The organism is Arthrobacter sp. PTI12 (genome assembly GCF_056679915.1).
The window spans coordinates 1,245,882-1,357,495 of the sequence record NZ_CM155256.1 but is presented as its reverse complement, the minus strand read 5'-3'; the positions used below and the strand labels follow the sequence as shown (position 1 = coordinate 1,357,495).

The following is a 111,614-nucleotide window of genomic DNA, read 5'->3' as shown; positions in this document are numbered from 1 at the left end:
GCCCCTGCAGTGCATACACCGCACCGTGTGGTGAGTCCGCTGGGTGGAAGTCAGTTGCCAGTGCGTCCACTGTCACAGATCCCGAAACAACAGTTGTTTCTGGGGCTTCTTGAGCAGCCGGCAGCGCTTCGCCAGGCAAACGGATGGGCGCCATAAGCGTTGCTACTTCCTCCTCCGCAGAGACCTGGGGGTCAGCAACCGACGGCTCAGTGGGAGCTTCGGGCAAGACAGGTGGGTCAACGCTCACAGGCTCAGGAAGGGGTGCCACAATCTCGTCAGGCGCAGTAGGACGAACAACCGGCGTCACGACTTCCTGGACCGGCGGCAGCACAGGTGCGGCTGCTGCATCAACGGCTTCCAGGACAGGCTGGGTAACGGCTGTGGTTGTTCCCGGCGGGACGATCACGTTCACCACAGGCAGTTCGGAAACAGCAGCGTCCACCAGGCTGGTGACCGGAGCAACCGTCTCGACCGCGCTGATGTTCGCGATAGCGGGTGGCACATTTTGAATGACGTCCGAGACCGCGGGCAGTGCAGAATTCTCGTTGGACGGGATCGGCGCAACTGCCTCAACAGGAACTGCCTCAACTACACCGCCGAGGGGTCCTGAAATATTCTGGACCACCGATTCCACGGGAGTCGTTACCGACTCAACCACGGAAGTGACGGACCCCAGCAGATTGCGCTCCCCGGCATCGACCGCCTGTGCTGCGCCCGCAGACAACGCCAGCAGACCGAAAGCGCCTCCGACACTGAGGAGGGAAATGCGCACAGAGGAGATGAGCGAACGGCGGTTTCGCCTGCTCATGCCATCACCCCCACGGTCAATGCTGAGCCTCAAGGAGAACATGCTTCTTACCCGGTGTGAACAGTTCATCGACTATTCGTCTTCAGCTTCTGCAAGCAAAAAGCCCCGCACCTGCGAGCGAATCGCGGGTGCGGGGCGTTCTGCATGCGGTCCTAGCCGAGGGTCGAGAGGACTTCAGTAAACTTCTGCGACGGCCGCATCGCGGCCACCACCTTGGTGATGTCCGGGTGGTAGTAGCCGCCGATATCCACCGGTGTTCCCTGGACTGCGAGCAGTTCCGACAGGATGGTGTCTTCGCTGGACGTCAGCTGTTCCGCCACTGCCGAGAATGCCGCTGCGAGCTCGGCGTCCTCGCTCTGGCTTGCGAGCTCTTTGGCCCAGAACTGGGCAAGGTAGAAGTGGCTTCCACGGTTGTCGAGTTCGCCGACCTTGCGGCTCGGTGATTTGTTCTCCAGGAGGAAGGTAGCCGTTGCACGGTCGAGCGTGTCCGCTAGGATCTGGGCACGCGCATTTCCTGCCGTGGTGGCAAGGTGCTCGAAGCTGACCGCAAGCGCAAGGAACTCGCCGAGGCTGTCCCAGCGCAGGTGATTCTCGCGGACGAGTTGCTGGACGTGCTTGGGAGCAGAACCACCCGCACCCGTCTCGAAGAGGCCGCCGCCGTTGATCAGGGGAACGATGGAGAGCATCTTGGCGCTGGTGCCCAGTTCAAGAATGGGGAACAGGTCGGTGAGGTAGTCCCGCAGTACGTTTCCTGTGACGGAAATGGTGTCTTCGCCCTTGCGGATTCGTTCGAGGGTGAATACGGTTGCCTTCACCGGAGAGAGGATCTCCAGCTGGAGACCGTCGGTGTCGTGCTCCTCGAGGTACTCGTTCACCTTGGCGATCAGGTTGGCGTCATGCGCGCGCTCCTCATCAAGCCAGAACACGGCCGGCGTTGCTGATGCACGGGCTCGCGTGACCGCGAGCTTGACCCAGTCGCGGATGGCGACGTCCTTGGTCTGGCACGCACGCCAGATGTCACCCGGCTCGACATCGTGCTCGATCAGGACGTCACCGGAATTATCCACAATCTGGACCTTGCCCGGCGTTTCAATCTCGAAAGTCTTGTTGTGGCTGCCGTATTCCTCGGCGGCCTGGGCCATCAGGCCGACGTTCGGCACGGTGCCCATGGTGGTGGGATCGAAGGCACCGTTGGCGCGGCAGTCGTCAAGCACTACCTGATAGATGCCCGCGTACGAGCTGTCCGGCAGCACTGCGAGAGTGTCTGCTTCTTCTCCATCCGGGCCCCACATGTGACCGGAGGTTCGGATCATCGCGGGCATGGAAGCGTCGACGATGACGTCGCTCGGAACGTGCAGGTTGGTGATCCCCTTGTCCGAATCCACCATCGCCAGCTTCGGTCCGTTCTCGATGCCCTTGCGGACGGCAGCTTCCACCTCTTCGCGGGTGCCGGACGGCAGCTTCTCGAGGCCGCTCAGGATGGAGCCGAGCCCGTTGTTGGGGCTAAGCCCTGCTGCCTGGAGCTGGTCGCCGTAGGCGGCAAAGACCTCAGGCAGGAACGCGCGGACAATGTGGCCGAAGATGATCGGGTCTGACACCTTCATCATGGTGGCCTTGAGGTGTGCGGAGAACAGCACACCGTCATTCTTTGCGCGCTCAACCTGGGCTGCAAGGAACTCGTCCAGGGCCGCCGCACGCATGACGGTTCCGTCGATAACCTCGCCGGCGAGGACCGGGAACGCCTTCTTCAGAACGTTCACCGTGCCGTCCTGTGTAACGTGCTGAATGGTCAGCGAGTCATCGGAGGACATGACAACGGACTTCTCATTCGAACGGAAGTCACCCTCGCTCATGGTCGCGACGTTGGTCTTCGAATCGGCTGACCACGCGCCCATGGTGTGCGGGTTCTTGCGGGCGTAGTTCTTCACCGACTGGGGCGCGCGGCGGTCCGAGTTGCCCTCGCGAAGCACCGGGTTGACGGCCGAGCCCTTGATCTTGTCATACCTCGCGCGGACGTCGGATTCCTCATCACTGGATGGGCTGTCCGGGTAGTCCGGCAGTGCGTAACCCTGGCCCTGAAGCTCCGCGATAGCTGCCTTCAGCTGCGGCACCGACGCGCTGATGTTCGGCAGCTTGATGATGTTCGCTTCGGGCTTGGTGGCCAGTTCTCCCAGCTCGGCGAGCGCGTCACCGATGCGCTGTTCCTCGGTCAGGTAGTCGCCGAACGTCGCAATGATGCGCCCGGCCAGCGAGATGTCGCGGGTCTCCACCTCTACCCCGGCGGTCGACGCGAAAGCCTCGATGATCGGGAGGAACGAATACGTGGCCAGCATCGGCGCTTCGTCGGTGTGGGTATAGATAATTTTAGCCATGGTGAGGCGTCTCCTGAGGGCTCTTTTTGTACTGAGTCTGTTGGTGCTTCAACTGTGTCTAACGTACCGGTTCAGTGGAAGAAGTGGCGTGCTCCGGTGAAGTACATGGTGATGCCCGCCGCATTCGCCGCATCGATGACTTCCTGGTCGCGTACCGACCCGCCAGGCTGAACGACGGCGCGAATACCCGCATCGATCAGGATCTGCAGACCATCGGCAAACGGGAAGAACGCGTCCGACGCCGCCACCGCACCGTGCGCGCGTTCTTTACCCTCACCCGCGAGCGAGTTTGCCCGCTCCACCGCGAGCTTGCAGGAATCCAGCCGGTTTACCTGTCCCATTCCGACGCCGACGGCGGCACCATCGCGGGCGAGCAGGATTGCGTTGGACTTCGCGGCCCGGCAGGCGGTCCAGGCAAATGCGAGGTCCGCCAACGTTGCGGTGTCCGCTGCCTCGCCCGCCGCGAGCGTCCAGTTCCCGGGGTCATCTCCGTCGGCGTTCACGGTGTCCGTGACCTGGATCAGGACGCCGCCGGACACCTGACGGATCTCGGTCGGGTAGCGATCGTAGCCCTCGGGCAGGGCGAGCAGGCGGATGTTCTTCTTTTGGGAAAGTATCTCAACCGCTTCGGCGTCGAAACCGGGGGCGATGACAACCTCGGTGAAAATTTCCTTCACCGTCCTTGCCATGCCGGCCGTCACAGTGCGGTTAGCTGCGATGACGCCGCCGAACGCGGATACGGGATCGCAGGCGTGCGCCTTGGCGTGGGCATCCGCGATGGGATCCGCTACCGTTGATGAGCCAACTGCAACACCACAAGGGTTGGCGTGTTTGATGATGGCCACGGCCGGCTCACGGAAGTCGTAGGCGGCACGCAACGCGGCATCGGCGTCGACGAAGTTGTTGTAGCTCATTGCCTTGCCGTGCAACTGGTCCGCCTGCGCAATTCCCACAGGAGCGGCCTTGTCCACGTAGAGCGCTGCCTGCTGATGCGGGTTCTCGCCGTAGCGCAGTACCTCCGAGCGCTCCAGCGCCAGGCCGGCGTAGGCAGGCCAGTCAATCAGGCCGTCGTCGTCCTCGTCCTGGAACTGCGTTGCCGTCCAGGAGGCGACCGCGTTGTCATAGGCGGCAGTGTGAGCGAAGGCGCGTGCGGCCAGCCGACGGCGGGTCTTCAGGTCAAAGCCGCCCTCGCCGGCGGCGCGGACAACACTGCCGTAGAACGTCGGATCCACCACGATGCTGACGGCGGCATGATTCTTGGCTGCCGAGCGCACCATAGCGGGGCCGCCGATATCGATCTGCTCGACGACGTCGTCCGCTGAGGCGCCGGACTTCACCGTCTCAACGAACGGATAAAGGTTGACCACCACCAGATCGAACGCTTCGATCTCCATCTCGGCGAGTGTGTCCATATGGGCCGGGACACGGCGGTCAGCCAGAATCCCGCCATGCACGCGCGGGTGAAGCGTCTTCACCCGGCCGTCGAGCATTTCCGGTGAACCTGTGACTTCCTCGACCTGCTGCACCGGGATGCCTGCCGCCGCGATGGTCTTGGCAGTAGACCCGGTGGACACAATGCGGACGCCGGCGTTGTGCAGCCCCTGAGCAAGTTCCTCCAGACCGGTCTTGTCATAGACGGAAATCAGCGCTCGGCGGATGGGAACACGATCAAGGTTGGTCAAGGTCACGCAGGTCTCCAAGGGGGAATGAGTGCGGTGGGATCATCTCCAGTCTAAAAGGGCGGGAGTCCGGGCAGGAAATAACGCGCAAATAACGATCAGCGGCGTGAAACCTTAATGTTCGAAACCGTGCTTTCCCAACCGGACCTGCTCGCAGGCCTGCCATGACGCCTGTGTGTCCACCTTCCCCCGTTGCACAGGGTCCGCGGACGGCTGATAACAGACAGGTCTCATCGGTTGGAGTGAAGTACTAAGCACGCTTACGTAGATAGGGAACCGGCGCTTCGGCGCCACAATCCACCGATAGAGGAGGAATACCCAATGACTACGCACAAGCAGATGAGCCGAACCCGCAAGCTTGCCATGGCAGGCATCCTGCCGATCGCCGCACTGAGCCTGGCAGGGTGTAACAGCACCTCGGGCACAGAAGAGGGCGCTGACGTTGAAGATGTGGTCGAGGAAGAAGCTGTCGCTGATGAGGGAGATCCCGTCGAGCCGTACGACGGCGTTTATGACACAGATTTCTACGAAGCCTACGACAGCTACGTCGGTGAGGAAGTAACGCTCTCGGCAGACGTCAACGAGATTGTCTCCGAGAAGTCCTTCACCATTGCCGGCACCGATGACACGACGGTTGAGGCACTCCTCGTCCTTGCCGATGGCCAGATGGAGGAAGTAACGCCCGGCCTGACCGTCTCGGTCACCGGCACAGTGATGGAGTCCTTCGACCTGCCGACCGTTGAGGAAGAGACAGGCCTGGACCTCGACGACGAAGCGTTCGTTGACTTCGACGGCGAGAACTACGTCGTTGCGGAGAGCGTCGACACCTCCGTGGACGCCGACAGCTAACCACACCTCCCGGCCGGTCAACCACATGCGTTGGCCGGCCAGCCCCACGTAGAAGAGTCCCGATCCATAAAAGCCCGATCCATAAAAGGAGGAGTCATGGGAACCATGAGTAAACAGAGTTGGATGAAGAAGGCAGCGATGCTGTCGATTCTCCCTATTACCGCGTTCGGGGTTGCAGGCTGCAACAGCACCTCCGGGCCCGAGACAGGCACCGATGTCGAGGATATTGTCGAAGAAGATGAACTGATCGACGAGGAAGACGTCGCTGAGGAAGCGGATCCCGCCCTTGAACCGTACGACGGCGCCTACGATCAGGACTTCTACGACGATGCTGAGAATTACGTGGGCCAGGAAGTAACCGTCTCAGCGGACGTAACGGCGACGCTCACGGATGATTCCTTCGTGATCGCGGGCGGTCCGGACACCACCGTCGATCCGCTGCTGGTGATTGAGGAGCAGGAAATTCCTCCCCTCGATGTTGGTCAGGCCGTCAAGCTCACCGGAACTGTCGAGCAGGCCTTCGACGTCGCTGCCGTCGAGGAGGAGTTCGGAATTGATCTGGAAGATGAACTGTTCGCCGACTACGTCGGCGATCCCTACCTCGCCGTCACGAGCGCCGAAATCCTCGAAGAGCAATAATGCCGGCACGGCTTCTTCCGTGCACCACGATGCTTTCCCGGTACAGGGTACTGAGTGAAGGAGAACACCATGATCACCCAGAACGATATTTCCCGCATCCTCGATTCCAAGGGCAACGTCCTCGACTTCGACGGCAACAAGGTCGGCTCTGTCGGAGAAATTTACGTCGATGACCGTACCGGCAACCCGAGCTGGGTCACGGTCAACACGGGGCTCTTCGGATCGAAGGAGTCTTTTGCACCGCTTGACGGCGCAACGCTCGAGGGCGACGACGTACGAGTGGGCTACACGAAGGCCACTATTAAGGACGCCCCGCAGGTAGCTCCCGACGCGCACTTGAGCGAGCTGGAGGAAGCCGAGCTATACCGCTATTACGGCATAACGGACGGGGACTACGTTTCGGAGCCCAACTCCGTTGGTCGCGACACCTCGGGGCCGGTGACGGATGACTCAATGACTCGTTCTGAGGAGCAACTCCACGTAGGCACTGAGCGGCAGGAGACCGGACGGGCTCGTCTACGCAAGTTTGTCGTTACGGAGAATGTCACTAAAACAGTCCCGGTTCAGCGTGAAGAGGTGCGCGTCGAGCGAGAGCCGATCACCGAAGCCAACCGCGGTGATGCCCTCAGCGGCCAGGGCGTCAGTGAGGACGAGCATGAGGTGGTCCTCCACGAGGAGCGACCCGTCGTAGATAAGGAAGCTGTGCCGGTGGAGCGCGTCCGTCTGAACAAGGACACGGTCACCGAAGAGCAGACCGTGAATGAGGAAGTCCGCAAGGAACAAATCGACACCGACGACGTCGACCGTAACCGCCGCTGACCCGGCGTGCGGTGACACTGACGCAAATCAATCCATAACCCGTGCATCGGGCCGTCCTGCCAGTGTCGGTTCTTGCACACGAAGGAGGAGCCATGAACAACGCACCTATGAATTCCTGGTGGAGGAAGATTGCAGTGGCGGCGCTGTTGCCACTTGCCGCGGTGGGAGTCGTCGGCTGCGATGATCCGGCCGTTGAGGAAGAGGTAGTCGACGAGGAAGTTGTTGAAGAGGACGATTAGAACCTCTTACGCGAATCCTCGCTGAAAGAGAATCATGAAGCGGAAGCGGCTGGCGGGGAAGGTGCTCCCGCCAGCCGATTTCGCATTTTGTACCCGGATCCAGTACGGAGCTTCGATTGGAAACATTCGTGGGTGAATTCACGGTTGGGTTGATAGCCGACCCGGGTCTGCCTGAAAAGATCATGCACCAGCTCAAGGGCAAACTCGCCAACGAACTGCGGCAGGGGACGGACGACTCAGAACTTTGGAAGGTACATACGAAGCGCGAGAAGCTGCCGCTTAATTCCGAGGGAGAAATTCCATTTTTCTCCCTGACGAAAAGACTGAAGAACGAGAACGGCTGGGACTACCTCTTCTATCTGACTGACTTGCCGAGGGCCGCAGACGGAGAACCGATGCTTGTGGAGATAGACCACGAGATGAACGGCGCACTGATCTCCCTTCCGGTGCTGGGCGCCGTTGGCGTTCAAGCTAAAGCGCGCAGACTCATCCTGGCGCTGGTCCATGCCCTGAGGGCAGAGCCATGGGCGACCGGTTTCCACCAACTCGATGAGGTGGGCCTGGGCAGGATTTCCTACCACCCCGGAGAGGAGCGGGACAAGCCGAGCTACCTCACGACGTCGGGCAGGTCCGGCCGCTTTCGATTACTGGTGGGGATGGTCCGCAACAATCGGCCAGGGCGGCTACTGCCGGCCCTGTCGAGTTGCATCGCAGCGGCAGCAGCTTCGGGAGCCTTCGGCATCTTCTATGCAGCCATCTGGAACATGGCCGACGCACTTTCCCCGCTCCGGTTGTTCATGATCAGCTTCTTGAGCATCGGCGCGCTGAGTGCCTGGCTGATCATGCACAACGGACTGTGGAGCAAGACGAGGCGGCACAGCAAATGGGACATCAACGAGGCCAGACGTGACAACGCATCCACCATCATCACAGTGTTCCTGAGCGTGACGATGATGTACCTGGTGCTATACACCATCCTCCTGGGCGGTTCCATCGCAGTCATCTCCGCGGGCTACCTGCAGTCCCAATTAGGACACTCCGTGAGCTTCCTCGACTACGCCACCTTGTCCTGGTTGGCGGCATCACTCGGCACGATCGCCGGAGCATTGGGGTCGAATTTCGATAAGGACGAGGCGATCCGCGAAGCGACGTACAGCCGGCGGCAGCACGAACGCAGAAAGCTCGCCGAGTCATACGAGGACTGAAACAGCACTGGTCCGTGCAACCGGTGTTGACCCCAACGTAACGCCGAAATAACGATCCCTGTTGCCCTTCCTTAATGTTCTTCGCAGGCATCCGACAGCAATCTTCCGCAGACGCTTGCGATGAAGCGGAACGGGCACCGTGGCTCCCGCCGGAAGAGTCCCGGAAGTCGTGATAACAGAACGGTCACGCTCGTTGAGGGCAAACTACTAAGCATGCTTACGTCGTAGATGAACGGGCGCACCAAGACTTCACAAGAGTCAAGGCGCCATCGTCCATCAACGAAGGAGGAAACCCAAATGACAACGCACAAGCAGATGAGCCGCACCCGCAAGCTTGCCATGGCAGGCATCCTGCCAATCGCTGCCTTGAGCCTGGCAGGGTGTAACAGCACTTCAGGCACAGAAGAGGGCGCTGACGTCGAAGATGTGGTTGAAGAGGAAGCTGTCGCCGAGGAGGAGGAAGCCGTTGACGCCGGCGCAGCCGTGGAACCCTACGAGGGTGCCTACGACACCGGGTTCTATGAGGACTATGAGAGCTACGTCGGTGAGGAAGTAACCCTTTCGGCGGACGTCAACGAGATTGTCTCGGAGAAGTCGTTCACCATCGCCGGCACGGATGACACCACGGTGGAGGCACTCCTGGTGATTGCCGAAGGCGAGATGGAAGAAGTCACACCCGGCCTGACCGTCTCAGTCACCGGCACCGTGATGGAGTCCTTCGACCTGCCGACCGTTGAGGAAGAGACAGGGCTGGACCTCGACGACGAAGCATTCGTTGACTTCGACGGCGAGAACTACGTCGTCGCCGAAACTGTCGACACTTCAGTGGACGCAGACAGCTAGCAACACCTCCCGGCCGGCCGCACTTCTGCTGACCGGCCGGGAACGAATTGTCAGGTGGTCCGGCCTCGGGGGTGGGCCACCTGACCACTGTCCGCAAAAGGTCCAACGATGGGAACACCGATGAAACACGCATATCTACGCCGGTGCGCCGCGCTTGCCATCGCCACCGTGGCCGGTGCCGGACTCGCTGGATGCACCTCGGAGCCGGAACCATTTGACGGGGACTATGACCCGAACTTCTACGATGCGATCAACACGTATGTGGGTGAGGAAGTGAGCCTCTCCGCAGAGGTTCTGGATGTGCTCTCTCCCACCTCATTCACCATCATCAGCGGGGATGACCCCACCGCGGATCCCCTGCTGGTACTGAACGAATCCGATGCAGAAGAAGTCCTGCCCGGCATGCCCATCCAAGTCACCGGAGCCGTCAAGGAAGCATTCGACCCGAGCACCGCCGAAGAAGATCTCAGTATTGATCTCGAGGATGCGCTTTATGAGGACTGGATAGGGGATTTCTATCTCGAAGTCACTGCCATCGACATACCGGCCGAATAGGGCCGGAAAACAACCGATCAGAACGGTCGATGAGCCGGACCCGACCTACAGGTTCCACCAATGGAGGAAATGATGGGCTCGATAACAAGAAAGACATGGGCAAAGAAAGCAGCGACGATTGCCGTACTGCCGGCTGCAGTGCTCGGAGTGGCCGGCTGTGGAGAGCAGAGCGTCTATGAAGCCGGGGTGGATCTTGAGGATCCGGACGCTGGTTTCATTGCCGGCGACGAGGAGTCCGACAACTCCCTCGATTCCGGACCCTACGACGAAGTGTATGACCAGAGTTTCTGGGACGAGCTGACGATCTACTTCGGCGAAGAAGTGACATTATCCGCACAAGTCAAGCAACCACTCGACCCACGGGCGTTCACCATCGCGGGTATGGATGACACGACGGTGAACCCGCTACTGGTTGTTCACGACGGGGAGGTTCCACAGTTGGAGCCCGGGCAATCGCTGATCATCAACGGTACTGTTCACGAGTATCTGGACGTTGAGGCGGTCGAGGAGGAGTTGGGCGTCGACCTGGACGACACAGTCTACGAGCAGTGGGAGGATGACCCTTACCTGTTGGCCACATCGGTCAAGGTCGACGCCGCGTCTGCGCCCTGAGTATGGATTTCCTCTCGTGGTGGGGCTCCCCCGCCGGCCAGACCGTGACGTGGCTCGTCGTCGTGGATTTTCTGATCCGCGTCGCAGCCTTAGGTACTGTTCCCCACAATCGGCGCCCCTCCTCTGCCCTTGCCTGGCTCGCCCTGATCTTCTTTTTCCCAATCGCCGGTCTGCTGATCTTCCTGCTTTTTGGCAGACTCCGGCTGCGTGGCAGCCGTGCAGCCTTCGAGCACCGCCTGGCCGATGAGTTACGGGGGAACGATGATCCTGCCCGGAAGGAGGCGGAACTCGATGTGCGGCTCGCACGGATCCCACCGGCGGTCTCTGCTGCGGTCACGCTCAACCGGAATAACGGAGCGACCCCGCTGACGGCAGGAAACGAGCTGACCCTGCACACCGACTACGACGAAAGCCTTGAGGCAATGACGCGGTGTGTAAAGCAGGCGGTGTCCTTTGTGCATGCGCAGTTCTACATCGTCGCCGCCGATTCCACGACCGACCGCTTCTTTGTTGCCCTCGAAGAAGCACATGCCCGAGGCGTCCAGGTGCGCGTTCTGCTCGATCATCTGGGCAGCAAAGGTTTCCCAGGTTACCGAGCTGCGGTGTCGAGACTGGATGCTGCAGGCATCAGCTGGCGGAAGATGCTACCCGTTGCACCGCCGCGCTTCCAATACCAGCGCCCGGACCTAAGGAATCACCGGAAGATCGTGGTCGTGGACAACCGGGTGGGTTTCACCGGTTCACAGAACATCATCGATGCGAGCTACAACAAGAAGCGAAACCGGCGAAAGAACTTCGAGTGGATCGACCTGATGGTCGAGGTCGAAGGCCCGGCGGTTGCCCAGTTGAATACCGTTTTCGTCGCGGACTGGTCAGCGGAAACGCATGAGATAGAAACGCGTGAAGATATCCAACTTCAGGCGGCAGCCCCATCGACAGGACCCGTCAGGAACGCGCTGGGCTCCCAACCCTTGCCCAGTTACTGCCAACTGGTTCCCAGCGGTCCGGCACTGGGCAATTCAAATAACCTGCGTCTGTTCAATCACCTCATCTACGGGGCAGAGCAGCGCGTGGTCATCTGCAGCCCTTACCTGGTTCCGGACGAGTCGCTGCTGATTGCGTTGACATCGGCTGCTCAGCGCGGAATTGACGTGGATGTGCACCTGGGTGCTACCTCTGATCATGTACTGACCCATCACGCACAGCGTTCCTACTACGAAGAACTCCTGCGGGCGGGGGTCAAAATTCACCTCTATCGACAGCCGTTTGTGCTTCATTCCAAGTTCGTCATCATTGACAGTTACACCTCCGTCATCGCCTCCTCGAACATGGACGTACGTTCCTTCGAGCTCAATCAGGAAATCAGCCTTCTGGTGCTGGACCGGCGCATTGTGGGCGAACTGGAAGAACTAGCGGCGCACTACGCCGCTGAAAGCAGCAGACTGGACTTATCCTCGTGGAGCAAACGACCCTTGCACCAGAGATTTTTCGACAACGCGTGCCGGCTCACGGCGAACCTACAGTAAGCGCACAAGAAAGGCTGATCCAGTGCATACCCACAAGCACAGCAATGACGCCCATCACCGTTGGCGACGAATCGGCGACGTCGTCAGGATCGCCTCGATCATCAGCATTGTGCTCGCCGTGCTCTGGTATGGGATTCCCGAGATCCTCGCTTTTGCGGTAGTCAGCGCCGGATTGATCGGTCTGCGGCTCGCCCGCCTGGCCGGCCCTTTCGATGCGGCATTCGGCGCTACCATTCTCCTGGCTACGTGGAGCGGCGTAGCCGGTCTCTACGAGGCGATCACCTGGTGGGACATCCTGGTGCACTTCATTACGGCCGGCTCATCGGCAGCGGTGCTCTACCTCCTGCTGGCAAGCACCGAAGTCACTCCCGGTAGCCCCGTCGGCAAAGCCCTTCCGTCACGTTCGATTGTGGTCCTGACCTTCGCTTTCGGCATCACCGTGGCAGTGCTCTGGGAATTCGCGGAGTGGGCAGGCAACGCCTTCATCTCCAAGGGAATCCACGTCGGCTATATCGACACTCTGATCGATATAGCCGTGGGCGGAGCCGGCGCGATCATCGCCGGGATATTCCTGTCCATGTGGAAGGACCAAACCTCAACCATTCAGAGCTCGGCACGACAATGAGTGCCCACCAGCCCACTGGGAGAAGGAGCGTCTGGAGCACCGGTCTGGGGCACGCCGCGGTAAAGCTGCACGTGCTCATCTTCGGGGTCTTCGCAGCCGTCATAGCCGTCATGGCGCTGAGCGCTGTGAAGCTGGTTCTCATACCCGTCCTGATTGCCCTCCTGCTGACCGCCGCGATCAGCCCGCTGGTCCACCTCCTGCAGCGTCGCGGGCTACCCAAATCCGCGGCCACCTTCATCTCCCTCTTCGTCTGCCTGGCTGCCCTTCTCGGAACCGGTGCGGCGGTGGCCTATTCCATCTACACCCAGTGGGACAAACTCCGGGCCAATTCTGAAGCCGGGCTCAGCAGGCTTGCAGAGAATATCGCGCGAAGCCCGCTGCCCTTCTCGGAACAGGAATTGCGTCAAGCGCGTGAAAATGCAGTTCAATCCATCACCGAGGGCATGTCGTTGAGCGATGCATTTGCCGCACTCAACACCGTCGCCACGTTCCTGACCGCGCTGCTTCTCATGATTGTGGTTCTGTTCTTCTTCCTCAAGGATGGCCAGGCCATGTGGTCCTTCCTGATCCGCCCCCTTGAAGGTAAACGCCTGGAAAGGACGCGACGCGCGGGAAAGAACGCCGTGGAAACCATGGGAGCCTATGTCCGAGGCATTTCCATCATCGCTCTCATCGACGCAGCAGGGATTGGGCTGGCCATGGTTCTGCTCGGAGTTCCCCTTGCCCTGCCCCTGACAGCCATCGTCTTCCTCGGAGGATTCATCCCGGTCATCGGCGCAACCGTGACCGGACTTCTCGCCGTCCTCGTCGCTTTCGTCACCAATGGCGCCGGCACCGCGCTCGCCCTGGCAGTCGCCGTCGTCCTTGTTCAGCAGTTGGAGGGTAACCTTCTGCAGCCAATCATCATGGGCAAGAGCGTCAAACTTCATCCGTTGGTGGTCCTGCTCGCGCTAGCGGTGGGAGCGATCCTTGCCGGCGTCATCGGAGCGATCCTCGCCGTACCCGTCGCCGCCGTCATCTGGACCGTCGTCAAGACCTGGAACACCGAAAGGGATTCCGTATGGCAGCAGAGTTGAGTGATGGGCTGGGCCGGTTCCTCCTGCACAGCACCGTGGGGATGCTCGCGCTGGTCGGCATCGGCTTGGCCTACGAGGCGCTTGTGCCTCAGTCGCAGCTCAGCGAACCGCCCAGCAACGGTTTCCTGAGCGTGCTCGGCGGCGCCGTCGGCTATGTTGCCGAAATCGTTGCCCAGGCCGGATGGCTGATCCTGCCTGTAGTAGTTGTGTGCTTGCTGATCCGCCGTCTCTACCCGTTGGCGGTTTATCTGGGCGTTGTGACGGCAGGTGCGGCGATTCTGGTCGGCGCAGGAATTCTTCTGACGAACGCGCTCGCCGTGTCCAAGGGCGGAAGTACCTTGTTCTCGGTGGGTTCCGTTCACCTGGTTGTAACGTGCGGGGCGCTGCTACTGGTGTTCCTGCCGGTAATCCCAGGCCGGGGCAGATCCTGGACGATCATCGGAATCGTGGTGGCGGCGGCCGCCGTGGAAGCTATCCGAGCCATCACAGGCGCGGTGTCCCTGTGGGCGGTTCTCGGTGGCTGGCTGATCGGCCTGACCTGGCTGTGCGTGAGCGCATGGGCCTTCCGACGCTGGCGCAGGCCGGACGAGCCCTGGCCAGTTCTTCATTCCGGTTTGCCGGTTGAGGACCGGCGCGCGTTAGTGCCGGTTCCAGTTCGGGAACCGCTCCTGCCTGGCGGGGGTCGCAGCGTCCTCATACTTTGCGGTACATGGCTGCTGCTCGCGTGCGCGGTCATCGGGTTGGGACTGCTCATTACAGGGGCGCTTTCTCCTGTCCGCTCCTTCGACCAGGCGGTGGTGGAGTGGTTCGCCGAGAATCGCACCGACACGTGGAATGCTCTTGCCACCATGGCCGGATCGTTCGGAACGACCGGGGGAATCATTGGAGCGCTGATTGTTACCGGAGCAATTTTCTCCGCAGCCACCCGGCGAGGCGCTCCAACGATCTTCCTGATCACTGCCGTGGTGGGAGAAACCGCCCTGTATCTGATCACCGGGATGATCGTGGGACGAACCAGACCTGACGTTGACCACCTCTCCGAAGGAGTTCCGCCCACCTCCTCATTCCCGTCCGGGCACGTTGCCGCGGCAGTTGTGTTTTACGGCGGATTGGCTCTGTTGCTGCGGGCCTGGACCCGGTCCCGCCTGCGCGACCTCGGGCTGATCCTCGCGCCGCTCATCGTGCTCGGAGTGTTGCTGTCGCGGCTGTACTGGGGCGTGCACTACCCCTCCGACACGATCGTTAGCCTGCTCTTCGCCACCGTCTGGGTTTGGGCTTGCTGGCGCTGCTTCGAACCGGCGCGCGGTGCATCGCGTGAAGAGTCCCAACCTGCACCCGGCACACTGCGGAATCATTCACAGCCAACCAGTCTCCAAAACCAGAAATGAAAGGTGACGCACAAAGCGCCATGCCCACAACTTTCCTCAGTTATGCCCGCCGTTTTCTGGCTACCGCAGTGCTTGCCACCGGAGCAGCCGTGCTCGCCCGCGGTTCATACGCGCGACATCTCCGGCAGGGCACCGTTGCAGGGCCCGGCAGTACCATCACGGTCGACGACGGAATTCAACTCCATACCGACGTTGAAGACCATGCCGACGCCCGGCTTACCATCGTCTTCGTGCATGGCTTCGCTGCCAGTTCCCAGGAATTCCATGAGCAGCGTGCTGCCCTCCGGGGTGCAGCGCGTCTGGTGCTTTTTGATCACCGCGGGCACGGCTCCAGTGGGTGGGGTCGTTACCGAAGGGCCACCATCGATCAGCTCGGTCATGACCTCGGGCAGGTCATCGATGCGCAGCCGGCCACCATCCCGATAGTCCTCGTTTCGCACTCCATGGGCGGCATGGCCACTCTTGCGCTGGCGAAACAACGTCCGGAACTCTTTACCGAGAGAATCGCCGCCGTAGCGCTTCTGTCGACTGCAGCAGGGCGCCTCCCGGCGACCAACATGCCCCGCCAGACGGCGCAGGCGATGGTCAGGACACACCTGGCTACCGTCGCTGCCTGGGCGCTTTGGCTGACCGCACCACTCATCGACGTGATCGCGCCGTTCCGGAGACAGTGGGGGCAGCGCTGGCTGCTCCACAAACTTTTCGGCGAGCAGGGCCCGCCGGAGAAAGCGGCCGGCATGGTGGAGGACATGTGGATCGGCACTCCCATGTCGATGGCTTCCGCGTTCTACCCCGCCTTTGTCAGCTACAACGTTCCCGCAGCACTGGATGTTCTGGATGACATTCCGGTTCTCGTCCTGGCCGGAACAAATGATCGCGTCATTCCGTCTGAACGCAGCGAAAACCTCGCACAGCAGATCGACTCTGCCGAGCTGGTCCTGGTGGAAGGAGCCGGCCACATGGTGAACCTCACCCATCCCGGAAAAGTGAATGAGGCTCTGCGCGAACTGGTGGACCGAGCCCAGCCCTGACGGCAGCGGTATGGTGTTCCAGACAGTCGCAGTGAGCGAGGAGCGCCGGGCGGCGCCGTCAGGACGGAACCGTGAGCACTTCAACCGAGCTTCCCACCGGCGACCAGGTGGTTCAGGACCTGCCATGGCGGTGGCGCGTACAGGGCAAGATCTTCCTCATCGGCGGTCTCGGGTTCATGTTCGACGCCTGGGACGTCACCCTCAACGGCTACCTCATCCCGCTGTTGTCCGACGAATGGGGGCTGACGCCCGGCCAGGCAGCCTGGGTTGGCACGTCCAACCTGATTGGAATGGCGGTCGGGGCGTTTGCCTGGGGGTCGATCGCCGACATCATCGGGCGGAAGAAGGCGTTCACCGCGACCCTGCTGATCTTCTCGCTCTTCACGGTCTTCGGAGCGTTGTCCGGTGACCTGGTCTGGTTCTGCATCTTCCGGTTCCTCGCCGGTTTCGGCCTGGGCGGCTGCATCCCCGTGGATTACGCGCTGGTCGGCGAGTTCACTCCGCGGAAGCACCGCGGCCGGGTGCTCACCGCCATGGACGGGTGGTGGCCTATTGGCGCTGCGCTGTGCGGTGTGGTGTCCGCGATCCTGATTGCCGCATTTGGAGATTGGCGCTACCTCATGCTGGTCATGGTGCTGCCGGCGCTTCTGGTCTTCTGGGTGCGCCGCTCAGTTCCGGAATCGCCGCTCTTCCTCGTGCAGCGTGGGCGCACCGGCGAGGCCAAAGCCGTCATCGACCAGCTGGTCAAGAGCACCGGTGGGGCTGTGCGCGAGTGGCGCCTACCACCGGCTGGAGACGATCCGCGCCTCACGCTCGGCGGCCTGACCGGGCAGTTCACTGCGCTCTGGCGCTTCAATTGGCGCATCACCCTTGCCGCCTGGGGTCTCTTCCTGTCGATCCTTTTGGTCTACTACGGTGCCCTCACCTGGATGCCGCAGATCCTCATCGCCTCCGGGTACCGCCAGTCAGTGGCCTTCCTGACCACGGCGGGCATGACCGGTATCGGGTTCCTCGGTGTGGTTGCGGCCGCACTCCTGGTTGAGCGGGTGGGCAGGAAATGGATCCTCGCGGTATCAGGCCCGCTATCCGCCGTCGTGCTGGTGATTTTCGCGCTCAACCTTGAGCTGCCGGCTGCGGCGACCGCGTGGCTCCTCGCGTTCGGTTTCACCATTCAGGTGGCGATTCCGGTCCTCTACACCTATGTGTCTGAGCTGTACCCAACTGAGCTGCGGGGGTCCGGGTTCGGCTGGGCGTCAACGGTCTCGCGGGTCGGCGCAGGGTTGGTTCCGCTGATCTTCGGATCCCTGCTGTGGCCGTATTTGGGGCTGCCGCTGACCTTTGCGGTGACGGGGCTGCTGGTCCTGCTCGCTGTGCTGTGGATGGCCTTCAATGCTCCGGAAACCAGAGGCACCCGCATTTGATTTGACACCTAAATGTGATCCGAGACACGCTATGAGGGTTCATTCCACTCTCCGGAGGTCTCATGATTGCCCGCAACGCCACTGTTGTCGTGCTTGCATCCCTGCTCGCAGCGACCGGCACCGCCCTACCCGCGCAGGCCAAACCGGCCGGCCCCAACAGCCCAAGTCCCACAACCACTGCCGAAGCGCAGCACTCGCTGCGCGCGCCGGTGACGGATGAGAACTTCTACTTCGTGATGGCTGACCGCTTCGCGAACGGAACTACAGCGAACGACGACGGCGGCCTCGGTTCTGATCCGATGGTGTCCGGTTTCGATCCCACCAGGAAAGGCTTCTATAACGGTGGCGACCTCAAAGGACTGCTAAACAAGCTCGACTACATCGAGGGCCTGGGCACCACGTCCATCTGGCTGACCCCGAGCTTCAAGAACAAGGCTGTGCAGCCGGCAGATAACTCGGCCGGTTACCACGGCTATTGGATCACCGACTTCACGCAGATCGACCCGCACCTCGGATCGAATGATGATCTGAAAGCGCTCATCGACGAGGCGCATTCCCGTGGCATGAAGGTCTACTTCGACATCATCACCAACCACACCGCGGATGTCATCGGGTACAAGGACGCTACCCGGATGCCTTACGTTTCCAAGGATGAGGTGCCGTACCGGACCGCTGACGGCGTGCCGTTCGATGACCGCGATGTGGCGGGCAGCGAGGACTTCCCCGAGCTCGATGCGGAGACCTCCTTCCCATACGCACCGGTGCTCGAGGAGGGCGAGGAAAACCTCAAGGTTCCGGCCTGGCTCAACGATCCGACGCTCTACCACAACCGCGGCGACACGACCTTCGCCGGGGAGGACTCCTACTACGGCGACTTCTTCGGCCTGGACGACCTCTTCACCGAGCACCCCAGGGTGGTTGACGGCATGAAGGAGATCTACCAGACCTGGATTGCCGACTTCGGTGTGGACGGATTCCGCATCGACACCATGAAGCACGTCGATGACGGGTTCTGGCAGGAGTTCGGCCCGGACGTCCTGAAGTTCGCCCATGACCAGGGCAAGGACGAGTTCTTCATGTTCGGCGAGGTCTTCGACACCACGAAGGACTTCACCTCGCAGTACACCACCCGCAACTCCATGCAGGCCGTTTTGGACTTCCCGTTCCAGGAGGCAGCCCGCAGCTTTGCTTCCCGGGGTGCGGACGCACAGCAGCTTGAGCAGTTCTTCATCGGCGACGACTGGTACACCGACGCCGATTCCAACGCATACAGCCTGCCCACCTTCCTGGGCAATCACGACATGGGCCGCATCGGTGGGTTCGTGGCCGCTGACAACCCTGACGCCGGCGAGGGCGAGCTGCTTGCCCGCGACGAACTGGCGCACGAACTGATGTACTTCTCGCGCGGTAACCCTGTCATCTACTACGGCGACGAGCAGGGCTTCACCGGCCCGGGCGGCGATCAGGATGCCCGCCAGACCCTCTTCGCGAGCCAAGTGGCTGACTACCTCGATGATGATCTCCTCGGTACCGATGCGACCCACGCCGAGGACAACTTCAACCCGGAACACCCGCTGTACAAGACCATCGGCTCGCTCGCAGAGGTGACCGAAGAACACCCGGCTCTGCGCAACGGAGCCCACCAGCACCGTTACGCATCCGAGGGAGCCGGGATCTACGCCTTCTCGCGAATCGACACGGAGCGTCAGCGCGAGTACGTCGTGGCACTGAACAACAGCGAGGAAGCGCAGACCGCCGAGGTGCCCACCTACCTGCCGTCCAGGACCTTCAAGTCCATCTACGGCGAGGGGGAAGACCGCGTGAAGTCAGCGCGCAACGGCACCATCACCATCACGGTGCCGCCGCTGTCCGCCGTCGTCTATGAGGCTTCCGGCCGCATTCCGGCTTCCAAAGCCGCTCCGGCCGTTCGTCTCACACAACCGACCCCGGCGGATGGCGACAACGGGCGCATGCTCGTGGAGGCCGACGTCGACGGTTCCTCCTTCTACGAGGTGTCCTTCGAAGCGCGCACGGCCGGCGGCGAGTGGACTCCGATCGGTACGGATGACAACGCGCCCTACCGCGTCTTCCATGATGTTGCCGCGCTCGATCCCGGTACACCGCTGGAGTACCGTGCGGTGGTGCTGGACAACAAGGGTCACACCGCCGGCAGCGGTGTGGTGAACGCGGAGGCGCCTGCGCCGATCGTGACGCTTCAGGCTCCTGCGGAAAACGCCTGGGTACGGGACGCCGTCAAGCTCAGCGCCGTAGCGGATCCGGAGAAGGCAACCAATGTGGTTTCCTTTGAGCGCAGTGTGAACGGCGGCGACTGGGAGCAGATCGGCACCGATAGCTCCTCACCCGCGTACACCCTGACCGACGACATCGCCGCCCTTGATCTGCCTGACAACACGCAGCTGCAGTATCGGGCGGTGCTTGGAGAGTCAGTGAGCAACGTGCGCACGGTGATCATCGGTGACCCGGTGGTAGTCCAGCCGAATGCGGTATCAGTGCCGGGAAGCCTCAACTCGGAAATGGGCTGCCCGGGCGATTGGGACCCGGCGTGTGACCAGGCGCAGATGACGCTTGGCGATGACGGCCTCTGGCGGCTTACGGTGGACCTCCCTGCCGGTGACTACGAGTACAAGGCAGCGATCAACAAGGATTGGCCCGAGAACTACGGAGCCGGTGGGGCACTCAACGGCAACAACATTCCGCTCGCGCACGACGGCGGTGCGGTGACCTTCACGTACGACCACCGGACGCACCTCATCACCGCGGAGTAAACCCCGGGCGGCTCGCCCCACGCCATCGAGTGGGCGCCCTATGACGGCCTTTGTCCGCAAACGCCGTTATTCGCGCCCACTCGATGACGTTAAAGCGAGGTCTCGGAGGGTGTCGATGAGGAGGGCGCGTTCCTGGACCTTGATGCGTTCGTGGAGGGTTTCCTCGGTGTCACCCTCCAGAACCGGCACCGCGGCCTGGGCGAGGATGGGGCCGGTGTCAATCCCGGCGTCGGCAATCATCACCGTGCAGCCGGTGACCTTGACCCCGTACGCGAGTGCATCGCGGACCCCGTGCGCACCCGGGAAACTGGGCAGCAGGGCAGGGTGCGTGTTGAGGTACCGGTTGGGGAACGTATCGAGGAAGCGCTGGTCAACAATACGCATGAATCCGGATGAAATGACATAGTCCGGCTTGTAGGAGGCAGCCTGGGCCGTCAGTTCCGCGTTCCAGTCCGAGCGGTTGCCGTACTGCTTGAAGTCCGCCACAAAGGTGGGGATGCCGGCAGCCGCGGCGCGCTCAACCCCGTATGTGCCGGGCCGGTCTGCGCCGACGGCCGCAATTTCCACCGGCAGTTCACCGGCCTCCACCGCGTCGATCACCGCCTGCAGATTGGAGCCTGTACCGGACACGAGGACAACGATGCGCATGGGTTCAAGCGTAGTAGGTGGCGGCCCGCGCTGATGTGCCACGGTGTGTCCTAGGGTTGAAGCATGAACAAACCCGCGCCCTCCGACCCGGCAGCCAGGCCCGCAAAGCCGTCGGGCCAGCCTTCGCCGCCGCCGGACAAGGACATTGCATCAACCCGCGGCCTCCTGCGCGTCTTCATGCTGCTCCTGCTCGGGACCCTCCTTGGCACCAGCTTCCCACTCCCTTGGAAGGTGCTGGGCCTTGTTTTCGGGCTGGCTGCGGTGACCGTCGGCATCCTCGCGCTGGTTGGCCTGGTCCGCCAGAAAGCCCCGACGCTGCTACGGATTTCGACGACGATAGGTCTGGTCGCGTCGCTCTTCCTCACCCTCGGTGCCGGCGCCGCCATTCTGCTGTGGCCAGTCACCGCGCAGTATGAGGAATGTATGGCAACCGCACTCACATCGAAGGCCCAACGGGAGTGTGACGAGGATCTACGCAACCTCGGCGGACTGCTGGGATCCCGCTGAAGCTACCGCGAGTCCCGCTCCAGCAGCGGGCTGACTGCGTAGCCGATGACGACGCCGACTCCCACCTCCGCTGCGACGAAGAGCGCCGTCCATAAGGGATCGGGGCCGATCTCGACGAACCGGCCAACTCCGACCGATGCACGGGAGAGAAACGCGACAACCGCCGTGCCGGCTCCGGCCAACACGCCGATGAACAACCCGAGCGTGACGGTGGATGCCGTGGCGGTGAACCAGCGGGCCTCCACTTTCAGCTGCAGCCACTCGTCGAAGTGGTTTTCTCCCTCGCGAAAGAACCACCAGCCGGCCAGAATACCCGCAACAACCGGCAGGGCGAGGGCAGCCATCCCGTACTCGAGCTGTCCCGAAGGTACCGCGCCGAGGACGGGCAGCGCCGGCAGCGGCCCAGCCGTGGTTGCCAGCGGACTAATGGAGCTTCCGGTGCCCAGTGCGAACCCGGCGCCCGAGGACCAGGCAAGGGTCCAGACTGCGAGGTTGGGAATGAAGCCGAGCTGGCCGATGGTGACGACGGCGCCGCCCAGTATGCCGGCGTCGAGCCTCTCGTAGATGGTGGCGATGGCCGCCCAGTGAATCGCTAGCGTCACGGCGAGCAGCAGCGCCGACAGTCCGAGCGCGGAAAGGACCGCAAGGAACGCAGCACGCACCGCGGACCACACGTAGGACCCGGCCCAGCGGGAATGTTGGCTGGTGGTGGCAATCCACTCCGCGAGGTCCACACCGATCAGGCGCCCCCACGAGCCGGCCTCGCGGTACGCGCCGATGATCAGGCCCGCACCGGCTGCGATGAGCGGCACACACGCACCGGCCGCAAGCGGTGCCGAGGTAACGCCGTCGTCAGCCAGGTAGGCGGCGCCGAGACCGAAGAGTGCATACACCGCGAGGGCACCGAGCAGCGCCTGCCACAGCTGGTCGGTGTAGGAGGCGCGCGCCAACCGCCGCCCTGCGCGCCAGGCGAGGAGGAACGGGACGAGCGTCAGCGCAAGGGGAACTGCCCACAGCAGGCCGGTGCCGCCGTCGGGCCGTGCAAGTTCAAGGGGCGCACCATGCAGTACCAGCCAGGCCTGCGCGCCGAGGTGGAGTGTTCCGAGCGCATCGCGCCCGGCAAAACCGCCCGTCAACCACACTGCGCCGAGGGGAACCAGGACGATCAAAGCGGAGATCACCGCAGCCTGTCCCAGTTCAAAGGCGCCCTGCAGCCAGAGGGGCATCGGCAGCGCACGGGGCTTGGTGGGGAGTTTCATCCCTTCCATGGTGCCACCGGCGCGTGCATCAGCCCCTGAACGACTCGGCGGTGTAGGTCACGGTGACGCCGGTCGTTGGCTCTGCTGGAGCGTCAGGCGAGCAGGTCGGCAAGGCCCTTGATGAGCGCTGTTGCAGCACCGAGGAAGGCGATAACGATGACGGCGAAGCGCGCCTGGCGGTCGTGGATATATCGCGAGAGCCGCTCCCCCGTGAAGATCCCGAGGATGATCGAGACCGGGATCAGCGCCCACATCCAGGTGTCCAGCGGCGGCACCTGCCCTGGGTCGATGAGGAGCTTGACGATCACGGTGACGCATCCGATAACGGCGAAGAACGGCTGCAGCGTGGCGGCGAACGGTCGCTGCGGCCACCGGGAGAGCAACGCGTAGGCGCTCACCGCCGGCCCGCCGACGCCTGCCATGGAATTAGTCAGTCCCGCCGAAAACCCGGCGACCGCCTTGGACCGGTTTCCCGTGACCATCACCGACGAACGCTGCAGCACCAGCGACGCCGTCAGCCCTGCCAGCACGACGGCGGCAACGGTCACCGCCAGCGGCGCACTGGGCAGGTTCACTGCAGCAAAGGAGCCGCCGACCGAACCGAAAACGGCAGGGAACGTCAGCCACCGGAACATGCTCCAGTCGATGTCCTTCCACACCCGGGGCACGATGAGCGTTGAGGACACCACGCCGCAGATATTGATCAGGAGCACCCCCTCGTGCGGGCCGAGGATCAGCACGAGGAACGGTGAAACGAGCAGCGCGAATCCCAGCCCGGCAATGCGTTGGGCAACTGCGCCTAGCACGATGAGTCCGAGGACGAGGATGAACAGCGCTATTGTCACGCTGAATACAGTACGCGCAGGCAACAGTTAAGCTGGAGTTAGGCTGGCAGTATGACTCTCGCAGCGACGGCACTGAACACAGCGGACTGGCGTCGGGAGGTCTTTGCGCTGTATGCCGAAGTCCGTGATGCGGCAGCCGCCGGCTCCCCCGCGCTGGCACATGCTCACTGGCGTACGGGACGCGACCGGCTGTTTGCCGGGCACCCGGCGTCACCGCTTTCACCGGCGGCCCGCCAGGCCTTCGCCGGCCTGAACATCGCACCATATGACCCTGCCTTCCGTTTCGAAGCTGACATTGACGACGACGGCGCCGGCCAGCTGATGGAGGTTCCCACCGGTACCGACGGGGTGGTCCCTTTCGAACGGCTGGGGACGGTTTCCCTTGACGGCGGAGCCTCCGGCGGCGTTGGCCGGCTCGCACTGTGGCGGCTGAAGTCCTACGGCGGCGGGCTCTTCCTCCCGCTGAGGGACGCCTCGTCCGGTGTGGATGGCGGGAGTTACGGCGGCGGACGGTACGTGTTGGACACCATCAAGGGCGCACACCACGGCGAGCGCGGCGGGCGGCTGATCGTCGACCTGAATTTCGCCTACAACCCCTCCTGCGCCTATGACGAGGAGTGGGCGTGTCCGCTCCCCGGCCCGGACAACCGGCTGGATGTCGCATTGCCGGTCGGCGAGCTGTACACCGCCTATTAAGTTGTACACCGCCTCTCAGTTGTACACCGCCTCCTGAGGCAGAGTTCATTCACGCGCAACCTCCCGCTCGCCGGGTGCACAGAACCCGCTGCCACTATCGGGAGCGTGAGAGTCGCAGTGGTTGCCGAATCGTTCCTTCCACACATGAACGGGGTGACCCACTCCCTGCTGAAGGTGCTGGCCCACCTTCGTAGCCGGGGTGATGACGTGCTGGTGATCGCGCCGTCGTCGTCATGGTTGGACAGGCACTCCCGGGCCGTTTCCGAGGCGCCGGCTTCAGTGGAGGGCTATCCGGTGATCACACTGCCGTCGGTGCCGCTGACCGGGTACACCAACGTGCGGCTGGCGGCCGGTACGGTCTCCAGGGTGCGGCGGATTCTCGCAGCCTTCGCGCCGGACGTGGTCCATGTGGCTTCGCCGTTTGTGCTGGGGTGGCGTGCGGTTCAGGCCGCGGAGCAGCTCGGGCTTCCCACCGTCTCCGTCTATCAGACCGAGATCCCCGCCTATGCGGCCCGGTACGGCGTTCCCTGGGCCGAGAACCTGTTGTGGCAGCGGGTCGAGAGCATTCATCAGGCGTCGACGCTTACGCTCGCGCCGTCGTCGTTCGCGTTGAAGCAGCTCGACTCTCGCGGTATTCCCCGGTTGCGGCTGTGGCGCCGCGGAGTCGATACCGCCCGCTTCAACCCCGTGAAGCGCGACGGCGGCTGGCGGCATTCCGTGGCACCGGCCGGCACAAAGATCATTGGCTACGTTGGACGCCTCGCCGCCGAGAAACAGGTTGAGGACCTCGCGGGGCTTGACGCTATCCCGGGGACCAAACTGGTCATTGTCGGCTCCGGACCGGCGAAGGAATCCCTCCAACACAAGCTGCCCGGCGCACATTTCGCGGGTTTCCAATCCGGCGAGGACCTGGCAAGGATGATGGCGTCGTTCGACCTCTTTGTGCATCCGGGTGAATCGGAGACGTTCTGCCAGACCATCCAGGAGGCTATGGCATCAGGAGTTCCGGTGATTGCAGTAGGCCGCGGCGGTCCGCTGGACCTGGTTGATTCCTCCCGGACCGGCTGGCTCTACCCGCCGGGTGAGCTGGACCAGCTCCACGCGGGTGTGATGGACCTGCTCGGAGACGACACGAAGCGCCGGGCTTTCGGCCGTGCAGCGTATTCCGCGGTGCAGGGCCGCACCTGGCCCGTGTTGTGTGAGCAGCTCACGTCCTACTACATGGAGGCGATCGAGGTACACCGGTCGGCGCCGGTCAATACCCTTTCTTAGACACGCACGTATGTTCAGTTGTCTTGTTCGGAACCCGTCCGGTTCATTACGTTACGAACACTGCTGCTAATTCAGACAAGCGGCTCAACGATCACAAGGGAGTAATCGTGCAAAGGTCTACTGGGGCGTCCATCGTGCTTTCGCTATCTCTGGCCGCAACAACTTTCGGGGCAGTGAGTATGCCTGCCGGCGCGGCCGAAGGCCGAGAGGATCGAGTGGCAAGTCACGCACTTGAGCGGCGAACTCCAATCCCGGATGTGGCGCTTTTGCCGACATCCGAGGAGTCCTATCCGTTCGGCGGTGCGGAGCATCAGCTGGTGCCCGAGGATCTGTCGAAGCAGGGCTATGTGGAAGAGGAATTCCTCGCCAGCGGTAAAGCCAACGTTTACAGCTGGCCGGCTCCGGGACCGGCTGTCGTTCAAACAACCGATGCGCCCTATACAACGCGTGTCCTGGTCAGGAAACCGGCTGACGATTCGCACTTCAGCGGCAACGTCGTTGTGGAGATGCTCAATCCTTCCAATCTCTTCGATCTCAATATCGGCTGGGCGATGACGAGCAGGCAGATTGTCGAGAATGGGGATGCCTGGGTTGGCATCACAGCCAAACCGATCTCCGTTGAAGCCCTCAAGAATTTTGATGCTGAACGGTACGGTTCATTGTCGTTCGCCAATCCGCTTCCGCTGAGCGATCCCCGCAACTGTCAACAGGTAGCCGCCGACAGCTCGAGAACGACCGAAAACGGTTTGGTGTGGGACATCTACAGCCAGGTCGGTGCATGGTTGCGCAGTGATGCCCCTACCAATCCCCTCGCCTATGGCGGGGAGGCCACGCTCGTCGAGAAAGCGTACGGTTTCGGCTATTCACAAACCGGCGGGTATTTGGCCAATTACATCAACGGCGTCCAGCCGCATGTGGTTGCGCAGGATGGTGCACCCATCTACGACGGCTACATCGTGGGCGTGGCCGGCGGTGCCTTTGCCGGCGCCTACCCAATGAACCAGTGTGAGAGTGCGCCGCCGGCAACTGATGAGCGCAGGCAATTCACCGATGTGGGTGTTCCAATTATGCGCATCATGTCGCAGTCGGACTACCTGTTCGGGATTGGTTCACGCAGGCCGGACAGCGATCTTCCCGGCGACAAATACCGCCACTACGAGATGGCCGGCGCTGGCCATGCCACCCCGGACGAGTTGTACTTCTCCGCGGCTCCCGAAGACATCATCGCGGCCGGCCGCACTGTTCCGCCGATGAATTGCAACGAAGGTCCACGCAGCCGTTTCCCGAGCTCCATCTTCTTCAACGCTGCGTTGAAGAACCTTGATCTGTGGGTACGGGAAGATATCGCGCCTCCCAGCGCGGATCCCATTCTCGTCGAGAACGGATCTCCTGTTCTGGACCAGTTCGGCAATGTTCAGGGCGGCCTGCGATCCCCGTTCCTGGACGTCCCAACCAGTACGTGGTTTGGCACAGCGACCGGTGCATCGTTTTGTTTCATAGCCGGCTACGAGCGCCCCTTCGATGAGGACACGATCAACAGCCTCTACCCGACTCACGGATCTTATGTGAAAGCGGTGAAGGAGAATGTGCGGGAGCTGGAATCACAAGGATTCCTGACCAAGGACGATGCGCGGTCCCTTCACCAGGACGCTGCCCAGGCAGAAATTCCATAGGCAGGGAGGACTGCACAGAATCATCGGGTAGGCAGCAGGTGACCGCGTTTAGCGATTGCACGCTCGCTGCCTACCCGGTTCCTTGATAGTCAGCACACTGAGCAAATATGGCACACTGGCCGCATGCAGACGTTCCTGCCCTACCCGGACTTCGCAGCCAGCGCCGCCGTGCTCGACCAGGCTCGGCTCGGCAAGCAGCGGGTTGAGACACTGCAGATCCTGCGCGCGCTGGTTCTGCCCGACTACGGTTGGCGCAGCCACCCGGTCACGAGGATGTGGATGGGCTACGTGCCCGCCCTCACCGTGTATGGCCTGGCGATGGTCCGCGAATGGGTTTCGCGCGGCCACGCGGACAGCACTGCGCCGCTGATCAGCGAGTTCGCCCCTGATTCCGCCGCAGCCTTCGAAGCGGGCACTGGCCCGGAACCTGCCATGCCGCCGTGGCTGGGCAGGCCGGAGATCCACGTCAGCCACCAGTCCAACCTGATCCAGAAGGCACCCGAGTTCTACCGCGAGCGCTTTCCCGGCGCACCGGAGGAACTGCCGTACTCGTGGCCGGAACCGGAGCTGGAACTTCTACCCGTCGAGCCGCTTGGTGAGCGCCTCTGGATCTGGCACGGTCCGATCGACACCGAGGACGGCGATGCGCTCCTGCTCCCCGGCCACCCGCCGGCTGGACGGGCGGTACCCAAATGGTCCCGACAGTACGCCGCGTTTACCGAGCTGGCGCGCGAGGGGGATGCTGCCGCCGTCGTAATGGAGGGTGGTGCCCGGTTGCAGCGGGGCACTCTGGGCCCGTTGACCATTGACCGGGAGGACAACAAAGACAACGACGACGGCGCGCCGGGCACCGCGCGGCGCCCCATCTCCCTGTCGGGTTGGCTTCGACGCAGCGACTTCGAGTATCCGGCGCTGCTGCAGGACCCGCGGCGGTTCTATGCGGTGGAAGCGTCAGCCGCATCAGCCGGTCCCGAATAACGCCGTCTTCGGGAGCGCTGTTATTTCCGCCCGGTCGTTGGTGGATGGACCGACAACCTACAGCCCGTACAGCTCGAACCCGACCGCAGGTGTGCCGCTGTCCCCGGAGTTCCGGCTGGTGGCCCAGCGAACCTGTTCGGTTGCCTGCTCCTCAACGGGCCTGCTGTCCAGCGCCTGCAGATACCTTGAGTGTGCGGCGAGGGAGAGAATGGCCTTCTCGATGCTCTCTTCGCTGACCTGCATGGCGTGCGTGGGGTTCATGCTCAGGATCGCGGTCCGCTCACCTCGTGGCGGGGGCCTTCAAGGTCGGGGAAGATCCACTCGTTGGCGGCATCGGCTACCGCGTTGAGCACTGACCGGCCGAGCGCCCGGTGATCCTCAGAGTTCCACTTGCCCGGGCCCCAGGTATCCCCGTGATTGAGTGTGACGATGCCGTCCGGCCGATGTCTGCGGATTGCTGCAGCCAGGTCGCGGCGAAGGTCGAGGGACTCGGTCAGGCGGCCGTCCGGGTAATCGAGAAATTCCAGCACGTCGACGCCGACCCCGCTGCATGCCGTGCGCTGTTCACCCTCACGCAGCGGGCCGCTTTCCTGCGGCGGGAGACCGGCGATCCCGGCCTCGCCCCGCGTTGCCAGCACATAGCTGACCTCTTTGCCCTGCGTGATCCATTCGGCCACCGCGGCGGAGGTGCCGTACTCGGGGTCATCCGGGTGAGCCATCAGCACCAGCGCGCGCTTCCAGTCGGTCGGGAACGGTTCCAGGGTCACAGTGCTCCTTTGCATGGGGTCCTTCCATTTGCAGTGCATCCCTTCAGGGATTGCCACGGGCAAGCCGGGCTGCTTGTAGGCAGGCTTATCATTGGAGCAGCAGCCGTGCAACCAATCTGCGTACGCACCGGCAACACCGCACTTTGTTGAAACCGTTGGAGGATCCCATTACAGATACCGCCGCCCAGCATGATGTGTACTTTGGCGCCCCCGAAGTCGAGAATGACACCGAGCTGCTTGAGTCTGCCTCCAGCGCCGCCGTTGCCAGGCTGAACGACCGCGATGACATCACCACGGTCAAGCGACGGTTTGCGCTCATCAATACGGATACAACACCGCACCAGGCAATGGTGGAGGACCTGCTGTTCATCCGGGAGGCGCTGGAGCGCGCCGGCATTGAGTATCTGCTGGTGCGCGGCAATGACGAGCGGCCTGTCGTCGCCGTCGACCTCAAGCACCGCGAACGCCTAAGGGCCGCGCTCGTCGAGGCTTGCCGAAACGAGCCCTTCTACTCGCGCACGGTGGACACAAAGCGCCGCACCACCCTGCTGGTGGCGGACGGCGCCTTGTCCCCGAGTGAGAAGGCCCGGATCTTCCGGCTATTCCGCCCCCGCATCGAGCCGATCGGCGGGCTCACGTTCGGGCCCTCGGCCGGTGTGCAGATAGAGCTGTGGTCCCTGGACGGAGACCGCATTGAGCTGCCCATGGAGAACTCACTGACTCGGCGCACCCTGCCGTCGAATGAAGTGGTGCGCGGCTCGGTCACCCGTCACGGCCTGGTCTGGCCGACCATCGACAACATGTTCGCAGACCACGCGACGGACATCGACTTCGAAATCGACCTCGTCTTCACCTGGGTGGACGGCAGTTCGCCGGAGTACCTCGCGGCCCGTGCTGCCCGTATGCAGAACGTTGTAGTAGGTGAGGGTGATGATCATGAGGCCCGCTACCGCCAGATCGACGAGCTGAAGTACGCGCTGCGCTCGGTCTACATGTTCGCTCCGTGGATCCGCCGCATCTTCATTGCCACGGATTCGGCGCGTCCCGAGTGGCTCGCTGACCACCCGTCGGTCACACTGGTTCCCTCCGTGGAGCATTTCAAGGATCCGTCCGTGCTGCCGACCTATAATTCGCAGGCCGTCGAGTGCCAGCTGCACCATATTCCGGATCTGTCCGAGCATTTTCTCTACTCGAATGACGACATGTTTTTTGGCCGCCCGGTGGGGCCGGACATGTTCTTCTCCCCCGGCGGAGTCACGAAGTTCATTCAGGCGGACACGCGCATCGGGCTGGGTGAGAATGATGCTGAACGCAGCGGCTTCGAGAACGCGGCACGCGTGAACCGCCGGCTTCTTCACGAGCGCTTCGGCCGCATCACCACTCGGCACCTGGAGCACACCGCGGCGCCCCTGCGCAAGAGCGTCATGGAGGAGATGGAGAACGAGTTTGCAGAGGAGTTCGCTGCCACGGCGGCGTCGAAGTTCCGCGCGAAAGACAACATCTCGGTCACCAATTCGCTGTACCACTACTACGCACTGCTGACCGGCCGGGCTGTGACGCAGGAATCAGCGAGGGTGAAGTACATCGACACCACCATGCGCTCCGGGCTGCGAAAGCTGCACAAGCTGCTGGACAAGCGCAACATGGACCTGTTCTGCCTCAATGACGGCAGCTTCCCGGAAATCCCGGCGGAAGAACGCGCCCGCGCTGTGACCGACTTCCTCGAGAAGTACTTCCCGGTGAAGGCGCCCTGGGAGAAGTAGGCCGGAGAAATAGGCCTGGGAGAATTAGGCCTGGGGAAGTAGGCCTGTGCGCCTTCAGACGCCGGTCAGCGTCCTGGCAGGTGCTGCATCGGCAATCTGGACTCCGGCTGCCTCCAGGCGCCTGCGGGTCTCCTCGCGCGGAACGGTCTCGCCAACCGCTGTATGGGTGCCGATAGGCACCACTGAGTGCACCACCGTGTCCTCATACACGTGAACCAGATTGTAAGCCTGGGCTCCGTCGCGACCGCGGGTGCCGCCGTCGTCGTAGGTGAGGTCCTGGGTGTAACAGGTGGCGGACGCCACCGAGACCGGGATGCCCGCGAACAGCGCGTTGGTTGAGTAGTGCAGGTGCCCGGCCAGGATTGCGCGGACATCCGTACCGCGAATGACGTCGGCAAGCCGGTTTTGGTCGCGGAGTTCCACGAGGACCGAAAGGTCCTGGATGCACGGAACCGGTGGGTGATGCAGGGCCAGGATGGTGCCGTAGGGAGCCGGCGTGAGGAGTTCATTGGCCAGCCAGACGAGCTGTTCGTGGCTGATCTCGCCGTAGTGATGGCCCGGAACGGTGGAGTCCAGTGTGATGATGCGCAAGCCGTTGATCAGGTAGCTGCGGTCAAGCGGGGTTATGTCCGCGGGCTCGTTGAGCAGTTCGCTGCGGAGGGTGGCGCGGTCATCGTGGTTGCCCATCGCCCAGATGACCTCGGCGCCAAGCTTGTGGGCCGCCGGTTCGACGATGTTGCGGAGCTTCACATAGGCCTCGGCCTCGCCCTTGTCCGCCAAGTCTCCGGTAAAGACAATTGCCTCCGGCCGGGATCCGGACGCCTCCAGATCGGCGAAGATCTGGCGTAGCCGCGCTTCGCTGTCCACCGACCCGTAAAGGGGTTCCGGACCACCCACCAGATGGGTGTCGCTCATGTGCAGGATGAAATGTTGCGGCCGTGGGTGCTCGGCCGTCCGGAAGTTCATGATCGCCTTCTCGATAGAGCTCGACTAGCTTTCACTTCATTTAACCTTCATCAAAGCAGAGGCATTCCTACCTTGGGATGAACGTCACACGGCGAGTCCGTTAATACTTTCCCGTCCTGTGGTGAGAGGAATTCGGATCCGGTGCCTCGACGGATTGCTGCTTCCTCTCGTGATCCTCGCACTACCTTCCCAGCGCCGTCACGTAGCATTCCGCAGGTGGAATTATTGGCGCAGTGGTGGGATCGGATCGTTGCAGGCTTCAGCAGGAGCCAGCCACCCGAACTGACCTTGACCGAACTGCTGATCATTCTGCTGGCCGCCGCAGCCCTCTCCATTCCCAAGGCAACGTGGCGCTACTTCGGGCTGTTCAGCACCGTGGTGCATGAACTGGGACATGCGTTCGCCGCCCTGATGACCGGGAGCCGCGTGACCGGAATCCGGCTCAATTTCGACCATTCCGGACTGACCACGTCGCTCGGCCGTCCTGGCTGGCGCACAGCGTGGGCAACTTTTTGGGGGTACCCGGTTCCCGCCGTCGTCGGCGCAGTTCTGGTGTGGGCTGGATGCGCCGGCTGGGCGCCGGCCGCGCTTTCGGTAGGCGCCCTGGTGCTGCTGCTGTCACTGCTGTTCATCCGCAATGCCGGCGGCGTACTCATCCTGCTCGGAGCAGTGGCGGTGTCCACCGTGCTGGTGGTGGCCGTTCCCGCCGAATTAAGCGGCCACGCGGTCGTTGCCCTCGGAGTGGCGCTGCTGGTCGGCTCGGTCCGTGACCTCGGCAAAGTGGTCTCAGTCCATGCACGACGACGGCGGGACCGCGGACAGTCCGACGCCTACCTTCTATACCGCTCAACCGGAATCCTCAGCGCAGTGTGGCTCGCGCTGTTCGCCGTAGTCATCGCGGGATCACTCGCTTGGGCGTGGTTGGTCGTCAGCGCAACCGGGCGCCTGGCGATTTCGCTCTAACCCTCCCCGAGCGGCCCCTCCGGCTCGGTGATGAAGCCCTGCTCCACCATGAAATCAAAGGCAACGTCAGCGGGTTCTTCACCCTCAACGTCCACGCGCAGATTCATTGTCCGCAGTGCTTCGTCGGTGAGCGTGGGAGCAACCTGCGCGAACACCTCGGCGAGTTCCGGATGCTCCTCGAGCGTTTCCGTGTAGTAAACAGGAGCGGCGTTGTAGGCCGGGAAGAACCCGCGGTCGTCTTCGAGGATGGTCAGGTCGAGGGCATCGATCCGGCCGTCCGTGGAGAACACCTCACCGAAATTGCACGCCCCGTTATCGGTTGCGGCATAGATGGCTCCGGTGTCGTAGATGTCGATGTTGTCCTCCGGCACGCCGGTCGGAGTGCCGCGGGCCATGCCGTAGTGCGCAAGCATCGGGGTGAGCCCGTCAGGACGCGAGTTGAACTCAGCTTCGACGCAGAATGTACGTTCCTCGACCGGGAGCTCGGCAATCTCCGAGATTGTGCTGATGCCGCCCAGTTCCTCGACCGCTTCGGAACGGATAGCCATCGCGTAGGTATTGTTCAGAGGCGCCGGCTCGCCCCAGGTGAGTCCGTTCTCCAGATCCGCCTCGTACACAGCCTGCCACTGCTCCTGCTGGTCAGGAATTCCCCGGTCCTTGCCGAGGTAGGTCAGCCAGGCGGTGCCGGTGTACTCCCACGTGACGTCAGCCTGCCCTGACAACATCAGTTCCCGGACCGGCTGGCTGCCCGGCACGTTGGTCAGATCCGTCACGTCGAAGCCGGCGGCCTGCGCGGCGAGAACGCCGATTTTGCCGAGAATAAGCTGCTCCGTGAAGTTTTTTGATGTCACGGTGAGCGGTGCCCCGTCAACCACTTCGGTAATGCTGCCCGGTCCGGCCGCCGGTACATAGGACGTGGCCGGTTGCAGGCCGCACCCGGTTGCCAGCAGCCCGGCAGAAAGTACGACGGCGGTCGCCGCACTTTTGCGCGCAGCGGCCGGGAGAGAGAATGATTTCAACATCTAGAGTCCCTTCGGACGGGCGACATGTTCCACAACACGCCCGATCCAGTCGACAAGAAGTGCAAGCAGCGCCACCAGGATCGATCCTGCGATCAGCACATTGGTAAGGCTCAGGTTCACGCCGGTGACGATGAGGATGCCCATGCCTCCTCCATTGATGAAGGCGGCCAACGCTGCGCTACCGACCAGCAGTACAAGCGCCGTTCGGATTCCTGCGAGCATCACCGGCACCGCCAACGGGAGCTCCACTTTGAACAGCACAGCTACCGCGCTCATCCCCATCCCTTTGCCTGCTTCCACCAGCCGGGCGTCCACCTGCGTGATGCCCACCATGGTGTTCCGCAGAACGGGAAGGATCGCGTAGAGCACCAGCGCTATCACGGCTGCAGTAAAGCCGAAGCCGACAGCGATTGCCAAGAGCACAACGAGGCCGATGGCCGGCGCTGCCTGGCCAATGTTCGCGACGGCGAGCACCGGCCCCGTGAATTTCTTCAGCGGCGCACGTGTGAGCAGGATGCCGAGCGGGATGGCGATCAGCAGTGTGATGACTGCAGACACGGCGGTCAGCGCCAAGTGGTCGATCGCGTATCCGAAGAGTGCATCCGGCGCCAGCGTAATCAACTCGGTTTCCGAGAGGTTTGCGGTCAGCAGCCAGATGACCACCGCCGCGAACACTGCGGCGATACCTGCGAGCTGCAGGATCAACGGCCGCCATGATGGGCGCTTCACCTCAGAGTGGACGTTGGCGGCGTCCTCGGACAGAGGCTCCTGCGGCGCTTCCGGCTGAACTGTTGAGCTACTCAACGGGACGCTCCCCCGGGTTGGCTGACGCCACGTTGGCTGGCGAGGCACTGGATGACGACGCATCAACCGCCTCCAGCGTCCCCGTGTTGATCCCCACGGGACGTCCGTCCGAATGTGCAGTCATCGCGTGTTTGTGCGCCCGGGTAATCGCGTCCATCACCGTTTCGACATCGATGACACCGAGAAATGTATCCCGCCTCCCGGTCACCAGTGCAGCTCCGGCGCTGGACACCAGCATGGTGTCCAGCGCGTCATTGAGCGTGGCACGGTCACCGACCACGGGAAGCTTGGCGTCGACGTCGTCACTCACGGTTTCCAGCCGCGAAAGCTGGCGGCGCGTGAGCCACTGGATGGGCCGGCGTCGTCCGTCAACAACGACAGCGTGATTGTGGCCGGCTTCATCCAGCCGCGACAGGACATCACTGCCGAGATCACCGACAGTAGCGACGACGGCGTCAGCCAGTTCCACTTCGTTGACGCGGGTCAGCGTGAGCTGCTTCAGACCGGCACCTGAACCGATGAAGTTTTCGACGAAGTCGTTGGCCGGGTCAGCAAGGATCCGCTCTGGGGTGTCGTACTGGACGAGCTGCGCCCCCTCGGTGAAGATGGCAATCCAGTCCCCGAGCTTCACTGCCTCATCGAAGTCGTGGGTGACGCAGACAATGGTCTTCTGCAGTTCTTCCTGAATGTTCAGGAGCTCGTCCTGGAGACGCTGACGGGTGATGGGGTCCACAGCCCCGAACGGCTCGTCCATAAGGAGGACCGGCGGATCGGCGGCGAGCGCGCGTGCTACACCAATGCGTTGCTGCTGCCCACCGGATAGCTCTTTGGGGAAGCGGTCGCGGTAGGTTGCCGGATCGAGGGATACAAGCTCCAGGAGTTCGTCGACGCGGGCAGCGATCTTCTCCTTGCTCCATCCAAGCATCTTCGGCACAATCCCGATGTTGGTGGCGACCGTCATGTGGGGGAAGAGCCCGCCAGCCTGGATGACATAGCCGATCCGCCGTCGAAGTGCGTCGCCATCGATGTCTGTGACGTCGTCGTCGTCCAGGACAATCCGGCCCTCAGTAGGTTCGATGAGCCGGTTGATCATCTTCAGGGTGGTGGTCTTGCCGCAGCCGGATGGGCCCACCAGCATGACGATCTTGCCGGCCGGGATCTCCATGGTGAGTCCGTCAACGGCCGGCTTGGCCTGCCCGGGGTAACGCTTGGTCACCTTGTCGAGCAGAATGCTTGCACCGGTAACTGCATTTCCGTTTGCGGCGGTATTTTTGGGCTTTTCGATGGTGTCAGACACGGATACCTCGCGGGGTTGTGATGCGGCCGAGGCCGACGAGTAGAAGGTCAAGGATGAGGGCCAGAATGATGACGGCTACAACGCCGGTGATGACCGACTCGAGCGAGTTGGCGCCGCCCAGACGGGACAGACCGGAAAAGATGAACCCGCCGAGGCCTGGCCCGAGGGCGTACGCGGTGATGGCGGCGATGCCCATCACCATCTGCGCGGAAACGCGGATTCCGGCAAGGATGACCGGCCAGGCCATGGGCAACTCCACCTGAACCAGTGTGCGGAACCTGCTCATCCCGATTCCGCGGGCGGATTCGATGACGGCTTTATCGATTCCCGTCAGTCCCACGACGGCGTTGCGCAGGATGGGCAGTGCGGCGAAGAAGGTGACCACGATGACGGCCGGCGTGACACCGAAACCGAACGGCGCGATCAACAGGCCGATCAGCGCGAAGGACGGGATAGTGAGCCCGACGGCGGAAACGCTGTTGGCCAGTGACGTGAGCGCACCGCTGCGGTACACAAGCGCCGCGATGACCACCGACAGTATGGTTGCGAGGATGAGGCACTGAACCACAAGGCTCATGTGTTGCCATCCCGAGAACAGGATCTGATTGAACCTGTCACCTAGAAATTCCAACACATCAAGACCTTCTTCACCGTAGTTACGTAGCTTTTATCCGCTGTTCGCAAGGGAACCGTCGACCACCATAAGCACGTGAAGGTCAAGATAACGTCACGCTGAGATCACGGAGCCATCACTATTGGAGGTGAAAACACTGGCGGCCGGTACCGCCCGGACGTAGGCTCAAAGGCAGTCAACCCAGTTCTTCGAAGGAGTTCCGATGAATCTCAGTCACATCCCCCTGCGACTCAGCACGGGAGCGTTTATCCTCAATTCCGGCATCACCAAGAGGGAACTCGATCGGGACACCGCAGCTTACTTGCAGGGCATGGCCGCGAACGCTTTTCCGCAGGTCAAGCAGCTGGAACCGGAGAAGTTCGGCAAGGTGATTTCCGCCGTCGAAATCGGTCTAGGCGCCGCGCTTCTGGTGCCGTTCGTTCCCAGCCGCCTGGTGGGGCTGGGTTTGGCCGCGTTCTCCGGCGGTCTGCTCGCGATGTACTTCCGCACTCCGGGAATGACCCAGGATGATGCCGTTCGTCCCAGCCAGGAGGGGACGCCCGTCGCGAAGGACGTGTGGATGTTCGGAATCGCGCTCTCCCTGATCATCGACGGCGGGCGGAAACGCTAGTCCCGGCGCCGCCGTTGGGCGCCGCTGACGCATCGCCATAGTCTTACAGCTATGGAATCTCCAATTGAAAGCTACCTTGCGCGGATTCACCGGGAGATTGCGGATCTGAAGGACGGCAAGCCGTACAGCACCATTCCGGCGATGGCGAACGTCAATCCGGACAACTTTGGGATCTGCCTCACCACCGTGGACGGGTACATCTACGAGGTCGGCGATACGCGCGAAGAGTTCAGCATCCAGTCGATCTCAAAGCCTTTCACCTATGGTTTGGCGTTGGCGGATCTCGGGCTGGACGCGGTGGACGAGAAGGTTGACGTTGAGCCCTCCGGTGATTCGTTCAACGAGATATCTCTTGCCGAAGGTACCGGTCGCCCGGCAAACGCCATGATCAATGCCGGCGCGCTGACTGCCACCTCGCTGGTCAGGGGAGCCGGCGGCAATACCCGGATCAAGCGGATCGTCAACACGTATTCGGCATTTGCGGGGCGGCAGCTTTCCATTGATGAGGACATTTTCGCATCGGAGCTCGAACATGGTCACCGGAACCGCGCGCTAGCCTATCTGTTGAGGTCCTTCAACATCATCGAGGATGATCCGACGCCGGTAATCGAGGACTACTTCCGCCAGTGTTCGGTGCTGGTGAACTGCCTGGACCTTTCGCTCATGGCGGCGACCCTGGCCAACAGCGGGCGGAATCCCATGACTGGGAATCAGGTGATGGACATTGTGCCGGTGGAGCGCGTGCTGTCCGTCATGACCACCTGCGGAATGTATGACGACGCCGGTTCGTGGATCAGTACCGTCGGGATGCCGGCCAAGAGCGGTGTGGGCGGTGGAACGATCTCTGTACTGCCGGGGCAGGTTGGGCTGGCGGTCTATTCACCGCCGCTCGATGAGCACGGCAGCAGCGTGCGCGGCATGGCGACAAGCCAGCGGCTCTCGCAGGACATGGAGTTGCACTTTGTCCGGGCAGCGCGTGTGGGCAAGTCTGCTATCCGCTCGACCTACGACATCACTGCCGCGCCATCAGGCATCCGACGCGACGATGAGGCAATGGACCTCATCCGCGATCATGGGCATCGTGCACGCCTTGTCGAGCTGAATGGTGACCTGCTGTTTGCCGGTACCGAGTCGATGGTCCGCGAACTGAGCAACCTCCCGGACGAGGTGGAGCTCGTCATTCTGGACCTGCGTCGCGTCGATGAAGTTGCAGATGTTTCCCTCCGGCTCCTGGCTGAGGTCCGGGAGAACCTGGTCGATGAGGGCCGGGAGCTCGTGCTGATAGATGCGGAGGGAACGCTTGCCCACGCTTTCCGCGATGTCGACCGTGAGGTGCCGACTTTTGACACGCGGACCGCAGCGGTTGAGTGGTGCGAGAACCGGCTGATCGCAACATACGGGAGTGATCTCGATCTGCCGAGCAAGGTTGACATTTTCCAGTGTCCGGCTCTTGGTCCGCTCAGCGCTGAAGACGTGCAGAAGCTCGCAGACCGGATGGAAGATCGAAGTTACGACGACGGCGATGTCATCCGTCGTATCGGTCAGTCGTTCGGTGGAGTGTTTTTCATTTTGTCTGGAGCGGTCACGACATCGGTGGTCGGTCCCACCGGCGATCGGGTGAAACTGACCACCCTTAGTGCCGGGATGACCTTTGGGGAACTGGCGCTCGGCAGTGACGATCGGCAGGAAACCACGGTCAAGGCGTCCGGAAACGTTGTCATCAAGCTCCTCACGGCGGACGCCATATCTCGCTTGGAGTCGGAGGATGAGCGGCTCGCTCTTGAGCTGTGGAAAGCCCTGACCCGGGACGCATATACCCGGGTGGATCTCTATCTCAGGGAAACTGCTGTCAGGATCCGCGACTGACCGGGCGCTGCGCCTCCTGGACGCGCGCTTGAGCAACTTGCCGCCTGAACCGCGTTTGAGTAGGTTGCCGCCTCTTCCTTCTAGAAGGGTGGTGGTGGTTCGGGTGGGGTGGTGTAGGTTTTCCCGCCAGGTGAGGTGACGTGGTCGGTGCCGTTGCTGTCTCTGCCGGCAGGCCAGCTGCCTTCGGTTTTGAGCATGTGGTGAAGTTTGCACCGAGGCCCGAGGTTCTCCAGCGACGTTTCACCGCCGTGTGCCCACGGGGTGATGTGGTCGATTTCGCAGGACCACGACGACCGGTTACACCCCGGATGAACGCAGGTCGGGTTAGTGATCCTCACCCAATCCTGCAAGTGTTTCGGTGGCCGGTATCTGTCCCTGCCAACGCTGAGCACCGCCCCCGTTTCGGGGTGAACCAGGATCCTGGTGAAACTCGGTGCATGAGCGGCGAGGTTCCGGGCCGTTTCCGGATCAATCGGACCATACCCATCCAGGAGACCGCTCTCACACCCCTCCAGATCCGGGACAGTTCCGGACTTGTGCTGCGCACTTCCGGTCGGAGCACTCCCCGTGGGAGCAGTACCGGTGGGAGGGTTCTGCCAGTCGCAGCGTTGGTGACCCAGGAGGGTCATCACCGGGACAGTGACAAACACTGTGGCACCGATCCCACGGAAACCAGTACCCCGCTTCGGATCCCCAACACAGGTGTGGGTCAGCACATCAGCGAACACGTCCGCCCGCAACTGCGACAACGTGCGGGCCTCCCCCGGGCCCTGCAACGACCGGGCCGCAGCATCCACCCGGTTGAGAATCCCGTGCGCCTGTTCCGCCGGCAGGTACGCGTTCAACCAGGCCATACCGTCCTGCTCCGACTGAACCAGAACGTCCCGGTCTTTCACCGCCCGCACCTTACGCGCAGTGATCGCTTCAGGGTGCAGTTCCTCCCGCAACCGCCGACACCGCCGTGCCAGCTTCGGACGGGTCAACCCGGCAGCGCTCTCCAGCACAGTCTCCTCGAACCCGGTCACCGCCTCGGCCGGGATGGACCCGGACTCATCCACAATGACCTGCGCCTGCACCGCACTGATCCGGCCAGTATCCAGGGCCTCCCACGTGGCCGGCAGATCCTCCGTCAGCCGTAACGCCTCACCGAGTACCCGCGAGGCCGTCCTGCCAGGAACCCGCAACAACGGCGCGATCTCCTGCACCGCCAACATAAACGAAACCCCAGCATCGACCCGACCCACCACCGCCGCACGAGCACCCGCACCAACACCAGCGGATCCAGGCTCACCGGCCCCGCCGGATCCAGGCTCACCGGCCCCGCCGGTTCCGTTGATTTCAGCGGCTTCGGCCGCAGCAGCGTCCGCGCGGCGTATCTCAGCGGCACGGACCCCGGCACGGTGGATCTCCGAGCGGTGGACCTGATGGAACACCTCAGCAACCAGCGCGGCCTGCCGGGCAGCGACCCACGCCGCCAACCGGTCCGCGACCCGCAACGCATCCAACGCCTCAGCCAGACCCCGACCCTGCCCGTCCAACGCCGCCCTGCGGGCGTTAGGAGACGTCCAATCCTCCAACCGGTACGCCAACCCGACCGCAGACGCCTCCTCTATACGGGCACGAGCATGCTCATCAACACCGGAATCATCCAACTCCGACGCCTCACCAAAGATGGTCTCCTCCAACAGCGAATCAGGCCACGCCGCATCCGCCTGCGCATAACCGTCCTCAAGACTCACCCAAAAGGTGTCCTCCAGCGACTCACCAACCCCGATTCCCATACACAACAGCCAACCATCCGCCTCCGACATTCTTGGATCAGGTCCGGAATCGTCGCCGAACACGTCCGAACCCGTAGGATGGCTGCCATGTCTCGCATCCTCTTGACTGGCATGTCCGGTGCAGGAAAGTCGACATTGCTCGAAGCGCTTGCCATACGTGGTCATCGGACCGTTGATACAGACTACGGTGGCTGGGTACTTCCCGACGGTAAGTGAGACGAACCTCGAATGTCAGCCCTCCTTACAAAAGAGTCAGCGCTGGTGGTGTCCGGGACCGTCGAGAACCAGGGACGCTTCTACGACCAGTTCGAACAAATTGTGTTGCTCAGCGCACCTATTGAAGTTCTAATCGAGCGGGTTCTTTCCCGCGTCAACAACCACTACGGGAAATCTCCTGAAGATCAAGCGGAGCTCCGACGTAACGCCGTGGCAATCGAACCACTGCTTCGTGCGGGAGCAACCTTTGAACTGGACGGCCGCAAACCCGTATGCGAACTGGCGGACCAAGTTGAGCACCTTTTGGCCTCGACATCATCGGCGGAGCCCTCCATCAAGAGAATCTCAAGCCCACTTCCACCCGCGAGCGATGACGATCCCGAGTCTCCAGCCACCGCGGTGCAATTCCGAGCGCGTTAGTCTTCCGTTATGCCCCTCGTGAGTCGTTCGATCGACACCGCTGCTGGACTGGTACTGCACAGTTGGTCCATTGCCGCTCCCCGGGAACGCCTCTGGTGGGGCCTCACAGATCCTGGAGCATTGCCGCACTGGTTGGGTAGATTGGCCTCCGGCAGTTTCGTCGAGGGCAACGTTGTCACCATCGAGCATGCTGCAGACTATCTCTGCACGAGCCACATTCAGGAGTGTGACCCTGGACGGCTATTGAGCATGACCTGGAAGTTCCCGGACGAAGCGAAGTCAAACCTGCGAATCACGCTCAAACCCTCCGACGGCGCAACTTTCTTGGAGCTCACGCACGAAGGTCTCGGGAACGAGACGGTCAATTACCTGCCCGGCTGGCATACACACGTTCTGTACCTCGAGGCCCTGCTGCTTGGCCAGCCGCGTTCCATGGACGAATTCTGGTCCACTTATAACTCCCTTGCCGAGGCATAGGCCCGCCCGGTTCCCGAGTAATCCATCAGTAACATAACCAACTCACGGCCCAGCGGTGACCGGGTCTGAAAGCTCGACGGTCTGGCCCATGGGGTCTTTGACCACATAACTCCAGTAGCCCACCCAAAAGGGTTCCGGACGAAGAGCCACCGTCCGAGCCTCCTGCAGCCTCGTAACAGCGGCCGAGAAGGGTTCCGGCGAAAGCGGAATACTCCACGACGCAGGCGCGCGCCCCAGACTTGTCTCAAGGCCTAACCCGAAGCCCCACCCGGGCTGGAACGACCACTGAGCGTGAACCGCTGCGTCCGGATCGTAAGCGACAGAGAACTGGACGGCGTCTCCGATCAGATAAGCGATGTCGCCAGTCTCATCCCAGATCTGGTGGAGTCCCACAAGGTCGGAGTAGAACCGGCGGGACGCAGCGACGTCGTTGCTGCTGGTATGGAGAAAGAATGCGCGGCTCGACATCCGGAAAGCCTACGCGCGTCAGCGATGCGGGTCCGCAAGACCTCCATCGTGAACGGCACCCAGATCACGCCGAAGCGCCACATGACCAAGCTCAGGGCCGCGGATCAGTCGCCAACATCCCCATCACCACGGCGTCAATCCACTCGCCGTTCCACCGCAGCGCATCCCGCAGCCGCCCCTCGACCCGGAATCCACACTTCTCGTAAGCCCGTTGTGCCCGCGGATTGAACGCGTACACCTCCAGGCTGATGCGGTGCGCCCCGATAACATCGAACGCATGCCCGACGACGGCTCGCGTCGCCTCGGTGCCATAACCCTGACCAAACCTGGAATCAGCATTGAGCGCAATCCGGAACCCGAGCGATGAATTGTCTTCGTCGTAATCATTCAGCACCACTTCACCGATGTGGGACCCATCCGACGTAAGGATGATCGCCCAGTCCGCCCGTCCGTCAGTCGCTGCAAGCCCCGCAAGCCACGACTCGATCTGCGGCCGCGTGAACTGCCCGTGGGTTCCGGTCAGACGCATCGACTCGGGGTTCTGCAGCCCAATCCAGGTTCCTTCCACATGCTCCGGGCCCAGCGGTTCAAGGCGCAACCTTGCTGTGGTCAGGACCGGCGGCGGGGTGAAATGAACCATCAGTCGAGTTTAATGTGCGGCCGAGCCTAATGTGCCAGCGGAGCGGCAGGTGCCTCCTCGCCGTCGTGCATTGACGACGACGGCGGCGGACCGGCCGGCGCTGCCGGCTTACGGACGAACAGCGCTGCGACCACCGCGAACAGGAAGATGACCGCTCCACACAGGAAGGCCATCCGGATGCCGCCTGCCAGAGCGGGCACCTCCGCGGTGCCGGCGGCCATGAGCGCGCCTGTCTGCAGCGTCATGACGGACACGAAAAGCGCGATGCCCGTAGCCCCTGCTAGTTGCTGAACGGTGCCGACAACCGCACTCGCGTGGGAGTACAGCTGCGGCCGCACTGAGCCCAGAGCCGAGGTGAACAGAGGAGTGAACATACCGGCAAGCCCGATGCTCAAAGTCACGTGGCAGGCCAGCACCCACGGGATCGGGGTCGAAGCATCAATCAGGGTCAGCGCCCAGAACGCCGATGCGACAAGCAGCGCACCCGGAACCACCAGAACCCGAGGCCCGTGTTTGTCGAAGACACGCCCGACAACCGGTCCGAGAAGACCCATGGCGAGCCCGCCCGGCAGCAGCATCAAGCCGGCAGCCGCTGGTTCGAGACCGAGTACATCCTGCAGGTAGATGGGCAGCAGGATGACTGTTCCGAACAGCGCCATCATGCTGATGGCCAGCACGAGGATCGACACTGTGAAGGTACGCGATTGGAAGGTCCGCAGGTCAAGTAGGGCACGGTCGCGACGCTGCAGCACCAGTTGGCGTGCGATAAAACAGGCCAGCCCGACGAATCCGACGGCGAGCGGCACCCAACCCGGAATACCCGATCCGGCTGCAGCCTCGCCGAATTGGCTCAGTCCATAAACGATCCCGCCGAACGCGAAGGCGGAGAGGATGACGGAGAGGACGTCGATCGGCGTGCGTCGCGGCGTGGTCACGTTCTGGATGCGGATGCCGCCAAGTATCAGCGAACCGAGGGCGATGGGAAGCACCAGCCAGAACATCCAGCGCCAGTCCAACACACTGAGAATGATCCCGGAAATGGTGGGGCCGATGGCGGGGGCCACCGAAATAACGATCGAGATGTTCCCCATCGTCTTGCCGCGCGACGACGGCGGCACGAGAGTCATGACGGTAGTCATCAGCAGCGGCATCATGATCGCGGTTCCGCTGGCCTGGATCACCCGGCCGACGAGCAGCATCTCGAAACCGGGCGCCATCGCAGAGACCAGGGTGCCCAGGCTGAAGAGGGTCATGGCCGCGAGGAAGACCGGCCGAGTGTTGAAACGCTGGATGAGGAAGCCCGTGATGGGGATGACAACCGCCATGGTGAGCATGAACGCCGTCGTCAGCCATTGTCCGGCCGAGGCGGTGATGCCCAGGTCATCCATGAGGCGCGGCAGCGCCACTCCCATGATGGTCTCGTTAAGGATGACCACGAAGGCCGAGACGAGGAGCAGGGAGATGACCAGCCGGTCGCGAGGAGAGACCTCGCTGACCTCGTCGATCTGGTTCGTGCCGCCGTCGGCCTGAGTGCGTTTGTTGGTCGTTTGCGACACGGAAGGGTCCCCCTGAAGATACTGAACGGCGCGCAGGAGTGTGCGCAGCCAGAAGTAACAAGCACGGCCGGCCGCAGCTTATTCCCCGAGTACCGTCTCCGGCGTACTGTTATTTCTGAGCGCACCGCTGACGGAGAGAAGGTCCTTCTGATGTCCATCCCACCGCCTCATGAGCCGCATCCCGATCCGTCCCAGCCACGGCCGCCGGGGGAACCGGCGCCGGAGCCGCAGCCCGCTCCTACCCCGTACCCCTTTCCTGATCCGGCACCCGACACCCCTGGCGTGCCGCCGGAGCCCGGGCCCGGCCCCTCACCGGACAGGCCTATTCCGGAACCGGGGCCGTCAATACCCCCGCTGCCTTGACCCGCGATTGATCAGCTACCTGATTGTTGCTACGATTCCAACAGCTTGAGCAATGGGCACAGTGACAACTCCTGTGGAGATCCCGTGGAAGACAAGCTTCGCATCCTGGACCTGCCAGCCGAGGAACTCCCATCGGCTCGATTTGATGCATCCTTGCTCAGCACCAGCGAGCTGAAACTCAGATGCAACGAGTACTTTGCCCTGCTTGACCAGCTCAACCCTCCCGAGTGCCTGCTGGCCGACTATGAAGCGGCGTGCGACGAGCTGAGGCAGCGCCTTGCTGCCGCATCCCCCTCGCTGGAGACGGTCTGATCCGCGCACAGCACCGGATGGAAACAAGGTCCGGCGCGTTGAGCTGGCAGGACACGCCGTAAATGGTGAGCCTGAAGGGGTGTGTCCTGCACACTCAACGGTAGAAACACAGCCAACCGTTCGGAGATCGTTCCGCAGTGACTGACCTCGCCGACATCGCGTCCGAGCTCTACTCGCAACCCCTGGACGAGTTCACCGCTGCCCGCAATACCCGCGCGAAGGCCCTCGATGACAAGTCGCTCGCCAAGGAAGTCCGCGCGCTGCGCAAGCCGTCGGCGTCTGCCTGGCTGCTGAACATGATGGCTATCCACCGCGGCGACCAGTTGCGGCAGGCGCTGACACTGGGTGCGGCGATGCGCGAGGCACAGGAACAGCTGGACCGCAGTGAGTTGAAGAAACTCGGAACGCAACGCCAGCAACTTATTGCAGCGCTGGTCAAGGACGGCGTCGCCCTGTCTGAAGAACTTGGTCACCCGGCAAGTTCAGCTGCGGCCCTCGAAGTGGAGCAGACCCTGCGGGCAGCAATGGCCGACACCGGTGCTGCCGCTGCCGTTGCTACCGGCCGCCTGATCCGGCCGCTGGAGGCGACGGGCTGGGAAGCGGTGGATCTCGCCGGAGCAGTGGGCGGGCCCTTCGACGCAGGCGGCGCGGTGAACAGCGGCGACGCGAGCGCTGATGCAGCTGATGCAGCTGATTCCGCTGATTCCGCAGATGCGACGAAGGCCGATGCGGCGAAGAAGGCGGAAGACGACCGCGCTTCCGACGCACGCGCTGACCTTGAGGACGCAGAAGACCACTTTGAGGAAGCCGGGTCTGCGTTGAAGCGTGCACGCGAGCGAGTCGATCAACTCGACCGCGACCGTGACGCGCTAGTGGCTCAGGTAAGGGACCTGAGAAAGCGGATTCGCGCCCTGGAACAGGACATCGACGTCATTGATGATGCTGCCGATGATGCGGTCCGCGAGCGCACGGAGGCTGATCGTGCAGCAAAGGAGTCAGCCCGCGAGGTGGAGCGCGCCCGCAAAGCGCTCGAGAAGCTCACCCGGTAACGTCGGAATAACGATCGCCGCCGCCCACAAGGTGACGCTCTTCACCTCGTAGGCTCCGCCGTCGCTCGCGTTTCCCGAACCCGCGCCGTTCGGGTAGAAGTTCTGTCTGAGCACTAGCGGGTCACGCCTCAGACCGTACGGTCACGAACCGGTCAAGACCGGTTGAATACGTTAGCAAGCGTGCTTAGTGTCATAGATGGCGCTGGCAGCTACGGCTGCCAGGCGCCGCCACCCTCACCAGAAAAAGGAGAACGATATGAACACGCGCAAGCACATGTCACGGACCCGAACTCTGGCTCTTGCAGGAATCCTCCCGCTGGCCGCACTCGGCCTGACGGGTTGCAACGGCACATCCGGTTCGGAAGAAGGTGCCGACGTCGAGGATGTGGTGGAGGAAGACAACGAAACTGCTCCCTACAACGGCGCCCTCGATTCCGAATTCTACGATGCCTACCAGAGCTACATCGGCGAGGAAGTAACTGTCTCCGCCGACGTCAACGAGATCGTGTCCGACACGTCCTTCACGATTGCAGGGACGGATGACACCACCGTCGAGGCGCTGCTGGTGGTTCTGGAGGAAGGCACGGTCGAAGTTGAGCCGGGCGCGGCAGTGTCGGTGACCGGAACCGTCATGGAATCCTTCGACCTGCCCACCGTCGAGGATGACACCGGATTGGACCTCGAAGAGGACGCCTATGCCGACTACGACGGGGAAAATTACATCGTGGCCAGCGAAGTGGATGTCGAGGAGAGCTGACGCTCGGCAGGAGTACCGTAACGGGATCGTGAGGTCAGTCAGCACACTGAAAAGTCAAGAATGGGAGACATGGCAGAGATGAGAGCAGACAAGCGCAGGTATCTGAAAGCAACCGAGCACGACGACGCCCCATCCCGGCGGCGCAGTGCCTGGCTGATCATCGCCGCGGCTGTCATTTCGGTGGTCTCGCTCGCACTGGGCGCGCTGCAGTTGCAGTCTGTGCAGCGCGCCATCGGTATCCCGCTTCCGGAAATGATGGTCGGTGGGTACGACGCCGACTACGTCGAGGCAGTCCGTGACCTCCTGGACGCTGCGGTCATCGAGCGCTACCAGAGCGTGCATTACCTCTGGTTCCTGCTGTTTCCCGTGGCGTTCGCCGCGCTGATCATCCTGCTGGTCCGCCGGTTCAGCCGCTCACCGCTCCGCTGGCTCTTCTACGCCGTCGCCGTGCTCTATGCCGCCGTGCATATCGCCGAGAACCTTGTGCTCGAAGCTGCTCTCGCCTCCGTAGAAATCACATCCTCCGAAGTGGCCTTCGCGAGTTTCCTGACGACGGCGAAGTTCATACTCTTCGCCGCCGCCATCCTTGCCTTTGCGCTGTCGTTCACCCTGAACCGGACGACCAGCCGGCGGCAAACCCGCCGCTAGCCGTTCTCGACGGGCCGCTCGCCGAGGGTGATCTCCACCTCCGAGGTTTCGCCTTCGCGCATCAGCTCCGCTGTCACCGTCTCCCCCGGATTCAAAGAGCGCAGTGCGGCCAGGAGCTGTTCCGAGCTGGCGAGCGGCTCACCGTTGAGGGACACCAGAATGTCTCCCGCTTGAATCCCGGCCTCGCCGGCCGGTCCGCCTTCTTCCACCGCGAGCACCGCAACGCCCTGCTCAACGCTGACGCCGAGCTGCTGGGCAATCTGCGGCGTGATGGTGCGAGGAGCCAGGCCGAGGAACGCGTGTTCAGCCGAACCGTCCTCGAGGAGTTCCTCCACCACTTCGACGGCGGTGCCGGCCGGGATCGCAAACCCCAGCGAGACCGCGCCCGCCTGCGGCGGAATATAGGCCTCGCTGATTCCCACCACCTGGCCCTGACCGTTGACCAGTGCTCCGCCGGAATTGCCCGGACTGATGGCCGCGTCTGTCTGCACCAGATCCACAAGTGACTGGCTGTTGGTTGCCGAGCCCGGAATCTCCCGATGCAACCCGGAAATGATTCCTGCGGTTGCCGTGTTCTCAAAGCCCAACGGGCTGCCAATGACAACGGCCAGCTCTCCCACCTCCGGCAGCTCCGTCTGGAACTCGGCGGGCGGAAGTCCAGTGCGGTCAGCCTGCACAAGTGCGAGGTCGGTGACGGCATCGGTGGCAACCACAGTGCCGGTGACGCGCTGTCCGTCGGCAAAGGCAACCTGCACTTCCTCCGCACCGCGCACCACGTGTTCGTTGGTGAGGATCAGCCCGTCCTCGGTGTAGATCACACCACTGCCCAGCCCTCCGTTGTCCAGGAAAATGGTCACCACGGATGGCTGGACGTCATCGATGATTTCCGGAATGTCCGCCACCGTGGCGGCCGGGGAGTCAGCGGCGTCGCCGCTTCCCCCAGCCGTTTCACCCGATGTTGCACCCGCCGTTTCACCTGCCGTCCCGGATTCCGTCTCCGGTTCATCCGCGGTCGTGCACCCCGCCAGGGCAAGGGAAGCAAAAACAGCGACAGCGGCGAGGCGCTTCATTCCCGGCGGCTGATTCTGTGGATCGTTCACGGCAGACTCCTTGCAGTTGGCGATTGTCTACCCTCATTCCTACCAACTATGGAAACTGACCAAAAGGCACTAACCCTGGAGTCGCCCGGATGACCGGGCCGGAATGGAACGCAGGCGCACCTCGCTGAGGACGCCGTCGTCCGCTTGTGCAGTAAGGAAAGTGCAGTTGGGTTGCCTGCGCCGGTCCGTCGGCGAGCCGGGATTGAGCAGCCGCATACCGTTCGGTGTGGTGGTGTCCCAGGGGATATGACTGTGGCCGAAGACCAGCACCTCAACATCGCTGAACATGGCATCCATGCGCTTCTCCCGGTTAGTTGCCGCTCCGGTTTCGTGGATCACTGCGAACCGGATGCCCTCGATGTCCGCCCGGGCAATTTCGGGTAGCCGCGCGCGAAGATCAGCACCGTCATTGTTCCCGTGAACACCGATGAGGCGCTGCGTGCGGTGCTCCAGTTCGTCGAGTAGCTCCACGTTCACCCAGTCACCGGCATGGACGACGACGTCGGCAGCCTCCGCCTCCTCCCACACCTCTGGTGGGAGCCGGCGGGCGCGCTTGGGCACATGGGTATCGGCGATGATGAGCAACCGGGTAGCCATGTGCCCAGTCTGGCACGTGCGTCCGACGGTCCAGCCCGTGTGGGAAGCTCAGGGGATGACTGTATTGATTGCCGGATGCGGCGACCTGGGTACGCAGGCGGGACTCTATTTTGCGGAAGCAGGGCAACGGGTTGTCGGGTGGCGGCGGTCCGCAGACAAGCTGCCGGCCCGGATTGAGGGTACCTCGGTTGACCTCACAGGCAAGCTGCCGGCCATCCCGGCGGACACCGACGTCGTGGTCATCGCACTGACTGCGGACGGGCGGACCGAAGCTGCCTACCGCGCTACCTACTATGAGGGCACCGCAAACCTGCTCGGGGCACTCGCCCGCGACGGGGTTGAGCCGCGGCGGATCATTTTCGTTTCCTCGACCGCCGTATACGGCAATGACGACGGCGGCTGGATCGGGGAGAGCACGCCGCCTGCGCCGTCCACCGCCACTGGCACGGTCCTGCGTGAAACGGAGGAACTGCTCACCGAACGTGCGCCCCAGTCGGTACTGTTGCGGCTTTCGGGTATCTACGGACCGGGACGCACCCGGTTGATCGATCAGGTGCGGAACGGCACGGCGCACGCGGGCGGCGCTCCGCACTGGACCAACAGGATCCACCGCGACGACGCCGCGGCGGCCATCGTACACCTCGCAGGACTCGAGGCGCCGGCCACGGCGTATCTTGGCACCGACCAGGAACCGGCGCTGCTGGCTGAGGTCCGACAGTTCATCGCGGAGGAGCTGGGATTACCCGTGCCGCCTATTGAAGCCCCCACTGAAGAGCGCGAGGTCACCGGCAAGCGCTGCAGCAACGTGCTGCTCACGTCAACCGGTTTCACCTTTACGTATCCGACCTACCGGGAGGGGTACCGGGCAGTTCTGCAGGGCGTAGGCGTTCGACACCCCTGACGCGAGTGGCCTGGTCCCCAAAGACAATAATAAGTACCCTTTCTATTTTGCCTGAGTGTGCCTACTCTTGGAAACGTGCACACCGGTGGGGCAGCCGTTCCACCGATCTGGAAGCTCCATGAAGCCAAACAGAGAAGGTCCCGATGGAAGAAACATTGAGAAGCGGTCTCGCGACCGTGGTCGAGTTCGTGCCGAAGCTGTTGCTGTTCCTCGTCATCCTGATCGTCGGGCTGCTGATCGCCAAAGCGATTTCCAAGGCGCTGGACAAACTGCTCGAACGTGTGGGATTTGACCGCGTCGTGGAACGCGGCGGCGTCAAGAAGGCGCTCGCGAAGTCATCACTGGATGCCAGCGACATCATCGCCAAGATTGTCTACTACGCGCTGGTGCTGTTTGTACTTCAGTTTGCTTTTGGAGTCTTCGGGCCGAATCCGGTCAGCGATCTGCTTGAAGGCATCATTGCCTTCCTGCCGAAGATCATCGTCGCAATCATCATCGTCATCGTCGCAGCCGCCATTGCCGCGGCGGTCAAGAACCTCATCCAGGGCACCCTGGGAGGGCTTTCCTACGGGAAGGTCCTGGCGAATATCGCAAGCGTCTTCATTCTCGGCATCGGCATCATCGCGGCTCTCAACCAGGTTGAAATTGCCACCACGGTGACCACACCGATCCTGATTGCCGTACTGGCCGCAATTGTCGGCGTCATTGTGGTCGGCGTCGGCGGCGGGCTCATCAAACCCATGTCGCAGCGCTGGGAGCACTACCTCAACCGGGCTGAGGAGGAAGCACCGCGGGTGAAAGCTGAGGCCCAGTCATCGCCGCCGGCCTCCCAGCAGCTCAAGGGCCAGGCACAGAAAGCCAAAGCACAAAGCCAGACCGCGGACACCTCCGGTAGCCACCAGGTGAACCAGACGGATGACCCGAACGCTCCTCGATTCCGTTAGGTTCCGGCTCCTCCGAAGCACTTCCCGTTCCAGAAACCCAGAGAGATAAGGAAAAATAATGAACATCGACAAGCAGCAGATCATTGACCTTCTGAAGAATCAGGGCAACCAGGACAAGGCGCAGCAGGCTGACCAGGAACTGCCCGATCAGGTGGACACCGAGCGTGATTCCGGCCTTCTGGAAAAGCTCGGCATCAACCCACAGGACCTGCTCGGGAAGCTCGGCGGCGGCGGTGGAATCGGCGGCCTGCTCGGCTAGTCACCTGGCAAGGAAGCAGTCCACGAGGGGGAGGGTGCGCAGTGCGTACCCTCCCCCTCCTCTTGTACTGGCTACCATATGAGAGTGTCATGAGAACCGGAGGAAGAACCTTGAGCTCCTCCCAACTCTGCGCTTTCATGGAAGGACGACGACGGCGGACAATGAGGAGGTGCCTGACATGCAGCTCCCACCTCCGCCCGGCAGAACGCCCGCGGCCGCGCCTTCCGCACGGCCGGTGCCACGGAGGCGCATCGGTGACCCGACGGGCGAAGTGCTGGATGGCCGCTACACCGTCGGTGCCCTGCTTGGCAGCGGTGGGATGGCCGAGGTCCACAGAGGCCACGATCGGGTACTGGACCGGGACGTCGCTATCAAGCTCTTCCATGGTCAGCCGGACGCGCAGCTCTCCGACCGTGAGCGTGTAGAGGCGCAGTTGCTGGCCGGGCTGGATCACCCGGGCCTGGTCAAGGTGCATGATGTCGGAAACTCCCCTATAGCCGGTTGGGTGGTCATGGACCTGATCGATGGCCCGGACCTGCACCGGCTCCTGCGCGACGGCCCGCTGGGACCGGAACAAACGTGGGCTATCGGCCACGACGTTGCCCGGGCACTCGCGTATGTGCACGCGAAAGGAATTACCCACCGGGACGTCAAACCTTCCAATGTGCTGACCCGCGACGCCGAACCGTCATCCGGGCGTTTCGGGTATGTTCTGACGGACTTCGGCATAGCCCGCAGGGTGGACAGCGACCGGCTCACCGCGACCGGCGAGACAATCGGCACTGCAGCGTATTTCAGTCCCGAACAGGCCCGCGGTGAAGCGGTTGACAGTTCGACCGACATCTACGCGCTGGGCCTTGTGCTGCTCGAATGCCTCACCGGGGAACCTGCCTTCGAAGGCCGAGGGCTGGAGACTGCGCTTGCCCGCTTGCACCGCGCCCCCGAAATCCCGGCAACGATCAACCCCGCCTGGCGTGAGCTTATTTCACGCATGACGGCGGAGACCGGAAGCGCGCGGCCAACGGCGGCCGAGGTCGCGAATGCCCTGGCCGCTCAGCGGAACGCTTTACTTGCTGACGCGCGCGCCGCCGCTGCGGATACCGCGGTCGAAGATGCCGGGCCTGCAACCAGAGTCCTTCCCGGCGCAACCCACGGTTCGCCTCCGGTGCAGGATCCGCACTCCACGCGCAGGGCCTTTGTCCTTGGACTGAACGAACACTCAACTCAGCGCCGGGAACCCAACGAAAGACCCCGCGCTTCGGGTAACCGGAAGCCCGCCCCACGGAACCGGCGCTGGTGGGTGGCCGGCGCCGTCGTCGTCGTTCTGGTTCTGGTGGTGCTGGGAGCGGCGCTGGCGGGGCTGTTCAATCAGGCGCCCGCCGTGGAACCTTTGCCGTCAGTTCCCGGTGTTCCCGGCGAGAGACTGTCTGAACTCTACGAAAGTGTGCAGCCATGAGGTCGAAGCGATACATGACTGTCCTCGCGTTGGCCTTGCCGGTGCTTGGAGGATGCGGAGGCGCTGAAGCTCTTGACCCGGGTGCAGCGCAGTCGCTTCAGCAGCAGGTGAGGGAACTTGCCGTTGTTACGCAGGAGGGCAACCTTGAACTTGCGGTGGACCGTGCGGAGGCCCTCAAAGCCGCGGTTCAGCAAGCAGAGGATTCCGGCGCCGTGACACCGGGACGGGCGGAGCGGATCCAACAGAACATCGAGGCCTTCATCAACTCGGTGCAACCAGCCGAGGTCCCTGCGCCAACCGCACCGGCCGTACCTTCCACTGAACCGGCCCCCGTTCCCCCGCCCCCAACTTTTACAGCGCCGGCCAAGGGCCTGTTGGAAGACAGCAGGGATCCCGGAGAGACCCAGACGGACCGCGACAGGGAGCGGGCGGAGGAGGTCGCCGAGGAACTCCAGGAACAAGCCGAGAAGCAGGAGAAGGAAAGACAGAAGCAGGAAGAAGAGAACAGCGGGGAAGACTAGCATGCGCACCATCTCAGGAAACTGCTACCAACTGCAGCGTTCGAAAGGAGCCAACGGCTACCTTGTGCGCACGCCAAGCCACACCGCCCTCGTTGATCCTGGAATGGCCAGCGGGTATGACGCCCTGCTCGGTGAGTTGCGCGATGCTGCTCCCATTGTTGGGCAGGTGACCGACATTCTGCTCACCCATTACGATGCCGACCACGCCCAGACCGCCCGGCGCCTTCAGCATGAACTGGACGCAACGGTATGGCTCGGCGCAGCGGATGCCGCCATTCTGCGCCGGGAAATTGCGCCTCCCACCCGCGTGCGCCGGACGCTTTTCCGCCTGGCTCGGGTTGAACTCCCTGCGACGGTGACCGAGCTCGACGGCGACCGCGAACTTTTCGAGGGCCTCACCACCTTCCCCATTCCCGGTCACACTCCCGGTCAGATGGCCTTTCAGCTCGACGACGTACTGTTCACGGGCGACGCGGTCCGGGTTGAGCGCAACGGGACCATCAAACGCTTTTATAGCGCCCTGAACAGTGATAATCCGCTCGCTGCACGCACTACCGCGGACTTGCAGCGCAGAATCAATGCCGGTGGTGTCAGCTGGGTGTGCCCCGGACATAACCCGCCGGCACGGGTGAACGTTTCCTAGTTGGCAGAAGGCCAGTATCGGTCCGGTACATCGAGGACTAAGCTCATCTCACACTGAAAACTCTCAGTGAACTGCAGGGCCGGTAACCGGTCAGCTGAGAAGGGCGGGACCCATGGCAGAGCGAAGCACGTCCGAGCGTTCAGAGGACGCCTCACTGCTGAAGGTTCTGGGTAACTGGGATGCCCTCGCGCTGGGGTTCGGAGCGATGATCGGATTCGGTTGGGTGGTGCTCACCGGCGGCTGGATCGGATCCGCTGGGACCCTCGGTGCGGTCCTGGCCATGGTGGCAGGCGGCGTCATCATGGGCGTCGTGGGGCTCACCTACGCGGAACTGACTGCCGCCATGCCCAAAGCGGGCGGAGAACACAATTTCCTCCTCCGCGGCATGGGTCCCCGCTGGTCATTCATCGGATCCTGGGCAATCACCGGCGGGTACGTCACCATTGTGGCGTTCGAGGCTGTGGCGCTTCCCCGCACCGCTCTCTACCTTTTTCCCGGCCTGAACCAGGTGCCGCTCTGGGAGATCGCGGGAAGCCAGGTGCACCTGACCTGGGCGCTTGTGGGCGCGATTGCCGCCGTCGTCATCACGTTCATCAACATCCGCGGTGTGAAACTTGCCGGTGTAGCCCAAACCTTTGTGGTGCTCTTTCTCCTGATCATCGGTGCGGTCCTTGTGCTCGGGTCCTTCACCGGCGGATCCACAGAAAATATGCAGCCGCTCTTCACCGGCGGATCGGCGGGGTTCTTCGCTGTCCTGGTGGTGGTGCCGTTCCTGTTCGTCGGGTTCGACGTGATTCCGCAATCCGCAGAGGAAGTGAAGATCCCCGCCCGCCAGATCGGCCGGCTGGTTGTCATCGCCGTGATACTCGCAACCATCTGGTATGTCATGACTATCCTGACGACGTCGTCAGCCATGCCTGCTGGAGAAATCGCGCAGGCGGACATCGCCACTGCGGATGCGATGGGCGCCCTCTTCGGGAGCGATTTGATGGCCAAGGTGCTGATCGCCGGTGGAATCGCCGGAATTCTGACCTCCTGGAACTCGCTGCTGCTGGGGGCATCCCGGTTGATGTATTCCATGGCACGCTCAGGAATGCTGCCGGGCTGGTTCGGGAAGCTGCACCCGACCTACCGGACACCGGCGAACGCACTGCTGTTCATCGGTGCCCTGTCCTTCCTCGCGCCCTTCTTCGGAGAGGCGATGCTGGTCTGGCTGGTTGACTCGGGTGCGCCCAGCATCGTGATCGCCTACACCCTGGTCGCCGTAGTTTTCCTGATTCTTCGCCTGAAGGAACCTGCAATGGAACGACCGCTGCGGGTCGGTGGTGTTGGTAACAGCGGCCAGGCGATTGGGATCGCAGCAGTGGTGCTGTGCCTGGCCCTCCTCAGCCTGTACCTTCCCGGAATGCCTGCGGCTCTGACTCCCCCGCCGTGGATACTGTTCGGGCTGTGGTGGGTGCTTGGCCTGTTCTTCCTTCTTCGTATCCCGCGTGGCATCAAACCCGGTGAAGATGCGGAGCACCGGCTGCTGGCGGCCCTGAACAAGCGCTAGCAGCGAGGGCGTCCGTCAAGCCACCGGCAGCCCGCCCCGCTTCGCCCGGCAGGCTCCTGCGGCCACTAGGCTTGAGCCCATGCGCACCTTCCGCCGCCTTCAATTGTTTGCCCTTACCCGTTCGCTGGTTGCGCGGGCGGCCATGGCGTTCGCCGCCGTGCAGGCGCTGGTCATCGCCGCCATCGTGATTATTGATGCAGTGGAAAAGAAGCTGCGCAGCAAGCGTCCGGGCTTTCCGCACCCCGGAACATTTGAATCAGAAGTGGCGGGATCGAAAACCGCCGTCATTACCTACGGGCATGACCTGTACGAGGACATGCTGGCCTCTATCCGGAACGCCCGGCACACCATCATGCTGGAGACCTACATCTGGAAGGGCGACGCCATTGGACGCCAGTTCAAGGACGCGCTGAATGAAGCGGCGGCCCGTGGTGTGAAGGTGTACGTAATCTATGACGGGTTCGCCAACCTCGTTGTTCCGTTCACGTTCTACCGGTTCCACCCGAATGTGCAGGTCTTCCGGTTCCCGGTACTGCGCCCGTCGATCGTCTTCACGAATATCCGGGGTACAGGCTTCGATCACCGCAAAATCATGGTGGTGGATGATTCCATCGGGTACGTCGGAGGCTACAACATCGGGTCGCTATACGCCTCGAAGTGGCGTGACACGCACCTGAAAATCGAAGGAAGGTCCGTCTGGGAGTTGCGCCAGGCGTTTGTCGCTTTCTGGAATTCCGCTCCGACACAGCGCCATCGCGCGTTGGAGGAAACCAGTGCGGAGTTCTGGGAACCGCGTCTGCGCGCGGTCAACAACATTCCGGCCAACCTCGTTTTCCCGATCCGCGGGGTCTATCTGGACGCCATCAATCGCGCCCACAGCCACATCTACATGACCACGGCCTACTTCATCCCTGACCGGCAGATCCTTGAGGCGCTCCTGCGCGCCAGTAAACGCGGGGTGGATGTCCGGGTCATTCTGCCGGAGGACTCCAACCATGTGGTCTCCGACTGGCTGTCCCGCGGGTTCTACTCGGCACTGCTGCGCGACGGCGTGAAGATCCTCCTGTACCAGAACGCGATGATTCACGCGAAGACCGCAACTGCGGACGGCGAATGGTCCACGGTCGGAACCGCCAACATCGACCGGTTGAGCTTGACCGGTAATTACGAAATCAATATCGAACTGTTCGATGAAAAGCTCGCCTCCACCATGGAGCGAATCTTCGAGATTGACAGCAGCAATTGCCGGGAACTCTCACTCGAGGAATGGGAAGGCCGCCATATCGTGGCACGCGTCAGCGAAGCGATCCTCGCTCCTCTGCGGCCATTCCTCTAGCATGCATCACGGAGCAAAGGTGGGCCCGGGAGATAGAGCCGAGTTTTTATCGACGCAGAAGCGGTCCAGGTACCCGACTTTGGACTGATGCACGTGATCGGCCATCAGCTGCTGTGCATCCGCGGAGTTGCCGGAGTCGATCGCCGCAAGAATGCTCCTGTGCTCGCTCCAGGACTCCTTGCCGCGGTGGTCGACGTCCGTTGCGTAGAGCCATTCGGTCTTGCCTGCGATCTGGCGCAGCAGCGCCGTCAGCGAGGCGCTGCCGCTCAATTCCGCCACACCCAGGTGGAACCGGATGTTGAGTTCGGGCAGAAGTTCGAGCCGGTTCTGCGCGACGGCGGCATCCCCCTCATCGAGCACTGCTGCCAGTGCTTTCCGGGCCTGCCACCACTCAACGCTGGGCGCACCTGAATCGAACTGCGCAGCAGCCCGGTGCGCTGCGCGCCGAGCCGTCGCTGACTCTAGCGCTTCGCGGACAAAAAACAGGTCCTCGGCGTCGTCAGCCGGGATCTTCGACACTGTGGAGCCGGCATAGGGCTTGGACTCGACGAAACCCTCGGCCTCCAACGTGCGGAGCGCTTCCCGTACCGGAACCCGCGAGATCCCATACTTGCTGGCGAGCGCTGCCTCAGTCACGCGGGTGCCCGGCGGCAACGCGCCGAAGATGATATCCCTCCGGATTTCGTCCTGAATTCGCTGCTTCGGTGCGGCGTCTTCGCTATCGGCCGGCTGCATAGCCCTGCGCTCCGCGCGGGTTGGCCGCAGCCATCAAAACTCCGGTCGCCGGGTCGCTGACAACAGCGGACAGCCGGCCGAGCGCCCACTCTCCAGCACGGGTGACGACGTGACCGCGTTGTTCCAGGTCGGCGATGACCTCCTCACCCAGCCGGTCTTCGACCACGGCGCCGCCAGGCTCCCAGGTGCGTGGGAAGAATGAGCCGGGTATCGACGTCGTATGCAGGGACGGCGCGTCGATGGCCTGCTGCGGTGAGTAGGCGCCGACAATCGTGCGCAGGATATAGACCAGCTGCCACTGGTCCTGCTGGTCGCCGCCGGGCGAGCCGAGTGCAACAACGGGCTTGCCGTCTTTGAGGATCAAGGTTGGTGTCAGCGTGGTGCGCGGCCGCTTTCCCGGCTCCAACGAGGACGGTGCGCCCTCCTCGAGCCAGGTCATCTGCAGTCGGGATCCCAGGCAGAATCCTAGTTCGGGGATGGTAGGAGATGATTGCAGCCAGCCGCCCGACGGCGTCGCCGAAATCATGTTCCCCCACTGGTCAACCACGTCGATGTGGCAGGTGTCGCCGCGTGTCTCGCCGTCGCGGGAGACTGTGGGCTCCCCTACCCCCGCGAAGCCGTCCTTACCCGTGAGCGCCGGCGGGGTGTATTCCGTCCGCAGCGGCGGTGTGAACGGCGTATGCCCGGGGACAGTCCCGGGGCGGAACTCGGTGGAAGCCTGATCGGTGATAAGCGCCCTGCGCTCGGCTGCATATTCTTCGGATAGCAGGTATTCCATCGGCACGTCGGAATCACCGTAGTATGCCTCGCGGTCTGCGATGGCCAGCTTCTGCGCTTCCAGGATGGTGTGCGCGCCGAGGGCTGTGGACGGGTCCAGGTGATCGTCCCCGAATCCGTTCAGGATGGCGAGGGTCTGCAGCAGGGCCGGACCCTGGCCCCAGGGCCCGGTCTTGGCAATGGTGTAGCCGCGGAAGTCGAGAGTGGTGGGCTCCTCGTAGCCGGCCTGGAAGTTCGCGAAGTCCTCAAGGCTCATCACTCCCGCGTGATCCTGACCCGACGAGTGGCGGTGCGGTGTACTGATGAAGTCGACTGCAGCCCGGGCGACGAAACCTTCGCTCCACTCGCGCCGAGCGGCGTCGATGCGTTCCTCGCGGGAGCCTGCACCGCTCCCTGCAGCAATGAGTCGGTCAAGGACTGAGGCGTAAGCCTCGTTTTTCACGATGTCCCCTTCTGCCGGGATCTTCCCTTCCGGCATCCAGAGCGCTGCGGAAGTGGGCCAGTGTTCGGTGAAAAGCTCCTTGACGGCGTTGATCGTTGCACCGACCCTGCCCAGCACCGGGTGCCCGTGACGGGCGTAGCGGCAGGCGAAAGCCAGGACGTCGGCAAGTTCCCAGCTGCCATGGTCCCGGAGCAGCAGGAACCAGGCGTCGACGGCGGCCGGGACGGCGGCTGCGAGCGCTCCGGCGCCTGGAACCAGCTCGAGTCCTTCGGAGAGGTAGTGCTCCCGGGTTGCACCGGCGGGAGCCGGTCCCTGTCCCATCAGGACCACGGGCTTTGAGGGGTCTTCCGCGGTGGCGAAGACGCCGGTCATGTCGCCGCCGGGACCGTTGAGGTGCGGTTCAACGACATGGAGCACGAAAGCTCCGGCGACAGCAGCATCGAAAGCATTGCCGCCGCGTTCCAGGACGGCCTGCGCAGATGCCGTTGCCAGCCAATGCGTTGAGGCGCTCATGCCGAAGTTGCCTTGGAGCGTGGGGCGGGTGGTGAAGGAATCCGGGGCGACAAAAGCGGGCATCGTTGTCCGTTCGGGGAGGCGTTATTGTGTAGTTTCGTATACAAACTATCGTGTCGACCGACCTTCGTATACCTTTTTGGGGAACCGCGGTTGCTGGCGGGAACAGCCTGCCGGTGCTGAGGCCGCGTCCCGCGGCGAAGAACCGGCTACGGTGTCCTAGGCCTCAAAGTGGGTGGTTGCGCTCGCGTTGTTCACCGACTCGACAACAGCCGCAGCAACCGCATGAAGCTTCACGTTTCGTGCGTTGGAGGCGGCTTTCAAAATATTCACCGCTTCATCCTGGCTGCAGCGGTTCTGGCCCATAATGATGCCCACTGCAAGGTCTATGGTGGTGCGGTTCTCCATTGCGACACTCATGTGCTGACTGTGCTCCATTAAAGTGGCCACCCGGACAGCTATCTGCAGTGAACGGGAAGCCCTGCGCGCGAACTGCTCTGCGGCGTCGATGCTTTCGGCATTGAACGCGAGCGGTTCACGGCAATACAGATCCAGGCCTGCATTGGCGTCGCCCTCAAGGAGGATCGGCACTCCGAGCGCTGAGCGGATGCCATGCCCCGCAACAGCTCCCGTGTACTCGCCAAAACGTTCCTCTTCCTTGAAGTCCTGAACAACGACCGTGGTGTGCTCACGCGCCGCGCGCAAACAGGGGCCGTCATCGAAGGCGTATTGGACCTCGTCCATGTTGCGGGCTTCCGCGCTGCTGCTGGCCACCGTCGCCGCGCGCTTCGGGCGCAGGAGGGTTACGGCCGAGTACATCGTCTTACCGGTGATCTCCCCGAGTTCACGAGCGGCGATCTTCACCATCCCATCAAGAAATTCGTCGATCTGCGCGCTCTCCAGCACGAGGTCCTGCAGCTCGCCGCGGATCGAATTTTCCTCAACTTCACCCGTCACGTTCAAACCCGCCTCTACTCAATGGTGATGCACCTGCACGATAGCAGGACGGCTCGGGGGGGGTTGTGGGGCTGAATGGACACCCGTAGCCTGAATTCAATAAACAGTCTACTTACTATCGGAGGCCGGTTGTGAAGATCAGCGATGTCACCTGGAACGAACAGGCCCGGGAGAAAATTCTTGTCGATGCGGACAAAGCACTACAGGAAGCGGTGAAGGAGGCGGCGGCTGCGCACTCCGGCGGTGACCGGGATCAGGTGTACAAGTTCCTGTTCGAGAAGCTGCAGCCCCAGTTCGTTGACTTCGAGCCGGGGCCGGACCTCAGCGAATACGCGGACGCGATTGCCAACGGCGAGTTCAACGAGGAGTAGCTCATGGCTGCTGAGGTGCAGGTAGAGAATAATTCCGACGCCGGGAAATATGAGGTCACTCTCGACGGCAAACCGGCCGGTTTCGCGGCGTACCGCCTCCAGGACCAGCAGGTCATTTTCACCCACACCGAGGTGGATTCGGCCTTCGAGGGTCACGGACTCGGAAGCGCCCTCGCACGGTTTGCCCTGGACGATGTCCGGGAACGCGGGTTACACGCCGTGCCCCGCTGCCCGTTCATCGCCGCGTACATTGAGCGGCATCCCGAGTATCAGGACCTGGTGGCCAGCTGAGAAGCTAACGACGACGGCGCCACCACGGTGAACGCTTCGCTGCCTTCTGTTGGGCTGCTTCCCGATCAACCCCTCCCTTTTGCGCGGCCGTTTCGTTCTGCTCAACCTGCGTATGGCGTGCTGCTCGACGTTCACGCCAGCGTTCAATTTCCTGCTCAACGTCCCGCATCCTGGTCACCACGGGCGGTCCACCCAGGAGCTGTCTGCGGGCATCAACGACCTGCCGGTTGAAGTCCTCGAGTAGCTCGCGGACCTTGCTCTCCATGTACTGCTGATCCAGCTTTCCGTCGAGTTCAGCGTCCTCTGTGCGCAGGCGAAACGGCGCGGGTGCAAGGCCGGAAAGCTGCTCCCTCTCGATCAATCCTTTGACCCACCAGTCTGGGTCAAGGGTTGTGCCGAGACCCGGAATCGGCTTGCCGGCGTACTTCAGATTGTCGAAATCACCGCGCGCGGTTGCCTGCCGGATCTCGAAATCCGCCTTGGCAGCGAAGTCCGTGATCGGCGCTTGCTCTTCTTCGTCGTCGTCGACCTGCTCGATGGCCTCCGCGCCGCTGCTTCCGGAGCGGCGCGCGGACCGATATTCCGAAACGCGCTGCATGCGTCTGGTGCGTTCATTTCTGTCGTTCATCGTCACCCGCTTCCGCTGCTTCCCTTCAAGTATTCCGGCAGTGCGGAATGCGGGGCAAGCCGCCGGAGCCGCGGCTCCTGCCCTTAGTACGGACTGGGCTGGCGCGGCGCAGGTAACTTCATCCGGCTTCGGCCCCTCAGTCTCGGAGCTTCCTGAGACGGTAGGTCAGTTTGGCGCGTCTGTTGCGGTCATGGCCCAGGGCTTGCGTCTTTTCGATGTGCGCCTGGCCGTAGCGGACAAGCAGCAGGTCATCGGCGGCGCGGACGTGACCAGGAGCGAACTTGTACTGAACTTTGCGGGAAATGGCATCCCAATCGGCGGAGGCGACCAGTTCGGAGGCTTGCTGTACCGTTGTGACGCCGTGAATTTCAAGCAGTTCGCGTAACCACTCGTACTGTTCGACGCGGCTTCGCGGATTGCTTGGCAGCGCCTGTTCGAGAATGCTTTCGAGGGCCTCACCCGTGAGGGCCACCGGAAGGAGCAGGACCGCTTCGCCGGGGTTGGCTTTTTCGGCGGCGACCACACTGCTGATGGTGCTGAACTGGTTATCGGCCAGTTCGATCAGACCGGACGCCAGGGTGAACGCCCGGTTGACCTCAGGAGGCACCGGGCCTGCGCTCTTGTAGCGGATGTCATGCTCAAACTCCGCCCAGGCGTGCTGCAGGATGGTCCGGAACTGCACCTCAAAGCGTTCGCCGATGTGATTGCGGCACCCGTTCGGTGCGGTTGCCTCACTGACTCTGAGCACGAGGTGCTGACCCGAGTAGCCGAACTCCCCCTTTTCCCGCTGTTCGGCGGTCTTGTCGACGTGGGCAATGACGTCGAAGGAGTTGCGAAGCGCAGTCATTGCCCTCTCCACGTCGAGCTGAAGGAAGGTGATGACCCGGATGCCGATGATGTCATCGATGCCGCGCAACCCGTCCGCGTACTTCAGGTTTCCATCCGGATTACAGCGCCTCAGTTTCTGCTCCAGGGACTGGTGATCCTTCACCCGGTATTCGATCGCGTGATAGTTGAGGCCGTCGTCGTCGAGGCGGGCGGCGATGGCATCCTGGATAGCGTTGGCGGCTGCACGCTTCTCGTGCTGGGACGAAGCATATTCCTCGAGCCACTGTTCGATGAGCCGGTCATGGGTGAGATCCGGGTCCATACGCCTCCCTACGCTGCGCCGGGTGAACCCAAGCTACTCCCTTTACCGGCTCACCATCACGTCAGGACGGGCGACCATGTTGCTTTCGCTGAATTTCGATCAGGAATTCCCGGCCGGCATCGGTCACCTTTTTGTCTCCGGATAGAACGTCTTCGAACTTCGCCGGAACGTTCAGGCACTCCAGCGTCCGAATGACATCACGCACCAGAGCCCGCCCTTCCTTTTCGGTGATGGGACCATCGTCGTAAGCGAAGCCGCGGGCTGTCAGGATTTTGGCCATTATTTTTCCGCGCAGGTCATAGGACGCTGCAGAAGCCACTGGACAGGATGGACGACGGCGGCAATCACCTCGGGTGACATCGCCGGGCGCCAGAAGAACCTTGCGAGCTCCGTGAGCTGCTGATTAATCGCCTTCACGTCGACGTGTGCCGCATCAAACGCGGTTGCGGCCTCCCCCGACACTGACTCCAACCAATCGACGGCATCGGCGGAGTCCTGCTGCTGACCCTTCAGCGCCTCGATCAGCTTGTAGTAGCCGTGGATGCCGCCGCAATCCTCTACCGGACCTCTCCTATTGGCCGCAATGCACTCGAGGTGGGCAGGCAGCACCGGATCGTTGCCGACGACGGTGACGAGATGGTCCCAGGCATCACCGAAATCGTACTCGTACGCCAACTTGGCGCCCGTCCATCCTGCAATGGCAGCCAGCTCTGTCCCGGGATGCGTCGTCAGTGCCGAGCTCATCTGCCGATTCCGCCGGGGTGAAGTCTCGTTGGCCCCGGAAGGTGTGGCTCACAGAGAACTGGTAGAGGTGACGATCCTGCCAGCCGAAAGCTGTCTGAATGACCGGGTGCAGGTCGCTCAGGAGGATGCTGGCGGGGACGGACAGGGTTCGTTCGATCGGTGGCGACGATTATCAATCACAATATGCAGGTGCAAGCCGGGTACGCGGTCGGTCATAGCTGTGATCCTCTCATCCGCGCCGGAGGTCTTCCCGCTTCCGGACGACGCGTGGCTCACTCTTCACGAACGAGGACGACGACGGCAATTACGCGTGAGTTGTGCGCGGGGCGGTGACGGGGTGCTTTCAAAAATGTGCATGCGTTGCATGTTTTGCATGCAGTGCATGCACTGCATGCACGTTTTGGGAGACGCCCACCTCTCCGACAGTCGGACGAGCCAAACGGCGCAGTGCCGCTTATTCGCAGCCGACGCCGTCGCCGTTTCGGTCGAGGTGAGCAGCGTACCCCGGCTGCCACGCGTAGACGGGGGCAGCGCCGGCGGCTCGGGCTGCATCACAGTTCTTGTAGTACACGTTCGCCGGCGCAGGGGCGGGTGCCGGCGCCGGGGCTGGCGCGGGCGCGGGTGCTGGGACCGCCTGCTCGACAGCCGGTTCCGGCTCAGGGGTAGGTGTGGGCGAAAGCTCGTTGGTAGGCGCCATGGTGTCTGCGCAATCCGACAGAACCCGCGCCATTGCGTCATGCTCGGCCTGCGTGACCCACAGGTTGTAGGTTGCCTTCACGGAGATTTGACGGGCGACGTATTCGCAGCGGTAGCCGCGGTTCGGCGGAAGCCAGGTTGCGGCGTCGCCCGCGCCCTTCTGTGCGTTGGTCGGGCCGTCCGTGGACTGCAGGTTCAGCGGGTCATTCGCGAAGGCAACCCGCTGTTCGTAGGTAAGTTGCTGGGCACCCTTCTGCCAGGCATCAGCGAGCGCAACCATGTGATCGATCTGCACGTCAATGCTGGTCTCCTGCCCGCGGAGGAAGGGGATAGTGGTTCCGGTATAGGGGTCATCAAGGGTTCCGGAACGGACTTTGCAGGGAACGGAGTTCGCGTGCACGATGTCGCGAAGGTCCCGGTTGAGCATGTCGTTGCGGGTGTCGCAGCCATTGCGGTCGACATCGAGCCAGGCCTGACCAAACTCATCCCGGTCATAACCCGTCTTCGGTGCGCGCCCCTTGATCGGCAGCGTCTCAAGCAGCGCGAGCGCCTTAACGCCATATTGGGGCTGATCGCTGGGAGCATTCGGGTCTCCTTGAGCGTCGACAACGGTGTCCCCGTCTATCGGCGCAACATCGGGACTCGGCGTAGGTGAGGGCTTCGGCGTGGGAGATTTGGTTGGCTCCGGCGTCGCAGTCTGTGACGGTTCAACAGTGGCGGTCTCGGTTTGCTCGGCCAAGGCCGCGGGAACCGTATCCTCCGCGGAGGGCGTGATGGACCCGCCGACCAGGAGCGCAACAACGCTTGCCGCCGCGACGATGAATCCTGCCTTGCGGCCAGCGAGCCGTGCCCAGGAGCTGCGCCCCGTGAGCACCGTGTAGAGCCCGGTGAGGAGCGCAAGTAGACCAGCCATGACGAGAGCTCCCCCAATTCCGCCGATGATCAGACCGATGACCAGAAGAAACAGACCGAATCCCGCAACAATGAGCGTCGATGCCTTTGCCTTGCTCCTCGTCCGCGTCTGCATACGGGCAGGATTTTGAGCAGGAGGTAGCGCAGGAAGATTCAAGAGAGCCCCAAAAGTACGAGTAATGGTTGAACAGTGAGTGACGGTTCAACCATCGTATCGGCGACCGAATATCACACCGGGCTGAATTAGCGCAGTCCTCGGGAAAAAAATGTGGATAACCTTGACGACTCATAAGCTGGCTGTCTAATCTCGTGTGATCCGCGTCTCATCACTCGCGGATCAACATGAGGGGAAACAATGAAGAAATCAACAGCAGGTCTTGCAGTTGCAGCAACGGCCGGGTTTGTCGCCCTGTCAGCGACGCCGGCGTCGGCGGTGACTCTCCCGTTCCAGAATTGCTCCGAGGCGGCGTCCGTCGGGGTCTACAACATACCGATCAACACGCCCGGCTACGCGCCCCGGTTGGACGCGGACAGTGACGGATTCGGCTGTGACGCTGCCGGTACGCCACCCTATGACGCGAGTATCGTTGTGGGCCTGATGGGTCAGCAGGGCACTACCCAGCAGGTTACGCAGATGCCCACAGGCGGCGCAGCCACCGGTGTCGAAGTGACGCAAACCGATAACACCGCGGCTCTTGCGCTGGGCGGCGGACTTGTCCTCGCCTTGGCAGCGGGTGGAACGTACGTGGTCCGTCGTCGCGCGGCATAGGGAGCAAGTCGTCGAAAGCGTCGAGTGATCGGATACTTTCCTACAGATGACTAGCCGATTCCGGGACCGTTGCGGGAGCCTCCTGGCTGCTGCAACGGTCCCACTGCTGCTCCTCACGGGTTGTGCTTCACCGAACCCGTCCGACGCCGTCGGGGCCCAGCCAACTTTCACGGTAGCGGCGCCGTCGTCCCTTCCGGCGGAAGGCCCGACAACCGCGCCCGGGCCTCCTCCCACAAATTCGGAGGCGCTCACTGAACCGGCGCCGGCGAGTCCCGCCGCATCGGGTGTGCCCGCGGAGAATGCATCACCCGCAGCACCCGCGCCTGCACCAGCGCCCGTTGATGCAACTCCACAGGTATTCGGCCGTTCGTTGCCGGTGTCGCTCTCGATGCCCACGCACGGAGTCAAGTCGGGCCTGCTGCACCTGGGGCTTCAACCGAACGGGTCTCTCGAGGTGCCTCCGGGCCATCCTGGGGCGCCCGCATCGTGGTACCGGAACTCTCCCACACCGGGCGAAACCGGGCCGTCAATCTTTCTCGGGCACGTGAACGCCAGCGATGGCGGGCCCGGAGTCTTCGCCTGGATCAAGCAGCTGAATCCGGGCGACACCATTGAGATTGCACGCGAGGACGGCACCGTGGCGACATTCGCCGTCGAACGCGGTGAGCAGTATTCGAAGGACGCTTTCCCAACGCAGGCTGTCTACGGAAATACCGAAGGTCCTGAGCTCCGCCTCATCACGTGTGACGGCTACGATCCCGCTACCGGCACGTTCAATGACAACTACGTCGTGTACGCGAAACTCATTCCCCAGGGTTCCTCCTGAAGGTCCATGGAAGACCGCTAAGGGAATACTCGCCTCACAGATCGGTTGTACTCGCCATGGAAAATAACCTGACAACCATCGGCTTCATCGGTAGCGGCAACATCGGCTCACAACTTGCCCGTCTTGCCATCCAAAACGGATACGGCGTTGTGATGAGCAACTCGCGGGGGCCGGAGACGCTGATCGACCTCATCGACGAGCTGGGCGACCGCGCCCGGGCGGCAACGCCGGAGGAGGCAGCGGAAGCGGGGGACGTCGTCGTCGTGAGCGTTCCTCTCAAGGCGATCGATGCGGTGCCGGCTGCCCAGCTCAAGGGCAAGACGGTAATCGACACCAACAACTACTACCCGGAGCGGGACGGGAACATTCAAGAACTCGACGACGAATCGACCACCACCAGCGAACTCCTCCAGCAGCGCCTACCGGACGCGCATATCGTCAAGGCGTTTAACAATATCTACGCCGCTCACCTCACCAGCAAGGCAACCGCACCGGGCACGCCAGGCCGCCGGGCGCTCCCCATCGCCGGGAATGACGACGACGCGAAGCAGACGGTTGCGTCGCTGATCGACCAGTTCGGGTTCGATGTAGTCGACGCCGGTCCCCTCGCTGAAGGATGGCGGTTCCAGCGGGATACACCGGTGTACGGGCCGGAATTCGACGCCGACCAGGTACGCGAAGGACTTCCCCAGGCGAAGCGCTACGCGGAGATGGACTGACGCCGGGGCGTTCTTCCGTCACCAGTCGTGGATTGTGCCGTCCTTCAGCCGGTTGAACGGCAGGTACGCGGGTTCGTAGGGGTGGGCAGCCGCGGCCTCGAGGTTCAGTTCGACGCCGAGGCCCGGCTTATCCCCCGGGTGCAGGTAGCCGTCCACAAAGGTGAAGGACTGCTCGAATACCTCGTTGGTGAGGTCCCCATGCCGCATGTACTCCTGAATACCGAAGTTGTGAATGGCAAGGTCGAGGTGCAGCGCGGCCGCCATGCCCACCGGTGAGATATCGGTGGGCCCATGGATGCCGGACTTGATCTGGTACTGCGCCGCGTAGTCGAGGATCTTCTTCATGGCGCTGATGCCGCCGGTATGCGTCACTGCGGAACGCACGTAGTCGATCAGCTGTTCGCGGATCAGCGTCTGGTAATCCCACACAGTATTGAACACTTCGCCGATGGCCAGCGGCGTGGTGGTGTGCTGGCGCACCAGACGCAGTGCGTCCTGGTTCTCGGCAGGGGTGCAGTCCTCGAGCCAGAACAGGTCATACGGTTCCAGTGACTTTCCGAGGCGGGCCGCCTGGATCGGCGTCATCCGGTGGTGCCCGTCGTGGAGCAGCGGCAATTCGGGGCCGAACTCGTTGCGGACGGCCTCGAAAACGGTGGGGATGTGGCGCAGGTAGGCCCTCGAATCCCAGTCCTCCTCCGCGGGCAGCGCCGCCCTCTGCGCGGGCTCGTAGTCGTAGCGGACGCCGCCGGCTGTGGGCTGGGCGGCCACACCGTAGACCGCGTTGATGCCCGGCACCGCGGTCTGGATGCGGATGGATTTGTAGCCTAGTTCCAGGTGTTCGCGGACGGAGTCCAGAATCTCGCGGATGTCGCGGCCGCTTGCGTGGCCATAGGCGCGCACGGCTGTGCGGCTTGCACCGCCCAGCAACTGGTAGAGCGGCATACCGGCCGCTTTTGCCTTGATATCCCAGAGCGCGACGTCGACGGCGGCAATAGCGGCCATGGTCACCGGTCCCCGCCGCCAGTAGGCACCGCGGTAGAGGAACTGCCAGGTGTCCTCAATCCGGTGCGCATCCCGTCCGATCAGCAACGGGACCACGTGGTGCTCAAGGTAAGCCGAAACGGCCAGTTCGCGACCATTGAGCGTAGCGTCGCCGAGGCCGGTGATTCCCTCCTCGGTGGTGATCTTCAGCGTGACGAAATTGCGGTCGGGGCTGGAGACGATCACTTCTGCGCTACGGATCTTCACGGATAATTCCTTCTGCTGTGGAGCGGATGGTGGAGTAACTAACGGATGGTGGTTCCGGCGGAACTGATCAGGGAAAGTTCGTTCCGTGCCGGGAGGTTTTCCCAGTCGCCGGTTGCAGCGACGGCGAAGGCACCGAGGGTGACACCGCGGTGCAGTCGCTCTTCCAGCGTTTCCCAGTCGAGCACTGCGGAGAGGTAGCCGGCCGTGAACGCATCGCCTGCGCCGACGGTGTCCACTACCGGGACCTTGATCGCATCGCAGTGGCAGGCGCCGTCCGCTGTGTAGGCCGTGGCTCCCTCAGCTCCGCGCTTGATGATGACGTCCCGAACGCCGCGAGCGTGCAACCCGTCCACCAGCTCGGCCTCAGGCGCATGGGCGGAGGAACTACCCAGGAGATCGATCTCGTCTTCGGAAGCGATGACGATGTCCGCGATCCCGGCCAGCACGCTTAGAGCCTCCGCTGCATCCTCCCGGTCCCACAGCTTGGCACGATAATTCACGTCAAAACTGACGGTGATTCCCCGTTCCCGTGCGGTTTCCGCAGCCTGCAGGGCTGCCTTTGACGCACTCGCGGAGAGCGCCGGGGTGATGCCCGTGAAATGGAAAATCGACGGCTCTGCGTCCAGGGCCGGTGCGAGGTCTTCAAAACTGAGCGCAGAGCCGGCCGAACCTGCGCGGTAATAGGCAGCCCGGGACACATCGGCAATCCGCTTTTCGAGCAGCATCAGTCCGGTGGGCCGGTGCGCATCATGAACGACGGCGTCGGTCAGCACTCCCTCTGCGCACAGGGTGCGCAGGGCGAACTTTCCGACCTCGTCCTTGCCGAGCCTGCCGACCCAGCGCACGCTGTGGCCCAGGCGCGCCAGACCGATGGCGACGTTCGATTCCGCTCCGCCGAGGGACATGGACATCGCTCCCCCGTGCCGCAGCAGGCCTGCGGCGCGGATCGACCCCATGGTCTCGCCGAAGGTGAGGACCTGGGCCTTCGGAAGCGGTTCCCCGCTCATCCGGCTGCTCCGGCTCCGAGCCGCAGGAATTCCTGTGCGCGCCGCCGAAGGGCGTCCAGATCCCCGCCGCCGGCGGCGTCGCCGATCAACGGCGATCCGACTCCCACGGCGACGGCGCCGCGAGCGAGGTATTCCGCCGCCGCTTCAGCACTCACGCCGCCCACTGGAATGAACGGGATATTGGGGAAGGGATCGCGAAGCGCCGAGAGATACGCCGGACCGCCGAAGGAGGCGGGGAACAGCTTGATGGCAGTGGCGCCCCGGTCCATTGCCGAGAACGCTTCCGTTGGAGTCATAGCGCCGGCGAGGACCGGCAACCCGAGGAGCACGCCGGCGTCCACGGCTGCGGTGACAGCAGGCGTGACGAGGAACTGCCCGCCGGCGTCCGCGACGCGGGCCGCGTCCTCCCCCGTCAGCACGGTTCCGGCACCCACCGCCGCACGATCGCCCACTTCGCGACGGACCGCCGCGATGACCTCGATCGCCTCCGGAGTGTTGAGCGAAACCTCCAGGTACGTGATCCCTTCCTCCACGAGTGCGACGGCGGTGCGCACCGAAGCGGTACGCTCGCTCCCCCGAATAATCGCCAGGAGGCGCGCCCGCTTCAGTCCGTCCAGAAGGCTCGTCATGGTCTTCTCCTTATCTCAGTGGAATCCAGCGGCGCAGTCGCGCTCACCACTCGGCGTACGCGCCGTCGTCGTGCCTCCACACCGGCGAGCGCCAGTTGTGGCCGGTCTTGTCCGCTATCCGGACCGCCGACTCATCAATCTCGATACCGAGCCCCGGGGCAGTCAGCCGCTCAACGTACCCGTCAACGAACTTCAGCGGCGTCTTGTCCAGCACGTAATCCAGCACTTCGGCGCCCTGGTTGTAGTGAATGCCGATGCTCTGTTCCTGGATTAGGAAGTTCGGCGTCGCGAAGCCGACCTGCAGGCAGGCCGCGAGCGCGAGCGGCCCAAGCGGACAGTGCGGGGCGAGCTGCACATCGAAGACCTCCGCGAGCGAGGCGATTTTCCGCACCTCTGTGATCCCACCGGCGTGGGAAAGGTCCGGTTGCGCAACAGCGATGCCTGCCTGCAGCACCGGGAGGAACTCCTGCCGGTTGTACAGCCGTTCTCCGGTGGCCACCGGGATGGTGGTCGAGCGGGTGAGCCCGCCAATCAGGTGTGAGTTCTCCGGCACCGTGGGTTCCTCAAGGAAGAACGGGTGCAACGGTTCCAGCAGCGGTGCAATCCGGCGGGTGTCCGCAAGGGTGAACCGGCCATGGAAATCGACGGCGACGTCGCGGTGCGGACCAAGCACGTCACGCGCGGCAGCAACCCGCTCCACCACCTCGTTGATCGCGGCCACGCTTCCGAGCGCTTTCATCCGCCCGCTCGCGTTCATCTTCACCGCGGTGAGGCCGACGGAAAGCTGGGCTTCGACGGCGTCAGCGATTTCCGCGGGCTCATCCCCACCGATCCACCCATACATCCGGATCCGGTCACGGACATGCCCGCCGAGCAGCTGGTGCACCGGAACGCCGAGCGACTTCCCGTGGATATCCCACAGCGCCTGGTCGAGACCGGCAACCGCGCTGGCGAGGATCGCACCTCCCCGGTAGAACGAGCCCTTGGTCATGACCTGCCAGAGGTCCTCGATGCGCAGTGGATCCTGCCCGATCAGCAGCTCGGATAGCTGCTCGACGGCGGTGCGCACCGTCTCGGAGCGGCCCTCCACCACCGGCTCGCCCCACCCCACGATGCCGTCATCGGTTTCCACCCGGACAAAGAGCCAGCGCGGCGGGACGAGGAAGGTTTCGATTCTGCTAATGCGCATGGACGGTGCTTTCGGTAAGGCGGGCGCAGACGCGGTCAACAATTGCGTCCGGTGAAAGGGCGAGGTCGACGGTCAACCCGCGTTCGCCGTCGGACAGGGGTTCGAGGGTGTTGTACTGCGAGTCCAGCAGCGACGGCGGCATGTACTCGTGCTCGCGGGCGGTAAGCCGCGCCGCGACCAGTTCCCGTGCTCCGTAGGGATGCAGGACGAACAGGTGCGGCGCGTGCCCGCGCAGCAGGTCGCGGTAGGACCGCTTCAGTGCTGAACAGGCGACGACGACGCCGGCTTCCGTGCCGCGTGCCAGCTCCTCGCCGACATCGTGGAGCCAGGGCAGCCGGTTCTCGTCAGTCAGTGGAGTTCCCGCAGCCATAAGTTGCTTGTTCTGCTCCGGGTGGAGGTCATCGCCGTCGACAAAGCGCGCGCCGAGCCGCGCTGCGAGGAGGGCCCCGAGCGTACTTTTACCAGAGCCCTGCACCCCCATGACCACAATCGGCGGGGTTGGTTGCTGCGCCATGGCCTAGCCCTTGGTGGCACCGGCGGTGAGGCCGGAGACGATGTACTTTTGAGTGAACAGGGCAATGACCATGATGGGGATGGTGACCACCACGGAGGCCGCCATGAGGCCTCCCCAGTCGATGCTTGCGTAGGCCACGAAGTTGAAGATCGCCACCGGCAGGGTCTTGGTGTCAGCTCCGGAAAGCACCAGGGCGAACATGAAGTTGTTCCAGGAGAAGATGAACGCCAGGATGCTCGCCGTGGCGATTCCCGCCATCGAGAGCGGAAGGGTGACCCGCAGGAACGCACCGATATGGGTCAGTCCGTCCACACGTGCGGCTTCTTCCAGTTCCAGCGGCATGGAGTCGTAGTAGGACATCAGGATGTAGACGATCAGCGGCAGCGCGACGAACATGTGGGAGAGGATGAGGACGCTGTACCCGCCCACCATCGACATGTTGGAGAACACGTAGTACCAGGGCACCAGCAGGCTGACGCCCGGAATGATGCGGGCCATGAGCACCACCAGGGCCGAGCGGCGCATCGCAAACCGGCTCATCGAGTAGGCCGCCGGGACACCGATGATCAAGGACAGCGCGGTGGAGGCGAAGGCCACCCAGAAGCTGTTGAAGACGAAGGACAGGTAGTTGTTCCTGCCCAGCACCGTCTCGTAGTTCGCTGTGGTGGGTTCGAAGATGAGCGTCTTGCTGGCGTCGTAGATGTCGACGTTGGTCTTCAGCGAGGCGAGCAGCATCCATGCCAGCGGGGCGAGGAAGGACACCACGATGACGATCAGCGCGACGACGCGGAAGATCTTATATGCGCGGCTCTTGAATGGCTTCCTCCGGCGTGGCTGCTGCGGCGGGCGGGCAGCCGTTTCAGCGCCGGGGCGGAGCATCTTGGGGGTTACGACGCTGCTCATTTCTGGACGTCCTTCCGGCGGCGGGTCAGAACCCACATGCAACCAATGATGATGAGGAAGAAGATGATGAGGACGGTGGAAGACAACCCGTAGTCGTTGTAGTCGAAGCTGAGCCCGTAGGCGTAGACGTTGAGCGTCTCGACCTCGTGAAAGGACCCGCCGCCGCGTCCCTTGGTGGCGTACAGCAGGTCGAACGTCTTCAGGGCGTCGATGCTGCGCAGGAGGATGGCCACAATGATGGTGGGCATCATGAGCGGAACCGTGATGAATTTGAAGCGCTGCCAGGCGTTGGCACCGTCAATGCGAGCGGCCTCGTCAGGTTCCTCCGAAAGCGAGGTCAGCCCGGCCAGCAGGATGATGACCACCATGGGGGTCCACTGCCAGATGTCGATGAAAATGACGGTGGCCAGCGCGGTGTCCTGTCCCGAGAGCCAGGGTTGGGCTGGAATGCCGAACCAGGCGAGGGCCTGGTTGGCGAAGCCGATGTTCGGGTCGAAGATCAGCCGCCACATCATGCCGACTGCAACAGGGGTGGCTACCAGCGGCAGAAGAATCGCGACGCGCACCCACTTTTCGCCCTTGAACGGACGCCAGAGCAGGAGCGCGATGCACATGCCGAGGACCATCTGAACGAGCAGGGCTGCACCGGTAAAGATGAAGGTCCGGGCTACCGCGGGCCAGAAGCGCTCGGTGTCAGTGAGGACTTCGGCGTAGTTGGCGAAACCGATGAATTCCGATTCGGCGCGCACCGAACCCGATGCGTCGGTAAGGCTGAGGTAGAGGGTCCACGCGAGCGGGAAGATGATGAGGATGGCAACAAAGGCCATGGCCGGTGCTGCGAAAAGCCACTTCCGGTGGTCGTTGGCCCAGTCGGAGTAGGCCTTCCACGCGGATTTTTGCGGCAGGGAGGCGACGGTCATTGTCCACGTCCTTGGGGATGAAAGGAAAAGTCTTCAAAGCGGCGGCCGGGCCGCGCTGTCAGGTGGTGCCGCCGTCGTGCCCGGGGTTTGGACCCGGGCACGACGGCGGGTGATTCAGGAAATCAGTTACTCGCGTTCGTCATCGAGGAACTGCTGGAACGCTTCGTCTGCCGAGTCGGCAGCCGCGTCCACCTCGCCACCGGTGATTCCGACGACGATCGGGTCGCCGACGATCTCGCGGGCTTCACCGACATTGATGACCAGCGGGCGGTCGTGGCCTACGCCGTTCTCGGCGCTGACCTCGATGGCTGCTGCCAGATCCTCAGGGTAGGTCGCGGTACCTTCAGGGTTTGACCAGACCGACTTGCGGGGGCCCGGAACGCCTTCCTTCTGAATCTGCAGGACCATGTCCTTGCTGGTGGCCCACTCGACGAACTTCCAGGCGTTGTCCTGGTTCTTCGATGCTTCATTGATGCCGAGGCCCCACGAAGGAACGTTGTAGGGCTTCGAGCCGGCGGGGCCGGCGGGCATCGGCGCGAAGCCGACCTTGTCCGCAACCTGCGAGTTGGCCGGGTCAGTGGCGTTCTGGTAGAGGCTGTCAGCCTCGGTGTAGAACGCGGCACCACCCTGGGTGAAGATGGCCATTGCCTCGGGCCAGCTCATGTCGGTGCTGACATTCTCCGGTCCGTATTCGTTGATCATGCGGCCGTAGTAGGCGTAGGCCTCTTTGGCTTCGGGGCTGGCGACGGCGGAGTTACCCTCATCATCGATGAAGTCGCCGCCGAAGCCGTACAGGAAGCTGGAGAACTGGGTGACGGCCGGGGACTTGCCGGTACGGGCAACGAAGCCTGCGACGTCGGGGTTCTCTTCGTTGATTTTCTTGGCAGCGGCCTCAAGCTCCTCGAGGGTCTGCGGAACTTCCAGGCCGGCCTGCTCCAGGAGGTCGGTGCGGTAATAGAGCACCTCACGCTCGGTGATGGTGGGGACACCGACAACCTTGTCTTCGAACGTGGTGGAATCCACCGGGCCCTGCTGGAAGTCGGACCACTCCCACTCAGGGTTGGACTGCACGCGGTCAGTCAGGTCCGCGAGGTAGCCGTTCTGGGCGAACAGCTTGCCCTCCTGGAGGGGGCGGTACATCATGACGTCGATTTCGTCAGTACCGGCATTGAGCTGAACGTTGTACTGGGCTGAGAGCTGATCCTCACCCAACTGGGTGACCTCGACCGTCAGTCCGGTCTCTTCCTCGAACTCGGGGATGGCCTCGATGATCTGCTCGGTCCAGACGTGGTTGGCGAGAGTGACCCGCAGGGTGTCCGAACCCGCCTCCGCGTCTCCGCCGCTGCCGCCGCAGGCGGCCAGTGATCCGCCGGCGAACATTGCGATTGCTGCCGTAATACCGGCTTTTCGCAGGATTGTGCGCTGCACTGTGTCTCCACTTCTCTTCATTGAGGGACGTCCGCTGTACGCGGGCTGGAGTAGATGCTGAAACATCTGCTGTATAGCTCGAGTGTAGTGAGAAAGATCATACTTATGCAACCTATCTGAGTGATTGGGATGCTGTTGGTACGCTTCCTCCATGCCACCCGCCGAAACCGAGTCTCCCGATGTCGCAGTATTCTCAGGCCTGCACGCCTCGGTGATCGATCAGATGGGACTGGCTATCGGCGCAGGCGAGTGGCAGAGCGGCAGCATCATGCGGATCGAAGAGCTGGAGGAACGCTACGGCGTCTCCCGCTCGGTGATCCGGGAGGTGCTGCGAGTGCTGGCCTCAATGGGCATGGTGCAATCCCGCCGCCGGGTCGGCGTGCAGGTCCTCCCGGCCACCGAATGGAATCTCTACGATCCCCAGGTGATCCGCTGGCGCCTAGCCTCACCCGGCCGGGTGGCGCAGTTGCGGTCGCTGACCGAGCTGCGTACCGCCGTCGAGCCCCAGGCCGCGCGCCTCGCAGCGATGCGCGCGCCGCTGGCGGATGCCAGCGAGCTGATGGGCCTCGCCGGGAAGCTGTGGGCGGCGGGCCAGGATGGCGACACGGAACTGTTCCTGAAACTCGATATCCAGTTCCACCACCTGGTGCTCTCAAGTTCAGGTAATGAGATGTTCGGCAAGCTCAACTCGCTGGTTGCGGAAGTGCTGACCGGGCGGACGCACTACGGAATGATGCCGGACCATCCGCATGAGGAAGCACTGCAGATGCACGTCGATGTGGCCAGCGCCATTCAGCGCGGCAATGCCGTTGACGCGCACGCAGCCATGCTCGCCATCATGGAGCGCGCCATGACCGAGATGAGCACCCTCTGGGACGAGGCGGCGCACACGTAGAGGCTGTTTGTTGCTCCTGCTTCAGCGGATGTTATTTGCCGCTCAGGCGGAGAGCGGGCGGGCGGTTCGCATCGTCGTTGCTCCGGCAACGATGAGCAGCACCAGCAACCCCGCTGACCACGCAAGTCCGGAGTAGCCGACCATCGACAGCACCAGACCGGACGCCGCTCCCCCGAACGCACCGGCGAGATTCATACTGAGATCGGTGCGGCCCTGGATGCGTGCGCGGGCCGCTCCGGTGACGAGGTCCGCGACCAGTGCCGAGCCGGAGACTGTGGAGGCGCTCCAGCCTAGGCCGAGCAGAATCAGGCCGATGGTCACGAGCACAGGGTCATCTTCGCCGAAGGCCACGGTGACCAGCGCAACCGCGAACAGTGCCTGGCCGATCAGGATGGTACCCACGCGGCCAACCCGGTCGCTCAGCCAGCCGAACACCGGTGAAAGTGCGTACATGCCGGCGATATGGAGACTGATGGTGAGCCCGACAATGGTGAGCGTCACGCCGTGGTTCACCAGGTGGACCGGCGTCATTGACATCACGGAGACCATGACTGCGTGGCTGGCCGCAATCGATCCGATGGCGAAGATCAGGGCTCCCCTGCCGCGCACCATGCCGGGCGCGTCGTCTTTCGGGTCCGACGGCGTTGCCCGGCTGATGAGGTAAGGATCCGGCCGTAGGGCGATCAGATAGACGATCGCTGCTGCAAGCTGCGCACCAACGGCGATGAGGAATGGTCCCGTCAGCTCGGGCATGCCAAGCGTTTCGGCGACCACCTCGCCTGGTCCGATGAGGTTGGGGCCCAGCACTGCTCCGACGGTGGTGAACCAGACCACCAGCGACAGGTCCCGCCCGCGGTGCTCGGGACTTGCCACGTCGGTCGCAGCGAAGCGGGACTGCAGGTTGACTGCGGTGCCGACCCCGAGCAGCGCGAAGGCCAGGAGCAGCAGCGGAAACGATCCGAGGGCGGCCGCACCGATAACGGTGAGTGATCCCGAGGCAGCGATGAACGCTCCGGTGGTCAGGGCTGCACGCCGGCCGAGCCGCTGCGCCAGCCGTGCCAACGGGATGGCGCTGGCTGCCGCGCCGAGGGTGCTCAAGGTCGCAGCCGTGCCGGAGAGCGCCTCTGAGCCGGACAGTTCGGCGGCCATGACGGCGCCGATCGAGAGAACGGAGCCCATGCCAATTCCGCCGAGGATTTGCGCCGCAATAAGGACCCGGACGGTGTGGCGCTGGATGGCAGGAAGATCAGGCGCCGTCGTCGTACTGTTGCCGGCCGGAGTCCTGCTGGAGGTGGGCATGGACTCAGGGTATTCGCGTGTCGGCCGTGAGCATAGTGGAAGGCTGGGATCTGCCCAACCGGGGGTGCTGCTGTATATGGTAAGCAGTATGACTATCTCAGGATCGGATGGGCCGGACAACGATCACCAGCGGCCCGAATCGGCAACAGACAAGACGGTGGAGGCGCTCGGGAAGCTCTCGGAAGCGCTTGAAGTAGTGGAACATGCGCGGGGGCTGCTGTATGGATTCCATCGGTTGACGGGGACGGCGGATCTCGCTTTGGGCGAGGCAGTTGACCTGCTGCGGAAGGCGGGACATGAGAGCCTCGCCGAGGAAGTGAACCGGGATGTCCTGGGGAGGAATGTCATTGAGGGGCGGTGGACGTTCCAGATCGTGGAGGACTATGACGACAACTATTACGCAGAGTTCAAGGCGATCGAAAAGCGTGCGCGCGATGAGCTTGTGGAGGGGAAACGGCACCTGTTTGAGGCGGAAATGAAGGAAGACCGCCGGACGCATGGCCGCGCTCACCATGAGGCGCTGCCCCCGGAAGCCAACCAGTAGAACCAACACTGAAGGAGCACTTATGTCTGACGAAACTTTGGGAAGCCCGACGCCGGAGCCGCAGGACGGTTTTGCACGTGACCCTGAAGAGTGGGTGACCGGAGATGAACCGATGACTGACGCTCAGCGCAGCTACCTGGATACGCTCGCGCGGGAAGCCGGGGAGGAAATCCCCGCGGACATCACCAAGGCGCAGGCGTCGGAGCACATCGACCGGCTGCAGAAATCCAGCGGACGCGTCGGTGGCGGATCTGACGAGGCGCAGACCGGCGGGTAGCGCCGGCCGGATGCCGAACTAGGGCAACCTGCGCGACCCAACTGCGGCATACCTACTGTCACGCTAGGCTTATCGCAACGCAGGGCATCGGGGGAAAGCATGAAGGCTTGGCAATTAGCAGTCGCATCATGGCTGCTCACGGCACTCATCGGATTCTTCGGTCTGCAGGCTTGGTACACCATCTGGTACTACCAGGAACCGGTCATTGACACCGTCTCCCAGCCTGGCAGCTATATCGTTGCGGTGGTCAGCGGACTGGGCTTGTTCGCCCTTAGTTTCCTGTTCAGCTGTGCAATGACCGTCTTCGCAGGGCGGGTGGCTAGCAATGAGAACCGCCATGAAGGTTCCTATAACAAAGGCTCCTGATGCTCGAGTCCGTTCATCCTCAGGGACGTGATTCAGGATCACGAACCGCTGCTTCACCGGACGTTGCAAGACCATGTATTCAGCGGTGCAATGATGGCCCTGTGAGCAACGTCTTCCTGAGCGGCCAACTCGTCTGCAGCAACAAAGACCAGGCGGCGATCGTTGCCCAGTTGCTTCCTTTGCACATCGAGCTAACGCGCGCTGAGCAGGGCTGTCTTTCCTTCGAAGTGAACGTTACTGGGAACCCGTTGGTGTGGCAGGTTGACGAACAATTTCAAGACGCCGCCTCATTCCGCGCCCACCAGCAAAGAGTCAGCGGGAGCGCCTGGGGCAGGGCAACCGCTGATATTGCTCGACGCTACGAGATTGAGGGTTTGTAACCGAGCAAAACTCGGCTCAGATCACTGAACCTCGGCTCCTGTGAACTCCACCCGCAGGAGGATTGCTCAAGAGATGCAGATGAGAACCGTACCGCTGATATCGCCCCGTATTCAGCACAGAGGTTTCTTGTAGTAGTCGGATAGTTCGGTCGCCGTCTTGGTTGAGCCGTCCTCATCAACGTAGTTATACGTACAGGATGTTGACTCTCCGATCGATCGGTATCCCAAGCGGATATACAAGCCGCGCGCCCGGTCGTTGTCTTTGCCTACTCCCAGGTAGATGTGATCGAATCCAACAGTTCTGGCCTTCGCCTCAAGCCAATCGCAGAGGGCTGTTCCTACGCCCTCACCTCTTCGGGTTGGATTCACGAAGAGATTCTTCATTTCGGGCGAATAAGTTGCGTGAAGATCCAAGACCACCGTCCCAAGTGGTACTGGTCCTTGCCACGCTGCGGCAAAAAACACTCGTCCATCACGCTGACGTTGCAGCATCCTGCGGGCAACCCCCGCGCCGGCCGGTTCTTCTTCCGTGAGCGCGAGCAGGTCTTGGTCCGTACATTGACGCACAATGAGTGGAAGATCCATTCCTCTAGCTTGCCGGATTTTCGATCAATGATGAGGCGATGGCTCGTGCTCACCTCGCCGGGCTGCCGGGCGTGCGGGCGGGCCCTGGTTTGCGTGTCTTCCACCAGATGATGCCGGTGATGAGAACGAATGCGGCGCTTGGGATGAGGAGGGTTATCGAGCCTGTGGCATCTGCCCGGCTGTTAAGTTGACCGGCCACATCGACGTGAAGCGTTGTGGCGAGCACGAGTCCGGTGATGTTGTAGAGGCCGTGGAGGACGACAGCGGTCTCGAGTCCTCCGGTGCGCCAGGTTATGACCGCCATCGATCCGAACAGCACCAAGTACGAGGTGAGGATGTAGGGGTCAAGTGAGCCGTGGAAAAGGGAGAAGAAGACGGTCGGGATGATGATGCCGATGACGGTTCCGAGGCGTGCGCTGCGGGACCACCCACCCACGACGCGGAACATAAAGCCACGGAAGCCGTATTCTTCGCCTGCCGCTGCAAGTGGTGTGAGGACCGTACCGATCACGAAGTAAGCGATGAGATCGATCATCGTCCAAGCGACCGGCGGACTGGGCATCATGAGGAATGCCAACGACACAGTGATGACCACCAGGGGGCCGAAGACGAGCAACGCCCGACTGAAGATGCCGAATCGGAAGCGCCCGGTCACGGAGTGCAGCGAGCGGAACGGAATTCCGTAGAGCAGGCGCTGTAGCAGCATGCTATAGGGGATGAGCGCGGCAAGGGAGAGGGCGCCGGCGGCGTGCTGAAGGGGCGAGGAGCCCGTCCGCCCAAGGAGTTCCGTGTCGATGAGGCGTGCCCCCGTCAAGGACAGTTGCGCGAAGCAGACGAGCCCGACGAGTAGCAGGATGATGGCAAAGATGCCGCGGAGAATTCGGCGTTTTTCTCCCGCATAGACGCGGTGATATTCGACGGTGGGCGGAACGCGAGGAATCGTCGCGGGAGCATCCTGCTCGCCAAGCCAATTCAGGGTGGTGTGCTGCACAGTAGGTTCCTTTCGGGGGGTTTCAGCTGGCAAGTTCGTCGATCCAGCTCGATCGCATCCGCAGCGCTCGCTCCGCACTCCCGATGACAGTGGCAAGTCCGATGAACAGGTTGGCTTGGATGGGGAGTTGTATCGGTGAAGTGAAGGTTCCGATGGAGTCGGCGACGAGAGGGATCTGGGAAAGAGATCCGATGATTTGCGGCACTTCGACGCCCAAGCCGACGATGACGAGCGCGGTGGAGATGGCCCCGATGACGCGACTCGTACCGGGGTATCGGTGATGGAACCGGGCGCGACGTCCTTCTGCGGAAGCGGGGTCAGGAGTGAGTTGCTGCTCGGTTCCGTCTGCGCGCACATAGTGGCAGCGTTTGAGTCCGAAACCGTTGATTGCGACCTCGATATGACCGTCCGGCACCCCAAACCGAGTCGGCAGCTTCGCGTATGACCGCAGCGAGCCGTCAACGTAGAGTCGCGCGCGGATCTCGCCGTCGGTCATATCTCCGGCATGGCGAACATCAACGGAGTAGGTCAACCTCGTGCCATCGGACAAGTCCAACGTGATCGAACGCAGGGATCTGCCGAACATCTGCCACCAGCGGTAACGGCGCAGCGGTTCACCGGATCCTGTTCGAACCCGACGGTGTCTGATATCCATTTCTCCACTCCTCGCTCAGGACTAGTACAGCGTAATAGTCAGCCAAGAGATAAGCTAGCACACTGTAATAGAAAACTGTCTCGCTAAGGAGCAGACATGAACGATCAGGCGAAAGAACCAGGCACGCGCGACAAGATCTTGATCGCCGCGGCGACGATGCTCGGCGAGGATCCAACCGCTCGGCTGAGTGTGCGTGCGGTAGCGGCTCGCGCACAGGTGAGCACCGGGTCGCTACGGCACTTTTTTCCGACGCAGCGCGAGCTCATCGATACCGTCGTCGCGGGCATGAACGTCCTCGATATTCCGGACGACCCGATTAACGATCAAGCGCTGACACCGGCTGAGCGCCTTCTCGCGTGCTTACGATTGATGCTCGCGCAAGTGGGCGTCGGCGAGCGCGCCCGACAGCAGTGGGGTGCTCTCTACGACGCATACGTGGTATCACCCCCGTCCGATGACGAAGCGGCCACGTACCGCGCTCTTGAGCGGATGGGTCGCTACCGCATCGAACGGTGGCTAGCCGTTCTGGTCGAGGATGGCGCCATCCCTGCAGGTGGGATTGAGCAGAGAGCAAGGTTCCTTGCTACCGTTCTCACCGGGCTCATGACGGAGCGCGCTCTGCCCGCCGAACCGTTGCGGATCGAGACGGAAACGGAAACTCTCCGCCTAGCCATTCACGCCGCGACGACCGCATGGACCACGGCCTGAACAATCTCCCCTAGAGGGCCGCCGTGCAGGTCGGTTCAGGGTCGAGGCGCCTAGTCCTCAGTGCTTGAGGGTTAGAAACCGGCGCTCTCCGCACCCACGCATCCCGGCAAGCCGGAACCGCCAGCGCCTAAACCCGAGCTCGAAAGGAAGGCAGATCCGCCGGAACCTGCCTCTTCTTCGTGGATCAGTCCACCGGTGGGATGCGCCGCTCGCGGATCAACTGTGCATACCAGCGCGAACTGTCTTTCGGCGTCCGCTCCAAAGTGTCGTAATCGACGTGCACAATCCCGAAGCGTTTGGAGTAGCCGTAGCCCCACTCGAAGTTGTCCATCAGCGACCACACCTGGTAGCCGCGCAGATCCACGCCGCGGGCTATTGCACGGTGAGCGGCAGTGAAGTGGCGGCGTAGGTAATCGATGCGGTCGACGTCGTGGATTCGCCTCGCTCCGTCCGCGTCAACTTCCACCGTGTCGGGGAAAGCCGCACCGTTTTCGGTGATCATCAGCGGCAGGTCCGGGAACTGTTCGTGGAGTGAGACGAGCAAGTCCTCCAGCCCGGACGGTTCGATGTTCCACCCCATGTCGGTGTATGGCCCGGGCTGCTGCAGGAACTCCACGTTCTCCGCACCCGGCCAGGCCGTTCCGGTGGCGGCACCGTGGCCATCGGAGGATTCCTTCTGGCCCTCCCCGTCCCACATCCGCACCCGGTTGGTGGAGTAGTAGTTGACCCCGAGGACGTCCAGTGGCTGTCGGATAAGCTCCAGGTCGCCATCCTGAACGAAGGACCAGTCAGTGATCTCCGCCGTGTCGTCCAGAACGTCCTGGGGGTAGGTGCCGTTCAGCACGGGGTCAAGGAAGAGCCGGTTTGCCAGACCGTCAACGCGGCGAACAGCCTCGGGGCCGGTCTCGCCGTCCGGGCGGAACACGTGCAGGTTGAGGGTAATCGCGAAGTCGGGATTGTTGGTCACCACCTTACGCAGAGCCGACACCGCCAGACCGTGGGCCAAATTGAGGTGGTGCACGGCGGCGAGCGCAGCGGCGGGTTCCGTACGTCCCGGTGCATGCGCGCCGGAGCCGTAACCGAGATAGGCGCTGCACCACGGTTCGTTCAGGGTGGTCCACAAGGCGACCCTGTTCCCCAGCCGCTCACCCACGATGCGGGCGTAGTCGCCGAAGGCGAGGGCCGTTGCGCGGCTGGTCCAACCGCCGTCGTCCTCGAGTGCCTGGGGCAGGTCCCAGTGGTAGAGCGTGACGATGGGCTTGATACTGCGGGCCAGCAAGCCGTCCACCAGGCGTTCATAGAAGGCAAGACCGGCCTCGTTGGCAGGACCGCGGCCGCTGGGCTGAATCCGCGGCCAGGCGATCGAGAAGCGGTAGGACTCGAGGCCGAGGTCCTGCATGAGATCCAGGTCCTCGTCCAGCCGGTTGTAGTGATCGCACGCCACGTCACCGGTGTCACCGTTGAAGACCTTGCCCTCGGTGTGGCTGAAGGTGTCCCAGATGGAGGGCCCGCGGCCGTCGGCGTCGTGTGCGCCCTCGATCTGGTACGAGGCTGTGGCTGAACCGAAGACGAACCCCGCCGGGAATTCGAGGCCGGTGTCGCGGTAGTCGGGATCTCCCATGGTGCGGGTGTCTCTTTCTTCGAGGTGTTGGGTCATGGCGTCAGCGATGCCTTTCCGTTGGTTGGAATGCTAGTCGTGTTGTGTGGATGGAGGTCATTGAGCACTGTGCACTGGCCGAAAGTGAGCGTGACAAGTTCGATGCGGTCCCCCAGCTGGACGAGATACTCCCCTGCGGCCACGGCACGCCGGGGCGTCAAGGCGGCTTCGCGGATCACGCCGTTCTCCCAGTCCAGGTCGACGGCGATTCCCGGCCTGGCGATGAGGCCTCGGACGCTGCCGCTGGGCAGCTCGGCCGGGAGGGCAGGCAGGAGTTCGATGATTCCCGCATGACTTTGCACGAGCACCTCGGCCAGCGCCCCCACGAAGCCGAGGTTCCCGTCGAGCTGGAACGGCGGATGGGCGGCGAACAGATTGGCGTAGAGCCCGCCGGCGTGCGGGCCGTTTGCTTCGGCTGCCGGGCGGAACATCAGGCGGAGGAGGGCTCCCACCTTTTCTGCCTGTTTCAGCCGCGCCCGGAGGCATGCCTTCCAGATGAGCGACCACCCGGTGGAATCATCACCACGGCGATCGAGAGAGAGGGTGAGCGCATCCGCCAGCTCGGGCGTGGGACCGTTTCCGGGATAGGCGAAGAACAGGTGCGAGAGATGCCGGTGGGACGGTTCAGCTTCTTCCTCCTGCGCGCCCCACTCGAGGATTCTGCCGTCCGCACCCACGGCGGGTGGTGCGATGCGCGGTAGTGCTGCCTGTACTTCCGCCACAATCGGGTGGTGCGGCTGGCCAACCGCGTCAGCCAGAGCCAGCACAGTCTCGAAGAGTTCGGTGATCAGCGTCCTGTCCATCGCACTGGAGGTTGCAACCGCGGCCCTGCCCTGGGCGCTGAGGTAGCAGTTTTCGGGTGATGTGGACGGTCGGGTATTCAGGTGGACGCCGCCGTCGTCAATCAACCAGTCGCAGGCGAATTCGGCGGCACCGACCGCCAGGTTCCAGAGCCGCTCGAGTTGCTCCGGGGTGGCGGAGCCGAAACGGCGCATCTCATCGAGCTGGCGGATCAGCCATGCGCCAGCCAGAGGCCACTGGGACCAGCTCGCCTGGCCGGCAGTCGGGGAGCTGAACGCCCACGCATCGGAATTGTGGTGAGCCGTCCAGCCTCGGGCTCCATACAGGGTGGCGGCGGTATCCCGCCCTCGTTCGGCCAAGGCTTCGGTCAGTTCCAGGAGCGGCTCGTGGCACTCGGACAGCCCTGTGACTTCCGCTCCCCAGTAGTTCATCTGCGCGTTGATGTTCAGCGTGTAGTTGGACGACCACGGCGGACGCAGGTCCTCGTTCCAGATCCCCTGCAGGGTGGCCGGGAGGGAGCCCGGCCGGGACGAAGCGATGAGCAGGTACCGCCCGTAGTCGAAGAGCAGGGCAACCAGTGCCGGGTCGGCGGTCAGCACGCCCGCTGGGTGTGCGTTCGCCTGTTCCAGGCGCATATCGGTGGGGACGTGCTCGCGATCCGGCAGTGCGTCCGGGCCGGGCGTGAGCGTGACGGACACCCGGTCGAACAGCTCCCGGTGTGCACGTATGTGGTCGGCGAGCAGTGCGTCCCAGCCCTTCTCGATCGCTGTATACGCACAGCGGTGTGCCGCTTCTGCGCACGTCGCAGCCGAGCCTTCCGGCTCCCGGCCGATGGCCGTGAAGGTGGTCCCGGTGGCAACCACGAGGAGCAACTCGGTGACCGCCGTGAATACTGTTGCTCCGTCGTCGTTCTGGGCAGTTGAGCCATCGTGGCGCGCCGCCAGGCACAGCGTCCCCTCCAGCGGACCGACGCCGTCTATTTCCCATTGCAGTGCCGGCTCGTCGGGTTCGTGGCCGGGCGCCACATCGGCGGGCAGCTTCAGTTCCAGTACGACGCCGTTGCGCCGGTTGGTACGGCCGGTTTCCCGAAGCGGGGTGGAGACGGCGATGGTGACGCTCACAGGGCTGCCGGAGCTCAACCGGTGCACGAGTACTCCATCAACGGCGCTGATGAAGGTGTCCTGTGTGACGCTGCCGCCGGGTCCATCCGCGAGAGTGCGGTGGGTAGCGTCGGCCAGGGACAGTCTGCGCTCCTGCAGCCGTAAGCCGTCGTGCAGCTGGAGGGTGATGTCAGCGAACGGCAGGTATGACTGGGAGTAGCCGGACTGCAGCTGCTCGAGAATCCGCTCGGCGTCAACCGGCCGCCCGTCCACAATGGCGCTCCGGGCGTCGGCGAGCGCGGTGGCGGCCGGCCCGGCGGAGATACGGCCACGCCGGTGCTCGCTGGCCGGGCTGCCTGACCAGGCGGTGCTGTCATTGATCTGCAGGCGGGTAGTCGAATCGCCGGCAAGCACCATCGCGCCGAGCCGGCCGTTGCCCAGGGGCAGGCCGTCGAGCCAGGTGGCTGCCGGACTGGTGTAGAAGAGGTCGGCCACCGTAGTCAGCGCACTTCCCGCACGATCAGCGCAACACCCGGAGGAAGGGCGGTGGGCCCGTCCAGCGGGGTATCGCTGAGGAGGTCGTGACCGTGCACGTCAATCTCCGCCGTCTCCGCTGAATGGTTGAGGAGGAACAGGTAGCTGGAGTCGCCGGCGTAACGGCGGACCGCCTCAAGACCGTAACCGGCGGCCGGATGATCCGGGTGGACGCCGGCGTCGTTCAGGATGCGGTGCAGGTGGTCGCGCAGCGCGTCTTCGCCGAGCCGGGTGGCGATGTAGTGAGCAGTGCCGGAACCCCACGCATGCTGTGTAACCGCGGGGCGGCCAGCGAGCGGGTACTCCGTGAAGTTTGCGATGCTGGCGGCACCGGCGAGCTCCACCGCTTCGGCCCAACAGTCTGCGGAGGATCCGTCACTGAGTTTCAGTGCGGTGGCGGCAAGCTGCGGGAAGTGTTCCTCAACGCGGATGCCGAGGAGCTCCGCAAACGCTCCGGAGAAGCCGCCTGACCGGACGTTGAGGTTCTCATCCGTGCTGCCCGAGAAGTACCAGATGGCGGTGTGTCCGCCGTCGGCGACGTAGCCTCGCAGTGTTTCCGCTTCGGCGTCCGAGGCAGCCAGCTTGCTGGGCACCAGGACAAGGTTGTAGCCGCTGAGGTCCTGATCGAGCCGAACAAAGTCAACGTTGACTCCGAGCAGCCAGAGCGCACGGTGGACAGCCTTCACTGCGGGCAGGAAAGCGACGTCGGTGGACGGCAGAGCGCTGGTGTCCGTCGACCACCACGCAGCGGAGTCCCAGACGATGGCCACCCGGTTCTGGTTCACCCGACGCCCGGCAACCGGGGCCTGTGCAAGTTCGTGCAGGGTAGACAGCGTGGTGCCGAGTTCTACGATTTCGCGGAATGTACGGGAGTTTTCGCCGACGTGCGGAACCATCGGCGAGTGGAAGAACTCCGCGCCCGCGCGCGGCGACCGCCACTGGAAAAACAGGGATCCGGTGGAGCCGCGGGCCAGATATTGAAGCGTGCTGAACAGCAGCGTGCCTGGGTCCCGTGCGAGGATCCGCCCTTGGGCGTAGTTGTAGACCATGGTGGTGGCCTGTTCCATCAGTACCCATGGGCGGCCGGCGTTGAAGGAGCGGGCGAGGTCACTGCCGAAGGCAACCTGGATGTTCCCCTCGATGCCTGGGGTGTCCGGGTAGTGGTCAACGGAGACGTCGTCGATCTCCGCGGCGAAGTCCCACTGGTCGTAGTGGTTCCAGCTGGGGAGCATGAAGTTGGTGGTGACGGGAACGTCAGGGCGGACGCCTCGGACTATGTCCACCTGGTCACGCAAACAGTCCCTCAGGAGGTCAGCCGAGAAGCGCTTGAAGTCCAGCAGCTGGGAAGGGTTGGGTAGGTATTGGGTGGCCTGAGGGGCGAAGATCTCGTTCCATTCGCCGTACCCCTGAGACCAGAACGCGGTGTTCCAGGTGGCGTTCAGCTGCGTCAGGGTTCCATACTTCGCGCGTAGCCATCCCCGGAATGCCGTATCCGTCTCAGGACCGTAGGAAACCGTGCCGTATTCGTTGTGGAGGTGCCACATCCTCAGCGCCGGGTGGGAAGAGTAGCGCTCGGCGAGGGCTGTGGTGACGCGTTTGGCTGCGGCACGGTAGGCAGGAGCCGCCGGGTTGTAGGTGTCCCGGCTTCCATGGATCAGCCGCACACCGTCCGCAGTGACCGGCAGGGCTTCCGGGTGTGCCAGGGAGAACCAGGGCGGCGGCGAGGCGGTCGGTGTGGCAAGGACAACGCCGATGCCGTTTTCCGCCATCAGATCCATGACCTTGTCCAGCCAGCCGAACTCGTAGTGACCTTCCCGCGGTTCGATGGAAGACCACGAGAAGACGCCGACCGTCACTCGGTTAACGCGTGCCTTCCGCATCAGGCGAACGTCTTCCTGCCACACCGATTCAGGCCACTGTTCCGGGTTGTAGTCGCCGCCGAAGACGAGCTCATCGGTTTTCGGGAAGGGCTGATCAGTGGGCATGGAGGCGGTCCTTGAGCGATGTGGATGCGGTATTGTCGAAGCGCTTCGACAACTGTATGGTCCAGTGACGTGACGCGCAACACCCTTGCGTCTGCGTTGCCCCTGGCGCGTCACTTTGCGAAGATGCAACGGTAGGAAATTGAGACATTCGACGACGGATCCAAGGGAATGGACATGCTGCTAACCGCTCCGGTCAGCGCGGCCATTGGAAGCGAGGCGGCCGCTGTGGCCAGCTGTGAGGAACGCGACTAGCCCTTCCCTGCCGAACCTGTGCAGGTGGAGGGCCACTGTGTCATGCCCTCGAACACCCATCTGTAAGGCGATCCATCATGCAAAAAATCGGCGACCGCGACATCCGGTCATCGTTCATCAATGCCACCCGCTCAAAAACCGCCAAACTCAATCTCCCAGCGAACTTCGACTCGCTCGAGTGGGACAAGCTCGACTTCCTCGGTTGGCGTGACGGGAAGATGCCGCTCCGCGGTTATCTCATCGTGCCGAATGAAACCGGGATCACCGGCGTCCTCCTGCGAGCGCCGGAGGGCGGACCTAAGAAAAACCGTTCGGTACTGTGCGAGATCTGCCGCGATGTGTTCTCCAAGGAGGACGTCCTGCTCTGGGTGGCCAAACGTGCCGGCCAGTCAGGCAGGAATGGCAACACGGTCGGCACGCTGATCTGCGCCGACTTCATCTGTTCTGCCAACGTACGCAAGGCGCCGCCGGTCAATGAGATCAACCCGGATCCCGCCGTCGTCGTGAAGCGGCAGGTAGCGGAGCTGAACGTGAGAATCCGGAAGTTTCTGGCGCGAGTGGCCGAATAGTCGGCGGTGCGTGGAGAAGCGAACGACGCCGCCCGCCGGGTCTGGGTGGATTGCCTCGCCAGATTCCTCGAACGGCTCTAGCCCGCCTGCTGCAGCACCTTGGCCAGGAGGGCTGGATCCACTGATCCGCCGGAGACGACGGCGGCCGTTGTGCCGCCGTCGTTCTGGGTGTTTCCGGACGGCACGAGGTCATGCATCCAGGCGGCAGTGGCTACGGCACCGGACGGTTCAACCACGAGTCTGCCGGCGAGGGTGAGGTGGCGCATAGCGGCGAGGATTTGTTCTTCAGTGACGGTGATGACGTCGTCGACGTAGCGCTTGACGTGCTCCCACGGGTGGACACCGAGCGCGGGTGTGCGGAGGCCGTCGGCAACGGTGCGGTACGTGAGTTCCTGCTCCCAGGTGATGCGGCGTCCTTCGCGGAAGCTCTGGGCGGCGTCAGCGGCGAGTTCCGGCTCCACCCCGATCACTCGGGTTCCGGGATTGAGGGCCTTGACCGCCGTCGCAATACCGGAAATGAGTCCGCCGCCGGAAATGGGGACCAGGACGGTGTCGACGTGCGGCAATTGCTGCATAATCTCGAGGCCCACAGTTCCCTGGCCTGCGATGATGCGGGGATCATCATAGGGCGGCACGTGGACGTACCCGTGTTGGGCGACGAGCTCGTGGGCACGGACGTCACGCAGGGCGGAAGGCACTATCTCCACCTCGGCGCCGAGCGCGCGGACTGCCTCGATCTTGGGGAGCGGCGCGGCGTCCGGCATGACGATCACGGCGCGCAGGTTGAGCCGGTGTGCCAGCCAGGCGACGGCGCGGGCGTGGTTGCCGGAGGATTGGGCGACGATGCCGTGTTCGCGGGCATGATCCAGCACCTGAGCAATGGTGTTGTAGGCGCCGCGCAGCTTGAAGGCACTGGTGGGCTGGAGGGACTCGGCCTTGCAGTGGAGTACCTCATCCGGGCGCTGCGGGTGCGGCAGCTGGATGATCGGTGTACGGAGAACCAGGTCACTGATGCGTTCAGCAGCGGCTTCGATGTCGCTGAGGGTGACGAGCGTGGTCTCTGCCGCTTCGCTTGTTGCGGCTTCGCTGATACTCATGGATCGATCCTAGCGACCTACAGCAGTACCGTCAGCGCGATGAGGATCCAGGCCGGTAGCACTACGCCGGAGAGGACGGTCTGGGCGGCGGTGATCTGGGCCATGAGCGCGGCGTCTCCGCCCAGGCGCCGGGCAAAGACGTAGGAACTCGTTGCCGTCGGGAGTGACTGAAAAACCACACAGACGACGGCGGCCGGCCCGGAGAATCCCAGCAGGACACACAGTCCCAGGGTGGCTGCCGGAACCGGAACGAAGCGAAGCAGGAGGGCGGCAGCCACGGGCCGCAGGGATTCGCGGGGAAAAGCACGCCCCCGCAGCCCTGCTCCAACACAGAAGAGGCCGATGGGAAGTGCCGCTCCCCCGAGCAGTCCCAGCACCGCGGCAATGAGCTGTACGACGACGGCCGGCACCGGTGCGCTCAGGAAGTCCCCCATACCCGGTGCGGAACCGATGAGGTTTGCGGCGAGTCCTACGGCGCACGCGAGAATCAGCGGGTTGCCGAATACCGCCAGTATCAATGCGGAGCCGCGGAGCCGGTGGTGTCCGTAGTGTGCGAGCGCGATGGTTGAGGCGAGGTTTCCGAACGGTATGAGGACCGCGTTGGCGAGCGCTGCGATGGCGATGCCGTTGGATCCAAAGAGGGCTGCCGCCGTCGTCACTCCTATATAGGTGTTGAAGCGGACGGTTCCCTGGAACACCGAGGTAAAGGCCGGGCCGTCCCTGCCAGTGGCGGGTCGGCGGGCGGCATAGGCGAGCAGTGCAGAGAAGGTCGCAGATGCTGTCAGGACAAGCACCATGGGACCGGGTTCAATGGATGCGAAGTCGGCTCCGGCAAGGCCGGTCACCAGCAGTGCCGGCAGCAACACGAAGTAGACGAGCTTTTCCAGTCCGGACCAGAACTCCGGGCCGGTGATGAAGGAGTGTCGGAAGATCGAGCCCAGGCCGATGAGAATGACGGCTCCGATGAGCGCGATGACCACGTCTATGTCGATGACGCCACGTCCCATCGCGGTCTTTGCCTCATGCCGTTAGTGGCGTTGGTGCTCACCTGAGGAGCGTAGCAATCGGCGGTCGCGCCATGCACCGGTGGACCACAGCGCCCATAACACCAGCAGCGGCTGGAAGAAGAGGCGGATGAGCCGTGCGCGGTCGGTGTCCAGACCGAAGGCGTCTACACCCTCAACGTACTGGGCGATATTGCCGGGGAAGATGGCAATGAAGAACGCAGCGACGATCCAACCGACGAGAACCCTGTACCGCAGAAGGAGAATCAGTGCAGCGCCGAGGAGAATCTCGACGATGCCTGACCCCACCACAACGACGTCGGTGGGCAGGGGAAACCAGGACGGCACCTGCGCTGCGAATTCGGAGCGGGCGACCGTCAAGTGGGCGGTGCCTGCTGCCAGGAGGATTGCTCCGAGCAGTATGCGGGCGATGCTTCGGGGAAAGGATGTGCGGAGTGGGGTTGGGGTTGCGGCCATTCCGTTCAGCCTAACGGGACCGGCACCGGGTTCTGCTGGGTACGGGTTTTCCTCGATTAGGATGAGCGCAGCGCATTTGCGCGGCTGGTTGGGGGCGGTGGGGAGCCTTCACCATCCCCGGCACCCACGAAGGCCCGACGTTGCTGTATTTTCCTTCCACCAATTCGGCCGCGCATCGTCCTGCCGACCGTGATGTCACCCGACTGCATTCCCTGCTTGACGACGACGTCTGGGCGTTCGCCAACTGCCGGGTGGAGGCGCCGGGGTACCCGGTCGCCGAGATCGACTGGTTCTTCTATAACACCCGCACCGGCTGCCTGATGCTGAGCGAGTGGAAGAGGTTCCCCGCTCCTGTCTCGTTCGCGGCAGATACGGGGAAGGAGTGGCTCCTGGCCAACGGGGCCGATGTGCCGAACCCGATCGAGCAGGTCTCGCGCCAGCTCGACGCCGTCCGGATGGTCATACGCCGGTCCGTCCTACCGCAACACTTCGCGCGTTTCAACGACCAGGAGCTGAGGCTCGCCCAGTGCGTGTATTCGCCGCAGATCGATTCAGCCACCGTGGTGGAGCGGATCCGCTTCGGCAAGGTTTACGGCACCTTGGAAGAACTCGCCTCCGTGGTGCAGACTCTGCCGAACCCTTCCCCCCTGCTACTGAATGACCACGACGACGCACGGCTTTCCCTCGCACGGGCACTATGCGCGCTCTTCCGGTGCAGCATGTCGTCCGGAGTTGAAGCGAAGTTGCGCCCGGCTCCGGCAAAAGCACCGGCTGCTCGCACCGACGTCGCAAAGCGGGTCAGCGAGATCCACCGTGAAATCGCGAAGCTGCACCTGGAGCTCGCGGAGCTGACTCTTACCGCGGAGTCCACGGCGTCGAGCAAGCCGCCTTCGGTACCATCACCCCCTACGACGAAGTCCCTCATCACGACTTCTGCTGCGACTCTCAAAGCCCCCGCCGCGCAAGTCAAAACCGTAATGATCAGTGAGCATGCGCGCATGCAGAAGCACTTGTCCAGCCGCTTGAAGAGCGTGAACGGGAGCAAAGAGATGGCGGCCGAAGCGCTCAGGCAGGCGTGGCGGTCGGTTCTGGCTGATCAGATGTTGCATGGTCCGCACGGGCTCAGCGTTTCCCTGTTCGCCAGCATCGCTACTCCCTACATCAAGGAGCACCACGGCTCAGTGCAGAAGCTCGTGGGCATGCAGCCGCGCAAGTGGTGCATCCTTCAGGCGGAGCAGGCTGGTTTGAAGCCCAGGGACGTTGCGGGAAAACCATCGAACATCAGGGTGCGTTAGCGCCGGCACGTCTCAGCACACGACTGCTCCCCGGGAAGAATTCCCGGGGAGCAGTGCTGTGCACTAGTTAGGCAGAGTTACGCGGTCAGCCAAGAATTGCGTTGGCGATGAACAGGAGCGGGATCGAGCCGGCCCACACGGCCGTCGTAATTCCTGACCAGCCCTTGAGCGCCGCGGTCCCTTCCAGCCCTGAGAAGCGGGTGACCACCCAGAAGTAGGAATCATTGAAGTAGCTGAACACCATGGATCCAGCGGTGCAGGCAAGCGCCGCGATCAGGGGGTCAACGCCAATCGAGGTGACCAGCGGAGCCGTGACCGAAGCCGCGGTAATCATGGCGACAGTGCCGGAGCCCTGCGCGATGCGCACCAAGGTCGCGATCAGGAACGGGACCAGGAAGGCTGGAAGGGCTGTCGCTGCGATGGCTTCAGCGAGGGCATCACCAACTCCTGAGCTACGCAGAACCTGGCCAAGTGCGCCGCCTGCGCCGGTAATGAGCAAAATGAGCCCGGCTGACGCAGCAGCATCAGCGAACCAGCCCTGCACCTTGGAACGCGGAGTCCAACGGGGCAGCAGCACATACACGGCGAGGATGACGCCAATCACGAGGGCAACCACGGGGTTACCGATGAAGGCCAGTGGGACGGCCCACGCGGAGGGCTCGTACTCGCCGGTACCGACAACTCCCTGGTTGCTCTGGTCGATTGCACCGCTCACCGTGTTGAGAATGATGAGGATCAGCGGGACCACCAGCGGCAGGGAAGCAACAAAGGCTCCAACCTTGTGCGGCTTGGCTCCTGCGGGGGGCGTGCCCAGTTCGGAACTGTCGAAGTCGATGGTGGAGCCGTACTCGGAATCCTCGGATGGTCCGGTTGCGCCGATGGCCCGGGCAGCGGTGTCACCTGACGCGTGATCGTCATGGTCTGCGAGCGCGGTGGTTGTCCGGCCATGCTGGTGCGTGGCGGCGCGGCCGTACACGGTCTCACGGATGGTCTCCGACATGCCGGGCTCGATCTTCGGCCCGATCCATTTCGCGTAGAACACGACCACCGGCAACAGGATGATGGTGAACGCAAGCCCGGCAAGGATGAGAGCTCCCAGGTCCGTGCCGAGAATACCGGCAACAGCGAGGGGACCCGGCGTCGGCGGAACCATATGGTGCGTCAGCGTCATACCGCAGCCAAGGGCCAGTGCCAGCGTGATGTAGCCAGCGCGCTTTACCCTGGCGATGGAGCGGGCCAGCGGGTTCATAATCACGTAGCCGGAGTCACAGAACACCGGGATGGAGACGAGCGACCCAACGCTTGCCATTGCCCAGGGTTCGCGCCCCTTGCCGAACAGTTTCAGGAAGGCCAGAGCCAGCGCGTTGGCGGCACCGGATACCTCGAGAATCTTTCCGATTCCCACGCCCAGACCGATCACGATCCCGATGGATGCAAGGGTATTGCCGAACCCGGTGGTGATGGCCGAAACGATCTCGAGCGGTGCCTGCCCGGCTACAAGCCCGGTGACCAGGGCGGCAATAAGCAGTGCCACGAACGCGTCGAGGCGCGTTCTCAGCACAAGGATGATGATGGTCGCTATTCCAAGAACCAGCGCCAAAAGAAGTTGTATGTCCACGTGATTGGTACTCCTCGTCAGCTAAGCAAGCCTCGTTGCCGTCTTAGGGTCTGCACGTGCCCGAAGTACATTGACGAGCGATGTGCTGAGTGTCACACTAGCACCGGACATATGACGTCTGACAAGTGTTTGGGGAGGAAACGTGGTGCGGATCTTCGTAGCAGCGTTGCACTCCGCGAAGCATGCCGGGAGGTGTACTCGTGGCGCGTGCTTCGCTTGCTGAGTCGGTCTTCGAAGAGATCCTTGAGCGCATCATCAGCGGAACCTATCCTCCCGGTGAGTTCCTTCCGTCTGAGGGCGAACTGGCGGCCGCGACGGAGGTGAGCCGGTTGACCGTGCGGGAGGCACTGAAGAAGCTTCAGGCCCAGAATGTGGTTCAGGTTCGGCGCGGACTCGGCACGTACGTGAACCCGAGCGCCCAATGGACGGACCTGCAGGCGATCCTGCGTTCCGCGACCGCGGCGTCCACTTCGCCCGACGTCTCACTCCGGCTCCTGGAAATCCGCCGCATGGTGGAGATCGGGGCTGCTGAACTCGCTGCACTGCATGCCACCGACGAGGACCTTGCCCGCATGGAAGACGCAAACGCGGCGCTGCAGGCTGCGCATCAGGCAGGAGACCTCGACGCTGTGACCACCGCTGACCTTGCCTTCCACGAAGCAGTTTTCCGGGCGTCGGCGAACCCCTTCATTCCGGTCATTCTGGGCCCGCTGGGCAAGCTGCTGTACAGCATGCGGCGGGAGACGTCGTCGTTCCTTGAGGTGCAGAAGCACGCCCTTGAGCACCATGCGTTGGTGCTAGACGCTATCCGGACTGGCGATGCCGAGGTGGCCGGAAAAGCGATGCAGGCCCACATCAACCAGACTTATGACGACTACGAGCACTTCATCCATCACAACGATCAGCATCAGGAGCAAAGGTGACCGAATCAGCAGAATTCCCCTCAAGCCGTACAGCGGTACTTACAGGGGCGGCCTCCGCACGTGGAATCGGTCGGGCGACCGCCAACCGGCTGGCGAGTGAGGGCTGGAACATCGGGATTCTCGACATCGACGGGGCCGCTGCCGAAGAGGCTGCGGCGGACATCGTGCAGCGGCATGGCGTTCAGGCAGTCGGTGTGGCGACCGACGTGTCCGATGAGGCTTCCGTTGATGCAGCGATCAGCCGGATTGAAGCCGAGCTGCCGCCCATTGTGGCACTGGCGAACCTCGCGGGGATCAGCTCCCCCACCGAGTTCATGCAGGAAACCAAGGAAGCCTGGGAGCGGGTTTTCGCAGTCAATATGACGGGCACGTTCCTCGTGACGCAGCGGGTGCTGCACGGGATGATCGAGCGGAAGCTCGGGCGTGTGGTGAGCATTTCGTCGATCTCCGCCCAGCGTGGCGGAGGTACCTATTCCAAGGTGGCCTACAGCGCGTCAAAGGCCGGCATCATCGGATTTACGCGTGCGCTCGCACGGGAAATGGGTGAGCACGGCATTACGGTCAATAGCATTGCGCCGGGTCCGGTTGACACCGACATCATGGGCGGAACCCTCACGGAGGAGCGCAAGCGGGACATGTCGAAGGACATCCTGGTGGGTCGCGTAGGCACCGTGGATGAGATGGCTGCCCTCATCTCGTTCCTGGTGGGTCCTGATGCCGGGTTCATCACTGCCGCTACCTACGACATCAATGGTGGCCTGCAGGTTTCGTGACGAACTTGCCCAAAAACCGCCGTAGCCACCGCTCGGACTGGTTAGCTGACATGCACGCCGATAGCGCTTTAGCCATCGGATAGCCGTTTACCGCCATCCGATGGCTGGAACGCTATCCGAAAGCGGGAATGCTATCAGCGCTGGCCGTTCCGAAGCGCCCCAAAACTACTTCCCCAGCGAAGCGAACATCCGCCCCTCGGGGTCGAGCTTCTTCAACAACTGCGTGGTGATGTCGGACAGCTCCGACACCTGCTCCGGCGTGAGCTGGTCGAACACCATACCGCGCACATGCTCAACGTGACCCGGAGCAGCGCCTACCAACTTGGCCCACCCCGTTTCGGTGAGCGTCACGTTCTTGGCACGCCGGTCTTCGCTGCACTCGCTCCGCTCCACCAGCGCCTTTTTTTCCAGCCCCGTCAGCACCCGGGAAAGCCTCGGAAGTGTGGCGTTGGTCTGCGACGCCAACGCTGTGATGCGCAAGGTACGCCCGGGCACCTCAGACAGAGACGCAAGAACGAAGTATTCGAAGTGCGTCAGATCCTCATCACGCGTCAACTGCCCATCGAGTGCCGCCGGCAGCAGCTCGAGCACCGCCGCCATGCGCTTCCATACTTCCTGTTCATCCTTGCTGAGCCATCGCGTCATGCCTCCATTCTACGTAATGCTTGCATCTACAACTAATCGCTGCTAACTTATTAGTTGTACCCGCAAGCAATTCTTTCTCAAGGAGCTCCACATGACTTCGTTCACCATCTTCGGCAAGGGCAACATGGGCAGCGCCATCGCAAGCGTTGTCGCAGCAGGCAGCTCGTCCGTCGAGCACATCGACTCCTCCAGCACCGGCGCCACCGTCAACGGCGACGTCGTCGTTCTCGCAGTCCCCTACCCCGCCCTCAAGGACATCGTGGCGCAGTACGGCGATCAGCTGGCCGGCAAGGTCGTCGTCGACATCACCAACCCGCTGAACTTCGAAACCTTCGATTCCCTCGTGGTTGCCGCTGACAGCTCCGCCGCCGCTGAGCTGGCGTCGGCACTGCCGTCGTCGAAGGTCGTCAAGGCTTTCAACACCAACTTTGCGGCGACCCTCGGTTCCAAGACCGTCGGCTCCAACCAGACCACCGTTCTCATTGCCGGCGATGACACCGACGCCAAGAACCGCCTCGCCGACGCCGTCAAGGCCGGCGGCGTGGACGCCGTCGACGCCGGCTCCCTCGCCCGCGCCCGCGAGCTCGAAGCTATCGGTTTCCTGCAGCTGACCCTCGCCGCCGGCGAGAAGATCCAGTGGACCAGCGGATTCGCTCTCGTCCGCTAATCAGCCACAATCACCAGCACGACGCCGGTGCTCACCCACTGCGCACCGGCGTCGCTCGTTCTACCCAGCCCCAAACCCCGAAACGGACTTTCATGAACAACGCCACCCTGACCACCACTGCCCGTACCGTGCTTCGCGTCGTCGTCGGCTTCCTTTTCGCCGCACACGGCTGGCAGAAGTTCAACGAGTGGACCATTGCCGGCACCACCGCCGCGTTCGGTGACATGGGCATCCCCATGGCCGAGATCGCCGCCCCCGTGATTGCCACGCTCGAGCTGGTCGGTGGAATCGCCCTGATCCTCGGCCTACTCACCCGCCCCGTCGCGGTGCTGCTGACCCTCGACATGCTGGGCGCACTGGTTCTGGTGCACATCTCCGCCGGAGTCTTCGTCGCCAACAACGGCTACGAACTGGTAGTGCTGCTCGGGGCTGCCGCACTGACCCTCGCCCTGGTCGGACCGGGCCGCGCGTCCGCTGACTACGCGCTGTTCGGCCGCCGCGACTCACGGGTGAGCGTGCTCGCGTGAGCACTTAAACCTGAGAAAGGGGAGGAAGCCTGCACTGGCTTCCTCCCCTTTTGCGTGCCCGGAGTGCTCCCCGCAGCAGCGGGTGGCACTAAGGACCCAAACGAACGTCCGCACCCGTCAGGTTGGCCCGAAAACCGTCGTCCTGAACGGTGACGTCCTGCAGCACAAGCCCCTCGGGTAGACCTTCAATCTCGTGCTCGATGGTCACGAGGCTGCGCACCACGGTGCCGATTGCGTTCGAGAGGAAGTCCGGGCCGCCAATGTCGATCGAGCGGGGTTCGACCACGAGACTGCCACCCTCGACCTCGACAGTGCCGGTGGCCACGACGCGAAGTTCGCGGCCCAGCACCTCCACTGTGCGAACGACGGCGGCCTGGCGCCCCTCCGCTGCACGGACCACGGTTCCCTCCCCCAATTCGTCGGCGACAACCTCGAACGGCACCGTGGCGTCCACGGAGAGCCGGGCCGCGACCAAACCGTCCGGCCCCGTGACCACATCCTGACCGACAGCCTGTACATCGCGAAGCGTCGAGCCGGCGGTCACCACTGTTCCGGCGTCCAGTTCAAGATCGGCGAGCCACGTCTCGTCTTCGCCAAGATCGCCGGGAGCTGCAGGCGGCGGAAGGTCGCCGGGCATATCCGCGGCCGACGACGGCGTTGGCTTCGCGCCGGACCCACCCGCCGGGCTGCTCACCACCCACCAGAGGATGGCAATCGTGATGCCCAGGACAAGAATCATCCCAACGGCACCGATCAGCCAGTCCTTCGCACGCGTCCACTCCATATGAACAGTGTGGTGGTTCCGAGCGCGGGATGGGTGAACCCCGTCGGTCAGGCGGTCTGACTCAGTCGATCGGTCGGAAGGGGAAGCTCGATGACTGCCAGGAGATCGACCGACTTGGCGATCGGTCCATCCATCGCTTGAGCAACCGAAATGGTGTCCCGCCGAACCTCCTGAATCAGCACCTTGACGCGCCGCCCATCAAGGTCCAGCCACCAATCCTCAATGAACATTCGAAGACCGAGTTCGTCTAGGAGGTTCTCCGCCTCCTCGAGCTCCGTCGCTTCGCCGGCTGGACGATGCAGGAGGTCGAAAGGAGCGAACAGGCCATCGTCGGTGAGATGGATGTAGCCAACGTGCTCACCATCGGACGACCGCCTGTGGTCGAAGATGTTCTCGGCCGGGAGCGCGTTAGTCATACGGCCACTATATGAAGCCCATTCGCCGGAGCGCGACACCAAAGTGAGCAGATATTGTTGAACAATCTGTGAATCTCGTGCATGCTGGGTGAACCACAAACGAGACGAGGATCACTATGGCTTTCATCGACCTCAACAGCGACGTCGGCGAGTCCTTCGGCAACTGGACCATGGGCGACGACGCCGCCATCTTCCGCTCCGTCTCCAGCGCCAACGTTGCGTGCGGCTTCCACGCCGGTGACCCGTCGACCATCGCCCAGACCTGCCGCGACGCAGTTGCCGCCGGCGTCACCATCGGCGCCCACGTCGGTTACCGGGACCTGGCCGGCTTCGGACGGCGCTTTCTCGACTGCTCCCCCACAGAACTGGCCGACGACGTCCTGTACCAGATCGGCGCCCTCGACGCGATTACCCGCGCAGCCGGCGGCACCATCCGCTACGTCAAGCCACACGGCGCCCTCTACAACACGATCGTCACCCACGAGGTCCAGGCCAAGGCAGTAGTCGACGCCGTCAAGGCCTTCGGCGGCGACCTCCCGATGCTGCTCCTGCCGGGCTCGGTCGCGCTCAAGACCGCTGAAGCCGCCGGACTCCGCGGAGTCTCCGAAGCCTTCGCCGACCGCGCCTACAACCCGGACGGCACCCTGGTCTCCCGTCGGGAACCCGACGCCGTCCTCCACGATGAAGACACCGTCGCCGCCAACATGGTCCGGCTCGCGACCGAAGGCACCATCATCGCCCGCGACGGCTCCGCTATCCGCACCAGCGCCGAAAGCATCTGCCTCCACGGCGACACCGACGGCGCAGTAGCGATGTCCGCCGCCGTCCGCCGCGAACTGGAGGCTGCCGGCGTCGGTATCCGGAGCTTCGTGTGAGCGCTGGCGCCCCTCACAGCAGCATGCTGACGGAAATTCACTGGGCCGGGCCGCGCGCCCTGCTCATCGAACTCGAATCGCTCGACGCCGTCCTGGCCCTTCATGCGCAACTGGTCGACCATCCACTGCGCGGCCAGGTCGATGTCCTCGCCGCAGCCCGCACGGTTCTCGCGGTCTTCGACTCGAGCGGTAGCGCCCGTGCTGCCCGCACTGCCGTCTCCGCGCTCGATGTCGCCCAGACGAAGGACGCGCTGACCTCCGCCGATCCGGTCCGGATCGAGGTGGTGTACGACGGCGATGACCTCCCCGAGGTAGGCCGCCTCACCGGCCTCGGCGCTGATGGCGTCATCGAAGCCCACACCGGACAAATCTGGACGGCTGCCTTCGGCGGATTCGCCCCGGGATTCGCTTATCTCGTCGGTGAAAACGAATCCCTCAACGTCCCGCGCCGCACCAGCCCCCGGACCGCCGTCCCCGCCGGATCAGTAGCGCTGGCCGGCAACTTCTCCGCCGTCTACCCGCGGCGCTCCCCCGGCGGCTGGCAACTGATCGGCCGCACCTCCACCCGTATGTGGGACCTCGACCGAGAACAGCCCGCACTGCTGCGCCCCGGCACTCCGGTGCAGTATGTCGCGGTACGGGAGGCGATCGAACTTGCGGACACGCAGGACACGAACGACGACGACGCCACCCTCCCTGCCGCTGCCGGCCCCGCCCTCGAGGTACTTAGCCCCGGCCCGCAGTCGCTGATCCAAGACCTCGGCCGGCCAGGACTCGGTGACCTCGGCGTGTCAGCATCCGGCGCTGCCGATACCGCGAGCGCCCGCCAGGCCAACCGACTGGTCGGCAATCAGCCGGGGGACGCCGTCGTCGAAAGTGTCCTCGGCGGACTGGCCGTCCGCGCTCACGGGGAACTGACGCTGGCACTTTCGGGCGCATCGGTGCCCGCGCAGATCGACGGCCCGCAGGGCGAGCGCAACGTCCCGATGTGCTCGCCCTTCGCCCTGCACGACGGCGAACAACTCTCCCTCGACGTCCCAGAGTCGGGATTGCGAACCTACCTCGGCGTCCGCGGCGGCATCGACGTTGCCCCGGTGCTCGGCAGCCGCTCGACTGACCTGATGTCGGGCATCGGCCCGGCGGTCCTCGTAAAGGGGGCGGTGTTGCCTGTGGGAGATGTCGGGAATGGGCGCACTGTCGGCGCCCCCGAAACTTCCCCTCTCCCGCCGGACATTCTCGAGCACCGGAAAACGGTCACCCTGCACATCACCACCGGCCCCCGGCAGGACTGGTTCACCCCTGAGTCGCAAGCGACGCTGACCGAACAGCCCTGGACGGTGACCGCTGAGTCCAATCGAATCGGCGTCCGCCTCGGGGCGACTAACGGCCGGCCCCTGGAACGCGCACGCACCGAGGAGCTCCCCAGCGAAGGTGTGGTGGCAGGCTCACTGCAGGTGCCGCCGTCGGGCCTTCCCGTTCTTTTTCTTGCCGACCATCCGGTCACCGGCGGCTATCCGGTGATCGGCGTCGTCGTGCCGGAGGATTTGCCTATTGCCGCCCAACTGTCGCCGGGCACCACCGTGCGTTTCATCGAAATGGAGCCCCAGCCATGAAGAAGGTCCTGATCGCCAACCGCGGCGAGATTGCTGTCCGGATTGCCCGTGCGTGTGCCGATGCGGAGCTCACATCCGTGGCGGTGTACGCCGATCCCGACGCCGACGCCCTGCACGTCCGCCTCAGTGACGAGGCTTATGCGCTCGGCGGTTCGGCCAGCGCGGACACCTACCTGAACATCCCCAAGCTGTTGGACGTTGCAGCCCGCGCCGGCGCCGACGCCGTTCACCCCGGCTACGGCTTCCTCTCCGAGAACGCCGACTTTGCGCAGGCAGTGCTCGACGCCGGACTGACGTGGATCGGCCCCTCACCGGAGGCTATCCGCAGTTTGGGAAACAAGGTCACCGCCCGCGAAATCGCCGTGAAGGCAGGCGCTCCGCTGGTCCCCGGCTCGGACGGCCCGGTTGCCAACGCCGACGAGGTCCGTGCTTTCGCCGAGGAGCACGGCGTGCCGGTGGCGATCAAGGCGGCCTTCGGCGGAGGCGGCCGCGGGCTCAAAATCGCCCACCGGCTCGAAGACATCGACGACGCCTTCGACTCCGCCGTCCGCGAGGCCACCGTGGCGTTCGGCCGCGGCGAGTGCTTCGTCGAGCGGTTCCTGGAGAAACCCCGCCACGTCGAGGCGCAGGTGCTGGCGGATACGCACGGGAACGTCGTGGTTGTCGGCACCCGCGATTGTTCGCTGCAGCGGCGCAACCAGAAGCTTGTGGAGGAAGCACCCGCGCCGTTCCTCACCGATGACCAGCGCAGCCGCATTCACGAATCCGCCCGCGCCATCTGCCGCGAAGCCGGCTACACCGGTGCAGGAACAGTCGAGTACCTCGTGGCGCCCGACGGCGTGATCTCCTTCCTTGAGGTCAATACCCGCCTGCAGGTGGAGCACCCGGTGACCGAGGAGACATCCGGGATCGACCTCGTGCGTGAGCAGTTCCGCATCGCCGCCGGCCTGCCCGTGTCCATCACCGAGGACCCTGTACCGCACGGCCACGCCATCGAATTCCGGCTCAACGCCGAAGACGCCGGCCGCGGGTTCCTGCCCTCCCCCGGGCCGGTCGAGGTCTTCGAGGCCCCCACCGGCGCCGGGATCCGCGTGGACACCGGGGTCCGCTCCGGCTCCAGCGTCCCCGCGGAATACGACTCCCTGATGGCCAAGCTGATCGTCCACGGCGCGGACCGCGCGCAGGCCCTGCGCCGTGCGCGGACCGCGCTGGATGAACTCCGGATTGAGGGCCTGCCGACGGTGGTCCCGTTTCACCGTGCGGTTGTCCGCGATCCGGACTTCACCCAGACCGACCGCCTCGGCGTCTACACCACGTGGATCGAGTCCGAGTTCACCGGGCGCCTCGCTGCCTCGCTCGACAGCGGGCTCACTGGCCCCGTTGCCCGCCGGGAGACGCTCACGGTGGAGCTCGACGGTAAGGCCGTTCAACTAGGCCTGCCGGCGCAGGTGTTCGCTGCGCTGATGAGCGGCGGAAGCACCGCCGTCGTTCCTCCTTCCGGTGTGGAGGAGAAGACAGCGGAGGACGGCGCCATCACCGCCCCGATGGGCGGCAACCTCGTGAAATGGCTGGCCGACGACGGTGCCCAGGTGAGCGCGGACCAGCCCGTCGTGGTGGTGGAGGCAATGAAGATGGAGACCGTGGTCTCTGCATCGTCCGCCGGCACTTTCCGGCGTGGCGGGCAGGAGCCGGGTGCCGCCGTCGTACGTGGTGAGGTGTTGGGTACGGTTGAGTAGCCATGAATACTGCAACGGATACGACAACCGCAGCTGAGCACGCCCATACGACGGCGTGGATTGCCTCAACACTGCGCGCACGGATTGCGGCGGGGCAGCTGACGCCGGGGTCGAAGTTGTCGGAGCAGTCGTTGTCGGAGTCGCTGGGGGTTTCGCGGAATACGTTGCGGCAGGCGTTCGCAACGCTCGCGGGTGAGTCGATCGTGACGCGCATCCCGAACCGGGGCGTTTTCGTGGCAGCGCCCGGTGCGGAGGAAGTGCGCGAAATCTACCGGGTCCGACGGACTATTGAACCTTCGGCCGTGCTCTGGGGCCGGCCCACTCCTGCACAGCTCGATGCGATGGACGCCATTATCCGGAAGGCCAAAGCTGCACGTGATGCCGGCTCCGTTCGCGACATGGCCAACGCGAACCAGGCGTTCCACGAGGCTGTCGTCAGCCTGACCGGCAGCGAATTGCTGCGGGAACTGATGGACAAGGTCCTGGCGGAGATGCGGCTGGTGTTCCATGCCATGTCCGCCGCGCCCGATTTTCACACGCACTACGTGGACCGCAATGCGGCGCTCGTTGAGCAGTTGCGCGCCGGCGAGAACGAGCGTGCAGCCGCTGACCTGCGGGCCTACCTCGACGCCGCCGAGTCCGAGCTGCTGGGGCACCTCGAGGGCGAGGCCCCTAACCGGTGATCACCATAACGGGGCACTGCGGATCCAGCAGAAGTTTGTGAGTGACGGACCCCAACTGGATTCCGGACCTCGCCCCACGGCCGTGCCGCCCGATGACAAGGAGGGAGGCGCCTGAGGCGCGGTACTTCAGCGCTTCGTCTGGAGCGCGCTCCAGATCGGTCACCCTGGAGATTCGCACCTCCGGATAGCTGGCGCGCATGGCATCGAGCATGTCCGCGAGTTCCTGGGAAGCAGCATCACCGGTTGGACCGTCGTCGGCGGTTTCCGTGCCTTTCGATGAAGTGACGACCGTCAGCGCGTGACCAGAACGGTCTGCTTCAACGACGGCCACGCGAAGCGCTGCATGGGACTCGGGCGAGCCATCGACGCCCACAACTACTCCCCCGCTGCCGCCGTCAAGAGCCTGCGCATCACGGGGAAGGACCACGACGGGACATGCACTTCCCAGCGCAACCTGATGGCCGACCGATCCCAGGTACTCCCCGGTCCGTCGGTCTACCCGGTCAGCCCCTACGACCACCAGTGCCGCGTTCTCCGCGATACCCAGCAATGCGTCGACGATTTCACCGCAGTGAACGGTTGAGGCGAACCGAACATCCGGGTACTCCAGCTCCGCGCGTGCTTCCTCGTCATCCATCAACTGCCGCGCCGCGTCCACCAGGCTGCGGTAGGGTGTCCCTCCCGCAGCCACCGGCAGGACGAGTGACGGGTCAGGAATCGCATGCACCAGGGTGACGGATTGACCGGTGCGCCGGGCGCGCTCGGCTGACCACCGTAGAATAGCCGGCCCCCTTTCCCCGTCCCGGAATGCGACGACGATGCGGCGCGACGGAGAGTGAGCGGATCCCACAGCACCACTCACCGTCCGGGTTCCTGCTGTTCGGGCACGATGACTGCGCGGCCGCGGATAGTGCCGGCCCGCAGCCGTTCATATGCGACGGGCGCATCGGAAAGGCTGAAAGTCTCAATCTCCACGAAGATCTTTCCTGCCCGCGCCAGTTCCACCACTTCCATCAGTTCGGACCGCGATCCCCAGTAGGGAGCCCGTGCAGCGGCATCCCACGGCGTGGAAAAGAATCCGACATCCACCGTTCCGACGCCGACGCCGACAATTGCAATTTCACCGCCGACACTCACCACTTGTGATGCAAAGGCCGTTGTCGCCGGTGCTCCCACAAAGTCGAAGACCGCCGTTGCGCCCCGGCCGCCGGTCAGAGCCCGGATCTGCCTCTCCGCCTCCTCACCCGGCACAAACGCGTGGTCAGCGCCGACTTCGAGGGCGAGATCCAGCTTCGGCTCTGACTGGTCAAGGGCAATGATGGTGCTCGCCGTCAGCGTGCGCAGAATTTGGATGGCTACATGGCCCAGTCCGCCGACACCGATGACCACTGCGGTCGACCCGGGGACCAGGGTCGGCAGGGACTGCTTGATGGCGTGGTACGGGGTCAATCCTGCGTCGGTCAGGGACACACTGGCAACAGGGTCCAGGTCTCCGAGCGGCACAAGATGACGAGGATCGTCAATAAGCAGATACTCCGCCATCGCCCCCGGCGCACCCAGACCGGGAGGCCTGATTTCGAGCTCTGCCGCTACCTCACAGTAATTCTCCTTGCCCTGCGCGCAGGTGTAGCAGCGTCCGCACCCCCACGGCCCGTAGACCAGCATCGGCTCGCCGACGGTAAGGCCTTTCACTCCGTCGCCCCAGGATTCAACGACACCGGCTCCCTCGTGACCCAGCGTAAGAGGCAGCCCATAGATGTACTGATCCTCGGGCAGGTCCATGATGAACTGGTCCGAATGGCACACGCCCGCGGCTGTGACGCGCAGAAGCACCTGCCCAGGCCCGGGCACCGGCGTCTCGACCTCGACAACCTCCGGAGGGGTGCCGACAGCACGGTACTGGAGCGCCCTCACGAGTACTCCTCCACAAGCCGGGGTGGGTCGGGGTCTCCCATGACATACCTCCTGGGTCAGCGCGTCGATTGCAGCGGTTGACCCCAGTGTGCCCTCTTCGGGCGCCCCGCGGTAGAGCCCTGTGCCCGTTCCATAAAATAGGGTGACCAGATGGATCGCTGCACAGCGACGAATGAACCAAGACCGGGCGGTGACCTGTGATGAAGACAATAAAGGCCAGAAAGTGGAGCGACCTGACGCCCGCGCAGCAACGAGCGGTTCTGACCGCTGCGTCGGTGCAGTTGTCGCTCGCGGCTACCGCGTGGGTTGACCTAGCCAGGCGGCCCGAGAGCCAGGTCAACGGACGTAAGAGCCTGTGGGCGGTAGGGATTGGCCTCAATGTCCTGGGACCAATCCTGTACTTCAGCCGGGGAATCCGCCGCTGAAGCGCGCCACCACCCCCTGGAACTTTTGCGCAGGTCCAGTGGCTTCGATGGGGTCGGAAGCCACTAGACCTGCGCAAAAGTTCCCTGAACTCGGGGCTTACGGCACCAGGTAGTCGCTGTCCCTCGCGTCGGTGATCAGCATATGGCCGGGTGCGTGGCCGATCGCGAGCGGCGGCCGCGACTGCATCACCGCCGCCTGCGGAGTGACGCCGCACGCCCAGAACACCGGCAGGTGTCCGTCGGGGATCTGGACAGCCTCACCGAAGTCGGGGGCGCCAAGGTCAGCAATGCCAAGCTCCTCCGGATTGCCCACGTGCACCGGTGCGCCATGGACGGCCGGGTAGCGGGACGTGATCCGGACGGCGTCGGCCACTTGTGCCGCCGGGACAGGGCGCATCGATACCACCAACGGACCGGACATGGCGCCGGCGGGAGCGCACTCACGGTTTGTCCGATACATCGGCACGTTGACGCCCTGGTCGATGTGCGCAATCCGGACGCCGCCGTCCTGCAGCGCAGCTTCGAAAGTGAAGGAACAGCCGATCAGGAACGTAACGAGGTCCTCGCGCCAGTAACGCCCGATGTCGGTTGGCTCGTCGACCTTTTCGCCGTTCCGGTACACCGTGTACTTCGGGACGTCGGTTCGGATGTCTCCGCCTGCCAGCAGCGGTCCCGCGGTCTGCCCCGGCTCGAGCACGCCCAGAATGGGGCAGGACTTCGGGTTGCGCTGGGCAAAGAGGAGCAGGTCGAAGGCCTGCTCACGCGGGATGGCCAGCACGTTGGCCTGCGCGTAACCGCGGGACCAGCCCGACGTCGGTACCACCAGTCCGTTGCGGAAGGCCTCCCGCGCTTCGGCCGGCGTGGCGGCGGCGCGGTCTTCCGGGCTCCAGCTGATCATGCGGACCACAGCTGCGCGAGCCCCATGATCGAGGTCCAGCCGAGGAAGAGCGTGAGCAGCCAGGTCACCACACCGACGATCAGCAGCCACTTCGGATAGTTGTAGCCGTTCATGAGGTCGCGACGGCGCCAGGCTACCCACAGGAGCACACCGAACCCGACCGGCAGGATCAGACCGTTGAACGCTCCGGCGAAGATCAGCAGCTGCTGCGGTGCCTGTCCGAGGAAGAGATAGACCGTGGCGCAGACCACGATGAAGGCGACGGTGATGAGGTTTCGCTTGCGCTCAGGGGTCTTCGAGGAGGTGATGAAGGAGACCGAGGTGAACGATGCACCGATCACGGAGGTGATGGCAGCGGCCCAGAGGACGATGCCGAACACCCGCATTCCGATCTCGCCGGCGGCTGCGCCGAAGGCTTCGGCTGCCATGTTGTTGCTGCTCAGGACGGTGCCGCCGGCAACCACACCAAGGATCGCAAGGAACAGCAGTACCCGCATGACGCCGGTGACAATAATGCCGATCACCGAGCTTCGCGTGATCTGCTGAACGTGTTCAATTCCGGTGGCCCCGGAGTCGAGCATGCGGTGGGCGCCGGCGTAGGTGATGTAGCCGCCAACGGTGCCGCCGACCAGCGTGGTGATGATGAGGAAGTCGATCTCCTCGGGCAGGAACGTATTTTTCAGCGCGTCACCCAGCGGTGGAGCCGCAACGATGGCCACGTAGATCATCAGCAGGATCATGATGGCGCCGAGAAGAACCACAATGCGGTCCAACGCCATACCGGCCCGCTTGCTGACGAAGATCAAAATGGCGATGACGGCGGAAATGGCGCCGCCGATCTTCGGGTCAACGCCGAGCATCGCGTTGGCGCCAAGGCCCGTTCCCGCGATGTTGCCGATGTTGAAGACCACACCGCCGAGGAAGACCAGGCCCGCAAGGAACCAGCCGACGCCGGGAACCACCCGATTGCCGAGCTCCTGCGCCCGCAGCCCGGAAACTCCGATGACCCGCCAGACGTTCATTTGCACTGCAATGTCGATGAGGATGGACGCCAGGATGGCGAAGGCGAACGCCGCGCCGAGCTGTGCGGTGAAGACCGTTGTCTGGGTGATGAAGCCGGGGCCGATGGCGCTGGTCGCCATCAGGAACATCGCGCCCAGCAGTGCTGAGCGCCGAGCTGAGGAGCTCAGATTGAGTGTGGTGCTGCCTTCTGCCATGGGATCCGTCCGTAACGTCGGGGTGACTAGCGTCACAATTATCGTCCCGAGGAACGATACAGGTTGTTGAACAATATTGGCAAGAGATTGTTCAACAACTTCTCATCATTGCTTCCGGTCCAGCCCGGCCGGCCCGCAACTCACCCGTCGAACTGGAGCAAAGAGTCGGCGGTCCGCCCGCTCATCCCCACGAGCATGGTCCGGTTGCGGGCACCGGTCTTGCGGAGAATAGAGCCGACGTGCTTCTCCACTGTCTTCACCGAGATCTGAAGTTCACGCGCGATCTGCTTGTCCGCCATTCCACGGATCACCATCGCGCAGACCTCCCGTTCGCGGGTGGTCAGATTGTCCGTCTCCTTCTCCCCGGACGAGTCCAGCAGACGATCAAACACGTCCCCTTCCAGCAACGCCTGCCCCTGCCCAGCCGCCACAATGGTCCGGGCAATCGATTCGCCGCCGGCACGGCGGTTGATGAATCCGCGCACGCCCACCTGCTTCGCCGAGCGCACCTGATCGACGGTCGGGTTATCGGTCAGCACCACGACGACGGCGTCAGGACCCAGTTCCCTCATCCTGCCGACCAGCGCGGTGTTCGCGTGCACCATGTCCAGGTCCATCAGCACGACATCGGGATGGAGCAGTTCATACGCTTCCAGCAGCTGGTCCGCCGAGTGGACCTCGGCTCCGACCTGGATGGCAGGCTCAGCGATGCCGAGCAGCCTCACCAGCCCGGCGCTCACTACGGGGGCGTCGTGGGCAATGAGGATCCGCCACCGCGGCTCCTGCACTGCCCGACGGCCAGGAGCGGCATGCGGCAGGACCGCCTTGACCGTTGTTCCCCATCCCGGAACGCTGTCGATCTGCAGGGTTCCGCCGAGATGGATGGCCCGCGATGTCATGCCGTGCAGGCCAAGGCAACTGGTGGGCAGCGCCGAGTGGTCACCGTGCGCAGCGGCCGGGTCAAATCCCCGCCCGTTGTCTTCAATCACCACGGCCAGGGAACCGCCGTCGTATATCAGCCCGACGCGCACACTCGCAGCACGCGAGTGGAGGACGACATTATTCAGGGCTTCCTGCACGATCTTGAACGCCTGATGCTCAACCTCTGGGGCAAGCGGCAGCTGGTCCCCGATGATGGTCAACCGGGTGGCTGCACCGGACATCGCTTCCGCCCACACCAGTTCCCCGCGGATGGCCTCCTCCAACGATTTACCAGCCAACGACGCCGGTCCCAGCCCCAGTGCCGTCCGGCGCGTTTCAGCCAGCGCATCGTGGGCGACGGTTTTCGCCGTGCTGATATGGGCGGAGGCTTTCCGGATGTCAGTGCCCGAGCCTTCGCTCACCCCGGCCAGGGCCTTGTCCGCATCATCAAGGCTGAGCAACAGTGCTGCGAGTGATCGGCCGAGGGTTTCATGCACGTCCCGCACCGCGCGTTCACGTTCTGCTGCTACAGCGGCCTCGCGTTCCCGGGTGGCCGCCTGGGCATGGAGATCGTAGTTCCCTAGGGCAATGGCGGCGTGACCCGCGAACAGTTCCGCCAGCCGGGCCTCATCCCGTGTGAAGGTGCGGCTGCTGTCGGGACTGAAAAGGATGAACGCGCCGACGATCTGCTCATCCCACTGCAGCGGGACACCGATCACCGCACAGTTCCACCGTGGATCATTGGCAGCGATGTGGCCGCGCTCAATTTCAGAATACGCTCCCAGCACCACAGTTGAGCGGCTGCCGACCACCCTGCCGGTAAGCCCCTCCGAAAGCGAGAAGGTCTGCCCTTCCTGACAGCCGACGCCGATGTCCACCTTCTTGGTGTACGTACCTTTGGCCTCGTCGACGAGCGCGATGGAGCCGGACTCGCAGTGGAGAAGGGAGGTGGCATGGACGAGGATCCGCTGGAGGAGCGTCTGGATCTCGAACCGTCCGGCGAGGTCCCTGGCGATCCCGATCATGGGATCAAGTTCCTCGGGAAAACCGGTCATTCGGTGCGATCCGCCGTACAGCGTAACGGGGTTCTGCGCGACTAGGTCCATGACGTCCTCTCTGACGCTCGGTTCTCACGTAACGGGTGGCACCCTGCGGGTATTCCCTCATGGCAACGTTCGGGTTAATCCTCATTTTGCCGGAACGGCGCAAGTGGTTGGGTTGAAGGGTGGAGCGGACTCGTTCTGCACCTCATCAAACGCCATCGAGGAGACACACACGATGATGTGAAACGCTCAATGAGCCGCATCGGCATCCTGACCAGTGGCGGAGACTGCCCCGGACTCAACGCGGTGATCCGCGCCTGCGTGCTGCGTGGCAGCCGGGATCACGGACAGGAGTTCGTGGGCATCCTGGACGGGTGGCGGGGATTGGTGGATGCCGATTTCATCGATCTCGACTGGATGAGCGTGCGTGGGCTGGCCAAGCTGGGCGGCACCATCCTCGGGACCTCACGGACGAGCCCGTTCGGCGAGCGCGGTGAGGACGGCGGAGCTGCGCATATCAAGGCGAACCTGCGCTCGGCGGGCGTCGACGCGCTCATTGTGATCGGCGGCGAGGGCACGCTGGCCGCCGCCCAGATCCTTAGCCGGCACGGGGTCCGGATTGTCGGGGTGCCGAAGACCATCGACAATGACCTGTCCGCTACCGACTACTCGTTCGGCTTTCACACGGCGGTCGAGATTGCCACCGAGGCCATCGACCGGCTGAAGACGACGGGGGAATCGCACCACCGCTGCATGATCGCCGAGGTCATGGGCCGGCATGCCGGGTGGATTGCGTTGCATGCGGGTATCGCCACCAGCGCCCACGCAATCCTGATCCCTGAACAGGAAGCCACGCTCGACCAGATCTGTGCCTGGGTGCGTACGCCGTTCGAGCGCGGCCGCACTCCCCTGGTGGTGGTCGCCGAGGGATTCGTCTCCGCGGAGATGACCCAGCCGCATTCGGAGCGTGGGCTGGATGCTTTCAACCGGCCGCGGTTGGGCGGCATCGGCGAACGGCTTGCTCCGATTATCGAGGAACGGACCGGTATCGAAACGCG

At 63.3% G+C, this 111,614-nt stretch carries 116 protein-coding genes (2 of these 116 cut by a window edge); 61 read left to right on the top strand and 55 right to left on the bottom strand.

The features are described from left to right. The 3 genes from AC1MBU_RS06745 to purH form a co-directional block, all read right to left on the bottom strand. On the bottom strand, positions 1–808 hold the 5' portion of the coding sequence (locus AC1MBU_RS06745) for a hypothetical protein (protein ID WP_479789559.1). 236 nt of this gene lie to the left of the window's left edge; 808 of the gene's 1,044 nt are visible here — the first part of the coding sequence; its start codon is at positions 806–808; the stop codon falls past the left edge of the window. A 152-nt stretch (positions 809–960) separates the two neighbouring features. Beyond that, positions 961–3,180, bottom strand: a complete 2,220-nt coding sequence (locus AC1MBU_RS06740; protein WP_479789557.1) for an NADP-dependent isocitrate dehydrogenase — start codon at positions 3,178–3,180, stop codon at positions 961–963. A gap of 71 nt (positions 3,181–3,251) precedes the next feature. Continuing rightward, positions 3,252–4,868 carry a bifunctional phosphoribosylaminoimidazolecarboxamide formyltransferase/IMP cyclohydrolase gene (gene purH, locus AC1MBU_RS06735; RefSeq protein WP_479789555.1) on the bottom strand — a complete coding sequence of 539 codons (1,617 nt, stop codon included), beginning with the start codon at positions 4,866–4,868 and terminating at the stop codon, positions 3,252–3,254. Between the two features lie 312 nt (positions 4,869–5,180). Here purH and AC1MBU_RS06730 point away from each other — a divergent pair, with 312 nt between their 5' ends. From AC1MBU_RS06730 to AC1MBU_RS06660, 15 genes are all read left to right on the top strand, one after another. Continuing rightward, positions 5,181–5,708, top strand: coding sequence for a hypothetical protein (locus tag AC1MBU_RS06730; protein ID WP_479789552.1), 528 nt, complete (start codon positions 5,181–5,183; stop codon positions 5,706–5,708). Positions 5,709–5,813: 105 nt separating this feature from the next. Continuing rightward, a complete protein-coding gene (locus AC1MBU_RS06725) occupies positions 5,814–6,347 on the top strand; it encodes a hypothetical protein (protein ID WP_346028486.1) in 534 nt (177 codons plus the stop codon). A 69-nt stretch (positions 6,348–6,416) separates the two neighbouring features. Next, positions 6,417–7,166, top strand: a complete 750-nt coding sequence (locus AC1MBU_RS06720) for a YsnF/AvaK domain-containing protein (RefSeq protein ID WP_346028487.1) — start codon at positions 6,417–6,419, stop codon at positions 7,164–7,166. A gap of 92 nt (positions 7,167–7,258) precedes the next feature. Then, complete coding sequence (locus AC1MBU_RS06715) at positions 7,259–7,405, top strand: hypothetical protein (RefSeq protein ID WP_471673092.1); 147 nt, start codon at positions 7,259–7,261, stop codon at positions 7,403–7,405. 128 nt (positions 7,406–7,533) lie between these two features. Next, on the top strand, positions 7,534–8,610 hold the full coding sequence (locus AC1MBU_RS06710; RefSeq protein ID WP_479789549.1) for a hypothetical protein: 1,077 nt from the start codon (positions 7,534–7,536) through the stop codon (positions 8,608–8,610). A gap of 297 nt (positions 8,611–8,907) precedes the next feature. Next, entirely contained in the window at positions 8,908–9,453 is a 546-nt protein-coding gene (locus tag AC1MBU_RS06705) for a hypothetical protein (RefSeq protein WP_471673090.1), read from the top strand. 120 nt (positions 9,454–9,573) lie between these two features. Continuing rightward, a complete protein-coding gene (locus AC1MBU_RS06700; protein ID WP_479789547.1) occupies positions 9,574–10,008 on the top strand; it encodes a hypothetical protein in 435 nt (144 codons plus the stop codon). A gap of 72 nt (positions 10,009–10,080) precedes the next feature. Continuing rightward, positions 10,081–10,620 (top strand): hypothetical protein, encoded by a 540-nt coding sequence (locus tag AC1MBU_RS06695; protein WP_479789544.1) that lies wholly within the window; start codon positions 10,081–10,083, stop codon positions 10,618–10,620. Positions 10,621–10,622: 2 nt separating this feature from the next. Continuing rightward, positions 10,623–12,146 carry a cardiolipin synthase gene (cls, locus tag AC1MBU_RS06690; protein ID WP_479789542.1) on the top strand — a complete coding sequence of 508 codons (1,524 nt, stop codon included), beginning with the start codon at positions 10,623–10,625 and terminating at the stop codon, positions 12,144–12,146. A 22-nt stretch (positions 12,147–12,168) separates the two neighbouring features. Beyond that, positions 12,169–12,771, top strand: coding sequence for a DUF2238 domain-containing protein (locus AC1MBU_RS06685; protein WP_277358219.1), 603 nt, complete (start codon positions 12,169–12,171; stop codon positions 12,769–12,771). Beyond that, entirely contained in the window at positions 12,768–13,847 is a 1,080-nt protein-coding gene (locus AC1MBU_RS06680; RefSeq protein WP_346028490.1) for an AI-2E family transporter, read from the top strand. Before AC1MBU_RS06685 ends, AC1MBU_RS06680 begins: the two co-directional genes overlap by 4 nt. Further along, entirely contained in the window at positions 13,832–15,235 is a 1,404-nt protein-coding gene (locus AC1MBU_RS06675) for a phosphatase PAP2 family protein (RefSeq protein ID WP_479789539.1), read from the top strand. The genes AC1MBU_RS06680 and AC1MBU_RS06675 overlap by 16 nt, the downstream gene beginning before the upstream one ends. Before the next feature lie 20 nt (positions 15,236–15,255). Further along, complete coding sequence (locus AC1MBU_RS06670) at positions 15,256–16,266, top strand: alpha/beta fold hydrolase (RefSeq protein WP_479789537.1); 1,011 nt, start codon at positions 15,256–15,258, stop codon at positions 16,264–16,266. Positions 16,267–16,337: 71 nt separating this feature from the next. Then, on the top strand, positions 16,338–17,687 hold the full coding sequence (locus AC1MBU_RS06665; protein WP_277358223.1) for an MFS transporter: 1,350 nt from the start codon (positions 16,338–16,340) through the stop codon (positions 17,685–17,687). A 62-nt stretch (positions 17,688–17,749) separates the two neighbouring features. Next, positions 17,750–20,473 (top strand): alpha-amylase family glycosyl hydrolase, encoded by a 2,724-nt coding sequence (locus AC1MBU_RS06660; protein ID WP_479789531.1) that lies wholly within the window; start codon positions 17,750–17,752, stop codon positions 20,471–20,473. A 66-nt stretch (positions 20,474–20,539) separates the two neighbouring features. Here AC1MBU_RS06660 and purN read toward each other — a convergent pair whose 3' ends face one another. Further along, a complete protein-coding gene (gene purN, locus AC1MBU_RS06655; protein ID WP_479789529.1) occupies positions 20,540–21,121 on the bottom strand; it encodes a phosphoribosylglycinamide formyltransferase in 582 nt (193 codons plus the stop codon). Between the two features lie 63 nt (positions 21,122–21,184). On the opposite strand from purN, the gene AC1MBU_RS06650 reads away from it, so the two are divergent. Then, positions 21,185–21,628, top strand: coding sequence for a hypothetical protein (locus AC1MBU_RS06650; protein ID WP_277358226.1), 444 nt, complete (start codon positions 21,185–21,187; stop codon positions 21,626–21,628). A 2-nt stretch (positions 21,629–21,630) separates the two neighbouring features. Here AC1MBU_RS06650 and AC1MBU_RS06645 read toward each other — a convergent pair whose 3' ends face one another. Then, positions 21,631–22,887, bottom strand: coding sequence for a cell division protein PerM (locus AC1MBU_RS06645; RefSeq protein ID WP_346028495.1), 1,257 nt, complete (start codon positions 22,885–22,887; stop codon positions 21,631–21,633). A 92-nt stretch (positions 22,888–22,979) separates the two neighbouring features. Continuing rightward, positions 22,980–23,732, bottom strand: coding sequence for a TSUP family transporter (locus tag AC1MBU_RS06640; protein WP_479789524.1), 753 nt, complete (start codon positions 23,730–23,732; stop codon positions 22,980–22,982). A gap of 51 nt (positions 23,733–23,783) precedes the next feature. On the opposite strand from AC1MBU_RS06640, the gene AC1MBU_RS06635 reads away from it, so the two are divergent. The 4 genes from AC1MBU_RS06635 (at position 23,784) to AC1MBU_RS06620 (ending at position 28,351) form a co-directional block, all read left to right on the top strand. Then, complete coding sequence (locus tag AC1MBU_RS06635; protein ID WP_479789519.1) at positions 23,784–24,428, top strand: DUF1684 domain-containing protein; 645 nt, start codon at positions 23,784–23,786, stop codon at positions 24,426–24,428. Positions 24,429–24,533: 105 nt separating this feature from the next. Then, entirely contained in the window at positions 24,534–25,700 is a 1,167-nt protein-coding gene (locus AC1MBU_RS06630) for a glycosyltransferase family 4 protein (protein WP_479789517.1), read from the top strand. A gap of 215 nt (positions 25,701–25,915) precedes the next feature. Further along, a complete protein-coding gene (locus AC1MBU_RS06625) occupies positions 25,916–27,373 on the top strand; it encodes an alpha/beta hydrolase domain-containing protein (RefSeq protein WP_479789514.1) in 1,458 nt (485 codons plus the stop codon). A gap of 123 nt (positions 27,374–27,496) precedes the next feature. Next, on the top strand, positions 27,497–28,351 hold the full coding sequence (locus tag AC1MBU_RS06620) for an MSMEG_6728 family protein (protein ID WP_479789512.1): 855 nt from the start codon (positions 27,497–27,499) through the stop codon (positions 28,349–28,351). Between the two features lie 57 nt (positions 28,352–28,408). Here the strand turns inward: AC1MBU_RS06620 and AC1MBU_RS06615 are convergent, their stop codons facing one another. Continuing rightward, positions 28,409–28,612 (bottom strand): hypothetical protein, encoded by a 204-nt coding sequence (locus AC1MBU_RS06615; RefSeq protein ID WP_479789510.1) that lies wholly within the window; start codon positions 28,610–28,612, stop codon positions 28,409–28,411. 2 nt (positions 28,613–28,614) lie between these two features. After that, positions 28,615–29,118 (bottom strand): PIG-L deacetylase family protein, encoded by a 504-nt coding sequence (locus AC1MBU_RS06610; protein WP_479789508.1) that lies wholly within the window; start codon positions 29,116–29,118, stop codon positions 28,615–28,617. 347 nt (positions 29,119–29,465) lie between these two features. Here AC1MBU_RS06610 and AC1MBU_RS06605 point away from each other — a divergent pair, with 347 nt between their 5' ends. Continuing rightward, the gene (locus AC1MBU_RS06605) at positions 29,466–30,881 is read left to right on the top strand and encodes a stealth conserved region 3 domain-containing protein (RefSeq protein WP_479789730.1); all 1,416 of its coding nucleotides are present in this window, start codon (positions 29,466–29,468) and stop codon (positions 30,879–30,881) included. A 54-nt stretch (positions 30,882–30,935) separates the two neighbouring features. Here the strand turns inward: AC1MBU_RS06605 and AC1MBU_RS06600 are convergent, their stop codons facing one another. Beyond that, the gene (locus AC1MBU_RS06600) at positions 30,936–31,847 is read right to left on the bottom strand and encodes a phosphodiesterase (protein WP_479789506.1); all 912 of its coding nucleotides are present in this window, start codon (positions 31,845–31,847) and stop codon (positions 30,936–30,938) included. A 216-nt stretch (positions 31,848–32,063) separates the two neighbouring features. Here AC1MBU_RS06600 and AC1MBU_RS06595 point away from each other — a divergent pair, with 216 nt between their 5' ends. Then, positions 32,064–32,810 carry a M50 family metallopeptidase gene (locus tag AC1MBU_RS06595; protein ID WP_479789504.1) on the top strand — a complete coding sequence of 249 codons (747 nt, stop codon included), beginning with the start codon at positions 32,064–32,066 and terminating at the stop codon, positions 32,808–32,810. Here AC1MBU_RS06595 and AC1MBU_RS06590 read toward each other — a convergent pair. From AC1MBU_RS06590 to AC1MBU_RS06575, 4 genes are read right to left on the bottom strand one after another with little or no spacing between them, the layout of a single operon-like run. After that, positions 32,807–33,832, bottom strand: coding sequence for a glycine betaine ABC transporter substrate-binding protein (locus AC1MBU_RS06590; protein ID WP_479789502.1), 1,026 nt, complete (start codon positions 33,830–33,832; stop codon positions 32,807–32,809). The two genes, AC1MBU_RS06595 and AC1MBU_RS06590, sit on opposite strands and share 4 nt — an antisense overlap. Then, a complete protein-coding gene (locus tag AC1MBU_RS06585) occupies positions 33,833–34,594 on the bottom strand; it encodes an ABC transporter permease (protein ID WP_471673540.1) in 762 nt (253 codons plus the stop codon). A gap of 34 nt (positions 34,595–34,628) precedes the next feature. Continuing rightward, a complete protein-coding gene (locus AC1MBU_RS06580; protein ID WP_277358626.1) occupies positions 34,629–35,933 on the bottom strand; it encodes an ATP-binding cassette domain-containing protein in 1,305 nt (434 codons plus the stop codon). Further along, complete coding sequence (locus AC1MBU_RS06575; RefSeq protein WP_428831039.1) at positions 35,926–36,510, bottom strand: ABC transporter permease; 585 nt, start codon at positions 36,508–36,510, stop codon at positions 35,926–35,928. The genes AC1MBU_RS06580 and AC1MBU_RS06575 overlap by 8 nt, the downstream gene beginning before the upstream one ends. A gap of 259 nt (positions 36,511–36,769) precedes the next feature. Here AC1MBU_RS06575 and AC1MBU_RS06570 point away from each other — a divergent pair, with 259 nt between their 5' ends. Both AC1MBU_RS06570 and glsA read left to right on the top strand, forming a co-directional pair. Next, positions 36,770–37,177, top strand: a complete 408-nt coding sequence (locus AC1MBU_RS06570) for a hypothetical protein (RefSeq protein ID WP_277358628.1) — start codon at positions 36,770–36,772, stop codon at positions 37,175–37,177. A 51-nt stretch (positions 37,178–37,228) separates the two neighbouring features. Further along, entirely contained in the window at positions 37,229–39,043 is a 1,815-nt protein-coding gene (gene glsA / locus AC1MBU_RS06565; RefSeq protein WP_479789499.1) for a glutaminase A, read from the top strand. Positions 39,044–39,123: 80 nt separating this feature from the next. On the opposite strand, the gene AC1MBU_RS06560 is transcribed toward glsA, so the two are convergent. Beyond that, positions 39,124–40,824, bottom strand: coding sequence for an HNH endonuclease signature motif containing protein (locus AC1MBU_RS06560; RefSeq protein WP_479789494.1), 1,701 nt, complete (start codon positions 40,822–40,824; stop codon positions 39,124–39,126). 228 nt (positions 40,825–41,052) lie between these two features. On the opposite strand from AC1MBU_RS06560, the gene AC1MBU_RS06555 reads away from it, so the two are divergent. Together AC1MBU_RS06555 and AC1MBU_RS06550 are read left to right on the top strand one after the other, a co-directional pair. Beyond that, a complete protein-coding gene (locus tag AC1MBU_RS06555; RefSeq protein WP_479789491.1) occupies positions 41,053–41,460 on the top strand; it encodes an AAA family ATPase in 408 nt (135 codons plus the stop codon). Between the two features lie 9 nt (positions 41,461–41,469). Next, positions 41,470–41,937, top strand: a complete 468-nt coding sequence (locus AC1MBU_RS06550) for an SRPBCC domain-containing protein (RefSeq protein ID WP_479789488.1) — start codon at positions 41,470–41,472, stop codon at positions 41,935–41,937. Positions 41,938–41,979: 42 nt separating this feature from the next. Here the strand turns inward: AC1MBU_RS06550 and AC1MBU_RS06545 are convergent, their stop codons facing one another. From AC1MBU_RS06545 to AC1MBU_RS06535, 3 genes are all read right to left on the bottom strand, one after another. Then, positions 41,980–42,405, bottom strand: coding sequence for a VOC family protein (locus tag AC1MBU_RS06545; protein ID WP_479789483.1), 426 nt, complete (start codon positions 42,403–42,405; stop codon positions 41,980–41,982). A 91-nt stretch (positions 42,406–42,496) separates the two neighbouring features. Beyond that, positions 42,497–43,045 carry a GNAT family N-acetyltransferase gene (locus AC1MBU_RS06540; protein ID WP_479789480.1) on the bottom strand — a complete coding sequence of 183 codons (549 nt, stop codon included), beginning with the start codon at positions 43,043–43,045 and terminating at the stop codon, positions 42,497–42,499. Between the two features lie 26 nt (positions 43,046–43,071). Next, on the bottom strand, positions 43,072–44,550 hold the full coding sequence (locus AC1MBU_RS06535; protein ID WP_479789729.1) for an MDR family MFS transporter: 1,479 nt from the start codon (positions 44,548–44,550) through the stop codon (positions 43,072–43,074). Positions 44,551–45,048: 498 nt separating this feature from the next. Here AC1MBU_RS06535 and AC1MBU_RS06530 point away from each other — a divergent pair, with 498 nt between their 5' ends. The 4 genes from AC1MBU_RS06530 to AC1MBU_RS06515 all read left to right on the top strand — a co-directional run bounded on the left by AC1MBU_RS06530 (position 45,049) and on the right by AC1MBU_RS06515 (position 47,730). Further along, complete coding sequence (locus AC1MBU_RS06530; protein ID WP_056549018.1) at positions 45,049–45,276, top strand: hypothetical protein; 228 nt, start codon at positions 45,049–45,051, stop codon at positions 45,274–45,276. A gap of 137 nt (positions 45,277–45,413) precedes the next feature. Then, a complete protein-coding gene (locus tag AC1MBU_RS06525) occupies positions 45,414–46,325 on the top strand; it encodes a transposase (protein ID WP_479789477.1) in 912 nt (303 codons plus the stop codon). Positions 46,326–46,581: 256 nt separating this feature from the next. After that, complete coding sequence (locus AC1MBU_RS06520; protein ID WP_277358632.1) at positions 46,582–47,082, top strand: hypothetical protein; 501 nt, start codon at positions 46,582–46,584, stop codon at positions 47,080–47,082. 69 nt (positions 47,083–47,151) lie between these two features. Next, positions 47,152–47,730 carry a hypothetical protein gene (locus AC1MBU_RS06515; protein WP_157359117.1) on the top strand — a complete coding sequence of 193 codons (579 nt, stop codon included), beginning with the start codon at positions 47,152–47,154 and terminating at the stop codon, positions 47,728–47,730. Here AC1MBU_RS06515 and AC1MBU_RS06510 read toward each other — a convergent pair. Beyond that, entirely contained in the window at positions 47,727–48,830 is a 1,104-nt protein-coding gene (locus tag AC1MBU_RS06510) for a S1C family serine protease (RefSeq protein WP_479789471.1), read from the bottom strand. The two genes, AC1MBU_RS06515 and AC1MBU_RS06510, sit on opposite strands and share 4 nt — an antisense overlap. A 69-nt stretch (positions 48,831–48,899) precedes the next feature. Further along, positions 48,900–49,427 (bottom strand): metallophosphoesterase family protein, encoded by a 528-nt coding sequence (locus AC1MBU_RS06505; RefSeq protein ID WP_479789469.1) that lies wholly within the window; start codon positions 49,425–49,427, stop codon positions 48,900–48,902. Positions 49,428–49,482: 55 nt separating this feature from the next. Here AC1MBU_RS06505 and AC1MBU_RS06500 point away from each other — a divergent pair, with 55 nt between their 5' ends. The 8 genes from AC1MBU_RS06500 (at position 49,483) to AC1MBU_RS06465 (ending at position 57,039) form a co-directional block, all read left to right on the top strand. Then, positions 49,483–50,328: an SDR family oxidoreductase gene (locus AC1MBU_RS06500; protein WP_479789466.1), complete on the top strand. Its 846-nt coding sequence runs from the start codon at positions 49,483–49,485 to the stop codon at positions 50,326–50,328. Between the two features lie 143 nt (positions 50,329–50,471). Then, positions 50,472–51,272 (top strand): mechanosensitive ion channel family protein, encoded by an 801-nt coding sequence (locus AC1MBU_RS06495; protein WP_277358635.1) that lies wholly within the window; start codon positions 50,472–50,474, stop codon positions 51,270–51,272. Positions 51,273–51,330: 58 nt separating this feature from the next. Further along, positions 51,331–51,531 (top strand): hypothetical protein, encoded by a 201-nt coding sequence (locus AC1MBU_RS06490; protein WP_056549029.1) that lies wholly within the window; start codon positions 51,331–51,333, stop codon positions 51,529–51,531. A 178-nt stretch (positions 51,532–51,709) separates the two neighbouring features. Continuing rightward, on the top strand, positions 51,710–52,987 hold the full coding sequence (locus tag AC1MBU_RS06485) for a serine/threonine-protein kinase (protein ID WP_479789463.1): 1,278 nt from the start codon (positions 51,710–51,712) through the stop codon (positions 52,985–52,987). Then, entirely contained in the window at positions 52,984–53,508 is a 525-nt protein-coding gene (locus AC1MBU_RS06480) for a hypothetical protein (protein WP_479789461.1), read from the top strand. Before AC1MBU_RS06485 ends, AC1MBU_RS06480 begins: the two co-directional genes overlap by 4 nt. A gap of 1 nt (position 53,509) precedes the next feature. Next, positions 53,510–54,151: an MBL fold metallo-hydrolase gene (locus AC1MBU_RS06475; RefSeq protein WP_479789459.1), complete on the top strand. Its 642-nt coding sequence runs from the start codon at positions 53,510–53,512 to the stop codon at positions 54,149–54,151. Between the two features lie 112 nt (positions 54,152–54,263). Then, the gene (locus AC1MBU_RS06470; protein WP_479789457.1) at positions 54,264–55,703 is read left to right on the top strand and encodes an APC family permease; all 1,440 of its coding nucleotides are present in this window, start codon (positions 54,264–54,266) and stop codon (positions 55,701–55,703) included. Positions 55,704–55,782: 79 nt separating this feature from the next. Further along, entirely contained in the window at positions 55,783–57,039 is a 1,257-nt protein-coding gene (locus tag AC1MBU_RS06465; RefSeq protein WP_479789455.1) for a phospholipase D-like domain-containing protein, read from the top strand. A gap of 6 nt (positions 57,040–57,045) precedes the next feature. On the opposite strand, the gene AC1MBU_RS06460 is transcribed toward AC1MBU_RS06465, so the two are convergent. The 3 genes from AC1MBU_RS06460 to AC1MBU_RS06450 all read right to left on the bottom strand — a co-directional run bounded on the left by AC1MBU_RS06460 (position 57,046) and on the right by AC1MBU_RS06450 (position 60,463). Further along, a complete protein-coding gene (locus tag AC1MBU_RS06460; protein ID WP_479789453.1) occupies positions 57,046–57,774 on the bottom strand; it encodes a GntR family transcriptional regulator in 729 nt (242 codons plus the stop codon). Beyond that, a complete protein-coding gene (locus AC1MBU_RS06455) occupies positions 57,758–59,506 on the bottom strand; it encodes a gamma-glutamyltransferase family protein (RefSeq protein WP_479789451.1) in 1,749 nt (582 codons plus the stop codon). Before AC1MBU_RS06455 ends, AC1MBU_RS06460 begins: the two co-directional genes overlap by 17 nt. Before the next feature lie 219 nt (positions 59,507–59,725). After that, entirely contained in the window at positions 59,726–60,463 is a 738-nt protein-coding gene (locus AC1MBU_RS06450) for a GAF and ANTAR domain-containing protein (RefSeq protein ID WP_471673061.1), read from the bottom strand. A gap of 131 nt (positions 60,464–60,594) precedes the next feature. Between AC1MBU_RS06450 and AC1MBU_RS06445 the strand changes: the two genes are divergently transcribed. Continuing rightward, positions 60,595–60,834, top strand: a complete 240-nt coding sequence (locus tag AC1MBU_RS06445; RefSeq protein ID WP_277358648.1) for a hypothetical protein — start codon at positions 60,595–60,597, stop codon at positions 60,832–60,834. 3 nt (positions 60,835–60,837) lie between these two features. Beyond that, on the top strand, positions 60,838–61,125 hold the full coding sequence (locus AC1MBU_RS06440) for a GNAT family N-acetyltransferase (RefSeq protein WP_277358649.1): 288 nt from the start codon (positions 60,838–60,840) through the stop codon (positions 61,123–61,125). A 4-nt stretch (positions 61,126–61,129) separates the two neighbouring features. On the opposite strand, the gene AC1MBU_RS06435 is transcribed toward AC1MBU_RS06440, so the two are convergent. From AC1MBU_RS06435 to AC1MBU_RS06410, 6 genes are all read right to left on the bottom strand, one after another. Continuing rightward, entirely contained in the window at positions 61,130–61,753 is a 624-nt protein-coding gene (locus AC1MBU_RS06435) for a DnaJ family domain-containing protein (protein WP_479789448.1), read from the bottom strand. Positions 61,754–61,889: 136 nt separating this feature from the next. Beyond that, positions 61,890–62,903 (bottom strand): GTP pyrophosphokinase, encoded by a 1,014-nt coding sequence (locus AC1MBU_RS06430; protein WP_479789446.1) that lies wholly within the window; start codon positions 62,901–62,903, stop codon positions 61,890–61,892. Between the two features lie 61 nt (positions 62,904–62,964). Continuing rightward, the gene (locus AC1MBU_RS06425; RefSeq protein ID WP_479789444.1) at positions 62,965–63,183 is read right to left on the bottom strand and encodes a hypothetical protein; all 219 of its coding nucleotides are present in this window, start codon (positions 63,181–63,183) and stop codon (positions 62,965–62,967) included. Next, positions 63,183–63,647 (bottom strand): IS1096 element passenger TnpR family protein, encoded by a 465-nt coding sequence (locus tag AC1MBU_RS06420; protein WP_479789442.1) that lies wholly within the window; start codon positions 63,645–63,647, stop codon positions 63,183–63,185. The genes AC1MBU_RS06425 and AC1MBU_RS06420 overlap by 1 nt, the downstream gene beginning before the upstream one ends. Beyond that, on the bottom strand, positions 63,553–63,759 hold the full coding sequence (locus AC1MBU_RS06415) for an IS1096 element passenger TnpR family protein (protein ID WP_479789728.1): 207 nt from the start codon (positions 63,757–63,759) through the stop codon (positions 63,553–63,555). The genes AC1MBU_RS06420 and AC1MBU_RS06415 overlap by 95 nt, the downstream gene beginning before the upstream one ends. 342 nt (positions 63,760–64,101) lie before the next feature. Then, the gene (locus tag AC1MBU_RS06410) at positions 64,102–65,370 is read right to left on the bottom strand and encodes a GmrSD restriction endonuclease domain-containing protein (RefSeq protein WP_479789440.1); all 1,269 of its coding nucleotides are present in this window, start codon (positions 65,368–65,370) and stop codon (positions 64,102–64,104) included. Between the two features lie 240 nt (positions 65,371–65,610). Here AC1MBU_RS06410 and AC1MBU_RS06405 point away from each other — a divergent pair, with 240 nt between their 5' ends. The 3 genes from AC1MBU_RS06405 (at position 65,611) to AC1MBU_RS06395 (ending at position 67,569) form a co-directional block, all read left to right on the top strand. Continuing rightward, positions 65,611–66,024 carry an excalibur calcium-binding domain-containing protein gene (locus tag AC1MBU_RS06405; protein ID WP_479789438.1) on the top strand — a complete coding sequence of 138 codons (414 nt, stop codon included), beginning with the start codon at positions 65,611–65,613 and terminating at the stop codon, positions 66,022–66,024. Positions 66,025–66,070: 46 nt separating this feature from the next. Further along, positions 66,071–66,850 carry a class F sortase gene (locus tag AC1MBU_RS06400; RefSeq protein WP_277359748.1) on the top strand — a complete coding sequence of 260 codons (780 nt, stop codon included), beginning with the start codon at positions 66,071–66,073 and terminating at the stop codon, positions 66,848–66,850. Between the two features lie 68 nt (positions 66,851–66,918). Next, positions 66,919–67,569 carry an NADPH-dependent F420 reductase gene (locus AC1MBU_RS06395; RefSeq protein ID WP_479789727.1) on the top strand — a complete coding sequence of 217 codons (651 nt, stop codon included), beginning with the start codon at positions 66,919–66,921 and terminating at the stop codon, positions 67,567–67,569. An 18-nt stretch (positions 67,570–67,587) separates the two neighbouring features. Here the strand turns inward: AC1MBU_RS06395 and manD are convergent, their stop codons facing one another. The 8 genes from manD to AC1MBU_RS06355 form a co-directional block, all read right to left on the bottom strand. Then, positions 67,588–68,817 carry a D-mannonate dehydratase ManD gene (gene manD, locus AC1MBU_RS06390; RefSeq protein ID WP_479789435.1) on the bottom strand — a complete coding sequence of 410 codons (1,230 nt, stop codon included), beginning with the start codon at positions 68,815–68,817 and terminating at the stop codon, positions 67,588–67,590. A 38-nt stretch (positions 68,818–68,855) separates the two neighbouring features. Further along, entirely contained in the window at positions 68,856–69,824 is a 969-nt protein-coding gene (locus tag AC1MBU_RS06385; protein WP_479789433.1) for a sugar kinase, read from the bottom strand. Continuing rightward, the gene (locus AC1MBU_RS06380) at positions 69,821–70,453 is read right to left on the bottom strand and encodes a bifunctional 4-hydroxy-2-oxoglutarate aldolase/2-dehydro-3-deoxy-phosphogluconate aldolase (protein ID WP_479789430.1); all 633 of its coding nucleotides are present in this window, start codon (positions 70,451–70,453) and stop codon (positions 69,821–69,823) included. The genes AC1MBU_RS06385 and AC1MBU_RS06380 overlap by 4 nt, the downstream gene beginning before the upstream one ends. Positions 70,454–70,496: 43 nt before the next feature. After that, positions 70,497–71,642 (bottom strand): galactonate dehydratase, encoded by a 1,146-nt coding sequence (gene dgoD, locus AC1MBU_RS06375; protein ID WP_479789428.1) that lies wholly within the window; start codon positions 71,640–71,642, stop codon positions 70,497–70,499. Beyond that, positions 71,632–72,156 carry a gluconokinase gene (locus tag AC1MBU_RS06370; protein ID WP_277359754.1) on the bottom strand — a complete coding sequence of 175 codons (525 nt, stop codon included), beginning with the start codon at positions 72,154–72,156 and terminating at the stop codon, positions 71,632–71,634. Before AC1MBU_RS06370 ends, dgoD begins: the two co-directional genes overlap by 11 nt. Before the next feature lie 3 nt (positions 72,157–72,159). Next, positions 72,160–73,059, bottom strand: a complete 900-nt coding sequence (locus AC1MBU_RS06365; protein WP_346028521.1) for a carbohydrate ABC transporter permease — start codon at positions 73,057–73,059, stop codon at positions 72,160–72,162. Beyond that, positions 73,056–73,979, bottom strand: coding sequence for a carbohydrate ABC transporter permease (locus AC1MBU_RS06360; RefSeq protein ID WP_056549054.1), 924 nt, complete (start codon positions 73,977–73,979; stop codon positions 73,056–73,058). Before AC1MBU_RS06360 ends, AC1MBU_RS06365 begins: the two co-directional genes overlap by 4 nt. 126 nt (positions 73,980–74,105) lie before the next feature. Next, positions 74,106–75,407 (bottom strand): ABC transporter substrate-binding protein, encoded by a 1,302-nt coding sequence (locus AC1MBU_RS06355; RefSeq protein ID WP_235563298.1) that lies wholly within the window; start codon positions 75,405–75,407, stop codon positions 74,106–74,108. A 151-nt stretch (positions 75,408–75,558) separates the two neighbouring features. Here AC1MBU_RS06355 and AC1MBU_RS06350 point away from each other — a divergent pair, with 151 nt between their 5' ends. Next, positions 75,559–76,302 (top strand): FadR/GntR family transcriptional regulator, encoded by a 744-nt coding sequence (locus tag AC1MBU_RS06350; protein ID WP_346028523.1) that lies wholly within the window; start codon positions 75,559–75,561, stop codon positions 76,300–76,302. Between the two features lie 42 nt (positions 76,303–76,344). Here AC1MBU_RS06350 and AC1MBU_RS06345 read toward each other — a convergent pair whose 3' ends face one another. Continuing rightward, positions 76,345–77,601 (bottom strand): MFS transporter, encoded by a 1,257-nt coding sequence (locus AC1MBU_RS06345; RefSeq protein ID WP_346028524.1) that lies wholly within the window; start codon positions 77,599–77,601, stop codon positions 76,345–76,347. Positions 77,602–77,689: 88 nt separating this feature from the next. Between AC1MBU_RS06345 and AC1MBU_RS06340 the strand changes: the two genes are divergently transcribed. From AC1MBU_RS06340 to AC1MBU_RS06325, 4 genes are all read left to right on the top strand, one after another. Continuing rightward, entirely contained in the window at positions 77,690–78,145 is a 456-nt protein-coding gene (locus tag AC1MBU_RS06340) for a hypothetical protein (RefSeq protein WP_277359739.1), read from the top strand. Between the two features lie 22 nt (positions 78,146–78,167). Continuing rightward, positions 78,168–78,422 (top strand): DUF3072 domain-containing protein, encoded by a 255-nt coding sequence (locus AC1MBU_RS06335; RefSeq protein ID WP_479789421.1) that lies wholly within the window; start codon positions 78,168–78,170, stop codon positions 78,420–78,422. Positions 78,423–78,521: 99 nt separating this feature from the next. Further along, a complete protein-coding gene (locus AC1MBU_RS06330) occupies positions 78,522–78,788 on the top strand; it encodes an Asp23/Gls24 family envelope stress response protein (RefSeq protein WP_346028526.1) in 267 nt (88 codons plus the stop codon). Positions 78,789–78,889: 101 nt separating this feature from the next. Next, a complete protein-coding gene (locus AC1MBU_RS06325) occupies positions 78,890–79,168 on the top strand; it encodes a putative quinol monooxygenase (RefSeq protein WP_346028527.1) in 279 nt (92 codons plus the stop codon). A 111-nt stretch (positions 79,169–79,279) separates the two neighbouring features. Here the strand turns inward: AC1MBU_RS06325 and AC1MBU_RS06320 are convergent, their stop codons facing one another. Genes AC1MBU_RS06320 through AC1MBU_RS06310 form a run of 3 tightly spaced genes read right to left on the bottom strand, consistent with a single transcriptional unit; the run spans position 79,280 to position 81,399 of the window. Next, positions 79,280–79,753, bottom strand: coding sequence for a GNAT family N-acetyltransferase (locus AC1MBU_RS06320; protein WP_346028528.1), 474 nt, complete (start codon positions 79,751–79,753; stop codon positions 79,280–79,282). A 49-nt stretch (positions 79,754–79,802) separates the two neighbouring features. Continuing rightward, the gene (locus tag AC1MBU_RS06315) at positions 79,803–80,744 is read right to left on the bottom strand and encodes a CPBP family intramembrane glutamic endopeptidase (protein WP_479789418.1); all 942 of its coding nucleotides are present in this window, start codon (positions 80,742–80,744) and stop codon (positions 79,803–79,805) included. A gap of 22 nt (positions 80,745–80,766) precedes the next feature. Further along, entirely contained in the window at positions 80,767–81,399 is a 633-nt protein-coding gene (locus AC1MBU_RS06310; protein WP_277359742.1) for a hypothetical protein, read from the bottom strand. A 96-nt stretch (positions 81,400–81,495) separates the two neighbouring features. Between AC1MBU_RS06310 and AC1MBU_RS06305 the strand changes: the two genes are divergently transcribed. Then, positions 81,496–82,107: a TetR family transcriptional regulator gene (locus tag AC1MBU_RS06305; protein ID WP_277359743.1), complete on the top strand. Its 612-nt coding sequence runs from the start codon at positions 81,496–81,498 to the stop codon at positions 82,105–82,107. Between the two features lie 184 nt (positions 82,108–82,291). On the opposite strand, the gene AC1MBU_RS06300 is transcribed toward AC1MBU_RS06305, so the two are convergent. From AC1MBU_RS06300 to AC1MBU_RS06290, 3 genes are read right to left on the bottom strand one after another with little or no spacing between them, the layout of a single operon-like run. Further along, on the bottom strand, positions 82,292–83,764 hold the full coding sequence (locus tag AC1MBU_RS06300; RefSeq protein WP_479789416.1) for a GH1 family beta-glucosidase: 1,473 nt from the start codon (positions 83,762–83,764) through the stop codon (positions 82,292–82,294). Continuing rightward, positions 83,761–86,160, bottom strand: a complete 2,400-nt coding sequence (locus AC1MBU_RS06295) for a glycoside hydrolase family 95 protein (protein ID WP_479789414.1) — start codon at positions 86,158–86,160, stop codon at positions 83,761–83,763. The genes AC1MBU_RS06300 and AC1MBU_RS06295 overlap by 4 nt, the downstream gene beginning before the upstream one ends. A 5-nt stretch (positions 86,161–86,165) precedes the next feature. After that, the gene (locus tag AC1MBU_RS06290; protein ID WP_277359562.1) at positions 86,166–88,184 is read right to left on the bottom strand and encodes a beta-galactosidase; all 2,019 of its coding nucleotides are present in this window, start codon (positions 88,182–88,184) and stop codon (positions 86,166–86,168) included. Positions 88,185–88,513: 329 nt separating this feature from the next. On the opposite strand from AC1MBU_RS06290, the gene AC1MBU_RS06285 reads away from it, so the two are divergent. Then, positions 88,514–89,005, top strand: coding sequence for an FBP domain-containing protein (locus AC1MBU_RS06285; protein ID WP_479789411.1), 492 nt, complete (start codon positions 88,514–88,516; stop codon positions 89,003–89,005). 77 nt (positions 89,006–89,082) lie between these two features. On the opposite strand, the gene AC1MBU_RS06280 is transcribed toward AC1MBU_RS06285, so the two are convergent. The 3 genes from AC1MBU_RS06280 to AC1MBU_RS06270 are packed head-to-tail and all read right to left on the bottom strand — an operon-like array spanning position 89,083 to position 91,583. Continuing rightward, complete coding sequence (locus AC1MBU_RS06280; RefSeq protein WP_277359560.1) at positions 89,083–90,102, bottom strand: threonine ammonia-lyase; 1,020 nt, start codon at positions 90,100–90,102, stop codon at positions 89,083–89,085. Positions 90,103–90,119: 17 nt separating this feature from the next. Further along, positions 90,120–91,109, bottom strand: coding sequence for an AEC family transporter (locus tag AC1MBU_RS06275; protein WP_479789409.1), 990 nt, complete (start codon positions 91,107–91,109; stop codon positions 90,120–90,122). 21 nt (positions 91,110–91,130) lie between these two features. After that, the gene (locus tag AC1MBU_RS06270) at positions 91,131–91,583 is read right to left on the bottom strand and encodes a DoxX family protein (RefSeq protein ID WP_479789407.1); all 453 of its coding nucleotides are present in this window, start codon (positions 91,581–91,583) and stop codon (positions 91,131–91,133) included. Positions 91,584–91,723: 140 nt separating this feature from the next. Here AC1MBU_RS06270 and AC1MBU_RS06265 point away from each other — a divergent pair, with 140 nt between their 5' ends. Beyond that, positions 91,724–92,878, top strand: a complete 1,155-nt coding sequence (locus AC1MBU_RS06265; protein ID WP_479789405.1) for a hypothetical protein — start codon at positions 91,724–91,726, stop codon at positions 92,876–92,878. 85 nt (positions 92,879–92,963) lie between these two features. On the opposite strand, the gene AC1MBU_RS06260 is transcribed toward AC1MBU_RS06265, so the two are convergent. Further along, positions 92,964–94,496 carry a GntP family permease gene (locus tag AC1MBU_RS06260; RefSeq protein ID WP_277359556.1) on the bottom strand — a complete coding sequence of 511 codons (1,533 nt, stop codon included), beginning with the start codon at positions 94,494–94,496 and terminating at the stop codon, positions 92,964–92,966. Between the two features lie 200 nt (positions 94,497–94,696). Between AC1MBU_RS06260 and AC1MBU_RS06255 the strand changes: the two genes are divergently transcribed. Next, positions 94,697–95,419: a FadR/GntR family transcriptional regulator gene (locus AC1MBU_RS06255; protein WP_479789403.1), complete on the top strand. Its 723-nt coding sequence runs from the start codon at positions 94,697–94,699 to the stop codon at positions 95,417–95,419. Beyond that, the gene (locus AC1MBU_RS06250; protein ID WP_479789401.1) at positions 95,416–96,192 is read left to right on the top strand and encodes an SDR family NAD(P)-dependent oxidoreductase; all 777 of its coding nucleotides are present in this window, start codon (positions 95,416–95,418) and stop codon (positions 96,190–96,192) included. The genes AC1MBU_RS06255 and AC1MBU_RS06250 overlap by 4 nt, the downstream gene beginning before the upstream one ends. A gap of 165 nt (positions 96,193–96,357) precedes the next feature. Here the strand turns inward: AC1MBU_RS06250 and AC1MBU_RS06245 are convergent, their stop codons facing one another. Beyond that, positions 96,358–96,837, bottom strand: coding sequence for a MarR family winged helix-turn-helix transcriptional regulator (locus AC1MBU_RS06245; RefSeq protein WP_479789399.1), 480 nt, complete (start codon positions 96,835–96,837; stop codon positions 96,358–96,360). Between the two features lie 91 nt (positions 96,838–96,928). On the opposite strand from AC1MBU_RS06245, the gene AC1MBU_RS06240 reads away from it, so the two are divergent. Both AC1MBU_RS06240 and AC1MBU_RS06235 read left to right on the top strand, forming a co-directional pair. Next, positions 96,929–97,504, top strand: a complete 576-nt coding sequence (locus tag AC1MBU_RS06240; RefSeq protein WP_277359552.1) for an NADPH-dependent F420 reductase — start codon at positions 96,929–96,931, stop codon at positions 97,502–97,504. A 92-nt stretch (positions 97,505–97,596) separates the two neighbouring features. Beyond that, a complete protein-coding gene (locus AC1MBU_RS06235; RefSeq protein WP_479789397.1) occupies positions 97,597–98,031 on the top strand; it encodes a DoxX family protein in 435 nt (144 codons plus the stop codon). An 88-nt stretch (positions 98,032–98,119) separates the two neighbouring features. Here AC1MBU_RS06235 and AC1MBU_RS06230 read toward each other — a convergent pair whose 3' ends face one another. Then, on the bottom strand, positions 98,120–98,815 hold the full coding sequence (locus tag AC1MBU_RS06230; protein ID WP_479789395.1) for an LmeA family phospholipid-binding protein: 696 nt from the start codon (positions 98,813–98,815) through the stop codon (positions 98,120–98,122). A gap of 47 nt (positions 98,816–98,862) precedes the next feature. After that, the gene (locus tag AC1MBU_RS06225; protein WP_479789393.1) at positions 98,863–99,231 is read right to left on the bottom strand and encodes a serine/threonine protein phosphatase; all 369 of its coding nucleotides are present in this window, start codon (positions 99,229–99,231) and stop codon (positions 98,863–98,865) included. Positions 99,232–99,347: 116 nt separating this feature from the next. Between AC1MBU_RS06225 and AC1MBU_RS06220 the strand changes: the two genes are divergently transcribed. Genes AC1MBU_RS06220 through AC1MBU_RS06205 form a run of 4 tightly spaced genes read left to right on the top strand, consistent with a single transcriptional unit; the run spans position 99,348 to position 104,138 of the window. After that, positions 99,348–100,106: a LamB/YcsF family protein gene (locus tag AC1MBU_RS06220; RefSeq protein ID WP_277359548.1), complete on the top strand. Its 759-nt coding sequence runs from the start codon at positions 99,348–99,350 to the stop codon at positions 100,104–100,106. Between the two features lie 23 nt (positions 100,107–100,129). After that, complete coding sequence (locus tag AC1MBU_RS06215) at positions 100,130–101,719, top strand: 5-oxoprolinase subunit B/C family protein (protein ID WP_479789391.1); 1,590 nt, start codon at positions 100,130–100,132, stop codon at positions 101,717–101,719. Then, the gene (locus AC1MBU_RS06210) at positions 101,716–103,455 is read left to right on the top strand and encodes an acetyl/propionyl/methylcrotonyl-CoA carboxylase subunit alpha (RefSeq protein WP_479789388.1); all 1,740 of its coding nucleotides are present in this window, start codon (positions 101,716–101,718) and stop codon (positions 103,453–103,455) included. Before AC1MBU_RS06215 ends, AC1MBU_RS06210 begins: the two co-directional genes overlap by 4 nt. A 2-nt stretch (positions 103,456–103,457) precedes the next feature. Beyond that, complete coding sequence (locus AC1MBU_RS06205; RefSeq protein ID WP_479789386.1) at positions 103,458–104,138, top strand: GntR family transcriptional regulator; 681 nt, start codon at positions 103,458–103,460, stop codon at positions 104,136–104,138. Here AC1MBU_RS06205 and AC1MBU_RS06200 read toward each other — a convergent pair. Both AC1MBU_RS06200 and AC1MBU_RS06195 read right to left on the bottom strand, forming a co-directional pair. Beyond that, a complete protein-coding gene (locus AC1MBU_RS06200; protein WP_479789383.1) occupies positions 104,128–105,000 on the bottom strand; it encodes a universal stress protein in 873 nt (290 codons plus the stop codon). The genes AC1MBU_RS06205 and AC1MBU_RS06200 overlap by 11 nt on opposite strands. After that, positions 104,997–106,052, bottom strand: coding sequence for an NAD(P)-dependent alcohol dehydrogenase (locus AC1MBU_RS06195; RefSeq protein WP_479789381.1), 1,056 nt, complete (start codon positions 106,050–106,052; stop codon positions 104,997–104,999). Before AC1MBU_RS06195 ends, AC1MBU_RS06200 begins: the two co-directional genes overlap by 4 nt. Positions 106,053–106,252: 200 nt before the next feature. Here AC1MBU_RS06195 and AC1MBU_RS06190 point away from each other — a divergent pair, with 200 nt between their 5' ends. Next, entirely contained in the window at positions 106,253–106,477 is a 225-nt protein-coding gene (locus AC1MBU_RS06190; protein ID WP_346028547.1) for a hypothetical protein, read from the top strand. A gap of 97 nt (positions 106,478–106,574) precedes the next feature. On the opposite strand, the gene AC1MBU_RS06185 is transcribed toward AC1MBU_RS06190, so the two are convergent. From AC1MBU_RS06185 to AC1MBU_RS06175, 3 genes are all read right to left on the bottom strand, one after another. Further along, positions 106,575–107,375, bottom strand: a complete 801-nt coding sequence (locus tag AC1MBU_RS06185) for a putative hydro-lyase (protein ID WP_346028548.1) — start codon at positions 107,373–107,375, stop codon at positions 106,575–106,577. Beyond that, the gene (locus AC1MBU_RS06180) at positions 107,372–108,592 is read right to left on the bottom strand and encodes an NRAMP family divalent metal transporter (RefSeq protein WP_479789379.1); all 1,221 of its coding nucleotides are present in this window, start codon (positions 108,590–108,592) and stop codon (positions 107,372–107,374) included. The genes AC1MBU_RS06185 and AC1MBU_RS06180 overlap by 4 nt, the downstream gene beginning before the upstream one ends. 140 nt (positions 108,593–108,732) lie before the next feature. Beyond that, entirely contained in the window at positions 108,733–110,619 is a 1,887-nt protein-coding gene (locus AC1MBU_RS06175; protein WP_277356889.1) for a LuxR C-terminal-related transcriptional regulator, read from the bottom strand. 189 nt (positions 110,620–110,808) lie between these two features. On the opposite strand from AC1MBU_RS06175, the gene AC1MBU_RS06170 reads away from it, so the two are divergent. Next, positions 110,809–111,614, top strand: partial view of an ATP-dependent 6-phosphofructokinase gene (locus AC1MBU_RS06170; protein ID WP_277356890.1) — the 5' portion only. It continues 232 nt past the right edge of the window; 806 of the gene's 1,038 nt are visible here — the first part of the coding sequence; its start codon is at positions 110,809–110,811; its stop codon lies off the right edge, out of view.

Excerpts from the sequence above, each read along its gene's own strand:
- AC1MBU_RS06220 (WP_277359548.1), top strand. The coding sequence starts at position 99,348 with ATGGCTTTCATCGACCTCAACAGCGACGTCGGCGAGTCCTTCGGCAAC.
- AC1MBU_RS06460 (WP_479789453.1), bottom strand. The coding sequence starts at position 57,774 with ATGCAGCCGGCCGATAGCGAAGACGCCGCACCGAAGCAGCGAATTCAG.
- AC1MBU_RS06470 (WP_479789457.1), top strand. The coding sequence starts at position 54,264 with ATGGCAGAGCGAAGCACGTCCGAGCGTTCAGAGGACGCCTCACTGCTG.
- AC1MBU_RS06700 (WP_479789547.1), top strand. The coding sequence starts at position 9,574 with ATGAAACACGCATATCTACGCCGGTGCGCCGCGCTTGCCATCGCCACC.
- AC1MBU_RS06305 (WP_277359743.1), top strand. The coding sequence starts at position 81,496 with ATGAACGATCAGGCGAAAGAACCAGGCACGCGCGACAAGATCTTGATC.
- AC1MBU_RS06620 (WP_479789512.1), top strand. The coding sequence starts at position 27,497 with ATGCAGACGTTCCTGCCCTACCCGGACTTCGCAGCCAGCGCCGCCGTG.
- AC1MBU_RS06730 (WP_479789552.1), top strand. The coding sequence starts at position 5,181 with ATGACTACGCACAAGCAGATGAGCCGAACCCGCAAGCTTGCCATGGCA.
- AC1MBU_RS06515 (WP_157359117.1), top strand. The coding sequence starts at position 47,152 with ATGGCAGAGATGAGAGCAGACAAGCGCAGGTATCTGAAAGCAACCGAG.
- AC1MBU_RS06680 (WP_346028490.1), top strand. The coding sequence starts at position 12,768 with ATGAGTGCCCACCAGCCCACTGGGAGAAGGAGCGTCTGGAGCACCGGT.
- AC1MBU_RS06290 (WP_277359562.1), bottom strand. The coding sequence starts at position 88,184 with ATGCCCACTGATCAGCCCTTCCCGAAAACCGATGAGCTCGTCTTCGGC.
- AC1MBU_RS06425 (WP_479789444.1), bottom strand. The coding sequence starts at position 63,183 with ATGGCCAAAATCCTGACAGCCCGCGGCTTCGCTTACGACGATGGTCCC.
- AC1MBU_RS06350 (WP_346028523.1), top strand. The coding sequence starts at position 75,559 with ATGCCACCCGCCGAAACCGAGTCTCCCGATGTCGCAGTATTCTCAGGC.
- AC1MBU_RS06185 (WP_346028548.1), bottom strand. The coding sequence starts at position 107,375 with ATGATCAGCTGGAGCCCGGAAGACCGCGCCGCCGCCACGCCGGCCGAA.
- AC1MBU_RS06210 (WP_479789388.1), top strand. The coding sequence starts at position 101,716 with ATGAAGAAGGTCCTGATCGCCAACCGCGGCGAGATTGCTGTCCGGATT.
- AC1MBU_RS06285 (WP_479789411.1), top strand. The coding sequence starts at position 88,514 with ATGCAAAAAATCGGCGACCGCGACATCCGGTCATCGTTCATCAATGCC.
- AC1MBU_RS06740 (WP_479789557.1), bottom strand. The coding sequence starts at position 3,180 with ATGGCTAAAATTATCTATACCCACACCGACGAAGCGCCGATGCTGGCC.
- AC1MBU_RS06410 (WP_479789440.1), bottom strand. The coding sequence starts at position 65,370 with ATGCAGACGCGGACGAGGAGCAAGGCAAAGGCATCGACGCTCATTGTT.
- AC1MBU_RS06480 (WP_479789461.1), top strand. The coding sequence starts at position 52,984 with ATGAGGTCGAAGCGATACATGACTGTCCTCGCGTTGGCCTTGCCGGTG.
- AC1MBU_RS06310 (WP_277359742.1), bottom strand. The coding sequence starts at position 81,399 with ATGGATATCAGACACCGTCGGGTTCGAACAGGATCCGGTGAACCGCTG.
- AC1MBU_RS06545 (WP_479789483.1), bottom strand. The coding sequence starts at position 42,405 with ATGTCGAGCCGCGCATTCTTTCTCCATACCAGCAGCAACGACGTCGCT.
- purN (WP_479789529.1), bottom strand. The coding sequence starts at position 21,121 with ATGCGCATCGTTGTCCTCGTGTCCGGTACAGGCTCCAATCTGCAGGCG.
- AC1MBU_RS06205 (WP_479789386.1), top strand. The coding sequence starts at position 103,458 with ATGAATACTGCAACGGATACGACAACCGCAGCTGAGCACGCCCATACG.
- glsA (WP_479789499.1), top strand. The coding sequence starts at position 37,229 with ATGGAATCTCCAATTGAAAGCTACCTTGCGCGGATTCACCGGGAGATT.
- AC1MBU_RS06385 (WP_479789433.1), bottom strand. The coding sequence starts at position 69,824 with ATGAGCGGGGAACCGCTTCCGAAGGCCCAGGTCCTCACCTTCGGCGAG.
- AC1MBU_RS06455 (WP_479789451.1), bottom strand. The coding sequence starts at position 59,506 with ATGAGCGCCTCAACGCATTGGCTGGCAACGGCATCTGCGCAGGCCGTC.
- AC1MBU_RS06635 (WP_479789519.1), top strand. The coding sequence starts at position 23,784 with ATGACTCTCGCAGCGACGGCACTGAACACAGCGGACTGGCGTCGGGAG.
- AC1MBU_RS06365 (WP_346028521.1), bottom strand. The coding sequence starts at position 73,059 with ATGAGCAGCGTCGTAACCCCCAAGATGCTCCGCCCCGGCGCTGAAACG.
- AC1MBU_RS06500 (WP_479789466.1), top strand. The coding sequence starts at position 49,483 with ATGACTGTATTGATTGCCGGATGCGGCGACCTGGGTACGCAGGCGGGA.
- AC1MBU_RS06465 (WP_479789455.1), top strand. The coding sequence starts at position 55,783 with ATGCGCACCTTCCGCCGCCTTCAATTGTTTGCCCTTACCCGTTCGCTG.
- AC1MBU_RS06370 (WP_277359754.1), bottom strand. The coding sequence starts at position 72,156 with ATGGCGCAGCAACCAACCCCGCCGATTGTGGTCATGGGGGTGCAGGGC.
- AC1MBU_RS06240 (WP_277359552.1), top strand. The coding sequence starts at position 96,929 with ATGACTTCGTTCACCATCTTCGGCAAGGGCAACATGGGCAGCGCCATC.
- AC1MBU_RS06555 (WP_479789491.1), top strand. The coding sequence starts at position 41,053 with ATGTCAGCCCTCCTTACAAAAGAGTCAGCGCTGGTGGTGTCCGGGACC.
- AC1MBU_RS06650 (WP_277358226.1), top strand. The coding sequence starts at position 21,185 with ATGAACAAACCCGCGCCCTCCGACCCGGCAGCCAGGCCCGCAAAGCCG.
- AC1MBU_RS06600 (WP_479789506.1), bottom strand. The coding sequence starts at position 31,847 with ATGAACTTCCGGACGGCCGAGCACCCACGGCCGCAACATTTCATCCTG.
- dgoD (WP_479789428.1), bottom strand. The coding sequence starts at position 71,642 with ATGCGCATTAGCAGAATCGAAACCTTCCTCGTCCCGCCGCGCTGGCTC.
- AC1MBU_RS06275 (WP_479789409.1), bottom strand. The coding sequence starts at position 91,109 with ATGGGACGTGGCGTCATCGACATAGACGTGGTCATCGCGCTCATCGGA.
- AC1MBU_RS06505 (WP_479789469.1), bottom strand. The coding sequence starts at position 49,427 with ATGGCTACCCGGTTGCTCATCATCGCCGATACCCATGTGCCCAAGCGC.
- AC1MBU_RS06720 (WP_346028487.1), top strand. The coding sequence starts at position 6,417 with ATGATCACCCAGAACGATATTTCCCGCATCCTCGATTCCAAGGGCAAC.
- AC1MBU_RS06270 (WP_479789407.1), bottom strand. The coding sequence starts at position 91,583 with ATGGCCGCAACCCCAACCCCACTCCGCACATCCTTTCCCCGAAGCATC.
- AC1MBU_RS06670 (WP_479789537.1), top strand. The coding sequence starts at position 15,256 with ATGCCCACAACTTTCCTCAGTTATGCCCGCCGTTTTCTGGCTACCGCA.
- AC1MBU_RS06705 (WP_471673090.1), top strand. The coding sequence starts at position 8,908 with ATGACAACGCACAAGCAGATGAGCCGCACCCGCAAGCTTGCCATGGCA.
- AC1MBU_RS06360 (WP_056549054.1), bottom strand. The coding sequence starts at position 73,979 with ATGACCGTCGCCTCCCTGCCGCAAAAATCCGCGTGGAAGGCCTACTCC.
- AC1MBU_RS06605 (WP_479789730.1), top strand. The coding sequence starts at position 29,466 with ATGGTGGAGGACCTGCTGTTCATCCGGGAGGCGCTGGAGCGCGCCGGC.
- AC1MBU_RS06540 (WP_479789480.1), bottom strand. The coding sequence starts at position 43,045 with ATGGTTCATTTCACCCCGCCGCCGGTCCTGACCACAGCAAGGTTGCGC.
- AC1MBU_RS06570 (WP_277358628.1), top strand. The coding sequence starts at position 36,770 with ATGAATCTCAGTCACATCCCCCTGCGACTCAGCACGGGAGCGTTTATC.
- AC1MBU_RS06300 (WP_479789416.1), bottom strand. The coding sequence starts at position 83,764 with ATGACCCAACACCTCGAAGAAAGAGACACCCGCACCATGGGAGATCCC.
- AC1MBU_RS06245 (WP_479789399.1), bottom strand. The coding sequence starts at position 96,837 with ATGACGCGATGGCTCAGCAAGGATGAACAGGAAGTATGGAAGCGCATG.
- AC1MBU_RS06235 (WP_479789397.1), top strand. The coding sequence starts at position 97,597 with ATGAACAACGCCACCCTGACCACCACTGCCCGTACCGTGCTTCGCGTC.
- AC1MBU_RS06180 (WP_479789379.1), bottom strand. The coding sequence starts at position 108,592 with ATGGCAGAAGGCAGCACCACACTCAATCTGAGCTCCTCAGCTCGGCGC.
- AC1MBU_RS06660 (WP_479789531.1), top strand. The coding sequence starts at position 17,750 with ATGATTGCCCGCAACGCCACTGTTGTCGTGCTTGCATCCCTGCTCGCA.
- AC1MBU_RS06490 (WP_056549029.1), top strand. The coding sequence starts at position 51,331 with ATGAACATCGACAAGCAGCAGATCATTGACCTTCTGAAGAATCAGGGC.
- AC1MBU_RS06675 (WP_479789539.1), top strand. The coding sequence starts at position 13,832 with ATGGCAGCAGAGTTGAGTGATGGGCTGGGCCGGTTCCTCCTGCACAGC.
- AC1MBU_RS06520 (WP_277358632.1), top strand. The coding sequence starts at position 46,582 with ATGAACACGCGCAAGCACATGTCACGGACCCGAACTCTGGCTCTTGCA.
- AC1MBU_RS06345 (WP_346028524.1), bottom strand. The coding sequence starts at position 77,601 with ATGCCCACCTCCAGCAGGACTCCGGCCGGCAACAGTACGACGACGGCG.
- AC1MBU_RS06550 (WP_479789488.1), top strand. The coding sequence starts at position 41,470 with ATGCCCCTCGTGAGTCGTTCGATCGACACCGCTGCTGGACTGGTACTG.
- AC1MBU_RS06725 (WP_346028486.1), top strand. The coding sequence starts at position 5,814 with ATGAGTAAACAGAGTTGGATGAAGAAGGCAGCGATGCTGTCGATTCTC.
- AC1MBU_RS06440 (WP_277358649.1), top strand. The coding sequence starts at position 60,838 with ATGGCTGCTGAGGTGCAGGTAGAGAATAATTCCGACGCCGGGAAATAT.
- AC1MBU_RS06560 (WP_479789494.1), bottom strand. The coding sequence starts at position 40,824 with ATGGGAATCGGGGTTGGTGAGTCGCTGGAGGACACCTTTTGGGTGAGT.
- AC1MBU_RS06230 (WP_479789395.1), bottom strand. The coding sequence starts at position 98,815 with ATGGAGTGGACGCGTGCGAAGGACTGGCTGATCGGTGCCGTTGGGATG.
- AC1MBU_RS06575 (WP_428831039.1), bottom strand. The coding sequence starts at position 36,510 with ATGAGCCTTGTGGTTCAGTGCCTCATCCTCGCAACCATACTGTCGGTG.
- AC1MBU_RS06590 (WP_479789502.1), bottom strand. The coding sequence starts at position 33,832 with ATGTTGAAATCATTCTCTCTCCCGGCCGCTGCGCGCAAAAGTGCGGCG.
- AC1MBU_RS06190 (WP_346028547.1), top strand. The coding sequence starts at position 106,253 with ATGAAGACAATAAAGGCCAGAAAGTGGAGCGACCTGACGCCCGCGCAG.
- AC1MBU_RS06330 (WP_346028526.1), top strand. The coding sequence starts at position 78,522 with ATGAAGGCTTGGCAATTAGCAGTCGCATCATGGCTGCTCACGGCACTC.
- AC1MBU_RS06175 (WP_277356889.1), bottom strand. The coding sequence starts at position 110,619 with ATGGACCTAGTCGCGCAGAACCCCGTTACGCTGTACGGCGGATCGCAC.
- cls (WP_479789542.1), top strand. The coding sequence starts at position 10,623 with ATGGATTTCCTCTCGTGGTGGGGCTCCCCCGCCGGCCAGACCGTGACG.
- AC1MBU_RS06615 (WP_479789510.1), bottom strand. The coding sequence starts at position 28,612 with ATGAACCCCACGCACGCCATGCAGGTCAGCGAAGAGAGCATCGAGAAG.
- AC1MBU_RS06335 (WP_479789421.1), top strand. The coding sequence starts at position 78,168 with ATGTCTGACGAAACTTTGGGAAGCCCGACGCCGGAGCCGCAGGACGGT.
- AC1MBU_RS06280 (WP_277359560.1), bottom strand. The coding sequence starts at position 90,102 with ATGAGTATCAGCGAAGCCGCAACAAGCGAAGCGGCAGAGACCACGCTC.
- AC1MBU_RS06475 (WP_479789459.1), top strand. The coding sequence starts at position 53,510 with ATGCGCACCATCTCAGGAAACTGCTACCAACTGCAGCGTTCGAAAGGA.
- AC1MBU_RS06435 (WP_479789448.1), bottom strand. The coding sequence starts at position 61,753 with ATGAACGACAGAAATGAACGCACCAGACGCATGCAGCGCGTTTCGGAA.
- AC1MBU_RS06320 (WP_346028528.1), bottom strand. The coding sequence starts at position 79,753 with ATGGATCTTCCACTCATTGTGCGTCAATGTACGGACCAAGACCTGCTC.
- AC1MBU_RS06380 (WP_479789430.1), bottom strand. The coding sequence starts at position 70,453 with ATGACGAGCCTTCTGGACGGACTGAAGCGGGCGCGCCTCCTGGCGATT.
- AC1MBU_RS06340 (WP_277359739.1), top strand. The coding sequence starts at position 77,690 with ATGACTATCTCAGGATCGGATGGGCCGGACAACGATCACCAGCGGCCC.
- AC1MBU_RS06215 (WP_479789391.1), top strand. The coding sequence starts at position 100,130 with ATGCTGACGGAAATTCACTGGGCCGGGCCGCGCGCCCTGCTCATCGAA.
- AC1MBU_RS06485 (WP_479789463.1), top strand. The coding sequence starts at position 51,710 with ATGCAGCTCCCACCTCCGCCCGGCAGAACGCCCGCGGCCGCGCCTTCC.
- AC1MBU_RS06430 (WP_479789446.1), bottom strand. The coding sequence starts at position 62,903 with ATGGACCCGGATCTCACCCATGACCGGCTCATCGAACAGTGGCTCGAG.
- AC1MBU_RS06225 (WP_479789393.1), bottom strand. The coding sequence starts at position 99,231 with ATGACTAACGCGCTCCCGGCCGAGAACATCTTCGACCACAGGCGGTCG.
- AC1MBU_RS06645 (WP_346028495.1), bottom strand. The coding sequence starts at position 22,887 with ATGAAACTCCCCACCAAGCCCCGTGCGCTGCCGATGCCCCTCTGGCTG.
- AC1MBU_RS06495 (WP_277358635.1), top strand. The coding sequence starts at position 50,472 with ATGGAAGAAACATTGAGAAGCGGTCTCGCGACCGTGGTCGAGTTCGTG.
- AC1MBU_RS06715 (WP_471673092.1), top strand. The coding sequence starts at position 7,259 with ATGAACAACGCACCTATGAATTCCTGGTGGAGGAAGATTGCAGTGGCG.
- AC1MBU_RS06695 (WP_479789544.1), top strand. The coding sequence starts at position 10,081 with ATGGGCTCGATAACAAGAAAGACATGGGCAAAGAAAGCAGCGACGATT.
- AC1MBU_RS06405 (WP_479789438.1), top strand. The coding sequence starts at position 65,611 with ATGAAGAAATCAACAGCAGGTCTTGCAGTTGCAGCAACGGCCGGGTTT.
- AC1MBU_RS06420 (WP_479789442.1), bottom strand. The coding sequence starts at position 63,647 with ATGAGCTCGGCACTGACGACGCATCCCGGGACAGAGCTGGCTGCCATT.
- AC1MBU_RS06400 (WP_277359748.1), top strand. The coding sequence starts at position 66,071 with ATGACTAGCCGATTCCGGGACCGTTGCGGGAGCCTCCTGGCTGCTGCA.